General features: G+C 67.0%; 106 protein-coding genes and 1 tRNA gene (2 of these 107 running past the window's edge). 24 read left to right on the top strand and 83 right to left on the bottom strand.

Features of this window, described 5'->3' with window-relative positions; genetic code table 11:
- Positions 1–202, bottom strand: the beginning of a protein-coding gene (locus ACFQGD_RS03805) for a nucleotidyltransferase family protein (RefSeq protein WP_345407517.1). 860 nt of this gene lie to the left of the window's left edge; 202 of the gene's 1,062 nt are visible here — the first part of the coding sequence; the start codon lies at positions 200–202; the stop codon falls past the left edge of the window.
- 219 nt (positions 203–421) lie between these two features.
- On the opposite strand from ACFQGD_RS03805, the gene ACFQGD_RS03800 reads away from it, so the two are divergent.
- From ACFQGD_RS03800 to ACFQGD_RS03790, 3 genes are all read left to right on the top strand, one after another.
- Positions 422–1,813, top strand: coding sequence for a helix-turn-helix domain-containing protein (locus ACFQGD_RS03800; RefSeq protein WP_345407514.1), 1,392 nt, complete (start codon positions 422–424; stop codon positions 1,811–1,813).
- 190 nt (positions 1,814–2,003) lie between these two features.
- Complete coding sequence (locus ACFQGD_RS03795; RefSeq protein ID WP_345407511.1) at positions 2,004–2,489, top strand: hypothetical protein; 486 nt, start codon at positions 2,004–2,006, stop codon at positions 2,487–2,489.
- 20 nt (positions 2,490–2,509) lie between these two features.
- On the top strand, positions 2,510–4,066 hold the full coding sequence (locus ACFQGD_RS03790) for a S8 family serine peptidase (protein ID WP_345407508.1): 1,557 nt from the start codon (positions 2,510–2,512) through the stop codon (positions 4,064–4,066).
- 35 nt (positions 4,067–4,101) lie between these two features.
- Here the strand turns inward: ACFQGD_RS03790 and ACFQGD_RS03785 are convergent, their stop codons facing one another.
- Together ACFQGD_RS03785 and ACFQGD_RS03780 are read right to left on the bottom strand one after the other, a co-directional pair.
- On the bottom strand, positions 4,102–4,779 hold the full coding sequence (locus ACFQGD_RS03785) for a hypothetical protein (RefSeq protein ID WP_345407505.1): 678 nt from the start codon (positions 4,777–4,779) through the stop codon (positions 4,102–4,104).
- Positions 4,780–4,798: 19 nt separating this feature from the next.
- Positions 4,799–6,166: a S8 family peptidase gene (locus tag ACFQGD_RS03780; protein ID WP_345407502.1), complete on the bottom strand. Its 1,368-nt coding sequence runs from the start codon at positions 6,164–6,166 to the stop codon at positions 4,799–4,801.
- 94 nt (positions 6,167–6,260) lie between these two features.
- On the opposite strand from ACFQGD_RS03780, the gene ACFQGD_RS03775 reads away from it, so the two are divergent.
- Positions 6,261–7,496: a M15 family metallopeptidase gene (locus ACFQGD_RS03775; RefSeq protein WP_345407499.1), complete on the top strand. Its 1,236-nt coding sequence runs from the start codon at positions 6,261–6,263 to the stop codon at positions 7,494–7,496.
- Positions 7,497–7,503: 7 nt separating this feature from the next.
- On the opposite strand, the gene ACFQGD_RS03770 is transcribed toward ACFQGD_RS03775, so the two are convergent.
- The gene (locus ACFQGD_RS03770; protein WP_345407496.1) at positions 7,504–7,764 is read right to left on the bottom strand and encodes a DUF1918 domain-containing protein; all 261 of its coding nucleotides are present in this window, start codon (positions 7,762–7,764) and stop codon (positions 7,504–7,506) included.
- A gap of 104 nt (positions 7,765–7,868) precedes the next feature.
- Here ACFQGD_RS03770 and ACFQGD_RS03765 point away from each other — a divergent pair, with 104 nt between their 5' ends.
- The gene (locus tag ACFQGD_RS03765; protein ID WP_345407493.1) at positions 7,869–8,648 is read left to right on the top strand and encodes a hypothetical protein; all 780 of its coding nucleotides are present in this window, start codon (positions 7,869–7,871) and stop codon (positions 8,646–8,648) included.
- A 46-nt stretch (positions 8,649–8,694) separates the two neighbouring features.
- Here ACFQGD_RS03765 and ACFQGD_RS03760 read toward each other — a convergent pair whose 3' ends face one another.
- The 3 genes from ACFQGD_RS03760 to ACFQGD_RS03750 all read right to left on the bottom strand — a co-directional run bounded on the left by ACFQGD_RS03760 (position 8,695) and on the right by ACFQGD_RS03750 (position 10,651).
- Positions 8,695–9,120: a hypothetical protein gene (locus tag ACFQGD_RS03760; protein WP_345407490.1), complete on the bottom strand. Its 426-nt coding sequence runs from the start codon at positions 9,118–9,120 to the stop codon at positions 8,695–8,697.
- Between the two features lie 176 nt (positions 9,121–9,296).
- Positions 9,297–10,160, bottom strand: a complete 864-nt coding sequence (locus tag ACFQGD_RS03755; RefSeq protein ID WP_345407487.1) for a fumarylacetoacetate hydrolase family protein — start codon at positions 10,158–10,160, stop codon at positions 9,297–9,299.
- A 146-nt stretch (positions 10,161–10,306) separates the two neighbouring features.
- A complete protein-coding gene (locus tag ACFQGD_RS03750; protein ID WP_345407484.1) occupies positions 10,307–10,651 on the bottom strand; it encodes a histone-like nucleoid-structuring protein Lsr2 in 345 nt (114 codons plus the stop codon).
- 380 nt (positions 10,652–11,031) lie between these two features.
- Between ACFQGD_RS03750 and pknB the strand changes: the two genes are divergently transcribed.
- Both pknB and ACFQGD_RS03740 read left to right on the top strand, forming a co-directional pair.
- Positions 11,032–13,110 carry a Stk1 family PASTA domain-containing Ser/Thr kinase gene (gene pknB, locus ACFQGD_RS03745; protein WP_390221007.1) on the top strand — a complete coding sequence of 693 codons (2,079 nt, stop codon included), beginning with the start codon at positions 11,032–11,034 and terminating at the stop codon, positions 13,108–13,110.
- Between the two features lie 228 nt (positions 13,111–13,338).
- Positions 13,339–14,010, top strand: a complete 672-nt coding sequence (locus ACFQGD_RS03740; protein ID WP_345407478.1) for a CBS domain-containing protein — start codon at positions 13,339–13,341, stop codon at positions 14,008–14,010.
- A gap of 13 nt (positions 14,011–14,023) precedes the next feature.
- Here ACFQGD_RS03740 and ACFQGD_RS03735 read toward each other — a convergent pair whose 3' ends face one another.
- Both ACFQGD_RS03735 and ACFQGD_RS03730 read right to left on the bottom strand, forming a co-directional pair.
- Entirely contained in the window at positions 14,024–16,498 is a 2,475-nt protein-coding gene (locus tag ACFQGD_RS03735) for a helix-turn-helix transcriptional regulator (RefSeq protein ID WP_345407475.1), read from the bottom strand.
- Positions 16,495–17,763 (bottom strand): Hsp70 family protein, encoded by a 1,269-nt coding sequence (locus ACFQGD_RS03730; protein ID WP_345407472.1) that lies wholly within the window; start codon positions 17,761–17,763, stop codon positions 16,495–16,497. The genes ACFQGD_RS03735 and ACFQGD_RS03730 overlap by 4 nt, the downstream gene beginning before the upstream one ends.
- A 213-nt stretch (positions 17,764–17,976) precedes the next feature.
- Here ACFQGD_RS03730 and ACFQGD_RS03725 point away from each other — a divergent pair, with 213 nt between their 5' ends.
- The 3 genes from ACFQGD_RS03725 to ACFQGD_RS03715 all read left to right on the top strand — a co-directional run bounded on the left by ACFQGD_RS03725 (position 17,977) and on the right by ACFQGD_RS03715 (position 22,557).
- Positions 17,977–19,356, top strand: coding sequence for an IniB N-terminal domain-containing protein (locus tag ACFQGD_RS03725; protein WP_345407573.1), 1,380 nt, complete (start codon positions 17,977–17,979; stop codon positions 19,354–19,356).
- A gap of 94 nt (positions 19,357–19,450) precedes the next feature.
- Positions 19,451–21,292 carry a dynamin family protein gene (locus ACFQGD_RS03720; RefSeq protein WP_345407469.1) on the top strand — a complete coding sequence of 614 codons (1,842 nt, stop codon included), beginning with the start codon at positions 19,451–19,453 and terminating at the stop codon, positions 21,290–21,292.
- Entirely contained in the window at positions 21,289–22,557 is a 1,269-nt protein-coding gene (locus tag ACFQGD_RS03715) for a hypothetical protein (protein ID WP_345407466.1), read from the top strand. Before ACFQGD_RS03720 ends, ACFQGD_RS03715 begins: the two co-directional genes overlap by 4 nt.
- Before the next feature lie 39 nt (positions 22,558–22,596).
- On the opposite strand, the gene ACFQGD_RS03710 is transcribed toward ACFQGD_RS03715, so the two are convergent.
- From ACFQGD_RS03710 to ACFQGD_RS03645, 14 genes are all read right to left on the bottom strand, one after another.
- A complete protein-coding gene (locus tag ACFQGD_RS03710) occupies positions 22,597–23,373 on the bottom strand; it encodes an SDR family NAD(P)-dependent oxidoreductase (protein WP_345407463.1) in 777 nt (258 codons plus the stop codon).
- Positions 23,370–24,560, bottom strand: coding sequence for an aromatic ring-hydroxylating oxygenase subunit alpha (locus ACFQGD_RS03705; RefSeq protein WP_345407460.1), 1,191 nt, complete (start codon positions 24,558–24,560; stop codon positions 23,370–23,372). The genes ACFQGD_RS03710 and ACFQGD_RS03705 overlap by 4 nt, the downstream gene beginning before the upstream one ends.
- Positions 24,561–24,653: 93 nt before the next feature.
- Entirely contained in the window at positions 24,654–25,961 is a 1,308-nt protein-coding gene (locus ACFQGD_RS03700; RefSeq protein ID WP_345407457.1) for an MlaD family protein, read from the bottom strand.
- Complete coding sequence (locus ACFQGD_RS03695) at positions 25,961–27,226, bottom strand: MlaD family protein (protein WP_345407454.1); 1,266 nt, start codon at positions 27,224–27,226, stop codon at positions 25,961–25,963. Before ACFQGD_RS03695 ends, ACFQGD_RS03700 begins: the two co-directional genes overlap by 1 nt.
- Entirely contained in the window at positions 27,223–28,572 is a 1,350-nt protein-coding gene (locus ACFQGD_RS03690) for an MlaD family protein (protein ID WP_345407451.1), read from the bottom strand. The genes ACFQGD_RS03695 and ACFQGD_RS03690 overlap by 4 nt, the downstream gene beginning before the upstream one ends.
- On the bottom strand, positions 28,569–29,834 hold the full coding sequence (locus ACFQGD_RS03685) for an MlaD family protein (RefSeq protein WP_345407448.1): 1,266 nt from the start codon (positions 29,832–29,834) through the stop codon (positions 28,569–28,571). The genes ACFQGD_RS03690 and ACFQGD_RS03685 overlap by 4 nt, the downstream gene beginning before the upstream one ends.
- A complete protein-coding gene (locus ACFQGD_RS03680; RefSeq protein ID WP_345407445.1) occupies positions 29,834–31,177 on the bottom strand; it encodes an MlaD family protein in 1,344 nt (447 codons plus the stop codon). The genes ACFQGD_RS03685 and ACFQGD_RS03680 overlap by 1 nt, the downstream gene beginning before the upstream one ends.
- Entirely contained in the window at positions 31,174–32,397 is a 1,224-nt protein-coding gene (locus tag ACFQGD_RS03675; protein ID WP_345407442.1) for an MlaD family protein, read from the bottom strand. The genes ACFQGD_RS03680 and ACFQGD_RS03675 overlap by 4 nt, the downstream gene beginning before the upstream one ends.
- Before the next feature lies 1 nt (position 32,398).
- Positions 32,399–33,235 carry an ABC transporter ATP-binding protein gene (locus ACFQGD_RS03670; RefSeq protein ID WP_345407439.1) on the bottom strand — a complete coding sequence of 279 codons (837 nt, stop codon included), beginning with the start codon at positions 33,233–33,235 and terminating at the stop codon, positions 32,399–32,401.
- Positions 33,236–33,263: 28 nt separating this feature from the next.
- Entirely contained in the window at positions 33,264–34,124 is an 861-nt protein-coding gene (locus ACFQGD_RS03665; protein ID WP_345407436.1) for an MlaE family ABC transporter permease, read from the bottom strand.
- Entirely contained in the window at positions 34,121–34,957 is an 837-nt protein-coding gene (locus ACFQGD_RS03660; RefSeq protein ID WP_345407433.1) for an MlaE family ABC transporter permease, read from the bottom strand. Before ACFQGD_RS03660 ends, ACFQGD_RS03665 begins: the two co-directional genes overlap by 4 nt.
- The gene (locus tag ACFQGD_RS03655; RefSeq protein ID WP_345407430.1) at positions 34,954–36,216 is read right to left on the bottom strand and encodes a cytochrome P450; all 1,263 of its coding nucleotides are present in this window, start codon (positions 36,214–36,216) and stop codon (positions 34,954–34,956) included. The genes ACFQGD_RS03660 and ACFQGD_RS03655 overlap by 4 nt, the downstream gene beginning before the upstream one ends.
- Positions 36,217–36,336: 120 nt before the next feature.
- Positions 36,337–36,873, bottom strand: coding sequence for a nuclear transport factor 2 family protein (locus ACFQGD_RS03650; RefSeq protein WP_345407427.1), 537 nt, complete (start codon positions 36,871–36,873; stop codon positions 36,337–36,339).
- Between the two features lie 26 nt (positions 36,874–36,899).
- Positions 36,900–38,054, bottom strand: a complete 1,155-nt coding sequence (locus ACFQGD_RS03645) for an acyl-CoA dehydrogenase family protein (RefSeq protein WP_345407424.1) — start codon at positions 38,052–38,054, stop codon at positions 36,900–36,902.
- 196 nt (positions 38,055–38,250) lie between these two features.
- On the opposite strand from ACFQGD_RS03645, the gene ACFQGD_RS03640 reads away from it, so the two are divergent.
- The 5 genes from ACFQGD_RS03640 to ACFQGD_RS03620 all read left to right on the top strand — a co-directional run bounded on the left by ACFQGD_RS03640 (position 38,251) and on the right by ACFQGD_RS03620 (position 44,423).
- Positions 38,251–39,441 carry a TetR/AcrR family transcriptional regulator gene (locus ACFQGD_RS03640; protein WP_345407421.1) on the top strand — a complete coding sequence of 397 codons (1,191 nt, stop codon included), beginning with the start codon at positions 38,251–38,253 and terminating at the stop codon, positions 39,439–39,441.
- 100 nt (positions 39,442–39,541) lie between these two features.
- Positions 39,542–40,336, top strand: coding sequence for an enoyl-CoA hydratase/isomerase family protein (locus tag ACFQGD_RS03635; protein WP_345407418.1), 795 nt, complete (start codon positions 39,542–39,544; stop codon positions 40,334–40,336).
- A 73-nt stretch (positions 40,337–40,409) separates the two neighbouring features.
- Entirely contained in the window at positions 40,410–41,171 is a 762-nt protein-coding gene (locus ACFQGD_RS03630) for an enoyl-CoA hydratase/isomerase family protein (RefSeq protein ID WP_345407415.1), read from the top strand.
- Between the two features lie 39 nt (positions 41,172–41,210).
- Positions 41,211–41,999, top strand: a complete 789-nt coding sequence (locus ACFQGD_RS03625) for a TetR/AcrR family transcriptional regulator (protein ID WP_345407412.1) — start codon at positions 41,211–41,213, stop codon at positions 41,997–41,999.
- 60 nt (positions 42,000–42,059) lie between these two features.
- Positions 42,060–44,423: a LuxR C-terminal-related transcriptional regulator gene (locus ACFQGD_RS03620; RefSeq protein WP_345407409.1), complete on the top strand. Its 2,364-nt coding sequence runs from the start codon at positions 42,060–42,062 to the stop codon at positions 44,421–44,423.
- Between the two features lie 10 nt (positions 44,424–44,433).
- Here ACFQGD_RS03620 and ACFQGD_RS03615 read toward each other — a convergent pair whose 3' ends face one another.
- The 27 genes from ACFQGD_RS03615 to ACFQGD_RS03485 all read right to left on the bottom strand — a co-directional run bounded on the left by ACFQGD_RS03615 (position 44,434) and on the right by ACFQGD_RS03485 (position 70,756).
- Positions 44,434–45,981 carry an AMP-binding protein gene (locus tag ACFQGD_RS03615; RefSeq protein ID WP_345407406.1) on the bottom strand — a complete coding sequence of 516 codons (1,548 nt, stop codon included), beginning with the start codon at positions 45,979–45,981 and terminating at the stop codon, positions 44,434–44,436.
- 62 nt (positions 45,982–46,043) lie between these two features.
- Positions 46,044–46,661 (bottom strand): sigma-70 family RNA polymerase sigma factor, encoded by a 618-nt coding sequence (locus tag ACFQGD_RS03610; RefSeq protein ID WP_345407403.1) that lies wholly within the window; start codon positions 46,659–46,661, stop codon positions 46,044–46,046.
- A gap of 21 nt (positions 46,662–46,682) precedes the next feature.
- Positions 46,683–46,880 carry a ferredoxin gene (locus ACFQGD_RS03605; protein ID WP_345407400.1) on the bottom strand — a complete coding sequence of 66 codons (198 nt, stop codon included), beginning with the start codon at positions 46,878–46,880 and terminating at the stop codon, positions 46,683–46,685.
- A 43-nt stretch (positions 46,881–46,923) separates the two neighbouring features.
- Positions 46,924–47,454: a sterol carrier protein gene (locus ACFQGD_RS03600; protein ID WP_345407397.1), complete on the bottom strand. Its 531-nt coding sequence runs from the start codon at positions 47,452–47,454 to the stop codon at positions 46,924–46,926.
- A 54-nt stretch (positions 47,455–47,508) separates the two neighbouring features.
- Positions 47,509–48,699 (bottom strand): aminoglycoside phosphotransferase family protein, encoded by a 1,191-nt coding sequence (locus ACFQGD_RS03595; protein WP_345407394.1) that lies wholly within the window; start codon positions 48,697–48,699, stop codon positions 47,509–47,511.
- A 42-nt stretch (positions 48,700–48,741) separates the two neighbouring features.
- Positions 48,742–50,058, bottom strand: a complete 1,317-nt coding sequence (locus ACFQGD_RS03590; RefSeq protein ID WP_345407392.1) for a phytoene desaturase family protein — start codon at positions 50,056–50,058, stop codon at positions 48,742–48,744.
- 30 nt (positions 50,059–50,088) lie between these two features.
- Complete coding sequence (locus ACFQGD_RS03585; RefSeq protein WP_345407389.1) at positions 50,089–51,249, bottom strand: acyl-CoA dehydrogenase family protein; 1,161 nt, start codon at positions 51,247–51,249, stop codon at positions 50,089–50,091.
- A gap of 3 nt (positions 51,250–51,252) precedes the next feature.
- Positions 51,253–52,455 carry an enoyl-CoA hydratase-related protein gene (locus ACFQGD_RS03580; protein WP_345407386.1) on the bottom strand — a complete coding sequence of 401 codons (1,203 nt, stop codon included), beginning with the start codon at positions 52,453–52,455 and terminating at the stop codon, positions 51,253–51,255.
- A gap of 3 nt (positions 52,456–52,458) precedes the next feature.
- Positions 52,459–53,679 carry an NAD(P)/FAD-dependent oxidoreductase gene (locus tag ACFQGD_RS03575; protein WP_345407383.1) on the bottom strand — a complete coding sequence of 407 codons (1,221 nt, stop codon included), beginning with the start codon at positions 53,677–53,679 and terminating at the stop codon, positions 52,459–52,461.
- A 26-nt stretch (positions 53,680–53,705) separates the two neighbouring features.
- Positions 53,706–53,897, bottom strand: a complete 192-nt coding sequence (locus tag ACFQGD_RS03570) for a ferredoxin (protein ID WP_345407380.1) — start codon at positions 53,895–53,897, stop codon at positions 53,706–53,708.
- Between the two features lie 21 nt (positions 53,898–53,918).
- Positions 53,919–54,782, bottom strand: a complete 864-nt coding sequence (locus ACFQGD_RS03565; RefSeq protein ID WP_345407377.1) for an SDR family NAD(P)-dependent oxidoreductase — start codon at positions 54,780–54,782, stop codon at positions 53,919–53,921.
- 91 nt (positions 54,783–54,873) lie between these two features.
- Positions 54,874–56,067, bottom strand: coding sequence for an acetyl-CoA acetyltransferase (locus tag ACFQGD_RS03560; RefSeq protein ID WP_345407374.1), 1,194 nt, complete (start codon positions 56,065–56,067; stop codon positions 54,874–54,876).
- A complete protein-coding gene (locus tag ACFQGD_RS03555; RefSeq protein WP_345407371.1) occupies positions 56,064–57,500 on the bottom strand; it encodes an OB-fold domain-containing protein in 1,437 nt (478 codons plus the stop codon). The genes ACFQGD_RS03560 and ACFQGD_RS03555 overlap by 4 nt, the downstream gene beginning before the upstream one ends.
- Positions 57,501–57,507: 7 nt before the next feature.
- Positions 57,508–58,713: an acetyl-CoA C-acetyltransferase gene (locus ACFQGD_RS03550; RefSeq protein ID WP_345407368.1), complete on the bottom strand. Its 1,206-nt coding sequence runs from the start codon at positions 58,711–58,713 to the stop codon at positions 57,508–57,510.
- A complete protein-coding gene (locus tag ACFQGD_RS03545) occupies positions 58,710–60,011 on the bottom strand; it encodes an acetyl-CoA hydrolase/transferase family protein (RefSeq protein ID WP_345407365.1) in 1,302 nt (433 codons plus the stop codon). The genes ACFQGD_RS03550 and ACFQGD_RS03545 overlap by 4 nt, the downstream gene beginning before the upstream one ends.
- Entirely contained in the window at positions 60,011–60,259 is a 249-nt protein-coding gene (locus ACFQGD_RS03540) for a hypothetical protein (protein WP_345407362.1), read from the bottom strand. The genes ACFQGD_RS03545 and ACFQGD_RS03540 overlap by 1 nt, the downstream gene beginning before the upstream one ends.
- A gap of 13 nt (positions 60,260–60,272) precedes the next feature.
- Complete coding sequence (locus tag ACFQGD_RS03535; RefSeq protein ID WP_345407359.1) at positions 60,273–60,788, bottom strand: aromatic-ring-hydroxylating dioxygenase subunit beta; 516 nt, start codon at positions 60,786–60,788, stop codon at positions 60,273–60,275.
- Entirely contained in the window at positions 60,785–62,062 is a 1,278-nt protein-coding gene (locus tag ACFQGD_RS03530; RefSeq protein WP_345407356.1) for an aromatic ring-hydroxylating oxygenase subunit alpha, read from the bottom strand. The genes ACFQGD_RS03535 and ACFQGD_RS03530 overlap by 4 nt, the downstream gene beginning before the upstream one ends.
- The gene (locus ACFQGD_RS03525) at positions 62,059–63,759 is read right to left on the bottom strand and encodes a class I adenylate-forming enzyme family protein (protein ID WP_345407353.1); all 1,701 of its coding nucleotides are present in this window, start codon (positions 63,757–63,759) and stop codon (positions 62,059–62,061) included. The genes ACFQGD_RS03530 and ACFQGD_RS03525 overlap by 4 nt, the downstream gene beginning before the upstream one ends.
- Before the next feature lie 87 nt (positions 63,760–63,846).
- Positions 63,847–65,490 (bottom strand): class I adenylate-forming enzyme family protein, encoded by a 1,644-nt coding sequence (locus ACFQGD_RS03520; RefSeq protein WP_345407350.1) that lies wholly within the window; start codon positions 65,488–65,490, stop codon positions 63,847–63,849.
- Positions 65,491–65,543: 53 nt separating this feature from the next.
- Positions 65,544–66,326, bottom strand: a complete 783-nt coding sequence (locus ACFQGD_RS03515) for a maleylpyruvate isomerase family mycothiol-dependent enzyme (RefSeq protein ID WP_345407347.1) — start codon at positions 66,324–66,326, stop codon at positions 65,544–65,546.
- 29 nt (positions 66,327–66,355) lie between these two features.
- Complete coding sequence (locus tag ACFQGD_RS03510; protein ID WP_345407342.1) at positions 66,356–67,147, bottom strand: enoyl-CoA hydratase/isomerase family protein; 792 nt, start codon at positions 67,145–67,147, stop codon at positions 66,356–66,358.
- Complete coding sequence (locus ACFQGD_RS03505; protein ID WP_345407339.1) at positions 67,144–67,953, bottom strand: enoyl-CoA hydratase/isomerase family protein; 810 nt, start codon at positions 67,951–67,953, stop codon at positions 67,144–67,146. Before ACFQGD_RS03505 ends, ACFQGD_RS03510 begins: the two co-directional genes overlap by 4 nt.
- Positions 67,950–68,741, bottom strand: a complete 792-nt coding sequence (locus ACFQGD_RS03500; protein WP_345407336.1) for an enoyl-CoA hydratase/isomerase family protein — start codon at positions 68,739–68,741, stop codon at positions 67,950–67,952. The genes ACFQGD_RS03505 and ACFQGD_RS03500 overlap by 4 nt, the downstream gene beginning before the upstream one ends.
- A 7-nt stretch (positions 68,742–68,748) precedes the next feature.
- Complete coding sequence (locus ACFQGD_RS03495) at positions 68,749–69,570, bottom strand: enoyl-CoA hydratase/isomerase family protein (RefSeq protein WP_345407333.1); 822 nt, start codon at positions 69,568–69,570, stop codon at positions 68,749–68,751.
- Entirely contained in the window at positions 69,567–70,307 is a 741-nt protein-coding gene (gene fabG, locus ACFQGD_RS03490) for a 3-oxoacyl-ACP reductase FabG (protein ID WP_345407330.1), read from the bottom strand. Before fabG ends, ACFQGD_RS03495 begins: the two co-directional genes overlap by 4 nt.
- Positions 70,304–70,756: a MaoC family dehydratase gene (locus ACFQGD_RS03485; protein WP_345407327.1), complete on the bottom strand. Its 453-nt coding sequence runs from the start codon at positions 70,754–70,756 to the stop codon at positions 70,304–70,306. The genes fabG and ACFQGD_RS03485 overlap by 4 nt, the downstream gene beginning before the upstream one ends.
- A 117-nt stretch (positions 70,757–70,873) precedes the next feature.
- Between ACFQGD_RS03485 and ACFQGD_RS03480 the strand changes: the two genes are divergently transcribed.
- A complete protein-coding gene (locus tag ACFQGD_RS03480) occupies positions 70,874–71,671 on the top strand; it encodes an SDR family NAD(P)-dependent oxidoreductase (RefSeq protein ID WP_345407324.1) in 798 nt (265 codons plus the stop codon).
- Between the two features lie 89 nt (positions 71,672–71,760).
- On the opposite strand, the gene ACFQGD_RS03475 is transcribed toward ACFQGD_RS03480, so the two are convergent.
- The 3 genes from ACFQGD_RS03475 to ACFQGD_RS03465 all read right to left on the bottom strand — a co-directional run bounded on the left by ACFQGD_RS03475 (position 71,761) and on the right by ACFQGD_RS03465 (position 75,283).
- Positions 71,761–73,308, bottom strand: a complete 1,548-nt coding sequence (locus ACFQGD_RS03475) for an acyl-CoA synthetase (protein WP_345407321.1) — start codon at positions 73,306–73,308, stop codon at positions 71,761–71,763.
- Between the two features lie 86 nt (positions 73,309–73,394).
- Positions 73,395–74,405: a MaoC family dehydratase gene (locus tag ACFQGD_RS03470; RefSeq protein ID WP_345407318.1), complete on the bottom strand. Its 1,011-nt coding sequence runs from the start codon at positions 74,403–74,405 to the stop codon at positions 73,395–73,397.
- On the bottom strand, positions 74,402–75,283 hold the full coding sequence (locus ACFQGD_RS03465) for an HpcH/HpaI aldolase/citrate lyase family protein (RefSeq protein ID WP_345407315.1): 882 nt from the start codon (positions 75,281–75,283) through the stop codon (positions 74,402–74,404). Before ACFQGD_RS03465 ends, ACFQGD_RS03470 begins: the two co-directional genes overlap by 4 nt.
- An 80-nt stretch (positions 75,284–75,363) precedes the next feature.
- On the opposite strand from ACFQGD_RS03465, the gene ACFQGD_RS03460 reads away from it, so the two are divergent.
- Complete coding sequence (locus tag ACFQGD_RS03460; protein ID WP_345407312.1) at positions 75,364–76,560, top strand: acyl-CoA dehydrogenase family protein; 1,197 nt, start codon at positions 75,364–75,366, stop codon at positions 76,558–76,560.
- Positions 76,561–76,602: 42 nt separating this feature from the next.
- On the opposite strand, the gene ACFQGD_RS03455 is transcribed toward ACFQGD_RS03460, so the two are convergent.
- From ACFQGD_RS03455 to ACFQGD_RS03440, 4 genes are read right to left on the bottom strand one after another with little or no spacing between them, the layout of a single operon-like run.
- Positions 76,603–76,995: a hypothetical protein gene (locus ACFQGD_RS03455; protein ID WP_345407309.1), complete on the bottom strand. Its 393-nt coding sequence runs from the start codon at positions 76,993–76,995 to the stop codon at positions 76,603–76,605.
- A gap of 59 nt (positions 76,996–77,054) precedes the next feature.
- On the bottom strand, positions 77,055–78,464 hold the full coding sequence (locus ACFQGD_RS03450; RefSeq protein WP_345407306.1) for an aldehyde dehydrogenase family protein: 1,410 nt from the start codon (positions 78,462–78,464) through the stop codon (positions 77,055–77,057).
- A 14-nt stretch (positions 78,465–78,478) separates the two neighbouring features.
- Positions 78,479–79,735 carry a cytochrome P450 gene (locus tag ACFQGD_RS03445; protein ID WP_345407303.1) on the bottom strand — a complete coding sequence of 419 codons (1,257 nt, stop codon included), beginning with the start codon at positions 79,733–79,735 and terminating at the stop codon, positions 78,479–78,481.
- 41 nt (positions 79,736–79,776) lie between these two features.
- The gene (locus tag ACFQGD_RS03440) at positions 79,777–80,181 is read right to left on the bottom strand and encodes an SCP2 sterol-binding domain-containing protein (RefSeq protein WP_345407300.1); all 405 of its coding nucleotides are present in this window, start codon (positions 80,179–80,181) and stop codon (positions 79,777–79,779) included.
- A gap of 293 nt (positions 80,182–80,474) precedes the next feature.
- Here ACFQGD_RS03440 and ACFQGD_RS03435 point away from each other — a divergent pair, with 293 nt between their 5' ends.
- Both ACFQGD_RS03435 and ACFQGD_RS03430 read left to right on the top strand, forming a co-directional pair.
- A complete protein-coding gene (locus ACFQGD_RS03435; protein ID WP_345407297.1) occupies positions 80,475–81,629 on the top strand; it encodes an acetyl-CoA C-acetyltransferase in 1,155 nt (384 codons plus the stop codon).
- A 3-nt stretch (positions 81,630–81,632) separates the two neighbouring features.
- The gene (locus tag ACFQGD_RS03430; RefSeq protein WP_345407294.1) at positions 81,633–82,781 is read left to right on the top strand and encodes an acyl-CoA dehydrogenase family protein; all 1,149 of its coding nucleotides are present in this window, start codon (positions 81,633–81,635) and stop codon (positions 82,779–82,781) included.
- A gap of 113 nt (positions 82,782–82,894) precedes the next feature.
- Here ACFQGD_RS03430 and ACFQGD_RS03425 read toward each other — a convergent pair whose 3' ends face one another.
- Positions 82,895–83,740, bottom strand: coding sequence for an SDR family oxidoreductase (locus tag ACFQGD_RS03425; protein WP_345407291.1), 846 nt, complete (start codon positions 83,738–83,740; stop codon positions 82,895–82,897).
- 129 nt (positions 83,741–83,869) lie between these two features.
- Here ACFQGD_RS03425 and ACFQGD_RS03420 point away from each other — a divergent pair, with 129 nt between their 5' ends.
- Complete coding sequence (locus tag ACFQGD_RS03420) at positions 83,870–84,889, top strand: phosphotransferase family protein (protein ID WP_345407288.1); 1,020 nt, start codon at positions 83,870–83,872, stop codon at positions 84,887–84,889.
- Positions 84,890–84,959: 70 nt separating this feature from the next.
- Positions 84,960–85,931: a DUF7065 domain-containing protein gene (locus ACFQGD_RS03415; RefSeq protein ID WP_345407285.1), complete on the top strand. Its 972-nt coding sequence runs from the start codon at positions 84,960–84,962 to the stop codon at positions 85,929–85,931.
- A 76-nt stretch (positions 85,932–86,007) separates the two neighbouring features.
- Here the strand turns inward: ACFQGD_RS03415 and ACFQGD_RS03410 are convergent, their stop codons facing one another.
- From ACFQGD_RS03410 to ACFQGD_RS03315, 20 genes are all read right to left on the bottom strand, one after another.
- Positions 86,008–86,274, bottom strand: coding sequence for a cytochrome C oxidase subunit IV family protein (locus ACFQGD_RS03410; protein ID WP_345407282.1), 267 nt, complete (start codon positions 86,272–86,274; stop codon positions 86,008–86,010).
- Positions 86,271–86,873: a cytochrome c oxidase subunit 3 gene (locus ACFQGD_RS03405; protein WP_345407279.1), complete on the bottom strand. Its 603-nt coding sequence runs from the start codon at positions 86,871–86,873 to the stop codon at positions 86,271–86,273. The genes ACFQGD_RS03410 and ACFQGD_RS03405 overlap by 4 nt, the downstream gene beginning before the upstream one ends.
- A complete protein-coding gene (locus ACFQGD_RS03400) occupies positions 86,873–87,598 on the bottom strand; it encodes a hypothetical protein (RefSeq protein ID WP_345407276.1) in 726 nt (241 codons plus the stop codon). The genes ACFQGD_RS03405 and ACFQGD_RS03400 overlap by 1 nt, the downstream gene beginning before the upstream one ends.
- A complete protein-coding gene (locus ACFQGD_RS03395) occupies positions 87,595–88,938 on the bottom strand; it encodes a protoporphyrinogen/coproporphyrinogen oxidase (RefSeq protein WP_345407273.1) in 1,344 nt (447 codons plus the stop codon). The genes ACFQGD_RS03400 and ACFQGD_RS03395 overlap by 4 nt, the downstream gene beginning before the upstream one ends.
- A gap of 67 nt (positions 88,939–89,005) precedes the next feature.
- Complete coding sequence (locus ACFQGD_RS03390; protein WP_345407270.1) at positions 89,006–89,215, bottom strand: hypothetical protein; 210 nt, start codon at positions 89,213–89,215, stop codon at positions 89,006–89,008.
- 24 nt (positions 89,216–89,239) lie between these two features.
- Positions 89,240–90,376, bottom strand: a complete 1,137-nt coding sequence (locus ACFQGD_RS03385; RefSeq protein ID WP_345407267.1) for a peptidyl-prolyl cis-trans isomerase — start codon at positions 90,374–90,376, stop codon at positions 89,240–89,242.
- The gene (locus ACFQGD_RS03380) at positions 90,373–92,703 is read right to left on the bottom strand and encodes an RND transporter family protein (protein WP_345407264.1); all 2,331 of its coding nucleotides are present in this window, start codon (positions 92,701–92,703) and stop codon (positions 90,373–90,375) included. The genes ACFQGD_RS03385 and ACFQGD_RS03380 overlap by 4 nt, the downstream gene beginning before the upstream one ends.
- Entirely contained in the window at positions 92,704–93,996 is a 1,293-nt protein-coding gene (locus ACFQGD_RS03375; protein ID WP_345407261.1) for an MlaD family protein, read from the bottom strand.
- 9 nt (positions 93,997–94,005) lie between these two features.
- Positions 94,006–95,262 carry an MlaD family protein gene (locus tag ACFQGD_RS03370; protein WP_345407258.1) on the bottom strand — a complete coding sequence of 419 codons (1,257 nt, stop codon included), beginning with the start codon at positions 95,260–95,262 and terminating at the stop codon, positions 94,006–94,008.
- Complete coding sequence (locus ACFQGD_RS03365; RefSeq protein ID WP_345407255.1) at positions 95,259–96,554, bottom strand: MlaD family protein; 1,296 nt, start codon at positions 96,552–96,554, stop codon at positions 95,259–95,261. The genes ACFQGD_RS03370 and ACFQGD_RS03365 overlap by 4 nt, the downstream gene beginning before the upstream one ends.
- Positions 96,555–96,571: 17 nt before the next feature.
- A complete protein-coding gene (locus ACFQGD_RS03360; protein ID WP_345407251.1) occupies positions 96,572–97,870 on the bottom strand; it encodes an MlaD family protein in 1,299 nt (432 codons plus the stop codon).
- The gene (locus ACFQGD_RS03355) at positions 97,870–99,294 is read right to left on the bottom strand and encodes an MlaD family protein (protein WP_345407248.1); all 1,425 of its coding nucleotides are present in this window, start codon (positions 99,292–99,294) and stop codon (positions 97,870–97,872) included. Before ACFQGD_RS03355 ends, ACFQGD_RS03360 begins: the two co-directional genes overlap by 1 nt.
- A complete protein-coding gene (locus tag ACFQGD_RS03350) occupies positions 99,291–100,523 on the bottom strand; it encodes an MlaD family protein (protein ID WP_345407245.1) in 1,233 nt (410 codons plus the stop codon). The genes ACFQGD_RS03355 and ACFQGD_RS03350 overlap by 4 nt, the downstream gene beginning before the upstream one ends.
- A 2-nt stretch (positions 100,524–100,525) precedes the next feature.
- On the bottom strand, positions 100,526–101,380 hold the full coding sequence (locus ACFQGD_RS03345; RefSeq protein ID WP_390183461.1) for an ABC transporter ATP-binding protein: 855 nt from the start codon (positions 101,378–101,380) through the stop codon (positions 100,526–100,528).
- 31 nt (positions 101,381–101,411) lie between these two features.
- Entirely contained in the window at positions 101,412–102,293 is an 882-nt protein-coding gene (locus ACFQGD_RS03340) for an ABC transporter permease (RefSeq protein ID WP_345407239.1), read from the bottom strand.
- Between the two features lie 13 nt (positions 102,294–102,306).
- Positions 102,307–103,050 (bottom strand): MlaE family ABC transporter permease, encoded by a 744-nt coding sequence (locus ACFQGD_RS03335; RefSeq protein ID WP_345407236.1) that lies wholly within the window; start codon positions 103,048–103,050, stop codon positions 102,307–102,309.
- Positions 103,051–103,522: 472 nt separating this feature from the next.
- Positions 103,523–104,041, bottom strand: a complete 519-nt coding sequence (locus ACFQGD_RS03330) for a hypothetical protein (RefSeq protein WP_390221005.1) — start codon at positions 104,039–104,041, stop codon at positions 103,523–103,525.
- Between the two features lie 16 nt (positions 104,042–104,057).
- Complete coding sequence (locus tag ACFQGD_RS03325; RefSeq protein WP_345407230.1) at positions 104,058–105,134, bottom strand: peptidyl-prolyl cis-trans isomerase; 1,077 nt, start codon at positions 105,132–105,134, stop codon at positions 104,058–104,060.
- Complete coding sequence (locus tag ACFQGD_RS03320; protein WP_345407227.1) at positions 105,131–107,467, bottom strand: MMPL family transporter; 2,337 nt, start codon at positions 107,465–107,467, stop codon at positions 105,131–105,133. The genes ACFQGD_RS03325 and ACFQGD_RS03320 overlap by 4 nt, the downstream gene beginning before the upstream one ends.
- A gap of 210 nt (positions 107,468–107,677) precedes the next feature.
- Positions 107,678–108,403, bottom strand: coding sequence for a DUF4352 domain-containing protein (locus ACFQGD_RS03315; protein ID WP_345407224.1), 726 nt, complete (start codon positions 108,401–108,403; stop codon positions 107,678–107,680).
- Between the two features lie 8 nt (positions 108,404–108,411).
- Between ACFQGD_RS03315 and ACFQGD_RS03310 the strand changes: the two genes are divergently transcribed.
- Together ACFQGD_RS03310 and ACFQGD_RS03305 are read left to right on the top strand one after the other, a co-directional pair.
- Positions 108,412–108,573, top strand: a complete 162-nt coding sequence (locus ACFQGD_RS03310) for a hypothetical protein (protein ID WP_345407221.1) — start codon at positions 108,412–108,414, stop codon at positions 108,571–108,573.
- Between the two features lie 273 nt (positions 108,574–108,846).
- Positions 108,847–109,128 (top strand): hypothetical protein, encoded by a 282-nt coding sequence (locus ACFQGD_RS03305; RefSeq protein ID WP_345407218.1) that lies wholly within the window; start codon positions 108,847–108,849, stop codon positions 109,126–109,128.
- Between the two features lie 111 nt (positions 109,129–109,239).
- Here the strand turns inward: ACFQGD_RS03305 and ACFQGD_RS03300 are convergent.
- Positions 109,240–109,316, bottom strand: a tRNA-Thr gene (locus tag ACFQGD_RS03300).
- A 107-nt stretch (positions 109,317–109,423) separates the two neighbouring features.
- Here ACFQGD_RS03300 and ACFQGD_RS03295 point away from each other — a divergent pair.
- A complete protein-coding gene (locus ACFQGD_RS03295) occupies positions 109,424–111,079 on the top strand; it encodes a hypothetical protein (protein WP_345407215.1) in 1,656 nt (551 codons plus the stop codon).
- A 72-nt stretch (positions 111,080–111,151) separates the two neighbouring features.
- On the opposite strand, the gene ACFQGD_RS03290 is transcribed toward ACFQGD_RS03295, so the two are convergent.
- From ACFQGD_RS03290 to topA, 4 genes are all read right to left on the bottom strand, one after another.
- A complete protein-coding gene (locus tag ACFQGD_RS03290; protein ID WP_345407212.1) occupies positions 111,152–112,297 on the bottom strand; it encodes a DNA polymerase III subunit delta' in 1,146 nt (381 codons plus the stop codon).
- The gene (locus tag ACFQGD_RS03285) at positions 112,294–114,486 is read right to left on the bottom strand and encodes a bifunctional MFS transporter/dTMP kinase (protein WP_345407570.1); all 2,193 of its coding nucleotides are present in this window, start codon (positions 114,484–114,486) and stop codon (positions 112,294–112,296) included. Before ACFQGD_RS03285 ends, ACFQGD_RS03290 begins: the two co-directional genes overlap by 4 nt.
- Positions 114,487–114,654: 168 nt before the next feature.
- Positions 114,655–115,182, bottom strand: coding sequence for a hypothetical protein (locus ACFQGD_RS03280; protein WP_345407209.1), 528 nt, complete (start codon positions 115,180–115,182; stop codon positions 114,655–114,657).
- A 155-nt stretch (positions 115,183–115,337) separates the two neighbouring features.
- On the bottom strand, positions 115,338–115,343 hold the 3' portion of the coding sequence (gene topA / locus ACFQGD_RS03275) for a type I DNA topoisomerase (RefSeq protein ID WP_345407206.1). It continues 2,766 nt past the right edge of the window; the window shows 6 of its 2,772 coding nt (coding positions 2,767–2,772); the start codon falls outside the window, past its right edge — the gene reads right to left on this strand; its stop codon occupies positions 115,338–115,340.

Below are 115,343 nucleotides of genomic sequence, written 5' to 3'. Positions count from 1 at the left end.
CACCGGCACAGGAATCGATGTCACTACCGTTCACGAGTGCGGCACGAACGTCCTCCGCCGTGACGGCACCGATGAGTCGTGATTCGGAATCGACGAGAAAAGCGGTGTCGAAACCCGTCAAATGCATGGCGGCTAGACAATTTCGCAGCGAGGATTTTGAGGGCAGAAGTGCGTCGGAAAGAGAGACCTGGCGCGTATCCATAAGAACTCCTGCACAGCTTTTGGCCACAGGTATCGAATTAACCGTCATAGACCGAGGAAGGAGCAACCAGGGGACCAGTTAAACCCTGGTGAAAAATCACTCCGGAGCCCGCGACGTGAAGCGGATAGAAGTGCTCGCCGATAGGACAGCAGGGAGCATCGCCACGTTCGTAGCGTCGAACACCTGGAGCATTCGACTCTCAGGAAAGGGGCACGGCACATGCAGACGAACGCCGACCCGCCGATCGGACAACTCATTCGGTCAGCACGACAGCGGCTCAAGATCAGCCAGTACGAACTCGCCGATCGTCTCGCGGCGATCTCAGGCAAGGCCACCATGGGCAGAGATCGGGTCGCCCGCTGGGAGCGAGGACGCCAGGTACCGCGCGACGAGTGGCGCCAGTGGCTGTCGGTCGCGCTCCAAATCCCGAAGTCCACGCTGGACGCGGGAGCCGCCGCCGCGCGGCGACGCAGCCAGCTCGGGCACGCGGCTGTGACCGCCAATCCGCCGGTCAACTCGAACACGTCTCGCCGCAACCAAGGCTCACCCGCGCTGTTGCCGGTGTTCCGCTCGCGAGTGCAGGCGGGCATCCTCGCCGCGACACTGATGAACCCGAACCGGGCGTTCAGTCTCACCGAGCTCGCCGACCACGCGGGTGGCTCGCTCGCGTCGGTGTCGAAGGAGAGCGACTTGCTCGAGGCCGCGGGCATCCTCGCGCGGCGCAACGAGGGCACGGTCCGGCTGGTCCGAGCCGTGACCGACCGGCCGATCGTCGGCCCGCTCACCGACCTGATCCGGGTCACCTACGGCGTGCCGCAAGTGCTCGGCGAAGAACTCGGCCGCGTGCCGGGGATCAGCAGGATCACGGTATGCAGCACCTGGGCGGAGCGGTTCGCGGGCCTCCCGGGAATCGATCCAACGATGATCCAGATCAGGCTCACGGTGCCCGACGAGTCGGCGCTGGACGAACCGGAGCTGGAAGCCGCGATCGACAGGGCGAGCAAGCGCGTTCACCGTGAGATCAAGTACACCATCGTCGGCACCGACGACGCCAAGGCCGAGGTGAACGGCGTGCCGATTCCGCGACAGCGCGACCGCCGCCCGGTCGTCGACGTCGCGATCCTGCGCAGACCGGCGGGTCACCCATCGATCGTGGCGTCATGGGAGCAGGGGCAGGAGGTCATCAGCGAGCTGCTCGATGAGGGCCAGCTCGAGCTGATCAGCGGCACGGACGCCGACGCGACACCGTTCTTCGAGCTCGCGGAATCCCACCTGGACGCGTCGGACCAGCTCGCGACGAGCGCCCCGGCGTCGGCTTTCCTGCTCGTCTGCGAGGCCGCCCAGCTGATCGGGTCGGGCATGCTCGCGAGGCAAGGACTACGACCAGCGGCGAACGCGGCGTTGAACGTCGTCAGTCGCGCGGTTACCGCGCAATTCGGCCTGCGGTTCTCGCAGATAGAACTGCTGCGGCAGCGAGCGCTCGAACTCGCGACACCGACCAGCCGCGACAACCGTGCCACCTCGGCCGACGTCGCCGATTACGCACCCACCGTCCGTTCCCTGCTCGACGCGGCGCGCACGCTGACGCCCCGGCTGGGGGTGTATGCCTGAGTCGACTGGACATCCGCTGGTGACCGCGTCCCGCCATGTCGGTGGCAAGCTTGACCACTCGCCACAGCACATCGTAAAGTCAATCATTAGTTGAGATATTCGTTTCATTTATTATCACTCGGCGTTACATCGCGGCCACGCGCCCGCGGTACCCGGGTGACATCTCCGGGACGACAGCCAGGAGTCCGCGATGAGCATCGAGTCCGCCCCGACGTCACTGCGGCATCACCCCACCCACATCTCGAAGCGGACACCCAGGACGCTGCCAACCGCCGAGAAGCACTACACCGCGCGGCTGTATCGGGAGGTCTACGGCTGGGCGGTCGATGAGACGGGCTCACTGCAGATGGGCGGTGGGATGGTCGGCGCACTGGTGCAGGCGCTCTTCGCGGGCGCGACTGCGGAGTACCTGCAGCGCCAGGAGTCCTGCGGACCAGTGCTCGACCTCGGCATGGGCGTCGACGGCTGGGTGTTCCTCGCCGACCCCAACGAGTTGGTGCTCTCCCAGCCGGAAATGCCGCCGGGCGTCACCGTGCTCGGCTGCCCGTACAAGGTCCCACTTCCCACGGCCACCAATCGTGGCGTGCGGTGGATCAACCCGCCGCGCAGCAGGGCTCGCTGGCTTCCCACGCTCGCAACCGTGCTCGCCGCGGCCATCGCGGCGAGCCCGAGCTGATCTAAGGAAGAGGAGCCCCCATGTCCCAACGCGGCCGGTTGGCGCGTATCGCGAGTATCGCTTTCGTCGTGCTGATGTTCTTCGGTCCCGCGAGCGCGGCGGCGAATCCACTGGGCGGCCTGGCCGATACCGCCCCGATCGACCCGTGGCTCGCCAGCAAGCTGGACGCCGTCTCGGCGACCGAGGATCTGACGGTGCTCATCCACGGCACGAGCCTGGCGGCCGCCCGTTCCGGCGCCGAGAGGGCGGGACTGGAACGGCTCGGTGACCTGGAAAGGATCGGCGTCACGATCGCACGCGGTACTCCGCCGCAGGTGACACTCGCGGCACGGCAAGCCGGCGTTAGCTACGTGGAGGGCAACCAGCCGATCGAGCTGTTCACCACGAGCTCGCACGACGCGACACGTGGCAGCGAGGTGCTCACGGACTCATTCGCCAGGTCGGGGACGCGACTCGACGGCAGTGGGGTCTCGGTCGCGGTCATCGACACCGGCGTCGACCCCACCCATCCGTTCTTCCAGACCGAGAACGGCGACAGCATCGTCGTGGCGAACCTCAAGTACCTCTGCGGCGTCGTGCGCACCAACCTCGACGCGTGTTTCACCGACGTCGGTCCACTTGTCGACACCGACACCCTCTCGGCGGGCGGCCACGGCACCCACGTCAACGGCATCGTGGCCGGGCAGCCGACCGAGCTCGCGGGCGGCGCGACGGCGAGCGGCGCGGCACCCGGAGCGCGGCTGGTGTCACTGTCGATGGGTGCGGGCTTGGCGATCATCAACGCCAACATGGCGCTGGAATGGGTGCTGAACAACCACGAAGCGCCATGCGGTGATGGCGTTTCCGCCGCGGAATGTCCGCCGATCAAGGTCACCAACAACTCCTATGGACCGGCGTCCGGCGGCTCATTCAACCCCGAGTCGGCGACCGCCAAGCTGCAGCGAGAACTGGCCGCGCAGGGTGTCGTCACGGTGTGGGCCAACGGCAATGGCGGCGGTGACGGCAGCGTCAACCGAGCCAACCCACCCGGTCAGGACCCCACGCCGGGGATCATCTCGGCGGCGTCCTACTTCGACAAGGACACGGGCACCCGCGACGGCGTGCTATCCGGCTACTCCTCGCGGGGCGACCGAACCGAGCCGTCGACCTGGCCGGACATCTCCGCACCAGGCGAGAACATCACGTCGGCCTGCCGCCCGCAATTGGCGATCTGCTCCAGCGGCGGTGCGCCCCAGTCCGGGAAGAACGTCAAGGACGTCGCCGCGTTCAACACGATCAGTGGGACGTCGATGGCGGCTCCGCACATCGCGGGCATCGTGGCGCAACTGTTCCAGCTCGATCCGTCGGCGACGCCAGGAGATGTCGAGCACGCGTTGAAGTCGACCGCATACCGCTACGAGGACGGCGCACCGTACCGCGACGTCGGCGACTACCGGAGCTCCTACGACAAGGGCACCGGGCTCGCCGACGTCGTCGGTGCGGTCGAGGCACTCGGCGGGCACCAGGCGATGGCGGAAGCCGGTTCCGACTCGTCGTCCGACACCGATTCGGAACCGGCGGCGACCTGCGGCGGGTAACTCCCAGCCACGATCGGGCTGGGAGTGGCGGCGGATCAGAACCGCCACTCCCAGCCCGCCGCGTTGGCCATGACACCGTTGAGGATCAACGTGCCCTCGCTGACCGGCAGCCGGAGTTCCACCGTCCTCGAGTACTCACGGTTGGGCTCGAACTCGTCCGGCCACGCGGTGCCAGCGGCTTCGCTGCACTCGCCTGGCCATGCCCCGTGTCTGCGGCCGTCTGGGCCGATGGCTTCGAAGAAGCCGGGCGTGAGGATGCGTCCCAGCATGCTCGCGCGCTCCGTGTCCGACCCCGTATGGACCGTGATGTGCAGACGCACGATGTGCTCGGACGCACGGGTGCGATAACCGACGTCGCACGGCGGGTCCACGACGATGTCCTCGATCGCGAAGGTGTTCTGATCTGGCTGCTGTTCCGAGCCGAAACCCGCGAGCTCACCCAGTTCCTTCGGAATGGTGCCGCGTTCGGTGAGCGTGAGCGGCGGCTCGGTTCGCGTCGCGCTCGGTGGTGCCGTCGCGGCACGGTTGTCGGCACGGTCAGACCGCTCGGGCGCCCCCGAGTTCGCGGCCAACACCACACCCGCACCCGCGGCGACAACCGCCGCCGTCACGGCCAGCCCGATGATCTTTCCACGTACGGGGTGCTGAGCGGCCGCGTCACGCTGGCGCTTGCGCGCGAGATCGCCGACCTCGGTGCCCCTGGCCTTACTCATTGCCTCGTCGCCTTGCTCATCACGGTTCGTACCGAGATCGCCGGAACCGTTGCGTCGCGCCGACAACAGCGAGCACCGCTGTCATCACTCCCACCGCCGCCAGCCCACTCCAGATCGCCTTGAGGGGTAGCCCTGAGTTCGTGCTCCCACCCGGGGGGCCTGACGCCGGCGGCCCCACCGGCGCGGCCTCGTCGGTCGTCTTCGGTGACGCGGCGCGGTCGCCACCGTCAGGTGCGGGATCGCGAGAAAAGGTCACCGAGCGGGAATCTCCAGGGCGGGGATCGGACCCAGCGTCGGCGCCGGGTGGGGGCGACTGTCGCGGCGGCCTCGGCTGTTCGGTTCGCTGTCTGAGCGCCCCGTTCGGCTCGGTCCCGCTCGCGCTGGTCGTCGTCGGTGCTGCGTCCCGCTTCCGCAACGCCAGCGCGGCGGTCGCGTCGATAAGGCCGTGGCGGGTTCCCGCGAGCGGGCGCGCGGTGGACTGCAACGACCGCAGCACGTCCTCCCTGCCCCGGTCGGGGTGTTGCGACAGCAACAAGGCCGCTGCCCCCGACACATGCGGCGCCGCCATCGACGTGCCCTCGAGGAGCGCGTACGAACCTCCTGGAACGGTCGACTTGACGCAGGTCCGCGGGCTACACGCGGTCAGCCCCGCGGCACCGTCGTCGCCGCCGGGCGCGGCGAGCGATACGGATCCGCCCCGTGTCGAGTAGGACGCGATCTCACCGTCGGGGCCCGTCGCGGCGACGATCACCGCGTCGGAGCCGTAGTCCTCGCTGATGGGGACGGTGCTGTTGCCCGCGGCGAAGACGACGACAACACCGGCGCGTGCGGCGTGTTCGACAGCGGCCGCCACCGCCTCGCTCGAGAACACCCCGGGAACGAGCGTGCCGAGCGACAGATTGATCACGTCGACGCCTTTGGCGACGGCGAACCCGATCCCTCGTGCGACGTCGTCGGACGCTCCGGTACACGAATTTCGCGCCGAGTCGTACGCGAGCACCTGGACGGCATACACCCGCGCTTGGGGAGCGACACCGTAACGACCCGAAACGACGGTCCCCGCGACGTGAGTGCCGTGTTCACATCTGTCCGCGCGGTGCTCCTTGTCCTCGCACCCGGACTCACTGTCGATGCAGAGCGCGCGACCGGCGATGCGCCCCTTGAGGTCGGGATGCGTGTAGTCCACCCAGGTATCGATGACGGCGACGGTCACGCCTTCGCCCCAGTCACCCTGAGGTTGCGCGCCGGGGATCGTGGCCTGCTCGAAATTCCAGGTCCGCTCTTGCCGATTTTCCTGGGCAACATAGCGAACAGTGCTCGCGTCCGCCGCCGACGCCGCGAAAACACCGAAGAGAAGGACCGCGACAATCGGGACCAGCGCTCGCATACCGCCTCCCGTTACGCCACTTAGCAAGTAAAATAACAGTTGCAGCTAGTGGACTTCAAGTGCTACATAGAGATAACGACACCGGAGGTGGTGAGTGACGCGATTGCCTTTCCGGAAGTCGACTCGCGGCCACGGACGCCATCTGTTCGCGTCCACCGCCGTAGTCGCCACCACCCTGCTCACCGGCTGCGGTCCACACGCGGACTCGGCGGACGACGGCCCGGCGCCCGGCACGCGTGATCAGTTTGTCCCGGCCGCGGTCGAGTTCACCAATCCCATCGACACCGAATGGTCAGTACCGCCCCCACCTCGATTGACCGGCGAGCTGGAACGCGCGGACATGCTCGTGATCGGCGCATCGCCGCTGCCCGCGAGGCTCAGGAACCGCATCGACTCGATGCCCCAGGTGCGTGCGACGATTCCGCTCGCGATGGCTTCGGTTCGAGTGGCGGACAGGTCGATCACCGTGGCGGCCGTCGACTCCGCCAGCTATCGCAGATTCACCCCAGAAGCGACCGCCACAACGGACGGCGTGTGGGACGCGGTCGCCGCGGGGGAGGTAGTACTCAGCCACCAGATCGCTGACGACCTCAGCCAACCACTGGGCGGGACGCTCACCGTGCGGCAACGCGGCGACGGACTGCCATTGCGGGTTGGGGCCTATGCCACGACGCTCCCGCGAGTCCACGCCATCGTGAACGAGCGGCGTGGTGACCAGCTGGGCATCTCCCAGCACAACGCGCTCGTCGTCGCGTTGCGCCACGACGACATCGCCGAGGGAACGCGGGATGTGCGGAAAGTCGTGCGCGATCGCGCCCGTGTCGACCCGTTGCACCCAACGACAGCGACTAGGGGCTCGCACACCGCACTACTCACCGGAGGTGCGGTCGCGGACGCGGTCGGCAGCTTCAGTTACCGCTACTTCCCCGACGGCACGGTGGCGCCCCAGCGGGAGTGGGTCAACGCGAACATCCGAACCGAGTCGGTGCCGATCCTGGGCACGGTCACCTGTCACCGAGTGATGTTGCCACAGTTGCGCGCCGCGCTTTCCGAGGTGGAGCGACGCGGACTCACCGCGGCTATCGATCCAGACGATTACGGCGGCTGCTACTTCCCCCGATTCATCGGATACGACCCCGACAGAGGCCTTTCCTTGCACACCTGGGGTATCGCCATCGATCTCAACGTGGCGGGCAACCACAGGGGCACCAAGGGCGAGATCGACCGAGACGTCGTCGCGATCTTCAAGAAGTGGGGCTTCGCCTGGGGCGGCGACTGGGACTGGACCGATCCCATGCACTTCGAGCTCGCCGCACTCGTCCGCCACTGATCCAGCGTTAGCCGCGCACGGTCAGCCGTCGCCACCACCGCGGTACGCGCCGCTGCGTCCGGCGACGCTGCCTGCTGGCCGCGGCCCGTTTCACGATCCGCGCGTCGGGCCCGGGAACGACAAGCGACGTGTAGCCGTTGCCGCCCCAACGCACGAGAAACGGCGGCAGGCCGTCCGGCGTACCGACGTCGAGAATCACACCCTTCCTGGGAGCTTGGTCAACGCTGGCTCGTTCAATGATCAACCAGTCGCCACGTTCGGCACGCACCGCGACACCTCCTCGGGATAGCACACCCTCATTACGGATTGCTACGTTTCATCATCAAAATAGACTATTTCAAATATGTCCACCTGCTTCTAGGATGTACCACCATGGGCAGACAGACGCCGACGACGTTCGACCACTGCCCCCTCGCCCCCCTGCTACGTCGTCGTGGTCCGGCTTCGCTCGCCCTTGTGGCCGCGCTCTGCGGTATCGCGTTGGTACTGATCACGGCTGGGTGCGGACCGAGAGTGGAGTACCGCCAGATCACCGCGGCGGGTGGACCCGGCGCGGGTGGGGCGACCCCAGAGCCGACGACAGCCGCGCCGCTTCCGACGCGGCACGCGGCCCCGACAACGACACCCGAGGCAGCACCGAACCGCGACAAGCCGAAGGGCAAGCGCGCGAAGCCCCGAACAACAAGAACACCACGAACCGGCGGACCGCCGCTGGCGAGCGCGACCATTCGCCCCGACCCCGTCGCGGTCACACCACAGACGAAAGCGAACGGTCGTTGCGACTGGATGGCCAACTTCGAGCACGGGAAGGAAGGCCGCCCCGCGAACTGGATCATCCTGGACACCGGCGCGTGGGGCAGGGCGGAGGTACCAGGTAACCGCATCTGGATCGCGCCGCGAACACCGTGCGACAAGGTGTACTCCGTCGCGGTGCACGAGTGGACGCATCACATGCAGGGACACGTGTATCGCGATTGGGCGGAAGTCGAACGCGAACTGGCGCCCTACGGTGGACCTGAGATGGTCGCCGACTGCGGCGCGCTGCTGCTCGGCGCGACGTGGATCAAGTATGGCTGTCCCGGGCAGTTCTCCACCGACGCCGCCGCGGCCATCCTCCGAGGCGAACGACCTCGGTTACGGTCCCGACGCTGACCGAGCACCGCGCCACGGCCGCGCCGATTCACGAGCGTCGGCGGGATTAGCGCCCGGGCGTCCGGTCGGCAGCGTCGAGCGCGACGACGCGCAGGAACCACAGCGCCATGATCCCGTCGAACAGCTGTTGCGGCAGGTTGGCGCTCACGTCATCGACGACACCGACCGGAAGATGCGGACCAAGGATGTGGCGAATCCGGCGCGCGAGCCGCTTCACGACATCCTGCGGAACCCACGGACCATCGGACAACGCGTTGACAGCGACGAGCACGCCATCCCACGGACCGTGAAACACCAAGTCGTCTAGCACCCGCTCGGCGGAAGAACCGAACCGCGCCACCGTCTCGTTGGTGCGATCGGGAGTGGACGACAGCCCGAGCGTCATCACCTCGACGTTGAAAAGGGTGAGGTCGTCCCGCACTGGTTCGAGTGAGTCGGCGCCCTGGTACGGAGCGATCATGGCGAAACGCATCGAACTCACCTTTCGCTCGACTTCCCATGACACCGGTTTTATTCTCTAGAATCTGAGCTTCATTAAATGGTATGAAGGTCGGCGGTAAGTGTCAAAGACACCGCGAGACAGCCAGTACCTAGCGATGCCGCCCAGACCCAGCTCACCGGCATGATGACGGCCAACCCACGCGCGGATCAGGCCGAGGCGCAGGTGGTCCGCTGCTTGCCGAGCCCCTCGACCTCAACCTCGACCACATCACCCGCACGCAGGTAATCGAACCGACCCGACAGCGCGACGCCCTGCGGCGTGCCGGTGTTAATCAGATCGCCGGGTTCGAGCACCATGAACCGCGACAGGTGCCACACGATCTCGGCAGCGGAAAAGATCATGTCGGACGTCTTGGAGTCCTGCCGAGGTTCACCGTTCACCCACGACCGCAGCGTCAGCGCTTGCGGATCGGCGACGTCCTCGGCTGGCACGAACCACGGACCGACTGGGTTGAAGGTCTCGCAGGATTTGCCCTTCGACCACTGCCCACCGGGACGGCCGAGCTGGAAGTCACGCTCGGAGACGTCATTCGAGGTCACAAAACCCGCGATGCAGGCACGGGCCGCATCCGGCGAGTCGAGATAGCGGGCCCGCCGCGCGATGACGACGCCGAGTTCCACTTCCCAATCGGTCTTCGTCGAACCGCGGGGAATCAGCACGTCGTCGTAAGGACCGACGACGGTGTTCGGTGCCTTGTAGAACAGAATGGGTTCGCTGGGCGGATCGTCACCGGACTCGGCGGCGTGCGCCGCGTAATTCTGCCCTATACACAGCACCGAACCAGGCCGCGCGATCGGTGCCGCGATCCTGATGTCGTCCCGATGAACGGGCGACAGTTCTCCAGCTTCGTACGCGGACCGGACACGGCGCACACCGCCAGACGCGAAGAACGTGCCATCGATATCGAGAGTCAGATCGCGCAGATCGTAATAGCGATCGTCGTCGCCGAGTAGCACTGGCCGTTCCAAGCCAGTTACGCCGATCCGCATGAGCCTTAGCCGCCCGGCCATACCCGCTCCCACCCATCAATTAATGAAATCGAGAGTTCATTCTTCGCGAGAATAGGGAGGGGCGCGGCTACCGTCAAGGAACCCGCTTACGCTCACCGGGTGAGGCTCGATCCACTAACCGGACGAGCCTCACCCCGGCGCGTTCACTACTTCTTTTTCCGCTGGTGGTAAGCCTCGACCACGTCAGCGGGAATCCGGCCTCGATCCGAGATCTCGTAGCCCTGTTTGCGCGCCCACGCCCGAATGGCCTTGTTCTGGTCTCGATCCCCGGTCTGCGCGGCCGATCCCTTCGACGCGCGACCGGCACGCTTACGGCCACCGATTCGACGAGCGTGTTCGACATAGTGCGCGATCGAGTCACGCAGTTCGCCAGCGTTGGTGTCTGACAAGTCGATTTCGTACGTGATGCCGTCAAGGCCGAACTGCACGGTCTCAGCGGCTTCGGAACCGTCGAGGTCATCAACGATCTCGACAAGCACTTTCTGTGCCATGGATCCTCCTGTGGCTAGGCTCAACGAGCGACAATCTCTTTAGGCGATGAAGCTCGGAAACACGGTCAATGTTCATGTTAACCGTTAGGCCTCACGCCGAAGCATGGCGGTTAGCGTATCAGCGGGATTAGTCACGCCCACGAATACCGGCTCACCGCTTTTCATCCACCCAAGTGTGGGAAATCCTGACCACGTCACCCCTGAGAGCGCGCGCTCCCAATGCGAGAACACATTGCCGATGCCATCCTGAACTCCACACATCCGACAAGCAGGCGGCGGAACGGACAACCATCAGCGATGGGTAGCGGAACGGTTTCGGAACGTGCTCGATAACGCCACGAGATTTGACGACACGTCCATTATATGTTTCATTAAACAAAATGAGTACTTCGTACGAGCGAGGTGACGTGTCGGAGGGGCCGGCATCGTCGGCGACGCCGGCCGGACCTCGCCTGCTCGCCGAGCGGTACGAAGTGAGCACCCTCATTGGCCGTGGCGGCATGTCCGATGTCTGGCGGGGGCGAGACGTTCGCCTCGGCCGCGAAGTCGCGATCAAGATCCTGCGCGCTGATCTAGTCAGAGACGAGTCGTTCCAGGAACGCTTCCGCGCGGAGGCATGTCACTCGGCCGCGCTGAACCACCCGGCGATCGTCTCGCTTTACGACACGGGCGAAACGGAAGGTCCCTCGGGGACAACCCCGTTCATCGTCATGGAATACGTCGACGGCAGGACGCTACGCGACATTCTCAGTACGAACGGGGCGCTCGACACCAAGCACGCGTTACGCGTCATGGCTGACGTCTGCGCCGCGCTCGACTTCTCGCACCGCCACGGCGTCATCCACCGTGATGTCAAGCCGGGCAACATCATGCTCACCAACTCCGGTGCGGTGCGGGTCATGGATTTCGGTATCGCCCGCGCCGCCCATGACGCCAGGGCGGGGATGACGCTACCGAGCGCCGTCATCGGAACAGCGCATTACCTGTCGCCGGAACAAGTGCGCGGCCAGCGGGTCGATGCCCGCAGCGACGTCTACGCCGCGGGCTGCACGTTGTACGAGTTGCTCACCGGGCGGCCGCCATTCACCGGCGACTCCCCCGTGGCGGTCACCTACCAGCATCTGCAGGAAACCCCGGCAGCGCCGTCATCGGTGCGGCCATCGATCGGCGAAGACCTCGACGCCGTCGTACTGAAAGCGTTGACGAAAGGCGCGGCGAACCGGTACCAGAGCACCATCGAGATGCGTTCCGACCTGGTCAGAATACTCGCCGGCAAGCGCCCACGGGCGCCAAGGATCCTGGCCCCTGACCGGGTGGTGCCCGCCGCACCCACACAGCGGATTACGGCCGATGACACGAAGCGGCGTGAGGACACTGGCGCGCGGCGGGGAATGCCATACCTCGCCGCGTTTGGCGCGGCCGCGATGCTGATCTTCTTGCTCTGGCAGTTCAATCCCTGGGCCAACGAGCCGGTCGCGGCGATCCCGCGAATATCGGGACAGCAGTTCATGGCAGCGGAAAGCGAACTGCGCGAACTCGGCTTCACCCAGATCGAACGCAATGTCATACCATGCTGGGCGCAGGCCTTCGGCAAGAAACCGGTCTGCGGTAGCGATGAGTACGGCAGGGTACTCGGGACCACGCCAAGCGAAGGTACCAAGGTCGCCACCAGCACCGGGATCGTGGTGGATATCGGCCAAGCGCCACGACAATTCCAGATGCCGAGCCTCATCGGGAAGAAAAAGGGCAAGGTACGCGACCTGCTCGAGGAAAAGGGGTTGCTGCTCAACCCCAACATCAAGGAACTGGAGAACCGGAACCCCGCCCTTTCGAACCAGATCGTGCGGCAATACCCAGAGCCGGGCTATACCGTGGCACAGGGCGAAACGGTCAAATTGACCGTATACGAGCGGCCTACCATGGTGCGCGTCGTCGACTACACCGGAAAGAACGAGGAGGCCGCGCGCGCGGGGCTCAGCAGCGTCGGTTTCGAGGTTGTCACGGAATGGACGGCCTCGGCGGAACCGAAAGGTACCGTCGTCGCGCAGGAACCGAGTTCCGACAAAGCGGTCAAGGGCTCGTCGGTGGTCATCACGGTGTCCGATGGCTCGGAGCACCCCATGGCGATGCCCGACTTATTCGGGATGTCGGAAGGCGAAGCCCGCGAAGAGCTCACCGAATCAGGCCATACCGGCATCGTTCAAGTCGCCGACTACGACCTGGCAGAGAAATACCAGGACTATGACGGTCTCGTGGTCGCTACTCGTCCCGAGGAAGAGACGACGATCAAGCAGGCGGACCGGGTTGTCCTCTACATCGGGCAGTACCACAACGAGTCCGGGAAGTACGGTTCACCATCAGAACCGACGGAGCCTCCCGGCGAGTCCGAGGAACCACCCCCATCAGGCCCGCCACGGCCAGGGTTGCCACAGCACGCACCGCGAAGTGGGCGGCGATGAGCGACGACAACGACAAAAAGGAACCGCCGGGGCTGTCGACCAGCGAGATGTTGTGGATCTTGCTTGCCATCGCCGCTGTCCTGCTCATCTCGCGGCTGGCGCAAAACGTGTTCTAAGGCGATCGAGGACCTTCGACCCTGCCACGTACGACTCTTGGCGCTGCCACCCCGTTCTCACGGTGGCGCACGCTGGCGACAGCAGGCAGGCATAACCACGCGGAGGTGTGCGATGGTCGGGTTGACGGTCGCGGATGTGATGACAAGGGACGTCGTCACGGTGACGCCGACTATGCCGTTCAAACAGGTCGCCCAGGTACTCGCCCAGCACGGCATCAGCGCGGTGCCCGTCGTCGAGCCCGGCGGTCGCCCGATGGGGGTGATCTCCGAAGCGGATCTGCTCATGAAGGTCAGAGCCCAGACCGACCGGCGCGAACCCGGCACATTCGCCTTGGCCAGGACCCGCCGGCGCTTCCGTAAACAGGAAGCGACCACCGCGGCTGACGTCATGACCCCCGAGGTGGTCACGGTTGGCCCTGAGGTATCACTTCCGCACGCCTCGAAGCGGCTGCTCACCGGCAAGCTCCGCAGGCTGTTCGTCGTCGACGACGACGGTGCGCTGGTAGGCGTACTGGCGCGCCGCGACGTGATGCGGGTGTTCACCCGAAGCGACGACGACCTCGCCGCGGCTGTACGCCACGACGTGCTGCGGTACTCGCTGTGGGCCGCGCCGGAGGACGCCACGGTCACCGTCAGCGGTGGCGAGGTCACGCTCGAGGGAGAACTCGACCGGCGCAGCGAGGTGGAGTGGGCTGGCAGGCTCGCCGCACTCGTGCCCGGCGTCGTCACGGTGCACAACCACCTGACGTGTCGGTACGACGACATCGCCGCAGCACGGCTGTAGGGGCACGCGGCGTTCACTCCGCGGACTGAGCGCTGAGCAGTGCCCGGAGCTGGGTGAGCAACTCGGCGCGGCTGTCCGCGCCAAGCCGCTGGCGGATCCGGGCGATGTGGTGCTCGACCGTCTTCGCCGAGATGAACAGCCGCGCCCCGACCTCCTTGTACGTCAGGCCGTCCACCACCAACCGCGCGACTTGCACCTCACGTTCGCTGAGCTGCGCCACCGCTGAGCCGTCCTCGCTCGCCCCGTCACCACGCGCCGGGCCGCCTTGCAACGAGCGGGCGCAGTCCAGCAGGCGCAGCATCGCGGAGCGGTCCGTGGTATGGATCGCGGCCTGTCGTGCCAGCCAGGCACCATCCCACCCGCAACCGGCGTCCCGCAGACCCCGTGCGACCACCTCGACCTCGTCCGGGTCCACCGCTCCATCCAGTGCCCGCAACCAGCAGTCGGCGGCGGCCGACATGGTGGCCAAGTGCGCACCATGTTCGGCGTTCGCACGCAGCGCGGCGGCATGCCGCTCGGCCTCATCACGCCGCTCACTGGTAAGTGCGGCGTGCAGCTCGTTCCAGTGCAGCACGGTCGACCACAGCGGGGGATCACCGAGCTGGCCGAGTAGCTCGTGCGCCCGCGCGAGATGTGGCGCCAGCCGGTCCTGATCGCCGAGCCTTGCCGCGGCGACCGCGAACTCAGCGAGCGGCAGAAACGTGAACAGATCGACCGGTTGCCGGATCACGGCGGCACATGCCTTGCCCCAAATCTTGCGCAGCGCGGCGAGGTCACTCTGCCGCCGAGCGAGCCCCACCTCGATGGCGACGGCGAACAGCCAGTCGCGGGGATGTGCGGGCTGCCCCACCGCCGCGAGCGGTTTCGCCGCGGTGGACGTGTCACCCCGTGTCATCGCGATCCAGGCCAGCAACAATTGGTGCCTGACCAACATCGGCTTCCCGCCGGTGCCGTCGCGCACCGCGCGTTTCAGCAGTGGTTCGGCGATCGCCGGTTCGCCGCACTGCAACGCGAGCACGGCGGCGAGCGCCGCGGGGCTATCCGGCAGCAACACCGCCCTCCCAACCGGCTCGAGCATCTCGGCTGAACTGACCAAAGTAGACAGTGCGGTTGTCGGCGTCCCCGTGACCGAGTCCAATACGCCACGCGCCATCGACGACAGGGCGCCGGACAACAGCGTCGGCGGCCCGTCGACGCCACGCTGCTCCGAGTCATCGAGCAACCGCTTGGCCTCCGCATGTCGCCCGGTGGCGACCAACCCGACAGCGGCGAACGCGCGCGATCGCACGGAGCCCGACCATCGCAACAGCTCAGTGGCGTGACCCCAGCTGCCCCGATGCGCCAGCGCGGTTCCCGCGATCCGTGCCGCATCGGCTCGATCGGTGGCATCTGGGCTGGCGATCACGTCATCGGCGAGCCGAAGCGCGGTGTCCAGATCCCCGGTCAACGCGATCGCCTCGGCACGCCGTGCCCCTAGCGCGGCCGCGGGGGCGCCAGCGGTCACCGCGGCATCGAACAACCGGACGGCAAGTAGCGGGTCCGTGTCCAGTGCTTCCTCCGCCGCCGCGCGGAACGCGCCGGCGATACCGGAACCGGTGACCCCAGTACCCAGCCACGGCCGCACCAACTCAAGCACGGGCGCACCACGATCCAGCTGGATCGTCGCGAGCCGCTGGCACACCGCGGCCCGCCGCTCGGCGGGAATCAGCGAGCGCAGTGCCTGCCCGACCACCGGCAACGGCGTGCCGTCCGCACTGACGAGCCCGGTGGTGCGCACGTCGTCCAGCAGCCCGAAGACGACGTCGGACGTCATGCCGAGCGCCCCACACAGCAGGTCGAAGTCCCCGCCGGCGCCCGCGTCGGTCGCGATCAACAGCCGGAGCGTGTCGGGATTGAGCTGGTCGAGTTCGTGGCGAAGATCGGCCAGTGCGGGCTCGGGTATCGCGGGCGCTCCGGCGAGCCGCCGCAAATCGAGACGGCTCACGACACGGTGCACCAAGCCGGGCACGCCACCGGTGCGGGCGTGGATGAACCTGGCCCATTCCGTGCGGTTCGTGCCGATGTTGTCCTCGATCTGCCCTCGATCGAGCGGGCGCAACACGATCTGCCCGCGCAACAGGGCAAGCACGTCGTTCAGCGCGACTGGCCGGGGCATGGGCCGCGCGGCGACGATCAGTCCTAACCGATCATCCTCGGCACACCGTCGCAGCTTGTCGAGCGCGCCGTCGTCGAGTGCGTGCGCGTCGTCGACAAGCATCAGCGCCGGTTCGATATCTTCGACACCGCTAATCTGTTCAAATCGGACGGTCGGCACGCCGCCCTTGGCGCACGCCGATTCCAGGTGATCCAGCAGCGCCGTCTTGCCGTACTCGCCAGGGGCCACCACGGCCAGCCGGACGCCGGAGCGTTCACCGTCGGCGATCGCCGCGCACAACCGCGCGGTCGGCTGGTCCAGGATCGGTTCGATCGCCACCACGGCCCGCGTCACCGGTCATCTCCGTCTCGATTGGCGCCACGGGCGCCACGGCGCAGCAGCACCGAGGACCGTCGCGGGGGTGGTTCCAGCGGAGTGATCTCGACAGGTGGCCTCGGCGGCGGTGACCCGAGCTCGATCTCGTCCGGTTCGTGCTCCCCGCCGGATACCGGCTGACGTGGTATGGCCGGATGACTCGCCGCGACGGACGCCGGTTCGGGATCGGGCGCCAACCGCCGTCGTGCGATCAACGCGGCCCCCTGACATACGGCGTGAGCCGGATCCTCGCCAACCCGTACTGGGCAGTCATGCCCGTTTCGGCGCAGCGCGGCCTCGGTGAGCGTCGCGGCTTGCCGCATGCGTGCGGTGCCACCGGCCAGCACCACGGCGGACAGATCGTCCGCGGGCACGCACGCGGCGAGCCGCGCGAGCTGGTCGGCGGCTCCTCGCAGCACCGGCGCGGCGATGTGGTCCAACTCCCGGCGGCTGATCGGGATGTCGCCAGCGGCGGGCACCGGAATCACCGCTTCCCGCTGCTCAGCGAGCAGCTCTTTCGCGCGCAGACACCCGTGACGCAGCCTGGCACGAAGCCGAGGATCGCTCGGCGGGTCATCCAGTCCGTCGAGCACGTGTTCCACCAGCAAGTCGTCGATCACGGTACCCGCGTTCGGGTCTGGGCTCGTCGCGCGCGCCAGCAGGTCGAAACCCGCGTTCCCGCGCCGCAACACCGAGGACTCGACACGCTCACCCCCCAACCGACACACGGCGAGCACACTATCGACGTCGACCTGTTCGGCGGCCGCATGCCACTCTGCCACGGCGACCGGTGCGGGCAACACCAGTGCCCCTGGCAGTCTCGCGGCCTCCAACGCGTCGTGCAACACACGGCGCCGATGCGGTCCCCACCCGGCGGGATGGGTGAGCACGATCTGACGGGCGGGCTCCCCGAACGAGGTCGCCAGCTGGTCGGACACCCACCCGGCGAGTGCTGCCGCGAGGGTCTCACCTGGATACGCTTGGCTGCCGACGACCACGGGCACCGGATCCCCGACGCGATGCGGCAACCCGCGCACGGTGCGCTCCGGCGGCCCCTGCTGCCGCGCGACGGCGTGCCCGGCGAGTACCGCCCCGTCCGATGCGATGTGCACCGCTGAGTCAACCCACCGCCGACCGCCGTCGAGCGGCGCGACCTCGGGAGCCGTCCACGTTCCATCGCCGTACCGGCACACCGCGGCGCGGGTACGGGTGTGGCCGAGGTCAATCCCCAGTACGTACGGCATAGCCGGTCGCTGCCCTCCGGGTCAGTCGTGTTGGGTGATCTTCCTACCAAACCCCGTCCCCCATTCGGGTTCCCCTAATCCCCTAACACTACTAACCGTGGTCCTAGTCGACCGCGGGCAACCGACAAGGGCGTCATCCCCGATGTCACTAGCACGGGTGAGCCCTACGCTTCCTTGCCGGACAAGACCTACCCGCGAGGAGACATTCCCTTGATGCAATCCCAAAACACCTTGTACGACTTCGTGTCGAACTTGCTGAGCGATGCCACCGCTCGGGCCGACTTCGCGGACGACCCGACCGGCACGCTCGCCAACGCCGGCCTGCAGGACATCACCCCGCAGGATGTGCAGGAAGTCGTCCCGCTGGTGCTCGCGTACGCGCCGGGTGCCGATCTGGCCTCGCTGGAAGCCCGGCTGTCCGAACTGTCGTCCGACCCACAAGCCGCGGTCGACCACCTGCGGGTCGTCGCGCAGTCCGCCGCCGAGGACAACGTCACGGCCCCCACGTCGCTCGGCATGGGCGCCGAGGGCGGCTACGACGGCGACCCCTTCAGCAGCACGCTCAGTGGCAACGGCGACCTGGACGGCTTCGCCGGCGAGGTGTCGTCGGAGTCCGGGCTTGGCACGCTGACCGGCGACGCGTGGGGCTCGCAGGAGTCCGTCGGCCTCGCTGGCGCGCTCGGTAACGACCAGGGCTCCGGTGCCGCTGGCCTCAAGGGTGACCTTGACGGCGTGGAGACCGCCATGGTTGGTGACTCGCCGCTTGGCTCCTTCACCGGAGCCTCCCAGCTGTCCGCCGACGAGGCGGCAGGCGAGTTCGAGGCGGCTGGCGCCGAAATGGGCTTCGAGTCCGAGGGGCACCTCGGGGCGTCGACGTCCACAGTGCACGGCGGCGGCAGCGCCGACTCTGACCTGGGCAACGTGTACGTGCACGGCATCGGCGGCTCCGACGGCTTCGAGTTCAACGGCAGCGGCGACCCGAACCTGACCCTCGACGGTGACACGCTGAGCAAGGGCGGCGAGGTCGCCGCTGGCACGGTGGCCGGCTACGTTTCCTCCGGCGGCGACGCGTTCGCGCAGCAGATCACCGCGGGCGGCGACACCCTCGGCGCGTACCTGACGGGTGCGGCCGAGACCGCGTCCGACCACATCAGCAACGGCGCCGACTACACGGCCGGTCACGTGTCGAGCGGGTCCAACGAGCTGGCGGGGCGGATCGAGCAGGCCCCGTCGCAGGTGCCGTCGCCGGGCGACGTCAGCGCATCGCAGGCGCCTGACCTTCGCTCCGACCTGCCTACCGGAGCCGACCTGCCGACGGGGGCGGACCTGCCTACCGGAGCCGGCCTGCCGTCCGCCGGTGATCTGCCTGGCGCGGGCGTGCCGTCCGAGCTGCCGAACCTGCCGGTCGAGAACCCGCTGCCGGAGACCGGTTTGCCCGCGGCGCCGCAGCCAGAGCTCCCCGACGCTCCCCAGCCGTCGCTGAACACCGTCGAGGAGGGCGTCAGCAACAGCCCGCTCGGCAGCGCGGTCCCGCAGGATGCGCCGACTCCGGACGCTGGCGACGCCGTCGGCGATCTGGGCATTGGCGGCTGAACCGACACATATAAGACCGTGAAGGTGGCTCGGTCCGTGATTTCGGCCCGAGCCACCTTCACGTTTGGCGGGCAAGACGGCACACTGCTCGGCGATGGCACCGCCCTGGCTCGGCATCCTGGACGACACGATCCAGGCATGCGTCACGCACAATCGACAGGATCTGGCACAGCCGCTGTGGGAAAGACGAGCGCGGCTACTCGAGCCGACCCTGCGGATTCTCGTGCTTGGTGAGTCAGGGCAGGGGAAGAGCCAGCTGATCAACGCGCTGGTGAACGCCCCGGTGTGCGCGGTGGGCGACGACGAGACGACACGGGTGCCCGCGATCGTCGAATACGCGGACACACCGAACGCAGCGATGATCGCCGACAATCCAGACGCGCGTGGCGCGATCGAGGGCGGCGCGGAATCGGGGCGGCGGCTGCCGGTGCCGATCGAATCGGTGACGAACCGGGCGAATCACGACGCGGCCACCCCAGGAAGTGACGTCGTACACGCCAGGATCGGCCTGCCGCGAGGACTGCTGCGGGCTGGACTCGTGCTAGTCGACACGCCACCGGCGAGTACCCAGCGGCTTTCGAGTGTGCTGTCTGAGGTGTTGTGCGCGGACGCTGTGCTCATGGCTACCGACGCCACCAGCGATCTGTCCGCGAACGAGCGCGAGCTGCTTGAGCGCGTGACCCGTATCTGTCCGACCGTGCTGGTGGCCCTCACCAAAATCGACATCGTTCCCGGGTGGCAAGACGTCGCCGAACGCACCAGGGCGCGACTCGCGGAGGATGGACTGCCCGCGACCGTGGTTCCCGTCTCGGCGACGCTGCGAATGGCCGCGGCCCGCGGTGGTGATCGTGTGCTGAACGCGGAATCCGGGTTCGAGGAACTCGTGCGTCGGCTGCGACACGATTGGCTCGAACGTTCCGACGAGCTGAACCAGCGGTCCGTCGCCGCGCTGAGCGAGGTGACCGTCACCCGGTTGATCAACGGGCTCCGCGAGGAACACGCGAGAACGCAGCGCGGGGGTACCGGGGACGCGGTCACCCGCTGGCATGCGGCGGGACGCGAGATCGAGCAGCTGCAGCGGGTTTCAGCTCGCGGGCAGACCCTACTCGCCGACGCTGTCGCCGACCTGACCTCGGATCTGGAGTTCGACCTCCGTGACAGAACACGCAGGATCTTGCGGGAGGTGGATGAGTATTTCGAGGAAGCGGACCCCTCTCGCACCTGGCCGGAGTTCGAGGAATGGCTGGAGGATCAGCTCACTGAGGTGGCTGAGACGAACTTCGGGTGGTTGTTCGAACGTTTTGACTGGATCGCACACCAGCTTGCCCGCCAGATCGCACCGCACCGCCCCGATCTCGTCCCCGACGTGGCCGCCGGGGACCCGCCGCTCGAGCACGCCAACGGGCTTCGTAGGCCCAACGTAGAGAAGTTCTCAGTAGGGCAGAAGCTGTTCGTCGGCATGCGCGGCTCCTACAGCGGGCTGCTCATGTTCGGACTCGCCACGACGGTCGCCGGAATGCCCCTCATCAATCCGATCTCGCTCGGCGCGGGCGTCGCGTTTGGACTCAAGAGCGTGTTCGAGGAGCGCGGCAGCCGGTTGAAGCGCAGGCAGACCGTCGCCAAGACCGCGGCGCACCGACACGTCGACGACTTCTATCTCGCCTGCAACAAGGAAAGCAGGGACACCGCCCGCCGACTGCAACGCATGCTGCGCGACCGCTACACCGAGTACGCGGAGCAACGCCGCGCCGAGATCACGGCGTCCGCAAAAGAGCTCAAGAAAGCGGTCGACATCGAGACGGCGGAGAAAAACCGGCGTACAAAGGAAATCTCCACCGCATTGGAGTCGTTGGGCACGCTACGCCAGCGCGTGCGAAACCTGAACGACCAGGTGTGGGCGTCGATCGTGCCAGCGCCACGCGAGCTGACGGCGTGAACACCTCGGTCACCGCGACACTCACCCGAGTCCTGCTGGACCGGGCGATCGAGCTGTATCGGGACAACCCTCGCGCCATGGCTATGTTGCGTCGCCAGCGAGCGCGCTTCGATGAACCGCTTCGGCTGGCCGTCATCGGCCCCTCCCGCTCCGGAAAGTCCACAGTGGTCAGAGCGCTCAGCGCGTCCGGCCGTTCGCTGCGGGACATCACGCCGGTGGATACCACCGCCGTCGAGCCGGACGCCGCGCCACGGGAGATTCGCGCGCGATGTGCCGACGCGGACGCCGTGCTCTGCCTGCTCCGCCGGCCACGGGACACGGAGCTGGACCTTGCACGCGCGGTGCACGAGCATCCGGTCGCGCAGGCCACGCCGATCAATACGGTGGCGGTGCTGTCCAGAGCGGACGAGCTTGGCGGCGGCAGGGCCGACGCGGTGATCTCGGCGCGGCAGATCGCGCGCCGCGCCCGACGCGAGCCAGAATTGCGCGCCCTGTGTCAGGACGTTGTCGCGGTCGCCGGTCAGGCGGCCAATGCCGGGCGCACGCTGAATGCCACCGAGTTCGGCGCACTTCGGACGCTCGCCAGCGAGCCCACGGACCGACTGGAGGCGCACCTACTGTCCGTGCAGCGGTTTACGAGCACCCAGGTGTCGTTGCCCGTCGACGCGGGCACCCGCGAGCGCTTGCTCGACCGGCTCGGGCTGTTCGGCGTCCGGCTGGCCGTGACACTGGTGCGGCAAGGCAACGACACGCAGCCCACGCTGGCCGCGCAACTCGCGCAACGCAGCGGTCTCGCCGAACTCCGCGAGACGATCGACGTGCTTTTCGTGACGCGCGCCGAAATACTCAAGGCGCGAGCCGCGATGCTCGCGCTCGACGTCTTGCTCCGGATGGAGCCACGTACCGGCAGCGATGCCCTGCTCATTGAGCTGGACCGTGCCGTGGCTGGCGCGCACGAGTTCCAGGAACTGCGGCTGGCGGCATCGCTGCTCGCCGACCCCGGGCTGCTACCCGATGGCCTACGGGAGGAAGCCATACGGTTGATCGGTGAGCACGGGACCGAACCCGAGAAACGCCTCGGGCTGCACGCGCCATCCGGCACCCAGGTCCAGCAGGCGCTGCGGGACGCCCTCCGCCGCTGGCGACTCGTCGCTCACTCGCCGGAACTCGGATCGGCCGCCCACAGCGCCGCGCTCGTCGTCCTCCGCAGCATCGAGACGATCGCGACGGGCGGCGCACCTGCGATGCCCGCGTACGTGCGATAGGCGCCGACGTCACCGTTGTCTCGCACGCTCCGCGTCCGGTCAGGCAGCCGAGATGCCGCCGTTGACGCTGATCGCCTGACCGGTGAGGCGCTGGGCGTCCGGCCCGGCGAGGAACACGACGAGAGCCGCGAGGTCGCTTGGCTGTGGCACACCGAGATGCGCCTGCTTGGCGGCATGCGCGAACAGCTTCGCGCTGAACCCGTCCCGGGTGATGAGCTCGGTGGTTGGGGTGCCTTCGATGAGCGATGGCGTCAGCGCGTTAACCCTGACGCCGAATCGTTTGGCCTCGAGCGCGGCGGCGCGGGTGAAGGTGACGATCCCCGCCATCGCGCCGCCGAGCACGGTTTCCCCAGGCGTGGCGACCTTGGCCGCATCGGAGGCGATGTTGACGATCGAGCCGCCTTCCTGCTCGTACATCCACGGCAACACGATCCGGGTCATAAGCAACGGCGCGAGCAACTGTCCGCGCAGTGTCGGCTCGATGTCGGCCGGGTCGATCTCGTGGAGCAGGGCGGGCGGGGCACCGCCCGCGACGGAGTTCACCAGCAGGTCAATCGACCCCAGCCTCGTGTGGGCTTCCGCCGCGGCCCGGGCCGCGGCGGCGGCATCGGTCGCGTCGGCACTGAGCGGTACGACCTCGGCGCCGGAGATCCGCGATACCGACTCCGAAGCCGCCCGCAGCCGTTCCGCGTCGCGCCCTAGCAGAGCGATTCGCGGCACTCCTGCCTGCGTCAGCTGCCGGGCGGTTTCCAGCCCGACACCGGAGGAACCCCCGACGATGAGCGCGGCGGTATCGGTGAGCTTCTTCGCGATCATGTCAGGTACGCCGCCTTCCCGTCATCGACCACAGTGGACACGCCGAGCGCGCGGTCGAGGCTTTCGTGGTAATGGATCAGGGCGGGCTCGTTGCGGCCGAAGATGCGCTCCGGGTAGAGACCCGACTCGACGTTGTGCTGAATCGCCTCCTGCTGCGCGAAGTCCTCCGACTCGACGACGGACATCGTGAAGTCGATCATTCGTTCCCAGAAGGAGCGCTCTTTGTCCGTACTCGGCTCCTGCGGGAGGTAGAACCGCGTCGTGACCCGGCACTGACCGGGACTCTCGCCGGGGTAGCACTGCCAAAGCTCGGCATGACCGGTCATCGGCATGCTCAGGATGACGTTCGGGAAGAGCCAGTAGACTAGGTTGGCGTGTCCCTTGAAAGTCCACTCTCCCGGATCCTTCTCCTGCAGCTTGGGAGCCTCCCGCCCGGTCAGGAGCCCGTGCCCACCAGGACCGAAGAACTCACTCAGCATCGGCGTCGAGAGCACTTCCTTGGCCAAGGTGTCCCGATGCAGGGCGAAGATGTGGTATGCCTCGGTGAACGTCTCGTAGGGCAGCTTCCAGTTCGCTTGCCAGGTACCCTCACGCTCGCCAATCAGGGTCCACGAGTCGAACTCGTGACTCGCCATCTCCTCGCCCATCCCGGCGAGGATGTCGGGGACGTCGATGGGCCCCGCCTCGGGCGTCGGACCGACGAGGATCAACCCGCAGCCTTCTGCCGCGGGCAGCTCGATCAGTCCGGTGCTGTCCCGGTCGACACCGTCGAACGCGCCTCTGGCCACCGGCTGGCCCAACAGCCGCCCGTCGATGTCGTAGACCCACGCGTGATACGGGCACCGGAAGACCCGGTTGGCAGGGCCCCTGCCCTCGGCGAGCCGTGAACCGCGATGGCGGCAGGCATTCAGGAACGCACGGACCTGCCCGTTCTCGGACCGTACGACGATGACCGGGATCGAGCCGAGCTCGACGGCCAAGTAGTCCCCGGTGCGCGGCAGGTCGCAGCTGAGCCCGGCGATCAGCGGCCGTTCGCGGAAAAGCGTGCGGACCTCGTTGTCGAAGTGCTCGGAATCGACGTAGATCGAGGTCGACTGCCACCGGGTGGCGGGCGCGAACGTCGTCGTCTTGGCATCGCGCAGCTCGAACAATCGGGAAAGCAGCTTCACCTGATCGGCATGGTCCACGAGACCGCCTCCGTTCTCAATTCACACATTCGCGTACTCCGTGACACCGTGCTGCGGCTACTGCTCCGCTGACGCAGCACGGCGATCGAGGCGTCACTTCGGGGCACGCTCCACCTTCGGGTACTCACCGCGGAACGGACGCGGGTTCCCAGCCTCGCCCGGCGCCGGATACGGATTCGTCCAGTTCAATGGGTCTTGCTTAATGGAGAGCGGATTACCTCGGACGCTCGCCGAGTCGAAGATCGCCGCCAGCCGGACCGGACGTATGCCATTGGGGAGTGTCAGATCCATCGCCGCGCCGAAGTTGGCGAACATCGCACCGAGGTCCCGGCCGTACGGCTCGAGGTACGACAGCATCGGGTTGATGTCTCGCAGCGCCAGCTCAGCGTCAGGGATCAGCGCGCGCACGTCGGTTCCGAACGTGGGAACGCGTCGCAGCGTGGCGGGAGCGGTATCCAGCGTGCCGTTCAGTGCGGGCAACAGGCCGCGTAGCTCACTGGTCACCGCGGGCAGTCGCAGCAGCGCCTTGTTCAGATCGGGCGCTGCCGCCTTCAGGTCCGCGGCGACGGGAGCCAACGGCCCGGACAACTCGCGGAGCTTGCCGGTGCCCGCGTTGGCGGAGCGAAGCAACGCTGGCATCGCCCGCGTCGTGTCTTCGATGGCCTTCCGCTGCCCGGCAGTGGCTTCCGTCAACGTCCGCGCGTCACGCACCACGTCGGCGATCTGTCCTCGCCCGGTGTCGAGGGCATTGAGCAGGCGCGTCGCATCGCGGGTCAGCGTCTGCAAGTCCTCGGTCTGGTCCGCGATCGCGTCCAGCGCGGTGTGACCTTCCCTACCGAGCATCCCGAGCCCGGCCAGCAACCTGCCGACGTCGTCAGACGTTCCGTCGGTTGCCGTGCCCAGTGAGCGCAGGGTGCCGCGCAACGCCTTGCGGGTCTCACCGTCGAGGGTGGAGATCAGCTGGTCGATGTCCACGGTCGGCTGCACTGCCCGCTTCCGTAGCGTCACGCCGTCCGGCAGGGACGCACCGTCGCCGTCGACGATCTCGACATACGACTGCGAGACGATCGACTTGAGACCGATGCGAACCGTTGCTCCTTCGTGCAACGGCGCCGCCTCCGGGGACAGGTTCAGCGTCACCCTGGTCCGGTCGCCCTCGAGCGCCAGCGTACTGACGTGACCGACAACGACCCCGGCGATCTCCACATCGCTACGTTCCTTCAGATGCTGGACGTCCGCGCTCGTGAAAGACACGCGATAGCCGTCGTCGCCGACAGCGCCGGGCACGGGTCCGCCCACCTGCGTCCAGAAGTACAGCAAGCCACCGGCGAATACGGCGACCGCGCCGAACACCGTCATGAGCCGCCGCGCGACTGGACGGGAAATGCGTACCGCGCTCATCAGTTCCCAGTCCTTTCTCCGGCATCGGCAGCGCCAGGCACGGTGCCAGGCACGGCGGCGTCCACCTGGTCGATGACGTCGAAGACTGTGTTCTCGCGAATCATCCCGCCGTTCACATCGGCAAGGCTGGCCGCCGATGACGTGTGGTAGACGAACGCTGCCAGGTCGTTCATCCACGGCACGATGCGCTTCGTGGCCGACGGCAGGTATCCGGTCACCGGAGAGAGATCGCCCAGCGCGGCGTTGACGTCGCCCGCCAGCGGCCGCAGGTCGGCGACGACCGGCTTCGCCTTGGCCACGACCGGGGTGGCCGCAGCCACGAGTTTCCCTGCCTCCGCAGCCGTGTCGGTGAGCCGCGACAAGGCTTGCGGAAGCTCGTCCGAGGCCTTACGGAGCGCGTCGAGCGTGGGGTTGAGTTGGGTGCTCAGCCCACTCGTGCTTGTCATCGCACGCGTGAGATCCGTTGTCAGGCCGGGCAGCTGCCCCAGCGTCGCACCAAGTTCGTCGTCTCGTTTCGCGAGCACGTCAAGCGACCGTTGCAGCGCCGACGTCAACCGGGCGAGCCGCTGGTCGTCCTCTCCCACGGCGGTGGAGATGCGCGCCAACGAGGTGACAAGCTGGGCGATCTTCCCTCGCCGAGCCCGCAACTGCTTCGCGACAGGGCGGAAGGTGGCCATCGTGACGTCGGTGGCCCGCAGCCCGTCCGGCAGCCGCTGCGGTGCTGTGACCAGCGCGGCGTCAGCCTGGTTGATCAGCGAGGTGAGCGCGCTCCGCGTTCGTTCGTCGAGCTTGTTGAGCACCTCCCAGGGCTCGATCAACCGATCGGTCTGCGACACCGGGATGGTGCCGCCATCAGGTAACGGCTCGTCAGGAGGTCCGCCTGGGTCGAGCGCGACGTACATGATGTTGACCGGCGACTTGGAGCGCAGCACCGCCCGCGCGTTGGCGTAGATGGTGTGTCCTGGATCGAGCGACATGACCACGCGGGCGTTGCCGTTCGGCTGCGGCTCGGCGGACACGACCCTGCCGACCGTCACCCCGGCGATGCGGACTTCCTGACGGCTTTCCGGGCGCACCGCTGGCGCCTTCTCGAACTCGGCGGCGACCAGGTAGCGCTCCTCCCACGGCGGATGCCACCCGTACTTGGTGAAGAAGTAGCCCGTCGCGGTGAGGCCAACCGCGACAAGCACGACGAACGCGATCAGGTAGCGCCCGAGGCCAGGAACGTTGCGGACCTGCTCCCATGTCCGCAGGAGACTTCTCATCGGCTACCTCCCGCGTACGTCTTAATTTCCTCGATCAGGTTCGGCAGCGTGAGCGGGACACCGTGCAGCGACTGGTCGTTCGCCCCTGCCTGGAAGTTGACCATCGACCCTTGTACGTCCTGGGCCATGGACGCCCGGTCCGCGTTGGCCATCAGGTAGCCAAGTTCCTCGTAGAACTTGTGGTCCGCCTGCATCCCCCGCCCGCTGTTCCGGTACGGCCCCGTGCCGTGCCAGGTGTTCATCACGGTGTCCGCGATCGGACCGTTGACCCGCCGCAGCACCGGTCCGCGCACGTCGTTGAGCATCTTCGTGCCGCGCTTGGCAACCGGCACCAACTGCTCGACAAGCGGGCGGGCGTCGCGAATCAGAGGCCGCAGATCCCGCAGTAGCGGCCGCATCTCGCGCAACACCGGGTCGAGTCGCCGAAGTAGCGGATCCAGCTCTCGGGCCGCTGGGCGGAACGAATCGGCGGTCGCGGTCAGCTTCGTCAAGCTGCCGCGGAGATCGACCGCCCCGGTGCGGGTGGCACGCAGCGTGCTGGGCAGCGACGCGATCCCGTCGGCAAGTGGCCCGCTGCGCGCTGCCAGCACGCCCGTGGTGTCGCGCAATGACGTCACGATGTCACCGAGTTGCCCGGTGTACCGGCTGAGAACGTCGGCGGTGGCATGGAAGTTGGAGACGATTCGCGGCAGGTCAACGCCAGGACGGGTGCCCCGGGCGGCATCGAGTACCGCACCGGCGGGCTTGAGCGTTCCCGGCGCGTCGGCGACAAGGTCACGCAGGGCCTGCCTTCCGCCATTGGCGAGCGCGTCGTTGAGCTGCTTGGTGACGTCCTGCGCGCTCTGCCGTGCTGGCCGCGGCAGAGACTCGAGGACGCGGTCGAGTTCCACCGGGGTTCGAGTACGCGCCAGTGGGATGAGGTCGCCGTCGAACGCGCCCGCTCCGCCACCTCGCTGCAGCTCGACTCCGTACTTGCCGCCGAGGAGGGTGTTCGGCGCGATGACAGCGCTCGGTTTCGGGCCGAGGGTGGTGAGCGCGGACTCGTCGACCTTCATCGTCACCATGGCCGTACCCTGCTCGGTCGTCTCGACATCGGTCACGACGCCCACCTCGAGGCCAGCGATCGTCACCTTCGTCTCCGCCGCGTGCAGCTGATAGTTCCGCTCGAACTCCGCGCTGAGCGTCTCGCCTGATCGCAGGAATGCCGTTATCGGAGCCTTGAACGCGGCGACAAGCACCACAGCCATGGCGACCGCGAGAAAGAGCACGCCAATGCCGAACGGCGTTCGTGGCCGCCAGCCGAGCTTGCGCGGTTTCCTCGTCGACAAGGCCTTGATCGGATTCACCGGCCACCTCCCGCGGACTGATGGTCCCGCCATGCGCCACCGCCTGGCGCTGGGTAGGGCACGGGGTCGGCCATCGGATCCGGCCCGCTCGCGCTGTAAATTCCGGGTGCCGCGAGCATGAAGCTGAAGTAGTGCTTGCCGGGCGCGATCCGGCCGCTGAGTAGGTCGTGTTCGCTGAAGAATCGACCGATATCGGTCGCATACGGTGCGAGCCCGTGTAGCAGGACGCGGCCATGCGCAACGGTGCGCGACACGCGAGGAACCAGCGGCCTCGCGTCGACGACCGTGTGCGTCAGCTCATCCACCGCGGGCTTGGCCTGCCCGCTCACGCCGGGGAGCTTGGCGAGCGGAGCAACGCCCTCGCGCAGCACGCCGCGCAGGTCGTCGCTCGCCGCTCCGAGTTCTCGCCCGCCCGGGGCGATCGTGGTCATCGCCGATGCCAGATCGGACAGTGGCGCGTTCACCGACCGCAGACCCTGGCGGCTCTGCCGCAAGGTGGCAGGCAGTGCTCGGACCGTGTCGTTGAGCGGCCGCGCACCGTCGACGTTGACCGCGCGGAACGTCGCGTTCATCTGCTCGAGAAGGCTGCTCAGTTCTTCTTGGCGCCCCGCGAACCGACCAGCCAGCCGGTTCGCCGCAAGCAACACCGACGGCAGATCGGCCTGCTCACTGGCCAACGTCGCGCTGATCGCACCGACGTCGGTGAGGATGTCCTCCCCCGCGCGCAATGCGTCCCGCAGATCGTCACCGTGTCCGGCAAGGCCGCCACCCAGCTCCACGAGGCTGGCGCCCAGCGCGTCCCGTGTCCGCTTGTCGAATGCCGACAGCGCCTGGTCGAGCTCGGTCGCGACACTGGTCTGCGACACCGGGATGGTGCGATCGCCCAACGCACCCGCCGAGCGGGTGCCAGGATCGAGCTCCAACTGCTTGCGTCCGAGCACCGACTGGTAGCCGATGTGTGCGTGCGCGTCGCGGTAGAGCTGTCGCTTCCCGTTCAGCCGCATCGTCACGACCGCCCGTCCGTCCTGGTACGTGATGCCTGATATCTGTCCGATGCGGACACCGTTCTGCAGTACGTTCTGGCGGGGTTTGAGCATTCCCACGTTGTTGAAGGCGGCCTTGGCGTAGGTGTAGGGCTTGAGCGGCACCTCACCACCGCCTTGAACGGTGGCGCCGACGTAACCGACGACTCCGATCACGGCGAGCGTGACGACACCGATCAGGAACTTGCGCGCATGGTCGCGATGTACCGGCTGCGGCATCAGGCGCCTCCCAAGAGCTGATCGAGGAGCGACCGCTCCTGTTTCCGGTTCAGGCCGGTTGCGTTGCCGGGGTCGGCCTTGCGCAAGGCATCCGGGACGATCTCGGTGAGCACCTCCGCCGGGTCAGGCGCGGGCTTGGCAGACGTTGCTCCCTGCGATGTGCCCTGCGCGGGCAGGAACGCCGCCGCGAGGTTCTGTAGCGTCTCCGGAGTCACCCACGCCACGGCGCGGAAGTAGTGGCCGAGGGCGTCGCGACTGTTGGTCGACAGCGCCCATTTCTTCACGAACGCCATCAGGTCGCCGAGATTGTCATTGAGTAGCTCGTCACCGAGCGGACGCAGGTTCTTCGCGGTCGCGCGCAGGTCAGGCCCTGCCTTGCGGAGCCGCGCGACCGCGGGGGCGGCTTGTTTCAACAACTCGTCCGCCCGCTCGAGCACCGGCGGCAGCGATGCCAGCGCCGGCTCCGCGGTGTCGGCGAACCGCCGCAGGTCAGTGGTGATGCCGGCCAGGTCGTCAGTGACGGGCCGGATCGACTTCAGCGTCGGCGTGGCAGCCTCGGACAATTGGGCCAGCTCACGCAGGGTGCGCCTCGCCTCAGTCACCGTCGCGGGCAGTTCGGCCAGCGCCGCGTCGAGCGCATGCTGGTTGGCCGCCAGCGTGGACAGGGTGCGCTCGGTGCTCGCGACCAGCTGGTCCAGGGTCTTGCCGTCATTGGTTTCGAGTGCGCGCGCGACCGGCTGCGTCCGGTCGATTATCTGGCTGAGGATCGTGTTGTGCTTCCGCAGCATCCTTCCCAGCTCGGCGCTCCGACGCATCGCCGGGGCGAGCGCCTTGATCGCGGCGGCGGTCTCCGCCCCGGAGTCCTTCATTCCCTGACCCAGCGAGGTGACCATCGCGGCGAGCGCAGTCGACGTCGGATTGTCGAACGTGTTCAGCACGTCCTGCAGGTCCACCGACGAGTCGGTGTGCTCGACCGGCACGACGGCCTCGCGCGCATACGGTTCGGACGGTGAACCGGTGTCGATCTCGACGTAGCGCTCACCGAGCAGGTTGACGGGCCGGATCGTCAGCTTCGCGTCACGGTGCAGCGGGAGCACGGCCGGATTCACGTTCATCGTGACCCGCGCCTTGTCGCGCTCGAGGGAGATGTCGCGCACGGTACCGACCCTGACTCCGGCCGCCCGCACCATCGACCCTCGGTTGAGCGGGCTCGCGTCGGCGAAGTAACCGACGACGGTGGACTCGGTAGGCGGTCGCGACGCCGTCACGGTGAACCCGGCCCCCGCGAGGACAAGCACCGCGGCGAACGCGGCGCCAGCGCGCAGCATCAGCGTTTTCTTCATCGGATTCCGTCCCCGTTCGCATCGGCCCACGGTTGCCCCGCGATCGATCCCGGCGCGGGCTCTGGGTCCTGCGTCATCCCTGGCGGCAGCACGCCTTTGTTCAGGCTCGTCCCGGCGCCCGTGATCAGGATGCGAGCGATGTTTCCGCTGCTGTTCTGACTTCCGAACACCGACGTCCAGTTGGTCAGCCACCCGGTGAACTCCGGGGTGTACGGCCGCAGGAACGCCACCGCTGGCTGCAGGGTGGTCACCGCCTTGTCAACACCGGGCAGCGTCGCGTGCGTGGCATCCAAGAGCTCGGGTGTTTGCCGCAACAGCGAACGCGCCGAGCCGAGTGTCGGGCCGAGGTCGGCAAGGGTCGGCCGCAGCTCAGCGAGCACCGGCCTGAGGTCGCTGGCCACTCTGGGCAGCTGTTCGGTGGCGGGCCGCAGGTCGCGCAGCAACGGAATCGTGGCATCAACCGCACCGGGAACCTGGTTGAGGGTCTCGGTGACCTCCCGGACCGTGCCAGGTAGCTCGCTCAAGGCGGCTTTCAGCCGCTCCTGCTTGGCGGCGGTGGTCGACGTCAGCTGCCCGAGGTCGCGAACGGTGTCCGCGACCGCGGTGTCGTGCTTGGCCAGCTCGCCCACCATGGCCGAGAGGCGCTTCATCAGCCCGCGGATCGCCGGACCGTCCTCACCGACCGCGCGCATCACCTCACCGAGCGCCCGGACCGCGGGACCCGCGCTCTTCACGGTCGCGCGGACATCCTTCTCGCTATCCCGCAACGTCAGGTTGAGCTGTTTGACAAGAGCCTGCGCCCGTTTCCGGGTTGGGCCGTCGAGCATGGTGAGGACGTCGTCGAGCTCGACTCTCTCCTGTGTGGACTCGATCATCTTCCCCGATGGCAACGCGGGATTCTCACCAGGACCGGGCAGCAGCTCGAGCACCCGGTGTCCGAGCAGGGACTCCCAGCTGATGCGAGCCGACGTTCCCGCGTGCAGGGGCGCGTACTCCTCGTCGATGTCCACCGTGACCAGTGCCTTGTCGTCTTGGATACCGACCTCGGTGATCCGGCCGGCCTGCTGGCCATGCACCAGCACCTGGCCGCCCGCGTACGCGCCGTCCGCCGTCGGCATCAACACGTTCAGTTGGTAGCTCTGGCCGCCGAACGCCACAACGCCGCCCGCGGCGACGAGGACCATCACGACCGCCACGCTGGCCCAGCGCAATCGAGCCATATCAATCCATCCCCAACGGCCCGGCGGCGTCGCCGGAAAGGAACTGCCGCACGAACGGGTCATCGGATGCGAACGCCCCTTCGGCCGCGCCGTAGTGGACCAGCTTTCCCTGCCAGAGCAGTCCGATGTAGTCGCTCAACGTGTGAGCGCTGGCGATGTCATGCGTGATGACGATGTAGGTTCCGCCGTGCTCACGGTGGACCTCGGCGATCAACTGACACAGCAACTTCGTTCTGACCGGGTCCAGACCCGAATCCGGCTCGTCGAACAGCACCACGTCCGGTCGCATCACCAGCGCGCGAGCGAATCCCGCACGCTTACGCATCCCTCCGGAGATTTCGCTCGGCGCCTTGTCTGTCGCCTGCTCCAACCCCACCTCTTTCAAGTGGGCCATCACGATCTCGCGGATCTCGGACTCCGACTTCCTGGTATGTTTCCGTAGCGGAAACGCCACGTTGTCGTACAGGTTCATCGATCCGAACAACGCACCGTCCTGGAACAGCACGCCGAACCGCTTCCGAAGGTCGTAACGCTCTTCCTTGCTCACCTGCCAGATGTCCTGCCCGAACACCCGCACCTGCCCCGCGTCGGGTTCCAGCAGGCCGACGATGTGTTTCAGCAGCACGCTCTTGCCGGTCCCGGACGGTCCGAGCACCGTGGTGATGGCATTGTCCGTGAAGCCCGCTGTCACGCCGTTGAGAACCGGCGCGCCGCCACCGAAGCTCTTGTGCACATCGAGCAATTCGATGGTGTGCCCGTTGTCGTTCCCGTACACAGGCGGCGCGAAGCTACCCGACACCCGACCGTCGGGAGAATCAGCCGAAACCGTTCTAGACATCGAAACTCCGTAGCGATAAGGACCGTGGTCAATTTCCGATCGGCGTATTCGGGTTGTTCCCGTACAGCAGCTGGATCAGCACCATCATCGTCAAGCTGATCATCACGAGATTGACCAGCATTGCTTTCGCGGTGTTCCGTCCCACGTTCACCGGACCGCCGCGCACGTAATAGCCGTAATAGCAGGAAACAAGCGTGATGATGAGCGCGAACAACGTCGCCCAACTCACCGAGTACACAAAATCCGTCATGTTCTGCAACAGAAACAGGACGTCAAAATAGCCACCGGCGGACACCGAGCGCAGCAGCACGACGTTGAACAGGTATCCGGCGGCGAACTCGACCGCCAGTGCCACCGACCACAGGAACGGCAACACGAACAGCACCGCCAAGACGCGCGTACCGGCGAGGTAGGGGACGCTGCGGATGCCCATCACTTCCATGGCGTCAATCTCGTCGCTGATCCGCATGGCACCCACTTCGGCGACAATCCCGCAACCCACCTTGGCAGCGAAGATCCAGCCGAAGACCGCCGCGAGAACACCGCGCAAATCACCGATCGTATGTGGGGATGCGACGAACGATCCGATCCCGACGTTCGTCATGATGGAGTGCAGGGCGATGCTCAGCAACGCGCCGTACATGAACACCATGGACAGGACGACGGCCGCGTTCTGGACTATCAGCAAACCAGCGTGCCTGAATACCTCGGAGGGATACAGCCGCAAGGCAATTGGCAGTTCGCGGAGAACGCCGAAGGAGAACGCGACGATGCGTCCGGCACCGTCGACTCCGCGACGGGCACCCGGAGCGAACGACGTCGCGCGGGTATCGGGTCCGGCTTGGTTTACCGTCGCGGAGGTGGCGATCGGTGTTCCTGTTCTCGTCATCGCAATGTTCCCATCGCGTCCGGAAAGATGCCGAGAACGATCGCCTGGTATGCGAGCTGCAAGACGAACACGCCCAAAAAGCAGATGACAACGGCGTGGTTCACGGCTTTCCCGAGTCCAATGGCACCGCCCGCGGCAACGAATCCCTTGTAACAGCACACGGTGCCGATCAGCAGGCCAACCAGCGCGCTGTTGAGCAGAAAGCTAACGATGTTCATCGGCAACGTTCCCGCGAACAACGTCTGATAGAAGTCGGGTGCGGGCATGTGCACGACATAGTCGGCGGCGACCTGCATCCCTACCGCGGTCGCGGCCAGCGCCGGAATCGACAGAAGAACGGTCGTGAGGGTGATCGATACGACTCGCGGCACGGCGAGTTCCCGTATCGGGTCAATGCCCATGACCTCCATGGCGTCGAGTTCCTCGCGTACCTTCCTGGCACCGACCTCCGCGGTGAGTGCCGTGCCGACGACACCCGCGACAACCATGGAGTTGACCCAGATCGTAAACGTCGTCGTACTGAACGCGAACAAATACGGACCGAACAAGGCGCCCGCGCCTACCATGTCGACAATTTGGACCGCCATCATCGACACGGCGGCCTGGAAGCCGAAGACCGCGAGGGCGATGGCGAGCCACGATGTCTTGATGACCTCGTGCATGTCCTCTAGCACCCGTCCCCAGTAACCGGTGGGACGCCTGAGGGCACTCCATGTGATGGTGGCCAGCAACTTGGCCATGCCGCCCGCCTCGGCGACGAAGGTGCGGGCGAACTTCGGGGCGTACCCCACCGCCCTCGAACTGACACCCGCGTACGCGGCACCTTGTGTCATTGGTGAGCTCCAATTGTGCAGGGCATGCTCTTCACCGCACGCACGAAGTTGCCTACCAAGTACGTCGGCTCACCGACCTCGAGGTTGGGAACGCGATGCGTCAGCTGGTTGAAGATCGCCCGTAGCTGGGTCTTCGCCAGCTGGTTTCCCAGGCAGAAGTGGGGCCCTCCGCCACCGAAGGCGACGTGCGGGTTGGGGTCACGGGTGATGTCGAAAACGTTCGGATCCTCGAAGACCCGCTCATCGCGGTTGCCCGACGAGAAGAACGTCACCACCCAGTCACCTTCATGGATCTGCCTGCCGCCGAGCTCGACGTCCCTCGCCGCGGTCCGGCGGAAGGTCATCACCGGCGTCACCCAGCGCACGAACTCCTCGACCGCCGTCGCGATCCGGCCGTTGAAATCCGACCGGAGGAGCTGCCGCTGGTCGGGAAAGTCGCACAACGCCTTCATCGTCAGGCTGATGGTGTTGCGGGTGGTGTCGTTGCCCGCGACGGACAGCAGCACGAAGAACGCCCCGATCTCCTCATCGGTGAGTCGCTGTCCGTCGACCTCCGCCCGCACCAGGTTGGTCATCAAGTCATCAGCCGGACTGGCACGGCGCTGCGCGGCAAGATCCAGCCCGAGCGAGAGCAGCGTCATCATCGCATCGGCGACCACCTGGCCTGGTTCCCTGCCTGCCGCGACTTCCTCGTCGGCCCAGGACACCATGCCGTCCGCGCCGTGCGCGGCTTCCTCGCGATGCTCGTCAGGCAGGCCCATCATCTCGAAGATCGTCCACATCGGAAGGCGCTTCGAAACCTGTTGGACGAAGTCGCAATCGCCCGTGTCAATCAGATCGTCGACGATGTGCTTGGCCTGCTGGCGGATCTGATGCTCGATCTTGGCGACTCGCTTCGGTGTGAATGCGGCGCTGATCAGCCTGCGCAGCCGGGTGTGCCGGGGCGGATCCATGCCAAGGAAGGACTGCCCCGCTTCGAGGATCTCCGGCGGCATCTCCTCCATCAGAACGCCGGACGCCGACGAGAACGTCTGCCAGTCCTTGCTCACGCGGACGATGTCCTCGTGCCGGACCACCGCCCAGAACCCGTCCTTCTCCGGTGGCATCAGGCCCCCTTCGATGGGCGGATGCCAGCTGATCGGCCGCTCGTCACGGAGCGTCTTGAAGGTCTTCTCGCGTTCCTCCGCCGTGCCTGCCCAGAACGACAGCGGCGACACCGACACGGGGTCATACTGCCGCTGGGACGTCGTCGATGTCATCGATGCTCCTGTTCCTTGGCCGCGATGCCCGCTGGAACAGCGGATGCCGCCATGCCGCGGCATCGCGAGGTGGCTTACCATAGGCGGTTTTTAATTTGATTTCAAGTTAAATTTGTCCGGTCATGCTTCTGGCTGACGCTGGCTCGCCGAGTGCGCGGGGGCGGCCGCCGACGGTTTCCCGCCGAGCAGGGAGAGCAGGTAGGCCCCGCCGATCTTCCCGTTACGCGGCGGCAATGCGCCGAGCTGACGCATCATCTCGTTGATCTCGTACTGCGCGAGGTAGCGAGACAACAGTCCGTCGGTGAACTCGAGAAAGATGTCGCATCCGTAGGTGTCGAACCGGCGTGCCGGATCAAGCTGCGGCGGCCCGCTTCCCTGCTGCCGGAACAGCACGACCGCCCGGCCGTCCTCCGGCGCGGTGAACAGCTGCACCTCATCGAAGCCGACGTCGGGCATCGCTTTCCAGATGCGCTCGACGTAGTTTCTGACCGACTCTCGGCCGTGGATGACATCGGTCCAGAAGACGGTGTCCTCCCAGACGATGTCCGGATGCAGCAGGGCAAGAACCTGCTCGGTGTCGTGCGAGTTCCATGCGGCGAGCCACTCGGTGGCGAACCGGCGCAGGAAGTCACCGTCCGTTGGGTCGCTGGGCTTCACTGTTCCTCATCTCCTCGATTGCCGTTTCACAGCCCGAGATCACGGCCGATGATCTCTTTCATGATCTCGGTGCTGCCGCCATAGATCGTCTGGATTCGAGCGTCGATGAACGCGCGACTGACCGCGTACTCCCGCATGTAGCCGTACCCGCCGTGCAGTTGCAGGCACCGATCGGCGATGCGGACCTGCAGCTCGGTGCACCACCATTTGGCCTTCGCCGCCTGAGCGGCAGTCAGCTCCCCTGCCACGTGGCGCGATACGCAGTGATCGATGAACACCCTGGCGATCTCGAGCTCGGTGTGCAGCTCGGCAAGCAGGAACCGGTTGTGCTGAAACGACCCGATCGGCCGCCCGAAGGCACGGCGCTCGATCACGTAGTCCATCGTGCGACCGAGCACGCCCTCCGCCGCGGCGACCGCGGTGACGGCCAGCGAGAGCCGTTCCTGCGGCAAGTTGCGCATCAGCTGGAAGAAACCCTGACCCTCCTCGCCGAGCCGGTTCGCCACCGGCACGCGCACGTCGGTCAGGTGCAGCTCGCTGGTGTCCTGGCCGTGCAGACCCAGCTTCGCTAGGTTCCGCCCTCGTTCGAAGCCGGCCATACCCCGCTCTACGACGAACAACGTCAGGCCTCGATGCCTGTCATCGGACGTGCGGGCGGCCAGCACGACAAGATCGGCGTTCTGACCATTCGAGATGAACGTCTTCGACCCGCTGAGGACGTAGTCGTCACCGTCACGAACCGCGCGGGTCCTGATGCCGGAGAGGTCGCTGCCCGCGTCCGGCTCCGTCATGGCGATCGCGCCGATCAACTCGCCCGACGTCACGCCAGGCAGCCAGCGAGCCTTCTGGTCGTCATCGGTCATGTCGAGCAGATAGGAGGAGACCACGTCGTTCTGCAGGCCGATTCCCAAACCCGCCGACGCATAGCCTGCCCGGGCGAACTCCTCGTTGACGATCGCGCTGAACCGCCAGTCGTCGATTCCCGCGCCGCCGTAAGCCTCCGGTGTGGCGAAGAACAGCAACCCGGCGTCCCCTGCCGCGCGGTACAACGACCGATCGACCCGACCGCGCTGCTCCCACTCCTCGTCGTGGGGAGCGACCTCGGTCTTGATGAAGGACCGCACGGTGTGCCGAAACAACTCGTGGTCCTCGTCGTACAGCGTGCGAGTGGCGTCAAACATGCCCACTCCCCGCCAGGAACGTCAGGTGAACCTGATTCGTCATCGGTGACTTCCCAAGAAGATTGACTACACAGCCGCGCTTGTGGGCGATACGCTAGCCTAGTTAATATTCACTATGCAAGACGGACACTCGCGGTATCGTCGGCATCGGCCGACGTCGGAGCACGCGACACCGGTCATACGAAGGGATCGCGATATGGCAAAGACGAGGGCGCAGCAACGTGATCGGCGTTCACCTCGTCTCACCGCCGCGGAGCGCAAGCAGCAGCTCGCGGCGACGGCGGCGCAGTGGTTCTACCGGCACGGATTCCACGGCGTCGCGCTCGCCGACGTCGCCAACGACGTGGGTGTCACCGCACCCGCCGTCTACCGTCACTTCCACAACAAGACCGGGCTGCTCGCGGGCGCCATCGAGAGCGGTCTCGACGTCGCGGAAGCCGCGTTCAACGCCACGCCGGACGAGCCGCTGGACGACACGCTGTTCAGCCTGGCCGGTGCCGCCATCGACCGGCGGGACGTGTGGGTGTTGCTGCAGCGAGAGGCGCGGCATCTCGACGCCGAGCGGCGCGCGGCCGTCCAGGGCCGTTTCGACGAGTTCGTCGCCAAGTTCATCACCCGGATCCGGCACGCCCGGCCCGACTGCGACCGAGGGCAGCTGAGCGTTCTCGCCACCGCGGTGCTGGCGATCATGTCCAGCGCCTCGCTCAGCCGGTCGCCCCTGCCCCGCGAGGAGTACCAGTACGTCCTCGCGGCGGCCGCCGCAGCGGCCGCCCGAGCGGAACTGCCCCCACCCAGTGATGACGAGCCCGTACGGCGGCTACCTGATCAAGCCGATCCACCCTCCCGCCGCGAGCAGTTACTGGAAAGCGCGATCGCGCTGTTTCATGAGCACGGCTACGCCGGGGTCAGCCTGGATGACATCGGTGACGCAGTGGGAATGGCCGGGCCGAGCATCTACCACCACTTCGCGACGAAATCCGACCTTCTCGTGGCTGCCTTTACGCGCGCGGCGCGCAGCCTCGCGACCCAGGGGGCTGCCGGTGACCAGCAGGCCCTCGACGAACTGGTACGTCGTTACATTCAGGTGGGCGTCGGGCAGCGTCATCTGTTCGGTGTCTACGTAACCGAGGCCATCAACCTGCCGGTCGAGTGCCGTCGCGCGGTCATCGCAGAACTGACCGCGAACGTCGAGGAATGGTCCGCGGCGCTGCGGGTCAGGCGGCCGAACGTGCCTGCGAACACACGACTGGCACTCGTGTACGCGGCGCGAGGCATCGTGAACGACATCGTCCGGCTGGGCAGGCTGCACACGCGGCCGCAGATCGAGACCGAGCTCGACATCCTCGTACACGCCGTTCTCGACGTGAATCTCCCAGAACAACCATGAATTGATCCCGATCGTGCCGGAGATCCGCTGTCGCGGTGGCTCACCGGCCGACGGACGCACGGACCCGGGAGCGCCCCCTCGGGTGGAAAGGATCAGAACCGTGACGAGTTATCACTATCTGCTCACGTCCATTACGGACGGCGTGGGCGTGATCCAGCTCAACCATCCAGAGAAGCGCAATGCCCTCGGCTGGGAGCTGCATCGCGAGATCATCGCCGCGCTGGCGGAGTGGGAGGAGGACGACCGGGTCGCCGCCGTCCTGCTTGTCGGCAACGAGGAGTACTTCTGCGCGGGGTGGTCACTCGACATCCTCGAAGAGGTCACGGGCGATGACCTCTCCCGCTTCGTCGACCTTGCCCTGAAGCTCATGACGACCGTTTACGACTACCGCAAGCCGACGGTCGCCGCCGTCGCGGGCGTTGCGCCTGGTTACGGCATGGATCTCGCCAACATGTGCGATATCACGGTCGCCTCGGAGAACGCCGCGTTCGGCTCAACGCAGGTCAAGTACGCGATGAACGGCTTCTACCACGGGATGCTGCGCAAAGCGGGGTCCCAGCGAGCGCGACGGATGCTGTTCACCGGCGACCCGATCGACGCGAAAGAAGCCCATCGGGTCGGCCTCGTCGACGAGGTGGTCCCGGTCGGCACCGTGCGAGAGAGCGGCCTTCGGCTCGCGAGGCACATCGCCGAGTCCGGTGCCGAACTGACGACCGTTCTCAAGCAGGTCGCCTTGCGGGCGAGCAACATGGACCACGTCGGCGCCACTGCCTACGAGCTGAGGGTGACCGCCGATCTCGTCCAGCGCGGCCTGTTCACCCGACGCCTCACCGAGGGGCTGAGCGCGCTCCGATCGGGACAGAGCAAAGCGACAGAACGCCTCGCGACCGACTGAGTCGCCACCGCACCGCGCCAGCACGGTCCCAACCCAGCGGGTAACGCCACCGCAGCAGAGAGGAAACCACATCATGCCCGGCTTCGAGAACATCACGTCCGTCGTCAGCGACGGCGTCGGCACGATCACCTTCGACCGGCCCGACCGCCGCAACGCACTCAGCGTGGAGCTGATGACGGAGATGAGCGACCAGCTCGACTCCTGGGCGAACGACGACGACGTCGCCGCGGTCGTGCTGACCGGCGGCGAGGACATCTTCTGCGCCGGTTTGGACCTGGATGTCCAGTCGACGTTCACCGAGCGAACCCGCGCCGTGTACGCAGCCGCGTGCGAACGTGCCTACGGGACACTGCTCGACTACCGGAAACCCACCATCGCCGCTGTCGGCGGCCCCGCGCTGGGCGGCGGATGCGACATCGCGGTGTTCGCCGACATCCGGATCGGTAGCGCGAACGCCCTCTTCGGCTATCCCCAGATCAAGTTCGGGCTCACCCCTTACTTTTCCCCGCTGTGGCGCATCGTCGGCCTGAGCCAGGCGAAGCTGCTGACGTTCACCGGCGAGCGGATCGACGCCGAGGAAGCTCAGCGGATCGGACTCATCGACCGGCTGGTACCCACGAACGAGGTGATCAGCACGGCAACCGCACTCGCTGGCTCCATCGCCGAGACCACGGTGAAGTCCGCGGTGAACAACAAGGAGATCGCGCGAACGTCGCCTGCCCTTGACCCCGCGAGCGCGCTCACCTACGAAACCCTCGCCTACCGCGAGGTGACCTGGCAACCGGACATCGTTGACCGCATCAAGAACGCCTACAGCGCGATCAAGCAGAAGTAGCGTGGGCGAACACACCGTCGGACGTCTTAGAATCTATTCGTGAGCAAAAAATCCGCAGCGACAACGGCGGTGACGCCAGCACGGAAGTCGCGAAGCAGCAGCAAGGACGCGCGGTCGAAGGCCACCGCCAAGGCCAAAGCAGGCGACGCGGCGAGCCCCAAGGGCGAGCCCAAGTCCGCGAAGACTCGCGCACGGATCCTCGACGCCGCGGCAAACGTACTGAGCCGGCGCGGCTACGCCGGAACGCGCTTGACCGACGTCGCCCAACAGGCGGAGATCCAGGCCCCCGCGATCTACTACTACTTTCCTTCGCGGGAGGACCTCATCGAGGAGGTGATGTGGACCGGTATCGCCCACATGCGAGAGCACCTACAGGGCGTGCTCGACCAGCTACCGTCGGATTTGCCCCCGCTCGCGCGCATCGAAGCAGCGGTCGAGGCCCATCTACGGTACGAACTCGAAATATCCGACTACACCACGGCCGCCATCCGCAACGCGGGCCAGATTCCAGATGAGCTCCGGATCCGATACGACAACGAGTCGAAGCTGTACGGCGACCTGTGGCGCAAGCTCTTCTCGGACGCTGGCTCGGCGGGCGAGTTGCGCAGCGACCTCGACCCGACGTCGGCCAGGATGCTGGTGATGGGCGCGTTGAGCTGGGCGGCCGAATGGTGGAACCCGCGCCGCGACTCGCTGGACTCGGTGATCCGTACAGCCCAATCGCTGGTACGCCACGGTCTCGCCGCCAGCCCGGCACCGGCGACTGATGGCCCAGGAACGAAGGCCAGAAGCGCCCGGAGGCGATCAAACCGGTCACCCGAGGCCTAAGTACACCCACACGGCGTATCCTGGTGACCCATCGAAACCCTTGACGATCAAGGCAGGAGCATGGTCGAACCTGCGTCGATGCGGGACGCCGCCACCAACTTGCCCGCGGAACTGACCAACTTCGTGGGCAGGCGGGCCGAGCGCAATGACGTCAAACGCAGCCTGTCTGAGTCGCGCCTGGTGACACTGACAGGCTTCGGCGGGGTGGGTAAGACCCGCCTCGCGCTCCGGGTGGCCGCCGAACTGCGCCGGGCCTTCACGGACGGTGTCCGGTTCGTCTCACTTGGTGAGCTCAATGATCCCGCGTGGCTCCCTGACACCATCGCGACCGCGCTCGGTATGCAGGGCCGCTCGACCCGGACCGCGCCAGCCTCACTAGTCGAGTACCTCAGGCGACGAGAGCTGTTACTCGTGCTCGACAATTCCGAGCACCTCGTCGAGGCGGTCGCCGTGCTCGTCGACACCCTGTTGCGCACCTGTCCTGGCCTTCGGGTGCTGACCACAAGCAGGGAGCCGCTGCGTCTCAGGGGCGAATCCGTGCACACCGTCGCCCCGCTCACCGTCCCGTCACACGGTGAGGAACGCACCACGCCGCTGCGCCAGTACGAAGCGATCTCGCTGTTCGTCGACCGCGCCGCGGCGGTGGTCCCCGACTTCACCCTCACCGAGGACAACCGCGCCGCGGTCGCCGCCATCTGCCGCAAGCTCGAGGGCATTCCGCTCGCGCTCGAACTCGCCGCGGTGCGGTTACGCGCGATGTCACCGCACGAGCTCGCCGAACACCTCACCGACCGGTGGGAACTGCTGACGCGGGGCAGCAGGGACGCCCCCGACCGGCAACGCACCATGGCCGCGTGCATCGAGTGGAGCTTCGAGCTCTGTTCCGAGGCCGAGCGTGACGTGTGGGCCTACGTCTCGGTGTTCACCGGCGATTTCGAGCTCGACGCGGCGCAGGGTGTCTGTCCGAGCGGCGACGACAGCGGCGACGACGACGCGTGCGCACAGCTTCCCGACGTGCTGCTCGCGCTAGTGGACAAGTCGATCCTCGCCGCGGAGGTCCAGGGCGGCCGGACCCGGTTCCACATGCTCCCCGCGATCAGGCAACGCGGCATCAGCCGACTGCGCGAACGCGGGATGCTCACCCAGCTCCGGCGTCGTCACCGCGACTTTTACGTCGAGCTCTCGCGCCGAACACAGCGCGAGTGGGTGAGCCCGCGGCAGATCGACCTGATCGTTCGACTGCGGCGCGAACAGGGCAACATGCGTACCGCACTCGAGTTCTGCCATCAGGAGCCAGGCGAAGCCGAGCCAGGACTTCGGATGGGAGCGAACCTGCTCGAGTTCGGACTCGCGGAAGGTTTGTTCCGCCCCGGCAGAGTGTGGTTCGGCAGGCTGCTCGCCCAAGCGCCGGAACCGACAGCGACCAGGGCGCTGGCGCTGCGAACAGCCTGCTGGTGGGCGACGATGCAGGGTGACATGGAGCCGGCCCGCGAGTTGCTCGCCGAAGGCACCGCACTCGCGACCGAGCTCGGGGAACCGGTCACGACGTTGTTCGAGCAGACCGCCGGTTTCGTCGCCATGTTCTCTGACGACCCCGCACGTGCTGTCGAACTGTTCGAATCGGCACTCACCGGCTTCCGGTCGTCCGGGGACATCTCCCAGACGACGCACACGCTCGTTCTGCTCGCGCTCGTTCACACCTTCACCGGTGACCTCGACCGCGCGCTCGCGTGCCACAAGGAGTGTCTCGGCATCAGCGAGCCCGCGGGCGAGTCGTGGTACCGCTCGTACTCGCTGTGGATCGCGGGGCTCGCCACGTGGGCGGCGGGAGACGAAACCAGCGCGATCGAACTGGCGCGGGAGAGCCTTCGGTTGAAGCGTGCGATGGCGGAGAAACTCGGCATCGGTCTCGGCCTCGAAACCCTGGCATGGATCGCCGCACCGCACGATCCGCGGCGCGCCACTATTCTGCTCGGCGCGGCACAGAACCAGTGGGAGGCGATCGAAACGTCGACGGCGGCGCTCCCCGGCCTGTTCTCCTATCACCAGCGCTGCATTGATGTGCTTCGCGCCGACCTGGACGCGGCACGCTTCGACGAGCTGTGGCGGGAGGGTGCCGCACTCGACCAGGCCGCCGCGATCGACTACGCCCTCGACGAACGACCGCCATCGCGGCGCCGCGACATCGGCCGCAAGACCGAGTCCGCAACAGGTGACAACCTCACAAGACGAGAAACGCAAATCGCCGAACTGGTGGCGAAGGGCCTCACCAACAAGGACATCGCGAGCACACTCGTGATCTCCAAGCGCACCGCCGAGACGCACGTCGAGCACATCCTCACCAAACTGGGTTTCACGTCGCGTATCGAGATCGTCCGGTGGATGTCCGACCGCCCGGAATCCGCCGATACCGAGTCCGGCTGAGCGGGGCCGGTCAGGGAGCGACGCTGTCGACGAGCGCGTACTTGCGCATCAGCGAACGCTTGGTGAGCTTCCCACCCGCCGTGCGCGGAACCGTGTCGATGAAGTCCACGCTGCGTGGCACGGTGTGCCGCCCGCCGTGCGCACGCGCCAGCTCGATCAACTCCCTGGCCAGCTCTGGCCCCGGCTCGGCATCGCGTTCCGGCTGAACCACCGCTTTGACCTGCTGTCCGTCACGCTCGTCAGGAATTCCGATGACGGCGGCGTCGGCCACGCGGGGATGCATCACGAGCAGGTCCTCCACCTCCCGTGGATACACCGCGCCGCCATCCACGGTGATGACGAACGACTCACGGTCGGCCAGATAGAGAAACCCGTCGTCGTCGACGTAACCGAGGTCCCCCACGGTCGTCCAGTTCGGACGGACGGGATGCTGCGCCGCCATCGTCACGTCCGGAGCGTTGTGGTACCAGAACGCGGGCGCTCGCCGTTCGACGTACACCGTGCCCACCTCACGGCGCGGCACCTCGTCACCGTTTTGATCACACACGTGTACCGAGCCGAGAACGCTCCTTCCGACCGAACCGCGTCTCGCCCGCCACTCAGTGGCATCGATGAAGCTCATGACGTTGCGTTCGGCTCCGCTGTAGAACTCGTGAACGATCGGCCCAAGCCAGTCGATCGCCCGTTGCTTGGCCTCGGCCGGGCACGGCGCACCCGAGTGAATCACCGCCCGCACACTGGCGAGGTCGTAGCCGTCACGAACCCGCTGCGGCAGCTTGACCAGCCGCACCAGCATCGCGGGGGCAACGTGCAGCACCGAGACCCGGTAATGCTCGATCGCGGCGAGCAGCGCTTCAGGAGAGTGTCGTGCCGCCGTCACAACGGTGCCGCCGGCATCGTGCACACTCACGGCGACCTGGCTGCCGAGGGCATCGGAGAACGGCAGAGCGGAGAGGAGCACCGTGTCACGATCGACCGCGCACGACCGCGTCAGCAGCGTCCTGAGGCAGCGAGTGTGCTCGTCAGGCTCGCCGTCGGCCGCGACGACTCTCGTCGCTCGCGGTCGACCCGTCACGCCCGCCGTGTAGAACATCTCGCGTCCCCGGGACTCGCCGACCGTGGCGGTGTGCGAACCCAACACCACCGATTCGTAGGTCTCGTGCTCGTCGACGACGCCACCAAAGGCGAGGCGCACATCGACGCCTGGTGTCAGTGGCCGTAGCTCCGTCGCGAGGTCGTCGAGTTCAGCCGACACCACGAGTGCGCGCGCGCCGCTGTCGTTGATGACATACGCGGTCTCCTCGAGCGACAGCGAGCAGTCGATCGGTGTAAAGGTGAGACCAGAACTCAGCGCGGCCCAGTAGGTCTCGAAACCACATGGCGACAGGTCGGCGAGAATCGCGACGACGTCACCTCTTTCCAAGCCACGAGCGTGTAGAGCCCCTGCGAGCCGCGCCGAGTTCTCGGTCAACTCGCCGTAGCTCAGACTCACGGCGGATTCGGCGGCGATCACGGCGGGCTTGACAGGGTCCGGGGCGGCGCGGATCCCCTGGTGCATGAGCATCGTCCTCTCGGTGTGGTCGCCATTGCTTGGCGCCACGGCGACGGTACGAACGCGGTCTAACTGGCCGGCGGCGGCCAGTGCGCTGACGTGCGCCACCGGAGCGTGCGCAAAGCCCGCACCTGAATGGCCGACACGGCGTTGGGTCTCCGTTTCATGCGCCTTGCCACGTCGGTGAGCGAGAGACCGTGGAAGAACCGAAGTTCGAGACACGTCCGCTGATCGGCGGACAGGTGGAGCAGATTCCGCCGCAGCTCTCCCGCGACGATCGACCGGTAGGCCGCCGACGCCGGATCGGCGTCGGCGGCGACCACCTCGTATCCTTCTGGGAATTCGGCTTCGAGCCGGTTACGAGCACAACGGGACTCGTCGAAGACGATGTTGCGAGCGATGGTGATCAGCCATGCGCGGAAGCTCGACCTCCGGTGGGTGAGTGACGTCATCTTGCTGAGCGCTCGCACGAAGGTCTCGCTCGTGATGTCCTCGGCCCGATGGTGATTGCCGGTGCGTGCCAGCACGTATCGGAAGACGTCGCTGACGTGGATCTCGTACAGCGTCGCGAACGCGCGCCTATCGCCTGCGGCCGCCCTGTCGACAAGCGACCAGATGCGCGCCGAGTCACCGTCGTGCGCCGTCGTCTCATCCGGTATCCCTCGCTCCACCAGCGCAGTGCTCATCCGTCCGTTTCCTCACACCGCTCACTCGTCGTACTCGATACTGAGGGCTTCGGTGGGGCAACCGTCGACGGCCGCTTCGACGTCGCTGAGTTGCCCGTCGGGGACGGTGTCCGTCTTCAGTTCGAGCTCACCATCGTCGTTGACCTCGAACACGTCCGGCGCGAGCGACTCGCAGATGCCAAGGCCGGTGCACTTGTTGTAGTCGACGTGAACCTTCATGGTCCTCCTTCCTGCGCGCACCGCCGTACGAATGCCGCCGTTCCTAAGCCACGATCAGGTCCGCACGGCCTTCCCGGCGCAGAGTCTCGACATACATGCGCGCGAATTCGGAGTTCCGCGACACCAGCTCCAGCCAACCGTTGATGTCGCCTCTCGCGGCGACCTCTCCCCGCGCCATGGCGGACGGAAAGTCGAGCCTGCCCTGGCAGCACCGATTGGCGGTCTCGGCATCCATGGCGACGATGAGCGAGGGGTCGACGTCAGCGCCCGTGCCGTTACGCACTTCCGAACGATCTGAGTCGATATGGATCACGCAGTCCGGGTCCACGAGGCCGAAACGCATCCGCAGGTGCGCCCGCCTCAGCTTCGGCCCAAGCTCCGGATCATCGAACGCGGATTCGAAGGTCCCACCAATGTAGCGGTAGACCTCTTCAGGGCAACTGAGTGACATAGTGACCTCCACCGTGATGTGGTGTGCCTGCACGTGGCACACCACCAGCGTGTCGGACGTCACGTCGTCAGTTACCCGTACGGATACGTAGATCCGTACGTAGAGATCACGCGGAAGCGGCATACGGTGAGGTCCTCGTGACGGATTGATTACGATGCGCATGGCAGAGCGGCGGCACTACTCGATCGCGTCGAGTGTGTCGAGGTCGGTGACGTGGCGAGCGATGCGTTCGATCGCGAACAGTGTGTAGTCGCGCGGTTGCAGTTCCGGCTCGACCTTGCTGCCGCCGAGCGTGAACAGACCGAATACCAGCGCATGCAGCGGCTGCTGCCGGTACGCCAGCCACGCCTCGTCGAAGGAAGGCGGCTCCCGTACGCCCGCGGCACGCAACCGGTCCAGGTAATACTCGAGCAGGTCCTTCTCCCACCGCCTGCGATCCTCGGTGGCGAGTCCGCAGGCAAGGGCATAGGAGTAGTCCATCGCCCAGTGCCCGGTCGCGACGCATTGCCAGTCGTAGAGCCCCATGCGTCCGTCCGGGTCTCGCAACCAGTTACCGAGATGAACGTCCTGGTGTAGCAGTGTCCTCGGCGACCGCTCGTGCATCGCCAATGACCGCATGAACTTCGGGTAGATCTCCCGGCCGCGGGCGAGCAGCTCCTCTGAAACGACCGAGGCCGCCCGGCGAAGGCCGACCATGGTTCGCCGATCGAACCCGATCTTGCGATTGAGGTTCCGTTGCCACTCATAGGTGCCCTTGAGCTGTCGCAGATCGGCCGCGAACCGCTCACTCTCCCAGAACGCCCCGTGGTAGGCGGCCAGCTCCGAGACCATGTCCTCTGCGTCGGACCGGCTCACCCGGTTCGTCAGCGGGTTGGGAAAACTCCATCCTTGGACACGGAGATCTTCGAGCAGGACGAGCGAGCGATAGCTGCGCGGGTCGTACCCGGCATAGAACGCGCGCGGGCTTCGCAGCCGTAAAGTCGGGCGAGCGGAATTGTAGAACCGCGTCTCGCCGTCGACGATCTCGGTGAGCCCTAGCAAGAGTCGCGAGGACAGCGTCGCCGTTGACTTGGCGAACAACGACTCCGGCAGGCCAGCCGCGTGCCCGGTCTCGTTGTAGGTCACCGACAATGCCCTGCGGGAGCTCGTGCCGTCGTCCCCTCCTGTCACGGCGACGTCGAGGACCTTCGCGCCGGACACGTCGGAGCACAGCACCTCGGTCAGCCATTCCGGCGTCACCGCCTCGGCGGACGGTGGCACCTGCGCGGGGTCTGGTGCCACCGCTCGCGTGCTGACCCTCTCCCGCGCGACGTGCCATGCCACCCTGCCCGCGAGTCCCGCGGCCTTGACCCGATCGACGACACTCATCGCCGCTCCCTTCGGACTGACGCTCGGTCGCAACGCCCTGAACTACGACGCCGACCCACTCGGGTAGCGCTCCGTGATCTGGTCGACGACGAGTTTGGCGGTCTCGGCACACGCTGTCGTGCCGCCGTTGCCGTACTCCTTCACGGCGTCGCCGACGTTCCACAGGTTCGGGATGGGCGTAGCACTCGGCAGGTCGAAACCGGCGACCGCGCGCTGGGGCGGCCAGTCGTCGCGGGTTACCTCGATGGACAGGATCCGCGCCTGGTCGAACCCGGCGATCTCGTCGCGGAGGTCGGCAAGCAGCAGCTTGGTCTCCTCGGCCTCGTCGAAGTCACCGACCGACGGCTTCGGCACGGCGGTGCCGCAGTAGAGGTGCCAGCCTTCCGGTGCCATCTCGGGGCAGGTCGCGGTGAAGTTGGCGACGTAGCACAGCCGCCGAGTCTTGGCGAAACTCAGCATGCCTGGCGCGTCGATGAGCGGCTCCTGGCTCGCGAAGTTCACCGTGATCATCCCGCACGGGCGGTCACCCGTCCGCACCTGTTCCAGGTAGTCCGCTGGGAAGTGCTCTGTGCCCGTGAGCCGCACCGTCGCCGCCGGTCCGGTGTCGCTGACCGCGAACCGCGTCGACACCTCGACCGGCTCGCCGTCGCGCTCGATCACCGCACCGGTGACTTGCCCGTCCGTCACGGTCAGCGACGTGACCTCGCTGGACAACCACACCTCGCCGCCGTTCTCGGTGATCGTGTCCGCGAGCGACTGCCAGACCCCGATCGTCCCTTGTGGACAGAAGCCGAACTTCTTGAACGCGCTCTTGCGGGTGAAGTAGGTGAGGAACACCTTCGCGGGAAGCTCCTCGGACCCGACAGCGAACACCGAGCCACACATGTTCCGGAAGATGCCGTGCACCGACTCGTTCTTGGTGTACTTCGCGACCCAGTCCGCCGTGGACAGCTGGTCCTCAGGTAAGCCATCGTCCTCGCGCGCCGCGCCGAGGCCCTGCAGCAGCTTGGCGCCCTGCCGCGTCAGCCTGGAAAGCAGGAAGCCCCAGCCACCACCGGTGACGTCGACGTCCTTGTCGCCGATCCGGTACAGAATCGGCGGGTCCGGCCTCCGCACGTCGAACTTCGCGCCGACCTCGTCGAACGTCTGCTCCGTGATGCCGTCGACCTCGATGACGATGGCGCCGTTGTTCACCTTGAACCCATCGATGTCCCTGGTCGAGGCACGCCCACCGACATGCTCGAGCCGCTCGACGACGAGCGTCCGGTAGCCGAGATGCGTCAACCTCGCGGCGGCGCAGAGCCCACCAGCACCCGCACCGATGACGATGGCGTCGAACTCGTGCTTCGTTTCGGTCATGATCTGCCTTTCCGGTGTCGGTACGGCTTGTCAGTACGACTGGGGCAGCCCGAGGCTGGTGTGGGCGACGAAGTTCAGCACCATCTCCCTGCTCACGGGCGCGGTGCGCAGCATCCGCGTAACGAACCACAGGTCGGCGAGCCCGTACTCACGGGAGAGGCCGTTGCCACCGTGGGTCTGGATGGCCTGGTCAAGCGCCTGCAGCGCGGCGTCCGCGGCGGCGAACTTGGCGACGTTGGCCGCCTCGGCGGCAGCGCCGCCGCCGTCGAAGAGCTCGGCGGCCCGTGCGGTGGCCAGCCGCGCGAGCTCGACAGCGATGTGGGCCTCCGCGAGCGGGTGGGCGATACCCTGGTGCGCGCCGATCGGCGTGGACCACACCTGCCGCTCGGTCGCGTAGGTGCGTGCCTTGTCGACCGCGTAGCGGCCCACTCCGTTGCAGATCGCGGCCGCCATGATGCGTTCCGGGTTGAGGCCCGCGAAGACCTGGCGTAGCCCCTTGCCCGCCTCGCCGATCAGGGCGTCTTCCCCGACGTGGACGTCGTCGAAGAACACCGTGAACTGCTTGTCCGGCGACACCAGCGCGGTCTCGAGTGGCTGCAGCGTGACACCGGGGGAGTCGGTCGGCACCACGAACAACGACAGCCGGTTGCGGCCATCGGCGGCTGGCTCGCCGTCCCGCGCCACGACCAGCATCGCCTCGCATTCGTCGGCTGCCGAGATGTAGTACTTGCTGCCGGAGATGGTCCAGCCGTCACCGTCCCTGCGAGCATGGGTGGAGACGTTGTGGCTGTTCGACCCGGCGTCCGGTTCGGTCAGCGCGAACGCCATCTTGCGGGTGCCATCGGCGATCCCCGGCAGCCAGTCGCGTTTCAGCTCGTCCGAACCGTGCGCGGCAAGGATGGAACCGCAGATCGCGGGGGAGATGACCGTGATGAGCAACGGGATTCCGTTCGCGGCCAGCTCTTCGATCACGATGTTGAGCTCAGCCAGTCCCGCTCCCCCACCGCCGTGTTCCTCTGGCAGGTGCACACCGAGCAGTCCTGCCTGCCCCAAGTCGGCCCACAGCTCCCCGATGTGCTCGCCACCGCGCGAACGCTCCGTGTAGTACCCGGGACCGTACTTCGCCGCGATCTTGCCGACGCTCTCCCGGAGCAAGCGCCGCTCGTCACTGTCGCTGACCAATCCCGTCATCTCTTACCGTCCCTCGAACGTCGGCTCGGACTTGTCCATGAAGGCGCGCACCGCGGTGGCGGGGTCCGCGCCTGCCGCGACCCGGCCCAGCGCCTCGGTCTCCTTGGCCAGCTGCTCGGGCAGCGTCGTGGTGAACGAGTCGCGGAGCAGCTTCCTGATCTCGCCGTAGGCTCGCGTTGGTCCCGAGGCGAGCGACAGCGCGACCTCCCGCGCCCGGTCTCGAAGCTGCCCGGACGGCACGACCTCGGTCACGAGGCCCCACTCCAGCGCCTCGGCGGCGTCGAGCACTCGACGTCCGAAGTAGAACTGCTGCGCGCGGCGCAGCCCGACCAGCCGCGGCAGGAACCACGAGTTGCCGCCGTCGCCGGACAGTCCCAGCGTGGTGAATCCCGCCGCGAACTTCGTGCCTTCCGCGGCGAGGGCGACGTCGGCGCAGTGCAACAGCCCGAGCCCGCCGCCAGCGACCGATCCGTGGACAGCGGCCACCACCGGTACGGACAGTTCGGTGAGCACGCGGATCGCCTCGTGGTAGGGCGTCGTCATGCGCCGCAGTGTCGCGGACAGCGCGGCGGGATCGGTGTCCGCGAACACCGCGATGTCGCCGCCGACCGTGAACGCCGGGCCGTTCCCCGTGATGAGCACGGCCCGCAGTTCGGTGTCCGTGGCGCACCGCTGCGCCACCTCGTACAGGTCGTCGCCTACCGCCTGGTTGATGGCGTTGCGCGCATCAGGACGGTTCAGCCGGATCGACGCGACGTTGTCCTCGACCGCGTACTCGATGGCGCTCAGCTCACGCCCAGCGCCGTCGAGTGCCTGTCGCCAGCGGGCACTGTCCGTCAGCTGCACGAGACCGGAGATTCGCCCGTCGGTGAATGACAGGACGTGGACGAACTCCGCATCGAGCGCGCCGCCGCGTCGCGCCGTGCCGGTGTAGCGTCCGGATACCAGCAGCCTGCCGTCGTCGAGCATCGCGAACTCGGCGGGCTCGGCCCGCGCGACGAAGTTCTTCCCGACCTGGCGCCAGAACTCATGCCACATCCGGTCCGGGCCGCCGTATGTGCCGCCGAGGTCGAACGGCAGTCCCTCGGTGGTCCTGCCCTGGAACTCCGGATGCAACAGGGCACCGATTCGTTCCCGGTCACCCCTGGCGAGCGCGGCGTACAACTCCGTCGCGAGCTTTTCCGCGTCGTGCCGATCGATTGCCATGGCTCAGGCAGCCTTTCGCTTCTCGGCGAAGGCGAGCGCGTCGTCCCAGCTCGCCCGCTTGGCGATCAAGCCGCGATACTTCATGATCACGGCCTGGCCGTTGATGGTCAGCGCACCGACAAGGCGGCGGCCGGAGCGGTAGAGCGCCACCACGCGGCCATCGGTATCGAGATCGCCGTCCACGATCACGACCTCGTCGGCGTCGGCGATGCCGACGAACTGGATCCGGCTGCCGTACCAGTCGGACCAGAAGTACGGCACGGTCGAGTACGGCTTGGCCGCGTCCGGGGCGAGCGCGTTCTTGGCGGCCACAGCACCTTGGTCCGCCGCGCTCGTCCAGTGCTCCAGCCGCATGAGCTTGTCGAACATCGGGTTGTGCCAGCGCGCGACGTCGCCTGCCGCGTAAACGCCGTCAGCGCCGGTGAAGAGGGTCTCATCGCAGACGACGCCGTCGTCGATCCGCAGGCCTGAGCCGTCGAGCCAGCCGGTGGCCGGGGAGGCTCCGACGCCGACGACGACGAGATCGGCAGGCAGGGTACTGCCGTCGGCAAGCACCACCCGCTCGACACGACCGTCGCCCTCGATGGCGTCGACGCCAACCCCGCACCGCAGGGTGGTGCCGTTGCGGTGGTGCAGCGACGCGCACGTTGCGCCCATCAACTCCCCGACCGCCCGCGAGAGCGGAGTGGGCAGCGCCTCGACCACGGTTACATCGAGGCCGCGCTTGCTTGCGCTCGACGCCACTTCAGAGCCGATGAAACCGCCACCGATCACCACCGCACGAGTGCCACCGTCCAGCGCCGCGCGCACCGCGACGGCGTCGTCGAGCGTGCGGAGGGTGTACACGCCGTCAAGCTGGCCAGCGCCCGGCAACGTCTTCGCGTCGGCACCGGTGGCGATCACCATCGCGTCGTAGGCGACCGGACGGTCACCGACGTGCACCACCTTGGCATCGGTGTCGAGCGCCGTCGCCGGTTCACCGAGCATCAGCTCGGCGCCGAGCTCGCCGGTGAGCAGTTGCTCGTTCCGGAACGTCGGTGTCTCGGCGGACGGTTCGTTCTCGGCTTCGAGGTAGGCCTTCGACAGCGGCGGACGATCGTAGGGCAGGTGCCGCTCGGCACCGATGAGTGTGATGGTGCCGTCGAAACCGGTCTTGCGCGCGCCTTCCACCGCGCGCAAGCCCGCAAGCGATGCGCCGACGACGACCAGGTGATCGGCAGCCATGGTTGCCCCTTCGTGTGACGTCCGGTTCAGCCCTCGAGGCGCAACGCCTCGGTTGGGCAGCCATCGACGGCGGCCTCGACGTCGGCGAGGTGACAACCAGGCACGTCGGACTGCTTGAGTACGAGCGCACCATCGTCGCCGACCTCGAAGAACTCGGGCGCGAGGGACTCGCAGATGCCGAGCCCGGTGCACTTGTCGTTGTCCAGCACGATCTTCATGAATTCCTTACCTCTCGGCAGTCATCCGACCGGGTTGACGCCGGGCACGGCGTCGGTCAGGTCCGTGAGCCGCGGCCATGCCTCGGCGACCTCGTCGATCGACGGGGTGCTCGGGAAGGTCACACCCTCGCCCTGGAACAGCTGCACGCGGTAGGCCTTGCCGCCGCCAGCCACTACGACCGTGCCGCTGTCGGTGCACTCGTCGGTGAGCAGGTAGCCGACGATCGGGGCGACCTGCTCGGCAGGCAGCTTCTCGAGCAACTCGGCGGGTGCCACGTCTTGTGTCATGCGAGTGGCTGCCATCGGCGCGACGGCGTTGGCTAGGACGTTGTACTTGCGCCCCTCGATCGCCAGGGTGTGCATCAACCCGACGAGCCCCGCCTTGGCCGTGCCGTAGTTCGACTGACCGAAGTTCCCGTACAGCCCGCTGGTGGAGGTCGCCATGACCACCCGGCCGTGGCCTTGCTCGCGGAAGTGCGGCCAGACGGCGCGGGTGACGTGGTAACCGCCGAAGAGGTGCACGCGCAGGACCGCTTCCCAGTCCTCGTCGGACATCTTGTGGAATGCCGCGTCGCGCAGAATCCCCGCGTTGTTGACCACGCCGTGGACGGCGCCGAACGCGTCGAGCGCGGTACCGACGATCGCCGTAGCACCCTCGGCGGTGGCCACGCTGTCGTAGTTGGCAACGGCCTGACCGCCTTCGGCCTCGATCTCGGCGACCACCTGGTCCGCCATGGCGGTGTCCGCGCCCGACCCGTCGCGTGCGCCTCCGAGGTCGTTCACCACGACACGGGCGCCAGCACGGGCGAGCAACAGCGCGTACTCCCGCCCAAGGCCGCCGCCGGCCCCGGTGACGACGACGACACGGTCCTTCACTCCAGGCATCGATCCTCCATCGTGCTTATTTTAATATAAAGTAAATAGTCGGGACGCCAGTGTCAACAACGGTGTGCGCCAGGCGGGTGTGACGCGTCGCTCAGTCGCGCTCGGCGCCAACCACCGAGACGAAGGAGACGCAGCTACCAGGACGGCCGCCCAGGTTGTGTGTCAGCGCGAGGCGCGGGGCGTCGACCTGCCGCTCTCCCGCGTCGCCGCGGAACTGCAGCCAGCACTCGTACAACATCCGCAGGCCGCTCGCGCCGACCGGATGGCCGAACGACTTCAGTCCGCCATCGGGATTGACCGGCAACCTGCCGGTGAGCTCGAAGGCACCGTCGAGGATGTCCTGCCACGCCTTCCCGCGCTCGGCGAAGCCAAGGTCCTCCATCAGCACCAGCTCGGTCGGGGTGAAACAGTCATGCACCTCGGCGAGCGAGATCTCGCCGCGTGGATCCGTGACGCCTGCCTGCGCATAGGCGTCGGCGGCGCTGTGCACGACTTCGGGGAAGGTGGTGTAGTCGTAGTCCTGGTCCGCCGCCCCGAGCGCGGGCCCCGCCGCGAGCGCGAGGCCCTTCACGTACATCGGGTGCTCGGTGTAGTGGTGCGCGTCCTCGGCCCGCACGATGAGCGCCGCGGCCGCACCGTCGGACACGCCGGAGCAGTCGAAGACGCCCAGCCTGCCCGCCACCGTCGGAGCGGACTCGATCTTCTCCTTGGACACGACGGATCGGAACTGCGCCTTGGCGTTGCGCGCGCCGTTGTGGTGGTTCTTCCACGCCACGTGCGTCATCGCCGCCCGCATGTCTGCAGGGTCTACGCCGTAGCGGGCGCAGTACGCCGGGTCGAGCAGCGAGAACGCGGCGGGAGCGGTGAGGCTCAACTCGGCCGCGGTGCCGTCGCTCGGCGGGTCGGCCCGCAACAGCCCGGAGAACCCGGAGTCCTTCAGCTTCTCGACGCCGACCGCCATCACGCGATCGTAGGCACCGGACGCGACGGCATAGCAGGCGTTGCGGAACGCCTCCGATCCGGTGGCGCAGTAGTTCTCCACGCGCGTGACCGGCTTGTAGTCCAGCGAGAGCGCCTTGCTCAGCGTCAGGCCGGACTGGCCTGAGCCGAGCGTACCGAGCCAGTACGCGTCCACGTCGTCGCCGCCAGTGTCGGAAGCCGAGCGCAACGCGTCCCGCACCGCGTCGACGAGCATGTCCTCCGCCGAGCGATCCCAGTGCTCCCCGAACGAGGTGCACCCCATGCCGACGACGGCGACTCGGTCGGCGATACCCGTGCTGCTCATGCCTTCTCTCCCGTGGCCACCAACTCGGCTTCCCTGTCCACTGTGGCCTGCTCAAGCACGCGGGCCTTCCAGAAGTAGTTGTGCACACCGCCCGAGGTGAAAAGCCTGCGAAAGGTCAGCGCGACCCTGGTGCCCACCGCGAGTGCGTCGGGTTCGGTGTCGGCGACCTCGAGCGTGTACCGGCCGCCGCCGTCGAAGTCGACGACCGCGTCGATCAGCGGCGGGGACGGCGAGTAAGCGAGCCGGTCGACGGTGTAGGTCGCCACGGTGCCCGTCGCGGTCGCCAGCGACCGCGAATCCATGTCGTCGGCGCTCCGGCACTTCTTGCACACCCTGGACGGCGGCAAGTGCACGAATCCACACGAACGGCAGCGCGACCCGGTGAAGGAGAACTTCCAGTCGGCGGCGCGGGCGGACGGCGGGGCAGCTGGCCGGTCCGGTTCCGGCCTGCGCGGCGGCTCCCGATCAAGCCAGCCACGCCAGCTCAAATACGTCGGGTACGAGACCGCCACCCCCGTCGCGAGTTGCTCCGCGACCGGGTGCGATTGCCGCATCCGCGGCAGTCGATCGGTGGCACGCAACAGCACCGCGTCACAGCCGTCGGCAACGGAGAGCACGAGAATCGTCTCGCCCGCACTGGCACGATCGAGCGCATCCGCGAGGCCAAGCCCCGCGTCGGCGGCACCGGCGTGACCGATCGGGGGCCCGGTCGTGGTCCGCCTGCCGACGATGGCTTTCATGGCCTGCTTGATCACACCGGCGTTCGGCGAGACCACTACCACGTGGTCGGCTCTGCCGACCCCGGCTTCGCGCAGCACCGAGGCCGCCGTCCGTGTGAGTACCGGCAGGTACGCGTGCTGCCCGAACCGCTCCTCCCACTGGCCGCCCGCGCTCGCCCCTGGGGCGCGCCAGCGGTCAAGCACCTCGACGGTCTCAGACGCCTCGGCGAGGACATCAGCGATCGCGAGATCGGGGTCGCCGAACAGGAATGCGGCCGCACCGTCGCCGCCGCCGGTCTCGTCGCCAGAGCCAGGACGTCCGGTTCGAACGTCCGCCGCGACCGCGAAGCCACCGCTCGCGGCCGCCGCGCGCCATGCGGCGATGCCGGAGCGCGCCGACCCGGCGAGATCCGCCGCGAAGGTCGCGGCGGGCAGTCCGAGCGCGGCATGGACGGCCGCGGCGTTGGTCTTGTCGAAGTACGCGGGCGACGTCGTGGCGAAGTAGATCGCGCCAGCGGTAGCCGTCCGTTCTGGATGAGCGGCGAGCACCGCGCCCGCCGCCTCGACCGCCATGGTGGTGCTGTCCTCATCGAAGGCCGCGACGACGCGCTCGCCGCGTCCCGCACTCGTCCGCAACGCCGCGCCGACCTCGTCCCGCCGCAGGCGGTGACGCGGCAGGTAGGCGGCGTAGCCGATCAGCGCATGCGCGTTCATGAAACTCCTAGGGCGCGTCGATGAGGGCGGCCATGCCCTGGCCGCCGCCGATGCACATGGTCTCGAGGGCGTGTCTGCCGCCGCGCCGTCGTAGCTCGTGCAGCAGGGTGGTCAGGATCCGCAGGCCGGTGGCGCCGATGGGGTGGCCGAGCGAGATCCCGGAGCCGTTGACATTGAGCCGGTCGGCGACCTCGTCCTCCTTGACACCCCACCCGGCGAGCACGGCGAGCACCTGACAGGCGAACGCCTCATTCAGCTCGATGAGATCGAGGTCGTCGAAGGACGCCCCGGTGCGGGCGAAGAGCTTCTCGACCGCGGCTACCGGGCCGAGTCCCATGGTCGCCGGCTCGCAACCCACGGCCGCCCAGCCGCGCAGGAAGCCAAGCGGCTCGAGGCCGAGCTCGTCGAGCTTGTCCTCGGCCACAACGAGGCAGGCCGCCGCGGCGTCGTTCTGCTGGCTCGCGTTGCCCGCGGTGACGGTGCCGCCGGGCATGATGGTGCGCAACGTCGCCAGCGTGTCGGGCGTCGAGTCCGCGCGGATGCCCTCATCCTTCGCGAAAACCACAGGGTCACCCTTGCGCTGCGGCACCTCGACCGGCACGACCTCATCGGCGAACGCGCCGGATTCCCACGCGCGTGCCGCCCGCTGGTGGCTGCGGACGGCGAAGGCGTCGGCGGCCTCACGCGAGATCGAGTACCGTTCCGCCAGGTTTTCCGCGGTCTCGACCATGCCGCTGATCTGACCGAACCGCCATTCCGGCTGCGACCGCTCCCTGCCCCTGTCGAGCCGGTCGTAGAGCGCCACGTTCCCGGCGCGACGGCCCCATCGCATATCGGTGGTGTAGTGCTCAATGCTGCTCATGCTCTCCACACCGCCCGCGACAACTGCGTCGGCGGCACCCGTCTGCACCATCATCGCGGCGGTCACCACGGCCTGCAGGCCACCGCCGCACCGGCGGTCGAGCTGGAAGCCTGGCACCTCGATCGGCAGTCCCGCGTGCAGGGCGGCCCACCTGCCGATACACGGCGCTTCCGAGTTGGCGTAGGACTGGGCGAACGCGACGTCGTCGATGCGGTCCGGATCGATGCCGGAGCGCTCGACGAGCGCCCTGAGCACGGCGGCGGCCAGCTCCTCGGCTGGCAGCGGCCGGAGGGTGCCCCCGAAGGCGCCGACCGGGGTGCGCACGGGGGCGACGAGCGCGGCACGTCTCATGATGGGGCTCCTTGTCGATCTCGGATCCGGCGACCGTCGGGTGAGCCGGTGCCCGCGAGTGCGTCCGCAAGGGCGGGCCGATGGTCGGGGTGCGCGATCGCGACCAGCCGCTCCCCGCGGACACGCAGTGGCTGCCCGCGCAGGTCCGCCACTCCGTACTCCGTGACGATGACGCCAGCGTCGGCGCGCGCGGTGCTCACCGGACCCGACAGCGCGGGCACGATCCGGCTGCGTCCGCCAGCGGTGGCGGGTAGCGCGACGATCGGCACCCCACCACGGGATCGGGCGGCGCCGCGAAGGAAGTCCGCCGCGCCACCCACCGCGCCCACGTACCTGCGGTTCGCTGTCTCCGCGTTCACTTGGCCGGTGAGGTCCACCTCGATCGCGGTGTTGATCGCGACCAACCGCTCCTGGGCGGCAAGCACGGCCGGATCATGCGTGTAGGCGGTACCACGTAGCTCAATCGTGGGGTTCCGGTCGGCGAAGTCGAACAGCGCACGGGTGCCGAGCAGGAAACCGGCGATCGCGCGTCCCGGATCGACGGTCTTGCGGGCGTTGGTGATCACCCCGGCGCGCATCAGCTCGGCGGCGGTGTCGTTGAGCACTCCGGAGTGGACGCCGAGATCGGTGTGTTCCGTGAGCGCGCCAAGGATCGCCTCAGGCAGGGCGCCGATGCCGAACTGCAGCGTCGCGCCGTCGTCGACGAGGCCTGCCACGTTCGCCGCGATCCGTCTGGTCACCTCGTCCGGCTGCCGGGCAGGCATCTCGGCGGGCGGCCGCGAGGCAGGAACGATCACGTCGATGTCGGACGCCGTCAGGCTCCGGCCCGCCGTGCGCGGCACCTGCTCGTTCACCTCGGCGATCACCACGCGAGCGGTGTCGATCGCGGCGGCGAAGTAGTCCTCGGCAAGCCCGAGGCTGTATCGGCCGTGCTCGTCGGGCGGCGCGACCTGTACGAGGACCACGTCCGCGCCCAACGTGCCGCCCGCGAGCAGCGAGGGGAACGACGAGTAGTGGCACGGCAGGACGTCGAGTACACCCGCATCGGCGAGCGCGCGGTTTCCGCCGCTGCCGCAGTACGACACGAACGACACGACGTCGCCGTGCTCGGGGCGCACGGTGTCCGAAGCGGGAATGCCGAGGAAACAGCGGAATCGGCCGATCGCCGCCCGCTGGGCCATCAGGTGTTCGGTGAGGGTGAGCGGCTCCGCACACGCCTGGCCCCACACCACAAGGTCACTGTCCCGGACGTAGCGGGGGAGATCCAGCTCGTCCGGTCCGTCGAGGACCTCGGTCATCACCGCTCCTCGCGCCAGCGGTCGGCCGAGGGGTCGAGCAACTGCCGTAGGTGGCCTTCTGGCAACCAGACGATCGCCTCGAGCTCCAAGGCGTCGAGGAACCGGACACGGCCGGTTCGTAGGTCTTCCATGCGCAATCGGGGCCCGTTGCCTGCCTCGTCGATGGTCACGGACACCTCGGCGAACTCGCTGCCGACGACGCCGTTCGCCGAGCCGAGCACCTGACCGTTCTCTTCCGCTTCTGACACTCGACATACCCCGTTAAATCAGGAACGCCATGGTTGGGATCGGCCGGTCGCTGTTGACGAGTTGCACTTTCTTGTAGGCGAGTTTGATTTCGCCGTCGACGACCCTGAGCTTGTAGATGTAGCGGCCCGCCCAGGTCTCCATGCCCCGTTCGCGGGACTCGACAAGCACGAAGTTCGCGCCGACCGTGACCTCGCCGGTGTCCGGGTCCTCATTGAGCACCTCGACGTTCGAGACAATGCGGCGCAGGTTTGACGGCGGCGACTGCGAATAACGCTTGCCGGTGCGCAGCTGCTTCAGGCGGGTCGAGATGCGGTTGCGGTTGTCGTAGATGACCGACACCTGGTGGGCTGGGTCAGCGTCGGGGTTTCCCGCGGGCACCCAGTAGATCGCGTCATCGGTCCACAGTGCTTCCCACGCGTCGTAGTCGTGTTCGTCGGCATAGCGCGCCTCGCGGTAGAGGAACTGTTCGATCTCGCGCAGCTCGAGCGCGGTGGTCGCGACGCTGGCGGAGGTGCTTGCTGTTGTCACGTGTCGTCCTCCATCAGGCTGCGATAGTGCGACCAAAAGCCGCGCATCCCGGTCTCGTCGGTGGCACCACCGATCGTCAGGCCGCGCTCGTCCACGCTCTCGCGCATCATGCCGCGACGAATGTCGAGCCATTCCGGACGCAGCATCTCGACGCCGCGCTGATTGCGCTCGTACATCTCGGTGTCGTCCGCGAGCAGCATCCCCGCTGGTCCGACGGAACCGATCGTCTGCGACACCATGCGGCGGTTCAGCTCGGGGGCGCCCTTGAACTGGATCGCGGTCGAGTGCTGCACGCATTCGTTCACCGCGATCGGCTGGATGACGAAGATCTGGATCTCGGCGATGAACAGATTCGGGAAAATCATCACGTGTGGCGAGCCCTCGACGAGGATGTCCTCCGCGGCATCACCATGCAGCTCGCGCATCGTTTTGACATACTCCGGCACCCGGTCCTCCGTTGTGCCGAACCAGCGCATCGGCTCGCCGAACTTGCGGAACTCCGGCCGCAGGTCGTTCTCGCTGTGTCCGTTGCCGAGGTCACGGGTGACGGCGGTGGAGTTGTCGCTGTAAAGCGGTCCGATCGTGCTTCCGGTGACCGAGAAGATCGAGCCGTGCACGAACTGCGGGTGGTAGCCGTCGGTTTCGTTCTCGGCGAGCAACTTCCAGTTGGCGCGCGTGCGGTGCCGCAGCCAACCGGCGCTCAGCTCGATCTCGCCCTCCGGCGAGAGCCGGCACAGCCGGTCGATCTCGCCCGCCGCGGCGCCGAGATGCTCGGTCAGCGTGGGGCCGTCCTCGGCGAAACTGCCGAAGACGAAACCCCGGTACGAGTCGACACGAGGGACCTTGCCCAAGGCGAGGTCGAGCTTGTTCTTGCCGCCGTAGCCCTTGTTGTAGGGATAACCGAGCAACTCGCCAGTGTTGCGGTAGGTCCAGCCGTGGTAGGGGCAGCGGAACGAACCCGAGTTGCCGCGCGCGTCCTCGCACACCAGGTTGCCCCGGTGCGCGCACCGGTTCAGCAGCAGATGCACCTGCCCGTCCTTGCCTCGGGTCATGATGATGTCCTGCCGCGCGATGGTCTTGCGCACGTAGTCCCCCGGCTCGGGCACCTCGCTCTCGTGGCCGACGAACGCCCAGGTGCGGTACCAGATGCGCTCGAGCTCCTCGGCGAAGATCGCAGGGTCGGTGTAGAGCGAGCCGTGGACCCGATCCGGCTGGATGAGGCTCGCGTAGTCCGGTCTCGCCGCGCTGGCGGCGCCCGAGATCGTCGAGGTCACTGAGTTTCCTCCAATCGCTGCTGCGCCAACTCCACCAGCCGGAACTTCCGCACCTTGCCGGTCGGCGTCGTCGGAAGCTCGTCGGCGTCGAGGAAGACCACGTGCTTGGGGACCTTGAAGCGCGCTAGCTTGTCTTTGCACACGGTGAGGAGCTCCTCGGCGGTGACATCGTGTTCCGGGGCGCTGACGACGCACACGCAACCCGCCTCGCCCCACCACTCGTCGGGCACACCTATCGCGAAGGCCTGGCTGACGCCGGGATGCGCGCTAAGCAGATCCTCGATCTCCTTTGGCATGACAAGCTCGCCACCGCTCTTGTAGAGCTCCTTGCTCCGCCCGGTCAGCTCGAGGTAGCCGTCCTCACGCACCCGACCGAGGTCGCCCGAGCGCACCCAGCCGTCGACGAGCGCCGTGGCGGTTTCCGCTGGCTTGCGCCAGAAGCCGAGCATGTTGGTCGGCCCACGGGAGGCAAGCTCGCCCTCGGCGTGCGGCGACAGGTCCGCACCGGTCTCTGGGTCGACGGTCTGGTATTCGGTGAGCGCGTCGGCGCCCGGCACCCCCGCCGCACCGGCCAGCTTGGGCCTGCCCACGGTATTCGAGGTGAGCGCGAGCTCGTCTTCCGGCAGGGTCAGTGTCATCGCACCGCCGCACTCGGTCATGCCGTAGCCGGTGACGATCTCGGCCACGCCAAGCTCGTCACGGACGCGCTCCCACAGCCACACCGGTGCGGGCGCCGCTCCGGAGAGGATCGCGTGCAGCGAGGAGAGATCGTAGTTCGCGCGGTCAGGGTGTTCGAGCAGGGCGACGCTCATGGTCGGCACGCACAGGATGTCGGTGGCGCGGTGGCGCTGGATGCCGTCGAAGTAGCGCACCGGGTCGAACTCGGTCTGCGGAACGATCGCGCCGCCGACGACCATCGCGGCGAGCAGGCCTTCGACGTAGCCGAACATGTGGTAACAGGGCAACGAGAACAGGATTCGGCGTCCGTCTTCGAACGCTCTTGTCAGGGCCGACGCATACGCTGTCCGCTGGACGGCGTCGTGGGTGACAAGCACTCCCTTGGGCGAGCCGGTTGTGCCCGAGGTGTAGAGCATGTCCCCGATGTCGTCGGGCCGCACGGTCACGTCCGTGGTCGCGCCCTTGTGCTCGTCGCCGAGCTCGGCGAGCTCGTCAACCGTCCGCACCCCGTCACGCTCGCGCCCATCCGTTGACAGCTGGACGACATGCCGCAGCATGGGCAGCGACTCGGTCGCACCCACTTCCCATCCCGGCGCGATGCTGTCGAGCATGTCCAGGTAGTCAAGGCCACCGAAGCCGGTCATGGTGAGCAGTACCGAGCATTCGGACTGCGCGAGGACGTAGGCGAGCTCGTCGCGGCGATAGAGGTAGTTGAACGGGATCGCGACCGCGCCCGCCCGCGCCGCGGCGAACTTCGCCGGGATGAACTCGGGGTAGTTGGCCATGAGGATGCCAACGTGGTCGCCCTGCCGAACGCCCAACGACGCTAGCCCGTCGGCGATGCGAGTGGCCCAGCGGTCGACCTCGACGTAGGACCACGTCCGCTCATCCGTGATGACGAGCGGCGCGTCGCCATAGGACCGCGCACAGTGGGCAAGCCACGCGCCAAGGGTGCGTGGCGTCCACTCCGCGTATCGCTGCCGAAGCCGGTCGCGGCGCTGCTCGATATCGGCGCGCACGATAACCTCCCGATCTTTTAATCGTATTTAGATTAATACCGTGCCGTGGTCAGGGACAACCCTGGCGGGGATTTCGTGACCTGTCCCTCACGGCAGCGGCGGAAGCGCGCCATCGGCCGCGGCCTCGGTGAGCTTGAACTTCTGGACCTTGCCACTTGGCGTCACGGGCAGTTCTTCGGCGAGATACCAGTGCTGGGGCACCTTGTACGGCGCGAGCCAGCGCCCGCAGTGGCGCTCAAGCTCCGCACGCAGGCCGCACGTCACCTCACCTCGCACGCGGACAGCGGCCCCGACCGTCTCACCCCACTTCTCGTCCGGGATACCGACAACCGCGGCCTCGAGCACACTGTCGTGCTCGGCAAGGCAGGACTCGATCTCGGCGGGAGCGATGTTCTCGCCACCTCGGATGATGATGTCCTTGAGCCTGCCGGTCAGCGTGATCATGCCGCGCTCGTCCATGGCACCGAGGTCGCCGGTGTGCACCCACCCGTCGGCGTCGACTGTCTTCGCCGTCTCCTCCGGCTGGTGCAGGTACTCAATCAGCTGCTGGTAGCCCCGCGCGCAGATCTCTCCCGGCACGCCGAGCGGTTGCACCTCACCCGTCGCCGGATCGACGATCATGCACTCGACCTGCGGCAACGGCCGCCCGACGGTGGTGACGATATCATCGCGGGTGTCGCTACGCCTGGTCATGGCCAACACGGGTGCCAGCTCGGTCTGGCCGAACAGGTTGTGCACGGCGGCGCCGAAGACCCGCTCGGCCCCCTCGATCATCACGCGCGGCGCGTTCGCGGCGCCCACCAGCACCGTCCGCAACGCGTGCGCCGCAGCCGCGCCCGACCGCACCGCCTCGAGCAGCGCGCCGAGCACCGTTGGCACGGAGAAGAGCACGGACGCGTCCTCCCGCGCCAACTGCTCGAGCACGGGACCTGGGGCGAACCGCTCGACGAGCACCTCACAGCCGCCGAGCCACAGCGGACCGAGCGTGCCGATGACGCAGGCGGCGGTGTGGAACATCGGCAGGGGGTTCACGCAGACGGCGCCACGGGTGATCTCCGCGGTCTCCATCGTGAGCTTCGCGACGTTCACGAGCGAGCGGTGCCGCAGCAGCACACCTTTCGGCAATCCGGTAGTGCCCGAGGTGTACTGCAGCATCACGGGATCATCCGGCGCTGGCGACGGCAGGGATGCCGAGGCATCACCTGAGACGAGGAACTCGTCCCACTCGGCGAGGCTGATGACCTCGCGCAGCTGTTTCCGCTCGCCACGCACCTCGGCTACAACGGCGGACATGTCGTAGTCGCGACTCCACTCGGCGTGCAGCAGCAGCGCGGCGCGGGAATTGTCGAGCGCGTAGGCGAGGTCATGCTGCCGCAGCACGGGGTTGAGCGCGACGAGCGTGACCCCGGCCAGCGCGGCACCGTACTGGACGATCGGCCACTCAACGACATTCGGCGCCCACAGCGCGACGAAGTCACCCGGCCGCACCCGCCGCAGCAGCGCACGGGCGACCTGGCACGCCTCGGCGTGCAGTTCGGCATAGGTCAGGCGCCGCTCGTCGTCGGTGCCGTGTGCCGTCCCGACCAGGGCGAGCGCGCCCGGCTGCTCGGTGGCCCGCTCAGTCAGCAGCGACCCGACCGTGTGGTCAACCAGCGCGACGGAGTCGTCCTTGGGCCAGCGGGACTCCCGCAAGCGCCATGACGTCGTGCCAGAGGGGTGCGGAGTTGTCATGGAATCGACCTCCGTTCGGCCACGGGCGGCGCGGTTGACGGCACCGGCATCGGTCACACCACGCGAACGCTGTCGAGAAAGCGGGCGGCGTACTCGGCATCGCCCGAGATGCGGACGTCCCGGTCACGCCACGCGGCGCGGCAGGTAGCCCATTCCGGGAAGTCCGTCGCCGGACAGGTGATCGTGGCCGCCGCCCCGCCGGTGACTCCCGCGGCAACCACGGGGCCAGGGCCAACGCGCCAGCCACCACCGCCAGGACCATCGAGTACGACGTCGAGCGGCCGCGTCAACCACGAGGGGTCGGCGGATCGCAGCTGGTTGCGCAGGACGGCGAACATCCACTCCAGCACCGTGCCCATCCGAGCCGCGTCGGTGCCGGGCACCGGCCTGCCAAGTGCCGGTGCCATGTCGTGGCGGAGATGGGTGTGGTGATCGAAGGTCATCGCCCCGGCGAGCAGCAGCCCGGCGGGGAATCGACCGAGTTCGGCGAGCGGCAGTGGTATCCGGCTCACCGGCCCATGCCCCACAACGCCTGCCGCAGTGGCGAGCCTGGCGCTCCAGCGCTCGTACTCGGCGAGCGTCCGCCGTGGCGGCCAGTCGCGACACCGATCGACGAACTCGTCGTTAGTTCGCTCGATGTCCCTGCTGCGCATGATCGACAGCACCGCTGGGGTGAAGACGGCACGGCATCCGGCGGCCAGGTGCGTCACCACATCCTGCACCCGCCAGCCGGGCGCGCAGCTCGCGGCCCGCCACTCCGTGTCGTCCAGCTCTCGGGAGAACCGCAACATCTCCGCACGCTCCGCGCGAAGCGCACCCACTCGATCGGGCCGCATGGCTGATCCCTTCGTCCGGCGTCGCCTGCTCAGCATCCACGAAAGACCGGGGTGCGGCGCTCGCGGAACGCCGCGACTCCCTCGGCGAAATCCTCGCTGTCGAACAAGCGCGTCTGCAGCTCCACCTCCTGGTCGAGAACGCCACGTGGATCGGCTGGCCAGCGAGTGAGCATCCGCTTGATCTCGCGCAGCGCGAGCGGCGGGCCGGCGGCGATTGTCGCGGCATCGACGAGCGACTGGGCGAGCGCCTCGCCAGGCGAGGTCACGGCGTCGACCATGCCGAGCCGCTCCGCCTCGTCCCCGGTGAGCCGCTTCGGCAGCAACATCAGTTGCCGCGCCGTGGCGGGGCCAACCCGCGCTGGCAGCGAGGCGAAGATACCCATGTCGCCCGCGAGGCCGACGCCGGTGAAGGTCGTGCTGAACGTGGCGTCACGGGCGGCGACAACCCGGTCGCAAGCCAGCGCCAGCGCGGTGCCCGCGCCCATGGCGTAGCCCTCGACGGCCGCCACCACCGGCTTCGGTCCGTCCCAGATCGCGGTGATCACCCGCTTGGCCGCCTCGGCGCGGGGCTTGCTCTCCGCGGGCCCCATGCGCCGCATGGTCGAGATATCGCCGCCAGAGCAGAACGACGACCCGGCGCCAGTGAGCACGATGACCCGCACGTCGTCGTCCGCCATGCCCTTCTCGAGCAGTTCCGCGAGCACCACGCGCAGGTCGAGGTCGATCGCGTTGCGCAGGTCCGGCCGGTTGAGCGTCACGACCCGGACGGCACCCTCATCGTGTGCGACAACGCAGTCCGATGTGTCCATCTCCGCGCTCATGTCCCCGTGAATTCCGGTGACCTGCGCTCGATCACGGCGGCAAGACCTTCCTTGGCGTCCGCGGTCGCGGCCAGCTCAGCCACCGTGCGAGCCTCCTCAGGAAGGCGCGTCTCCACCGCCGCGCCGACCCCGCTCCACAACAACCGCTTGGTCTCGCCGACGGCCTTCGGCGCGCTCACCGCCAGGGTGCGTCCCAGGTCGGTCACCTCGGCGTGCAAGGCGTCGTCGGGCACTACCTTGGTCAGCAGCCCGATGTCCAGTGCCTCCGCCGCGGTGAGCGTCGGGTTGGTTAGCAGGATCTCCATCGCCTTGCGGAGCCCCACTAACTGGGTCAGCGTGACCGACACGCCCGCGTCGGGCGCCATCCCGACGCGGACCGCACCGGACATGAACTTCGCGGACTCGGCTGCAACCACGAAATCCGATGCGCACACCAGGCCGAGGCCGCCACCACCGGCGGCGAATCCGTGCACCGCCGCGACGACCGGCGCGCGCAGCTGAATCAGGGCCGACGCGGCGAGCTGTAGCCACGCGGTTGCCTCCCGGAGGTAGTCCGGGAGCGCGTCGCCCTTGCTCGCGAACGTTCGGACGTCACCACCCGCGCAGAAATTCGGGCCCTCGCCGGACAGGATCACGGCGCGCACCCTCGGCTCACCGTGACAACGCAACACCGCGTCGTGCAGCGCTGTGAGGAACTCGACGTTCATCCCGTTGGACGCGTCGGGTCGGTTCAGCCGGATCCTGGCCACCCCGTCCTCGTCGAGATCGAGCAGCACGGGACCACTATCGATGAGCTTGTCGGTCATGTACGCACTCCCTTGCTACCGGTGAACCCGGCGATGTCGTCTCCAGCGGGGTCTCCGGAGACATGTTCGATCACTGTGGACAGTTCGGTGGCGAGTCCGTCTTCGAGGCTCGTCCGCAAGCCGTCGTACACCAGTCGCTTGATCGTGCCGAGCGCGTCGCGGCTCTTGCTCGCTAGCTGCTCGGCGAGCTCCGAGACGCCCTGCTCGAAGTCGTCCGGCTCGAAGCAGCGGTACGCCAACCCCCACGCCGCGGCCTGCTCGCCGGACAGGCGATCACCGGAGAGAATGTGGCCAAGCGCGCGTTGCCTGCCGACGAGCCGAGGCAGCCGCTGGGAACCGCCGCCACCAGGAACCTGACCGAAGTTGGCGTGGTTGTCCGCGATCGTGGCGTCGGATCGCACCACGGCGATGTCGCAGGCCTGCATCAGCTCGAAGCCGCCCGCCATCGCGTAGCCCTCAACCGCGGCCACCACAGGTACCGGCAGATCCGCGATCGCACCGCACGCCATGCCGAAGTTCACGAACAGCGGCGCCAGCGCATCAGGTCCGCTCGCGCGCAGCCGCTCCACCTCGTTGAAGTCGCCGCCGACGGAGAAGTTCCCGCCCGCACCTCTGATGACGATCACGCGAACGGCCTCGTCACCAGCCAGTTCCCGCAGCCCGCGCTCGAGCTGATCGCCGAGCTCTACCGTGATCGCGTTCATCGCATCGGGCCGGTCAAGCAGGAGGTGGCCGACACCGCCGTCCGTTCTGGTCCGCACGGCGGGTCGCGCACTGTTCGCGTCCATCACACCCTCATCTGTTTCGGAACTCCGGTCGCCGACCTTCGGCGTTGGCGCGGAGGGCCTCAGCCATGTCTTCGGTACGGGAGGCAAGGATTTGGTTGCGGTTCTCGATCTCGACCGCCGCGGCGAACGATGGCGCGTCCACGCCACTGTGCAGCACCTTCTTGGTCAGCGCGACACCGAACGGGCTGTTGGCCGCGACAGCCTGCGCGAGCTCGACCGCGGTCGCCAGCGGGTCGTCCTCGGTGCAGACGCGGTTGGCAAGGCCGATCCGGTAAGCCTCGGTGCCGTCCACCGGCCGCCCTGTCAACATCATCTCCGCGGCAAGCCCCATGCCCACCGTCCTTGGCAGCGTCCAGGAGAGCCCGAGGTCGGCACCGGACAGTCCGATCCGGACGAAGGCGGCACCGAATGTCGTGTCCTCGGTGACGACGCGCATGTCCGCGGCAAGGGCCAGCGACATCCCCGCTCCGACCGCCGCACCGTTGACCGCGGCGATGACGGGTAACGGCAACTCGATCAGCCGTTGGATAGCGCCTGCCCACTCCTCCTGCTTACGGAGCAGCTCGGGCAGCCCCAGCTGGTGCGTGTCGCGGATCTCCCGCAGGTCGAAGCCGGAGCAGAAGCCAGCACCATTCCCTGTGACGACAAGAGCCCGAACCGCCGGGTCGTCGGCCACGCTGTCGATGACGGCCGTCAACCGATCCATCAGCCCAGGCGTGAGGGCGTTACGCCGGTGCGGCCGGTTCAGGCTGACCCGCAGCACATGTGGCGCGGCCTCGGCCACGACCAGGTCGGTGTCTTCGCGCTGGTTGTCCGCGGTCGCGGTCACATCAGCCGCCCTCCGCCGACCTCGAGCACGGATCCGGTCATGTAGCTGGCGAGATCGGAGGCGAGGAACAGCGCGGCGCCCGCGACCTCGCTCGCCTCGCCAGCGCGTTTCATCGGGATGGCCGCCTCGTTCTGGGCGAAGACGTCCTGCGGCATCGCCTCGGTCATCGCGGTGCGAATCAGGCCCGGCTGGATGGCATTGACCCGTACGTTCTTGTGCGCGAGTTCCTTCGCCGCTGCCTTGGTGAGCCCCACGACGCCTGCTTTGGCAGCGCTGTAGTTGGTCTGGCCCGGGTTGCCAGCCTTGCCGGACAGCGAGGACATGTTGACGATCGAGCCCCGGCCAGCCTCCCGCATCACGGCGGACGCCGCGCGGACGCCGAGCCAGGTGCCGCGCAGGTGCACGGTCATCACCGCGTCGAAGTCGTCCACCCCCATCTTGCGCAGCGAGGCGTCCCGGGTGATGCCCGCGTTGTTGACATGGATATCGAGGCCGCCGAACTCCTCGGCGGCCGTGTGCACCGCGCGTTCCATGCTGGCCTCGTCCGTGACGTCGCAGCCGAGCGCCAGCACGCGTTCGCTGCCGAGTTCCTTGGCGGCCTGCTCGGCGCGGTCGCTGTCGCGGTCGGCGATGACGACCGACGCGCCGTGCTCATGCAACGTCGTGGCGATGGCCAGCCCGATGCCCTGTGCCGCTCCGGTGACCACAGCGGCGCGGCCTTCCACCAGACCGCTCATGCCACGTACCGCACGATCGACTCGGCCACGCAGGCTGGTTTGTCGCCGCCCTCAACCTCGATGGTAGTGCTCAGCTTTACCTGAACGGCACCGTCGAGGTCGGTTACCTCCAGGACTTTCGACGTCGCCCGCAGCTTCGAACCCGCTGGTACCGGCGCGGGCAGCCGCACTTTGTCGAGCCCGTAGTTCACGGCCATCCTGATGCCGTCGACCCGGTAGATCTGCTGCAGGAACGTCGGCAGCAGCGACAGCGTCAGCAGTCCGTGCGCGATGGTGCCGCCGAACGGGCCGTCCACCGCCTTCTCGGTGTCCACATGGATCCATTGGTGGTCGCCTGTCGCGTCGGCGAACAGGTCGATTCGCGGCTGGTCGACGACGAGCCAGTCACTCGTGCCAAGTTCCTCGCCCTCGGCGGCCCGCAGTTCTCCGATGCCGTTGAAGATCCTCACAGCTGTCCCACGTCCTTCCTATTTTCGAATTGAACATAAAATATGTACCATCGTGCCGTCAACTACGCCCCTGGCTCGGCGTAGGGCCCCCGAACACGACAACCGAGAGAAGGCGGAATGGACCTCGGACTCAGGGACGCTCGGGTACTGGTCACCGGCGGCGCGTCGAACATCGGCCGCGGCATCGTGCACGGCTTCGCGGACGAAGGCGCACGCATCGTGATCTGCGACCGCGACGGCGAGCAGGCGGCCAAGGTCGCGAAGGAGGCGCTCGGCCGCGGTGCCGCCGCGGCCGAGGTGGTGCGAATGGATCTCGCCGAGGCCGGCGCCGGCCGTCGTGCGGTCGCCTCCGTCGTTGACGCATGGGGCGGCATCGACGCGCTGGTGAACAACGCGGGCGTGAGCATTCCCGGGTTCATCGCCGAGGACACCAGCCGTGACGACTGGCAGACCATGATCGACGTCAACCTCTTCGCTGCCATTGACTGCAGCCAGGCCGCGATCGCGGCGATGCGCGACGCCGGTGCGGGTTCACTGGTGTTCATTTCGAGTGACGCCGCGTTCGGCGAGATCAGGCAAGGCGTCTACGGCACGACGAAGGCCGGGCTCATCGCGCTGGCCCGCACCGTGGCGAAGGAGCACGGCAGGCACGGCATCCGCTCCAACGTCGTCTGTCCCGGACTAGTGCTGCCGGAGGACGACGGCGCGGTAGGCAGCACCAGCCTGTGGGCGGCAGGACAGGACGCGATCTTCACCGACAAGCAGGTCGACGCGGTCACGAAGCAGATCCCGCTGCGGCGGCTGACCACCGCGGCGGACATCGCCAACGCCGTCGTGTGGGCGTCGTCCGAGCGGACCGCGCGCCAGGTAACGGGCCAGGTGATCGCCGTCAGCGGCGGGTACTCGATGCCCTGAACGGGCATATCCGTATCGCGGCACAACGACGGTGGCCCGCCGCGAGGAAAGCGGCGGGCCACCGTGGTTACCGAGTCTCCCTCGACGCCTCAGGAGGCCACGGGCTGCTCGTAACGCTCCCGCAGCTTGCGCTTGACCAGCTTGCCGGTCGGAGTGCGGGGCAGTTCGTCGAGGAAGTCGACGCTGCGCGGCGCCTTGTAGTGGGCGATGCGCTCGCGAACGTAGGAGATGAGCTCGCGCTCGAGCTCAGCATCGGCCGTCACGCCGGACGCGGGCTGCACGACCGCCTTCACCTGTTCACCCATCTCCGGGTCGGGCACACCGATGACACCGACGTCGTAGACCTTGGGGTGCAGCGTCAGGACGTCCTCGACCTCCTGCGGGTAGATGTTGACCCCGCCGGAGATGATCATGAACGACTTGCGGTCGGTCAAGAACAGGTAGCCGTCCTCGTCGACGTAGCCGACGTCGCCGACGGTGGTCCAGTTCGGATGCTCTGGGTGCTGCGCCTGCCTGGTCTTCTCCGGATCGTTGTGATACTCGAACGGAAGCTCGTCCCGCTCGAAGTACACCAAACCGATCTCACCCGGCGGCAGCTCCGTGCCATCGTCGTCGCAGATGTGCAGGGTGCCGAGCATGGCCCTGCCAACAGAGCCGGGCTTGGCGAGCCACTCCCGCGGGCTGATCGCCGTCAGGCCGTTGCCCTCGGTGGAGCCGTAGTACTCCCATACGACCGGGCCCCACCAGTCCATCATCTGCTGCTTGACCTCGACCGGACATGGCGCGGCGGCATGGATGGCCGCCCGCATGCTCGACACGTCGTACTTGTCCCGCACCTCGGGCGCGAGCTTGAGCATGCGCACGAACATCGTTGGCACCACCTGCGTCGCGGTGACCTTGTACTTGTCGATCAGCGCGAGCATCCGCTCAGGGTCGAACTTCTCCATTACCAGCACCGTGCCGCCCAGCGCGTGAATCGCGCCTGCCCAGCGCAGTGGTGCGGCGTGGTACAGCGGAGCGGGGATCAGGTAGGTGTCCTCCGGCCCAAGCTGGAACACCTTCGACACGAACGGCACCAGCACGTCCGCACCGGGCTCACCCACCTGCACCTGCGGTACGAACACCTTCACGCCCTTCGGGCGACCCGTCGTGCCAGACGAGTACAGCATCGGGGCACCAGCTGGCTGATCGGCGAGCGGCTCGGCGGACGACGCGGCAAGGGCGTCCTCATACGACTCATGACCGTCGACCGGTCCGTCGAAGGCATACCGGGCCGCCACATTCGGTGTCCGTGACACCACGGACTCGGCCAGCTCGCGCAACGCGGCCGATGCGAACAGCACCTTCGCGCCGCTGTCATCGATGATGTACGAGACTTCCTCGGCGGACAGGTGCTGGTTGATCGCGGTGATGTAGAGGCCGGACCGCAACGCGGCCCAGTAGATCTCGAAGCACCGGATGTTGTTCTCGGCCAGCAACGCGATTACGTCACCAGGGCGCAGGCCAGCGTCGCGCAGCAACCGCGCCACGCGCACGGAGTTGGCTTCCAAGTCCGCATAAGACATGGTCGTGCCGGACCCGCCCATGATGACCGCGGGCTTGTCTGGCGTTTGCTCAGCGATCTTTCCCGGGTACACGGATAGTCATCTCCCAAACTCGACGTCCCCCTCAGCTGTGTTTAGTAGAACATAGATTAAAAATTTTGAGAACCCTCTGCGCCGCGTCAGGCGATGACAGCGGCGAAGCGCCAGTCGAGCACGTCACGCGGCTCCTCCGCGTCGGCGCGAACCCGGGAACGCAGGTGCACCAGCCCGCCACCACCTACCAGCGGCTCAGTGCGCTCGACACGGAGCCTGCTGCGCAGCGTGTCGCCCTCGTGCACCGGGCCGGTGTGATCGCAGCTGTGCCAGCCCGCGACCGTGAGGATGCTCGGCACGGCCCTGCTGGCTTGCGAAAGGGCGATGCCGATGGTGTGGCCGCCGTAGACCAACCTGTTCCCGCCGCCCGCGGCCGTGTCGTGATGGACCTTCGCGATGTTGAGGCTGAGCCGGGCTAGCTCCGGCGCGCCGCTCACCACGTCGCCCCCGCCGACCTCGATCTCGTGCCCCTCGACGAGGTCCGCGAAGCGCGGGCCTTGGCCGCGCTCGGCGAAGCGCGCGAGGTTCCAGCCGTCGGTGACGGCGGCAAGGGCGGCGGGATCCGGCGGCGCACCGATGCTGTCGAGGTCGTCGACGTGCCCGGTGTCGCGGTCGGGATCGCGCAACGGCAGCATGGCGCAGCGCCAGAAGTCCAGTACCGGCCGCTCGTCCTGGTCGACGGTGGTGATGCGCAGAGCGGCGAGCCCCGTCGGCGTCCGCCCCGGACGCGGCGTGTTCTGCCGCATTCCCACCACTTCAGTCCTGGTGCGCAGCGTGTCACCGAGCACAGGCGTGCGCCGGAACACCAGGCCTCGGTAGAACAGGTTGGCCTTGACGTGATGCGTGGCCACGGTCGACTGCCCGATAGCGATGTCCCACACCAGCGCGGGCGGCGCGAGGAAGCCACGCCCTGTCACGTCGGCGCACAGCGCCGCGTCCAACGGGAGCGCGAGCCTGTCGCCGGTGATGGCCTGGTGCGCCGCGGCAAGGCCGGACGTGAGTGTCACGCCGGGCGCACCAGCGAACACCTGCCCGACGGACAGCTCATCAAAGTACGGCCCCTCGGCCGTCGTCAGCCGCTCATCGACTCCGGTCATGCCGTGCTTCTCCCCGCTTTGGCCAGCGTGCGGCGCGCCGTCACCGCCAGCGCCTCGTCGATCATCTGCCCGTCAAGCTCGACCGCGCCCGCACCGCGAGCGTGCCCTGACTCGAGCGCGGCCAGCACCCGATCGGCGTGCTCGACCTCAGCGCTCGTTGGCGTGAATGCCTCGACCACAGCGGCGACCTGGCGCGGATGAATGACCCACTTGCCGTCGAACCCGAACCGTGCGGCGTGCCGCACGGCGTCGGTGAAGGGCTCGTCGGCGTCGACGCCGAGGAACGGCCCGTCGATCGCGGCGACTCCCGCAGTGCGCGCCGCGACGAGCATCGCGTGCCGTGCGGGAGCCCAGGAATCCGCCCCGGCGTCCGGTGACCGGCCGAGTGCCGCGCCCAGGTCGGCGTAGCCGAGGATCACCGCACGGAGCCGCCGCGTCGCGGTCATGATCTCGCCCAGGTTGGCCAGGCCCTCCGGCGACTCGATGAGGGCCTGCACGCTCGTCTGCGGCACCCGCCCGGCCGCGGCCTCAACGCCGTCAAGCAACCGGTCGACGAACGCCAGATCGCCCGCGTTCTCCACCTTCGGCACCACGATCGAGCGGTCGGCGCCAGCGGAGCCGCCGACGGCGACGATATCGGCATGACACCACGGCGAGCGGGGCGCGTTGACCCGCACCGACACTCCCGCGGGCACCTCCTGCGTCGCGAGCCACGCGGCGACGCGCTCGCGGGCTTCGTCCTTGCCGCCGGGCGGCACCGAGTCCTCGAGATCGAGCACGATCTCGTCCGCGCCGGATGCCGCCGCCTTCGCGAACCGGCGTTCGTCGGTGGCTGGTACCGACAGGCAGCAGCGCGGCGTGACATAGGCGTCAGTCACAAGTCCACCCTCCCATCAGGCTTTTAATCTACGTTAAAGTACAGATTGTCCGCAACGACAGCAGCGAAGGAGCGCCTGGCGTGACCAGCCTTTCGACGGAAGAGCAGGCCGTCGTCGACACCGTACGGGACTTCGTCGACCGTGAGGTGCGACCGATCGCGCGCGAGCTCGAGCACGAGAACACCTACCCCGAGAAGCTCATCGAGCAGATGAAGGAGCTCGGCATCTACGGGCTCGCGATCCCCGAGCCATACGGCGAGGTTCACGTGTCGACCCGCTGCTATGTCGGCGTGACGACCGAACTCGCCCGTGGCTGGATGAGCCTGGCAGGCGCCATGGGCGGCCACACCGTCGTCGCCAAGCTGCTCGCGAGATTCGGCACCACCGAGCAGAAGCAGCGCTATCTGCCCAAGATGGCCACCGGCGAGATCCGCGCGACCATGGCGCTGACCGAGCCGGGCGGCGGCTCCGACCTGCAGGCGATGACAACCACCGCCCGTCGCGCCGGCAGTGGGGGTAGCACGGCGAGCGGGGCCGCGGCCGGGGCTGGTGAGTACGTGATCAACGGCGCGAAGACCTGGATCAGCAACGCGCGTCGGTCCCAGTTGATCGCGCTGCTGTGCAAGACCGACCCATCGGCCGAGCCGAAGCACAAGGGAATTTCCGTGCTGCTCGTCGAGCACGGCCCAGGGCTGACGGTCTCGCGGGATCTGTCCAAGCTCGGCTACAAAGGCATCGAGAGTTGCGAGCTCGCCTTCGACGACTACCGCTGCCCCGCTGACGCCGTCCTCGGTGGCGTCGAGGGCGAGGGGTTCGCGCAGATGATGAAGGGCCTCGAGATCGGCCGTATCCAAGTCGCCTCCCGCGCGCTGGGCGTCGGTCAGGCCGCGTTAGACGACGCGCTGCGCTACGCCCAGGAACGCGAGAGCTTCGGTAAGCCAATTTGGCAGCACCAGTCCATCGGCAACTACCTCGCCGACATGGCGACCACGCTGACCGCCGCCCGCCAACTCGTGCTGCACGCCGCCGACCGCTACGACGCGGATGAGCGGTGCGACATGGAGGCGGGCATGGCGAAGTTGTTCGCTTCGGAAACCGCGATGGAGATCGCGCTGAACGCCGTGCGCATCCACGGCGGCTACGGGTACTCCACCGAGTACGACGTGGAACGCTACTTCCGCGATGCCCCGCTGATGATCGTCGGCGAGGGCACGAACGAGATCCAGCGCAACGTCATCGCCGGCCAGCTGATCAAGCGCGGTGGGCTGACGAGCTGACGTGGTGATCGGCGACGCCCCGCGGGTGTGGGGCGTCGCCGATCACGGATTAGGAGTACGGGCAGCCATGCGGGCGCGGATCGCACCCGCGATGGCACCGATGAGCAACGCGGCGGCCGCCGTTACGGCCAGCTGGCTGCCATACGCCCCACCACCGAGGAACACGAGCGGCAGCACGAGCAGGTACGCGGCCAGGGCGGCGATGGCGCCGTGCAGCGGTGGCCGTGGCGCGGTGCCGATCTTGGCTCCCGCGACCGCGAATGCCACGACAGCCACCAGGGGAAGCCAGACCGCACCGGTGACCGGCATGAGCCGGGCACCGAGCGGCGCGGTCAGTCCGCCGATGACCAGCACCGTGAAGCCGGTTGACGCGCCGCGTACGAGCGCGGGCGCGTCGACAAGCCCGGTCCACGAGAACGGGTCGTACCGACTCATCTAACCTCCCGGGGAATGGCCAACCCACGCTCCGGCCGGCGGGAGCGCGGAGTTCGGTGTCAGAAGAATCGCCGCATCAGCGCGAGCTTCAGCGAGTTGTACGGCGGATAGATGAAGGTGGGATCCGGCCGTGACGGCTTGGCGAGCACTGCCTTGCGGTGGCTGAACGTCTCGAAGCCCCACCGGCCGTGATAGGCGCCGATGCCGCTGTTGCCTACGCCGCCGAAAGGCAGCTGCGGCTCGAGGCAGTGCACCGCGACGTGGTTGACGACGGCGCCACCGGAGCTGACCTCGGCGAGAACACGGTCACGCTCATCGGCGTCCGAGGTGAACAGGTAGCTGGCGAGTGGCTTCGGCCGGGCGTTGACGAACGCGATCGCGTCGTCAAGGGAGTCGACGGTCAGCACCGGCAGGATGGGCCCGAAGATCTCGTCGGCCATCACCGGCGAGTCGGGACTGGGGTCGACGAGCACGGTCGGCTCGATCCCGAGTGTGTCCGGATCGGACCCGCCCCCGCAGGCGACGGTTCCGTCGGACGTCTCGAGCAGCCCGGCCAGCCGCTGGAACTGCCGTGCGTTCACGATCGGCGTCGTCGGAGACTCCTGGTCGGCGCGGAACTTCCGTATCGTCGCGACCAGAGCGTCGACGAACTCCTCCCGCACCACGTCCTCGACAAGCACGTAGTCGGGCGCGATGCAGATCTGACCGGAGTTCATCAGCTTCACCCACGCGATTCGCCGCGCTGCCACCTCGATGTCGGCGTTGCGCGTGATGATGACCGGGCTCTTGCCTCCCAGCTCGAGCGTCACCGGAGTGAGGTGCGGAGCGGCACCCGCCATCACCCGTTTTCCAATCTCGGTACCGCCGGTGAACAGCGCGTGGTCAAAGCCCTGTGCTAGCAGCGCCTGAGTCACCTCGGCTTCGCCCTCAACCACCGTGACCGCGTCGGTGTCAAGGTATTCAGGGATCAGTCGCGCGAGCAGTCGCGACGATGCGGGCGCATGCTCCGACGGCTTGACGACCACGCAGTTGCCAGCGGCGATCGCGGCGACGAGCGGGGCGAGTGAAAGGTAGACCGGGTAGTTCCACGGGCCGATGACGAGCACCAGCCCAAGCGGTTCGTACTGGTACCAGCCCCGGCCTGGCAACGACCCCAGCGAGAGTGGCACACGTTTGCGCTTCATCCACTTGCGTACGCGCTTACGGGCGAACGTCGCTTCCGCCTTGGTTGAAGCCACGTCCCCCAGCCACGCCTCCGCGGGAGAGCGGCCGAGATCCTCCGCGAGTGCGCGTGCGATCTCGTCCTCGCGCTCGTCGAGGAGCCGCTCGATCCCGGTCAGCTGCCGAATTCGCCACTCCGCGTCACGCGTCCGCCCCGAGGCGAACGTCGCGCGGAGCGCGGCGACGGTGGTGGCGATGCCAGGGGTCTCGGCACCCGCTGGCGCCGCCTGGTCGAGGTCGGACGTCACGTGTTTCCTCCCAATCAGCCGAGCGTGCAGGGCATGCTCTTCACGGCGTGCACGAAGTTGCCAACGAGGTAGGTCGGCTCACCGACCTCCAGGTTCGGCACCCGAAACAGCAGCTCTTTGAAGATCGCCCGCAGCTGCGTCTTGGCGAGCTGGTTGCCGAGGCAGAAGTGCACGCCGCCCCCACCGAAGGCAACGTGGGGATTCGGGTCACGGGTGATGTCGAAGACGTGCGGGTCGGTGAACACCCGCTCGTCCCGGTTGCCCGACGAGTAGAACATCACCACCCACTCGCCCGCGGCGATGCGCTGACCGCGTAGTTCGGTGTCGTGCGTGACCGTGCGACGGAAGGTCATCACCGGAGTCGCCCAGCGGACGAACTCCTCGACGGCGGTCTTGATCCGGCCGTCGTAGTCCATCATGAGCAGCTCTTTCTGCTCCGGAAAGTCGGACAACGCTTTCGTGGTCAGCGTGATGGTGTTGCGCGTCGTGTCGTTGCCCGCCACCGAGAGCAACACGAAGAAGGCGCCGATCTCCTCGTCGGTGAGCCGTTGTCCGTCGACCTCGGCCTGGACCAGGTTCGTCATCAGATCGTCCGCCGGATTCGCCCGCCGCTGCTCCGCGAGTTCCATACCCAGCGTGAGCAGGGTCACCAGCGACTCGTTGAGCACCTCACCCGGCTCGCGGCCCGCGGCGACGTCCTCGTCGGCCCATGACACCATCCCGTCGGCGGCGTGGGCGCCGGCCTCGCGCTGTTCCGGCGGCAGGCCCATCATCTCGTAGATCGTCCACATCGGCAGGCGCTTGGAGACCTGCTCCACGAAGTCGCAGTCACCAGCCTCGATCAGGTCGTCGACGATCTGCTTGGCCTGGTTACGGATCTGGTCCTCGATGACAGCGACGCGCTTGGGTGTGAAGGCGGCGCTCACCAGCCTGCGCAGACGAGTGTGCCGCGGTGGGTCCATCCCGAGGAACGACTCGGCGGCCTCGAGAATCTCGGCGGGAACCTCCTCCTGCTGCACACCATGCGCTGAGGAGAACGTCTCCCAGTCCTTGGTGACCGTCACGATGTCCTCATGCCTGGTGATCGCCCAGATCCCGTCCTGCTCAGGCGGCATCAGGGCACCCTCGAGCGGCGGGTGCCAGCTGACGGGGCGCTCGTCGCGAAGAATCTTGAACTTCTCCTCGCGCTCAGCCGCGGTGGCTGCCCAGAACGACAGCGGCGAGACCGACACAGGGTCGTACTGGCGCTTCTGGGAAACGGTCGATGTCATCGCTATGTCTACTTTCTCGCGTGCCGTTGTGAGCCTCGGGATCAGGCCAGCAGGTCTTCCCGGCCATCGTTCTTGAGGGTCTCGATATAGGTCGGGTAGAGCTTCTTGCCGAGCGGCGCCAGCTTGAGCAACGACGCGACGTTGCCGTCGACGCCGATCTTGCCGCGCGCCATGGCGAACGGCAGGTTGACCTTGCCCTGCCAGTAGGCATTGCCCACATCGCAGGTCATCGACATGGTCGCGCTGCATTCCGTCCCTGGCACGTCGCCCTGGTACACCTGCTGGTTCGGCATGTCGACGATCAGCACGGCGTCCGGTTCGGTGAAGTCGAACTTGAGCACGATGCCGGTGTCCACCAGCTTGGGGCCGATCTCAGGGTCCTTGAATGCGGTTTCGAAGATTCCGCCGATGTACCGACGAACCTCATCCTCGTTGGCGAACGACATGCTTCCTCCACGACGGGGTGATCCTGCACCACAATGATTGAGCTGGAACCGGTACGCCGACATCATCGAACCCCGGCTTACTTGGACTCACATGGTAGCGGATTTTTAATTCTATTTCAAACCATTGCCCGATAGTGACAAGGCGCCGGCAGCGACACCACAGCCTGCCTGTCCCCATGCCAGCCTCGGCTCGCCCACGAGTGAGCGAGATGTCGCTTGTCACAACCGCCACCATGGTTTTGAATTTATGTTAATTTTGATAGGACTGAGACAGCTTCGACCGAGGAGACAGCATGCCCGAGGCCTATATCGTCGACGCCATCCGCACGCCGGTGGGCAGGCGTAAGGGCGGGTTCAGCGATACGCATCCCGCCGACCTTGGCGCGCATCCCATCCGCACCCTGGTCGACCGGGGAGACTTCGACCCCGCCGCGATCGACGATGTGGTGTACGGATGTCTGGACGCCATCGGTTCCCAGGCTGGCGATATCGCCAGGACGTGCGCGCTGGTCGCGGGACTCCCCGAGACTGTCCCTGGTGTCACCATCGATCGGCAGTGCGGCTCCTCGCAACAAGCCGTGCACTTCGCCGCGCAAGCTGTCATGAGCGGCACCGCCGACCTGGTCGTCGCGGGCGGGGTGCAGAAGATGACGCAGTTCCCGATCCTCAGTTCCTTCCTGGCGGGCGAGCCGTACGGCGCCACCGACCCATGGTCGGGCTCCAAGGGGTGGCAGGAGCGCTACGGCACGGCGGAGATCTCGCAGTTCCGCTCCGCGGAGATGATCGCCGACGAATTTGGATTCGAGCGCACCGACCTGGAGGAGTTCGCGTTTCGAAGCCACCAGCGCGCGGTGACGGCAAGGCAGCAGGGCCGATTCGACGCGGAGATCACGCCGCTTGATGGGGTCGAGCACGATGAGGGGCCCCGAGCCGACACGAACCTAGAGAGCATGGGCGCGCTGGACCCGCTGGCCCCTGGTGGCCGACTCACGGCCGCGACGTCCAGCCAGATCTCGGATGCCTCGGCCGCACTCATGATCGCGTCCGAGGACGCGGTTCGCACGCACGGCTTCCGGCCACGCGCCCGGATCCACCACATGTCCGTACTCGGCTCGGACCCGGTCAACCTGCTCATCGCCCCGCTACCCGCGACCCAGCACGCACTCGCCAAGACGGGGCTCACCGTGGACGACATCGACCTGTTCGAAGTCAACGAGGCCTTCGCCAGCGTCGTGCTCGCCTGGCTCAAGGAAATCGGAGCGGACCCGGGCAAGACCAACGTCAACGGCGGCGCCATCTCGCTTGGCCACCCGCTCGGGGCGTCCGGCGCTCGGATCATGATCACGCTGCTGCACGAGCTGGAGCGCACCGGCGGCCGTTACGGCCTGCAAACCATGTGCGAAGGCGGCGGCCAGGCGAACGTCACCGTCATCGAGCGATTGGCGTAGCGCATGGAACGTGACCTCTACACCGCCGACCACGAGGCCTACCGAGAGACGGTGCGGGAGTTCCTCGCCCGCGAGGTGATTCCCTATCACCAACGGTGGGAGACCGACGGCTGGATCGACCGAGGCGTGTTCGCCGAAGCGGCCAAGCACGGGATTTACGGCCTGCAGATTCCTGAGGAGTACGGCGGCGCGGGCGAGCCGGATTACCGCTTCCGCATGGTCGCCGCCGAGGAGATCGCCAAGGCGCACGTGATCTCCTTCGCGCTCACCATCGCGCTGCAGGACGATCTGGTGCTGCACTACCTGCTCGATTTGACCAGCGAGGAGCAAAAGCAGCGGTGGCTGCCTGGCTTCGCGTCTGGTGAGCTGATCGGCGCGCTCGCGATGACCGAACCCGGGGCCGGCAGCGACCTGCGCGGCATCCGCACCTCGGCACATCGCGACGGCGACGACTGGATCCTCAACGGACAGAAGACGTTCATCTCAAGCGGCATCATGGCCGATGTCGTGATCGTCGCCGCGAAGACCGATCCGGACGCGGGATCGAAGGGCTACACCCTGTTCGTCGTCGAGAACGGGATGCCGGGCTTCACAAGGGGTAGGAAGCTGGAGAAGATCGGGCTGCCAGCGCAGGACACCGCGGAACTGTTCTTCGACGACGTCCGCGTACCGGCTGCCAACGTCCTCGGCGAGGAGGGCCTCGGCCTGCGCTACCTGATGAGCCACCTGCCGCGCGAGCGCCTCGGCGTCTCGGTCAAGGCGATCGCGAACTGCAAGGCGATTTTCGACGAAACGCGCCGGTACTGCTTCGAGCGGCAGGCGTTCGGACAACCGATCGGCGAGTTCCAGCACGTCCGGTTCGAACTCGCCGAGCTGGCAACCGAAATCGACATCGCGCAGGCATATGTCGACAAGTCGGTGCTCGCGTTCAACAAGGGCACACTCAGCGCTGTCGACGCGGCGAAGGGCAAGTGGTACGTCAGCGAGCTGCAGAAACGGGTCATGGACGCCTGCCTCCAGCTGCACGGCGGCTACGGCTACATGCGGGAGTACCCGGTCGGCAGGGCGTTCGTAGACACTCGCATCCAGACCATTTATGCGGGCACGACCGCGATCATGAAAGAGATCATCGGACGCGACCTCGCCCCCTGAGTCGCGGCTCGTGAGTGCGGACGTGCCAATCGCCGGCCATGGACCGCCGCCCCCAGCGGTCCATGGCCGGCGACCTGTGTCCTGCTCCGCGCCAGCCCGTTTACGCTGCCCGCTTACTCGGGGCCCGAGCCTATGCGGGCGTCATAACCTTCCCGTGCGCGCTTGTCGACGTCGAGGAACGTGCGATCCGCCTTGATGGCATGGTTGGCCAAGTCTCGCAGCTTCCTGCCGATCAACGGCTGCGTCTTGAGAATGAACCCGATCACGCGCGGCACGTATACGTCAGGCTTACCCGACTCGACCGCCCGGACGATGGCCCGCGCCACCTCGTCTGGCTGGACGGTGCGGATGAACTTCGTCCCACTCGTTCCCGAGATCAGCTCGGTATTCGTGAACGACGGCATCACACAGGTGAAAGAAACGCCCGATCCGGCATGCTCCACCCGAATGCTTTCGGTGAGCGACACGATGGCGGCCTTCGTCGCGGCATAGGTCACGCCACCAGGCACCGGAGACTTGCCGGCTGCCGAGGCCACGTTCACGATATGCCCGCGACCGCGCTGCACCATTCCCGTGAGCGCGAGCTGCGTCCCGATCAGCGGGCCCATGACGTTGACGTCAACCGCACGCCGTGACCGGGACACCGATTCGTCGAGGAACGGCCCGATCGGCATGATGCCAGCGTTGTTGACGAGGACGTCCAGCGCACCGAAGCGACGCTCCACCTCACCAAGGAACCCGCCGAAGGACTTCTCGTCGGTCACGTCGAGCTCGAGCGCGAGCACGTCCTCGCCAAGCGACGCGCCTGCCTCCTTGGCCGCACCACCGTCGACGTCGCCGATCGCTACCCGCGCGCCCCTGGCATGCGCGGCTTTGGCGGTGGCGAGGCCGATTCCCCGCGCTCCGCCGGTGATCGCGATGACCCTGCCGGAGAGGTGTTGTGCCTGCCGGTTACTCATGTCGGCTCCTGATGATGGTCGTGATCCTGACTTCCGCGCGCCGTCGTTGGGCTTGCGAGCGTGAGATCAGTATTATATTTTAATTTAAATAATGCAGCAAGCAGGCCGACCGATACCTGGCGGAGTCTCATGACCGCGTCCACAGCGTGCGACGGCAAGCTGGCGAAGTGGCTCGGTGACCGGGTACCGGCGCTCGCCCCACCACTGCGGTCACGTCGTATCGGCGCGGGCCAATCCAATGTCACCGTCCTGCTCACCGACGCGGCGGGCACTGAGTGGATACTCCGCAGGCCGCCACTCGCTGATGGTGGCAGCGCCGCGCACGGTGTGCACCGGGAAGCGCGCATTCTGCACGCGCTCGCGGGGACGGCTGTCCCGGTGCCCGAGGTGGTGGCGACTGGCGTCGACGAGGCCGGAATCGACGGACCGTTCGCCGTCATGGCACGCGCACGCGGCATTCCACTGGCCGAGGAGCACGACGCCACCGCGCTGACAGCAAGCGAACGGATGTGGCTGGCAACCGACGTGGTCGCGGTGCTCGCCGAGTTGCACGCACTCAACCCGGACGAGATCGGGCTGGCTGATCTGGGTTCCCGGGACAACTACGTGGCACGCCAAATCCGGCGCATGGTGCGCAACTGGCGCACATGGGGAGAAGACTCGGCAGCCGACCCGGCGTGGCGGGCATGCCGAGCGCGGCTCGAGGCCAATGTCCCCGAACAGCACGACGTCGTACTGGCACATGGCGACTTCCGCTTGGCGAACCTTCTCGTGGCGGAAGGCCGGGTGACGGCGGTACTCGATTGGGAACTGTGCACGCTCGGCGATCCCCTTGCCGACCTAGCCTGGCTCGTCGACGACTGGCGAGCACCCGATGAACCGGCGATCGCCATGCCCAGCCCGACCAGGGCAGGCGGCTTCGCTGACCGAACCGAACTCATCGCCGACTACGTCACACGCACCGGCCGCGACGTCGGTTCCCTCGACTACTACCGCGCCTTCACCCACTGGAAAGCCGCCACTCTGTTGCAGGGCGTTTTGCTGCGGCGACGCGCTGGCGAACTCGGCGAGCACGGAGCACCCGACCTCACCGAACTCGAGCGCACGATCCGGTATCTGCTCGATGAGGCGCTGGAGCTCGCCGGGTGAGTTTGGCCAGCGTACCTCCCATCGCACCCGGACCCCATGCCCGCCAAGTACGAATAACAGGAGGTCGCCGATGCGCCCTGAAGACGACTACACCCATCCGATCGGGGAAGACCCCACGTTCAGCGAGTCCATGTACTTCCATTTTTACGACCCGCGCGCGGAGCTCGGCGGATTCCTGCGGGTCGGCAATCGGCCGAACGAGGGCAGCGGGGAGGTCACCGTCTGCCTGTACCTACCGGATGGCCGACTCGGTTTCGCCTACGATCGGCCCCGCGTGACCTCGAACGACCGGCTCGACGCCGCCGGAATGCGCGTCGACGTACGGGAACCGATGCGGCACATCGACGTCAGCTACGACGGTCGAATCTTCGTGGTCGACGACCCGGCGGCGATGACGGACCCCAGCAAGGCCTTAGGCGCGAGCCGCAAGAGTGACTGCGTCATAGACCTCGCGGTGCACGCGATCGCGCCCGCGTCCGAGCACAGCTTCGACACTGACGAAGGATCGTTCGTTCCCAACCACTACGAACAGTCCATTGTGGTCGAAGGATCCGTACGCATCGATGACCACACCACAACGGTGAGTGGGCATGGCCTCCGCGACCACACCTGGGGACCCCGCAGCTGGCAAGCGCCCTGGTTCTACCGATGGCTTCACGGCTGCACCGACGGCTTCAGCTTCATGGGAGCGTGGTTCGGGCAGCGGGACGGCTCCGCCGTCCGAGGTGGCTTCGTGTGGGACGGACGGACCCTGCACCAGCTGGATCACCTCGACATCACCACCATTCGCGACGACCGCGACGAGCAGATGGAGATCACCGTTGGGCTGCGGTCCGGCGATCAAGAGTGGACGTTGCACGGACAAGCGCAGGCCACCGTTCCCCTTCGGCATCGGCCTGCCGACGACACGGGAACGGTGAGCATGACCCGCATCGTGGAAAGCCTCATGGCGTGGCGGCTCGCTGATGGCACCACCCTGCACGGGATGAGCGAGTATCTCGACCAGATCGTCGCCGGACGTCCCGTTGGGCTCGCTGTCTGACACATCCGAGTAGCGCACGTCGCCCTGCCGGTTTGGCAGGGCGACGGCACTACACCGTGGCGTGCCAGAAGCGGCGCTACCGCAGGATCAGCGCGACGCAGCCAAGACACATGACGACGAGCCACGTGTCGAAGAACGTCCGCACTCGTGCCGCATGGCGCAGCTCCATGAAGTCGAGCACGACGAAGCGGGCCTTGCCGAAGGCGATGGTCACGGCGATCGCGGCGGCGACCTTGGCGGACAGGACGTCCTGCACCTCCTCTGTCACCAGCACCAGTGTGGCGACGGAGACGAGGAGCAAGCCAAAGTAGACATTCCGCGGTCTGGTGCTCGATGTCGTCATGCGGGACTTCCTATGTAGAGCAGCGAGAAGATAATTAACCAGAGCAGGTCGACCATGTGCCAGTACCCCGCGACACCCTCGACCCAGCGGGTTCGGAACGCGCAGTGCCCCGATCTCAAGGACCGGTGCCACGCGACAAGAACCGACGTGCCGATGCCGACATGCATCAGGTGAACGCCCGTGATGACGAAGTAGTACATGAAGAAGTCCGACGAGGTCAGCCCATGACCGTGAGCCAGCTCTAGTGCGTACTCGCCGAGCTTGATCACCGCGAAGCTACCCGCGCCAAGGATGGTCCCGGTGAGATACCTTCTCGCTCGCGCGAACGCACCGAGCCTATGAGACTCGACGGCCCTGACGACGAATAGTGACGACGTCAGCAGCACCAGCGTGTTCACGAAGCCGAGAGGTACGTACAGGGCGTTCGCGTCCGCCGTGAACGCGTCGCGCGCCGACCCGAACTCCCAGAGATAGGCCCCGAAGAACAACCCGAACACGGTCATGTCGGCCAGCAGGAACAGCCACAACCACGGTTCGGACGGGACATGCCCGTCCTGCCGCCGTGCGCCAACTCCGCGCAGCGCGAGTTGACTACCCATCACACCGCCTCCGCGGTAGGGACACCATCATCGTTCCAGCTCAACACGCTGCGGCGAACACAAAGGCCCATCGCGATCAGCCAAATCGCGTAGGCGGTCAACGCCAACCAGAAGATGAGCAGCCCATGCCAGGCGAACGGGCCTTCCTGGAAGGCGTAGGCGATCACATCGAACGTGAAGGTGAAGCCTGCCCAGAGGTTGAGGAAACCGAGCCATCGCGGCAGTACCGCGGCCTTGCTGGTGAGAATGACGACCGCGATAGCCACGTTCTGAATCACGAATGGCCCCACCGGAGTGATGAACAACAGCCATGCCGTGTCGTTGAGCAGCACCGTCAGCTCCGAAGGCCGATCAGGGCGAAAGCCGGCGCTCGCCATGATCAGCATCGGCACCAGCAGTAGCACCGCCGTCACCGAGCCGCTCACGAGCTGGACGAGCGCAAGAATCGGCTGTCCGGTCTCGGCGCGCCGCATGATGTAGGCGATGGCGGCGTTCAGCGGGATGACGAGTGAGACGCCAATCGACGCGAGCGCGATGCCCATGGGCACGTGTGCGCCCCCGGAGTAGAACTCGACGACCTCCGCGGTCGTGCTATCCGCGCCGAGCGGGAACGGCAGCACACCCGAGATCAGCCAGCCCGCGAACGAAACCACGACCGCCAGCGGCCCGCACCACGCGCAGGCCAGCAGCGCCCGCCGTGAGGTGCTCGTCAGCTCACGCGTCATGAGGCCGACCTTCCGCCTGCCGGCCTGTCGCGCGCGATCACCGATCGCGGCGAGACACTCGAGGCCAGCACATCACGCGCCGCTCGCTCACCGGAGTCGAGGGCGGCCTCGATACCCGAATGACTGAGATAGTCCCCCGCGAGACGGATCGTGTCCGGCATCGCATCGCGGGCCCGCCGCATTGACTCGTAATGCCAAGGCGTCGGTGCGATCAACGCGACGTCCATGCCGAATACGCGGTGGAAATCCGGTGTGGCGACGCCAAACGCACGGTCGACGGCGCCGCGTGCCCGTGCCACGACCTGTTCCTCGTCGCTCTCGGGAGCCTGGTCGCGGTCGAAATACACGCTCACCGTCTGTCCGCCCCGCGGCACGGCATACGGGGCGCGTCTGCTGTTGAGCAGCACACCGTAGTTGTGGTGTCGTCCCGGCCCGGCCTGCACCACAAGGTCATGACCGACGGCAGGCCACGGGTCGGTGTCGTAGCCGAGAAGGACGTGGTAGGCGGGAATGGGAGCGACCGCGTCGAGCGCGGCGCAGACGTCGTCGTCCACAACGCCATCGAGTAACGCTCGAGCCTGCCGTACATCGGTAGCCACGACGACACCGTCGACGTCGAACGACTCATCTGCCGTGCCGACCCGTACACCACTCGATCGATGTTCCAGCGATCGCACCGGCGTCGACACCCGCACGTCAATACCGTCGAGCAGCCAGGACGCGATCCGGCCGAGACCACCCCGCGGTACGGAGAGCCGCGTCCGGTGTACCTGACTCATCAGCGCGATTGTGAACGCCGCTGAGATCTTCTCGGGATCAGCGCCCGTCAGCGGGCCCATCAGTGGGCGGACGACGTATTCGTAGGCACGGTCGCCGACAGTGGCCCGTGCCCATTCCGCCAGGGTTCTACCGTCGTCCGCCGTGGCGAGGCCGTCGGTGTCGAAGGGAGCCGGTCCACTGCGTACGGACAGCGCGCCGATCGTCCGCGCCAGCCGCAAACGGTCCCGCCACCTGAGGTGCGGAAGCCGCAGGAAAGTCCACGGCCGGTCGAAACGGACGGGATAGGTTTTCCCGTCCTCGTCCATGACCGCCGCGCGAGCCTCCCATCGCCGCAGTTCGGTGTCGTGTCCTGACTCCCGAAGGAACCGGAACGTCGCGTCATAGGAGCCCATGAGGAAGATGGCTCCCGAGTCGATATCGCACTCGTCACCCGCGACGGTGCGGGTACGTCCACCCACGCTGTCCGACGCTTCAAAGACAAGTGGCTCGACACCATTGCGGCGGAGCGTCCGCGCCGCGGCCGCACCAGCGACACCTGCTCCGATGACTGCGACGGTCATCAGCGACCTCCTCAACGAAAATGCGGCGCACGGCTTCAAGCGACCGCCGCGCTCACGAACAACGGATCTAACCGAGCAACGCGTGGCCGCCAACCGCGAGAAACAGGCAGGCGACTACCCAGCAACAGACGCTGCCCCTTCGCAGGACGCGAGCGCGACGCTCCCGCTCGCCCGCGGGCAATGACGGCGACACGGCGCGCCGCGCGTTGCGCATCCCCCACCTGCCGAGCAGGATCAGGATCAGCGCGGCAATGCCGAACGGAATGAACGTCGTCATGTGGTCTCACTCGCCATGGCCCGGTCAGCGCGGCCCGGATAGCCTGCTCGGCGCCATCGTGGGCAACGCGTCAGGGTCCGCTGGCCGATAATTGTCCGCATAGACGATTCCCGCGTCCGCGATCCGCTCGCCAAGCCAGGAACGCCACCGCTCGAGCGCGGTCTCGGTGCGTAGCTGCTGCGCGAGCGATTTCTTGATCTCGCTGAATTCGGCGGGCTTCGGCGGCAGGATCTTGTTGACCCGGCCGACATTCCATCCGTGCTGGTTCTTGACCGGCCCGAACAGTTCACCCTTATCGGTGCTGAACGCGACTTCGGCGTAGGACTTCTCGAGCTGCCGCTTGCTCAAGGTGCCGAGGCGTCCGCCCTTGTCCCGGGTGCTGCCATCCAAGCTGACCGTGCGCGCGACCTTGGCGAACGAGGTACCGGAGCGTATCTCGCGCAGGACCCGTCGGGCCTCGTCTTTCGACTTCACCACGATGTTGCTGATCGCGCGACGCTCCGGCGTGCCAAGGCTGTCCTTTCGCCTCACGAACGCCTGCTTGACCTCCTTGTCGGTGACCTTTCCTACGTCACCGACGACGGCGTCGGACAGCTTCGCTATCGCCAGTCTGCGTTTCAGCTCGTTGAGCACGACCTTCTCCGAGGTGCCTTCATCGCTCAACGACTGGATGAACTGGTTGTACGCACCAGGGCCCTCGCCGATCCGTTCCGAGACGAACCGGGTCAACGCATCGCGCGCTTGCTTGTCGGCGATGCTGATGTCACGTTCGCCAGCGGCGCGCTGCAAGACAAGGCTGACAGCGTACGACTTGGCGACGTCTTTCCTGAACTGGGCTTTCCCGTCTTCCTTCTTCGGAGTCGTCACGCCGTACAGCACCCGCAGCATGTCGCTGTGCTGGTTGAGCTCATCTTCGGTGACGAGCTTGTCGCCATAGCGGAACGCCACGTCCGCTGGCAACCATGCGGGGACGAACGACAGCGCACCCTCGCCCGCGTACGTGCCGAACGCCGCGCGCCCTGAATGCAGCCAGAAGAACCCGCCAGTGAGTAGAAGGGCGATCACCGTGCAGGCGGAGACCGCGACACGTCCGGCCCGCGCACTCGGCCACCCGACTCGCTTGACCGCCCTCGCGATGACGTGCAACAACGTTTTCATCATGGCGCGACTCCCGCTTTCTCCAATGTCGTGGGATGTGCTTCCACAGGTCCTGCCGCCATCGCGGGTGTGTCGGCACGGGCGCGTGTCGCCCACACGACGCCCTGCGCGGAGACAAGTGACAGCAGTACGGATCCGGCGAGCAGCAGCCCGAACTCCCGGACGGCGGCCAGATCGGACACGCTGAGCACCGCGTACCCGACCGCGGAGGTCGCTGTGGCCAGCAGGATCGACCGCCGCAACGACGAACTGCCTCGCCGGGCGGCGTCCGAGAGCATCACGGTGAACTCGCACGCGACAGCGGCGGTCAACGAGCCAAAGGCGACGGTGAGCGGGCTCAGCGGAATGGCGAGCAGCCACAGCGCACCGAGACCGGCCCCGGTCGCGATACCGGCGGCGAGCACCGCACGGACCGCGTCAGCCCGGCGGCGCAACGCGATCAGCAGGACCGTTCCCGCCGCGACGATCCCGGCTACGTTGCTCAGCACCCGGTTCGCTGACAGCAGTTCGTTCGCCCGCACGGCTGCCGTTGGCAGTCCGGTGATCGCCATTTCGTACCCGTCCGGCGGCTCCGGCAGCGCTTCTCGCAGGTCGTCGCGCAGCGCGTGCACGGTCTCGAGGTCATCGAGCTTTACCCCGTAGCTGAGCAGCGCGACCTCACCGTCGCCGCGGAACACCGCGCTCGTCAGGTACGAGGGAAGCAGGCGCACGGCCGCCGCCACCTGGTCGGCCGTGGGATCGGGCCCGAGGAACCGCAATAGGCTCGACGGTGACATCACCGTGCGGAGCTCGTCCCCGTGCCGCGCGACGGCGATGGTGTGCGCCTGCTGGGCCCATGCGAACGCTTCCGGCGACAGCACGTCGTCTCCCTTGAGCATGATGTCGAACTCGCCGGACGAGCCAAGTACCGAAGTGACGTGGTCGGCATCGGCCATCTCAGGCAGCCCGGCGGTGAACTGCCGGAAGCTCCCCTCGAGCGGGAGGCTCGGTAGCGCGAGCCAACCCGAGGCCGCTACCAGCACGATCGCCAAGCCTGCCCCTGCACGACCAACCGGACGGGGTGCTCGGGCGCCCGGCCGTTCCGTCCCGGTCGCTGACGTGCCCTCGCTGGCCCCAATGGAGGCTACGGTGGGCGTCGCGGCGAGTTTCGCCGAGCCATTCCGATAAGTGCGCCGGGACAGCAGCGCTCCGATACCCGCCGCCATGAGAACGCCGATGGCCAGCGCGATGCCGAGATCACGCACGAACGGCAGTGGCGAGAGTGCCAGCGTGGCGAAGCTCGCCGCGGTCGCCAGCACGACCGCGACCACCACGCGCGTCGTCGCGCGCTTCGCGAGATACGTCGGGTAGTAGCTGCCGAGGCCGAGCAGCACCGAAAGGAACGCGACCACCCCGAGGGAGAGCGGTCGTCCCATCCAGCCGAAGACGGCCACCGTCGCGGCGACGGCAAGCAGCGCGCTCGCGAGCGGAAGCAGCCGGTAGCGCCACCGTGTCCACGGGATCAGGAGAAAGCACCCGCCGATGGCCACCACCGCGAGCCCGCCAAGCAGGGGAACCTCGTTCCGCACCGTGCCCGCCAGCCCCGCGGAGACGGCCGGCACGCCGGAAACGGTCACCCGACGAGCGTCCAGGTCGGCTTCGGCGACGGTGTCGCGAACGTCGCGGACCAAATCACTGGTCGCGTCCTCACTCAGTCCGTGGCTCGGTCGCACATGGACCGCGATCGCGTCCGGGCGCGGCACGACGAATCGCCATTGCGGGCGTGGTTTGCCGTCGGCGTCGAACACGACTTGCCGGACGAAGTCGCCGTTCCGCAACGTCGGTAGCCCCGCGGGAAGGCCCTGCACGAGGAGACTGCCGTAGCGCTGGTCGAACTGCCGCACCGCGCGCTCACCGGCTCGCTCGGCGGCCGCGGCAGAGGCACCGTCGCGCTTAGCCTCATTGATCGCCTTGGTGCGTATCCCGTCTCGGCGGCCAGTGAGCTCAGCGAGCAGATCCTGCGTCTGGCCAGCGATCTGGTTCAACACCGTGCCCGGCCCGTACACGGTCGCCACGTTGGAGAGGTTCGCGAGCTCGCCCTCAAGGCCGAGCAGCGGCAAGAGGTTATCGCGCTCGAACCGCTGACGTGGCCGGTCCGACTCGATCAGCACGACGACCGGTTCGGCGCCGAATGACTCGTTGACCGTCGCGAGATCCCGCATCACCGGATCATCGACGGGGAGGAACGACGCGAGCTTGGTCTCCATGGTGACGTGCGCGAGCCCGCCCGCCACGAAACCAACGAAGGCGAGCGCGATCCCGACGAGACCGACGCCTTTCCTCACGCTCACTCAGTTCCCTTCCTTCACACGCGGGTACTTCCCCGTAAACGGAGTCGGATGCTCAGCGGCGCCAGGACGGGGATATGGGTTAACCCGTGGGCTGAGGTCGTTGGTTCCGCCCGGCACGCCTGCCACGGTTTGCTCGTTTGGCACCACCGTGAACGGCACGTGATGACCGCCGAGACGTGTCGCGTCGGCCGCGTCCGCGGTCGTGGCGAACCACGCGGCCAGATCTTGTCCGTACGGCCGCAGATACCCGAGCATCGGGTTCAGATCGGCGAACGCTGTGCCCGCGTGTGGCAGCAGCCGACGAACGTCCTTGCCGACCGGTGGGATGCGATGCAGTGTCTTCGGCGCGCGTGCCAGCACACTGTCCAGATGCGGCAGCAGTCCGCGCAGGTCAGCCGACGTTGCGGGCAGCTGACGCAGCGCCGCCGAGAGCTCAGGAGAGGCCTCGTCGAGATTCTTCGCGACCGGAGTCAGGTCTCCCGAAAGGCGCTCCAGATCGTCGCTTGCTCCACGCGCCGTATCGAGCAGCCCAGGAAGCTTGCGCATCAGCGCCGCCACGTCGTCGTTACCGTTCGCGGTCACCTCGGTGAGCCGCTCGGCGTCCCCGACCAGCTGGGCGATCTGCCCCTGCCGGGTGTCGAGCGCGCTCAGCAACGTGGCGGCGTTGCCGCTCAGATCACGGAGTTGCGCTGACTGGTGCGCCAGCGCGTCCAATACTGTCTCCCCTTCGCGCCCCATGCGGCCAAGGCCGTTCAGCGTCGCCGAGATCTGCGAGGCCGTGTCGTCCGTTGCCATCCCCATGGAGCGCAGCACTCCGCCCAGCGCTTTCCGCGTTGGCTTGTCGAGGCTGACAAGGACGTCGTTCAGATCGACCGCGGATTCGGCGGAGCCGTCGGGCAACGTGCCGCCAGCGGGAAGAGCTGCCCCGTCACCGTCGTCGATCTGCAGGAACGTCTCCTGCAACAGTGTCTTGTACCTGACGGTGACGGTAGCGCCCTCGTGCAGCGGAGCGTGCCGCTCGTTCAGCTCCATGGTGACCCGCGCGTGATCCTGCTCGACGTCGATATCGACGACCGATCCGACCTCAACGCCCGCCGACATCACGTCCGACGCGGGAACGAGATTGTCCACTGTGGGCACCTCAACCGACACGCGGTAGCCTTCGTCGCTCACCAACGGGATCCGGCCACCCGCTCCTGTCCACAGAAAGACGAAGACGCCACCGCACACCGCCGCGAACGCCAACACGACGACGAGGCGGATGTGCGCGAGTAGCGAGGTTGGAATCCGCATGGTGGCTCCTCAGTTCCCCTGGGAAGACATGTTCTCGAGCAGCGGGATCGTGCTTGGCGCCGCGACAAGGTGGGCACGGATCACCGGGGCGTTCCCGTCACGCAGGCTCGTGATCGACGCCGTGTTGTACGCGAACGCCCGCAGGTCATTGAGGTACGGCAGCACCGCTGAGGTAACGGGATCGAGTCGCGCGCTCATCGCGGTGAGATCGGGTAGCGCCGCCCGGGTATCTCTCAGGACGGGGCGAAGGTCCGCCGCGACCGGCTTGAGCTGCGCGACAACGGGATTCGCCTTGTCGACGACCGGGCCAGCCTGCTCGACCGTCGACCGTAGATCGGCCAGCGCGTCGGGCAAGCTGTCCGACGCCTTCCGCACGCTGTCCAGTGTCGGGTCCAGCTGGCCCGACAATGCCCGCACCGCGTCGGTCGCCCGCTTGAGTTGGGAGGTGAACTCGGGGAGCTGCCGTATCGCCTTGTCGAGCGGATGGCTGCGATCGCTCAACACCTGGAGACTCTGTTGCAGGTCGTCGGCCAGCCGGGTGAGCCGTTGGTTGTCCTCACCGACGGCACGGGAGATCGCCGCCACCGCGCTCACCAGGTCGGCGAGGGTGTCCTGCCGCTTGTGCAGTTCGGTAACGACGGGACGCAGGTTTCGCAAGACCTTCTCGGTGCCGGAAACACCCGTCGCCAACTTCTCGGGAGCGTTCGTCAACGCGATGTCGGCTTCGTTGATCAGCGAAGCGAGGGCATCTCTTGTTCCGCCGTCGAGGTGCGCGGTGACTCTGTCGATCGTCACCGGCGTCTGGGTGTTGCCGATCGGCAGTCGCTCGCCTGCCTCGATGGGCTCGCCGGGAGGCCCGCCGGGATTGATCGTCACGTACATCTCGTTTAGGGGGCTCTTAGGCCGCAGCACGAGTCGCGCGTTGTCGTAGATCTGGTGGCCTGGCTCGACGCCAAGTCGGAGCACGGCATTGCCGTTCTCGCTCACTTTCGCCTGCTCGATCGAACCTACCGTGACCCCGGCGATGCGGACGCCTTGTCCCTGCCCGGCCGCGACGCCGTGTGCCTCCCGGAAGACCGCCTCGAACTGAAAACGTTCGGTCCATGGCCACGTCGTCAGCCCGGAGCCCTGGTTGTTGACGATCACGGCGCCTGAGGTCAGGCCGAGCACGACGAGGCAGAGCACAACGAGCACGTTCCTGCCGAACTTCGGCTCGGTCCGAATTCGCTGCCAGGTCTTGCGCAGTCGCCCTTTCCCCGCGCTCATCCCGTACCTTCCTTACTCATCTCGACAAGCCGGCTGAACAGCTGCTCCAGGTTGATCGGCATACCGTGGACCGAGTCCGGGCCAACGGTCGCGGCCATCCTGAACTGGTGACCGTCCTCATCGAGGGTGCTGATCGACCCGGCAAGGCCACTCAGCGCGTAGGCCAATGCCTTGTAGAACGGGAAATCGGCGCCGCCGCCCTCGTACTTGCCCGTGCCGTGCCACGACGACCGCACCGTCTCAAGCACCGGGCCACGCAACCGGTCGAGCACCGGGCCACGCACATCATCGAGCACCTTCGTCGCCCCCTTCACCGTGGGCGCCAGGTCCTCGACCATGGGCCGCACATCCCGCAACGCGTCACTGAGGTCCGAGACCAGTGGACGTGCCTTGACCAGCACCGGATCGAGTTCCGCGAGCGTGGCATCCAGTTCACGCGCGGTCGGCCGAGCGGGACCAGCGGTTGCCGCCAGCTTGCGTAGCGAGGTGTCGAGCCGGGTCAGCCCCAACCTCGCGGAGTCGAGCGTCGCCGGGAGCCGGTCCAAGGTACGACGCACGTCGTCCGAGCGCCTGCCGAGCACGGCGCTCGTCGTCGTGAGGCCATCGAGAATGGACTCCAACCGATGATCTGGTGTGTTCAGGGTGGACGCGACGTTCTCCAGCCCGCTCACGATGGCGGTCAGGTCGGTCTCTGGTCGCCGCCCCTGCGCGGCTGCCAGCACGTCGCCTGCCGGGTCGAGCGTTTCTGGTGCGCTGTCGAGCAGCGCCTGCAGCTGCTTCCTGCCATCTTTGTCCAGGGAGTCGTCCAGGTGTCGCGTAGTGCCTCGCAACGCACGCAACGTATCCGGCTGCAGCTCGCGGGTTATCTTGTCCAGTTCGACGGGGACCGTTGTCCTGCCCTTGGGGATCTCACCACCGAACCGTCCTGGCGGACCACCGGGAATCAGCTCGACGTAGTAGTACCCGCCAAGAACCGTGACCGGCCGCACTCGCGCTGATGGGCGGGAGCGAAGCTTGTCGTAGTCGTCGTCATCGATCTTCAGCGTGAGCACCGCCCCGCCGTGGTCATCTCGCCGCACCTCGGTCACGTCCCCGACGGTCAGGCCTGCCATCCGCACCTCGGTGCGGTGAGCGCGAACCCCGTACTTGTCCGCGAAGTGGACGGTCACCGTCTCGCCAGATCCGAGTGTGTTGCTGATCGGCGCCTTGAACATGACAACGGTCCCGACAATCGCCAAGACGAGCAGGAAGATCGCCCCGAGCAAGAACGGTGACGCGGTCGGCCGTTTCATCGCCGTGATTCGAGACATCACGATCCGTTCCCCCTCGGTGTCACGACGCTGTTCTTCCGGTCGCTGCTGGCCTCGCCGGGCCCCGGATACGGATTCCGTGCGACCGCGGGATCGGAGAGTGGCAGCATTCCTGTCCCCGCCGACTCGCTGCTCGGCACGTAGACCAAGCTGAGCCAGTGGCCCGACTCGTCCGAGTTGGCGAGTGTCCGTTTGAGGTGGGTGAAGAAGTTCGCGATCTCCGGCGAGTACGGCGCGAGCACCGCGAGTGGATCGGCGGCGTTGCCGAGAGCCCGCCTCACCTGGGGCGCCACCGGTCGAGCGTCGGCCATCACACCGGTCAACGCCTCGAGGGCGGGCACCGCGTCATCGGAGACCGCCCGTAGCCGGTCCAGCGGCCGCGGCGCCTCACGCAGCACACCTCGGAAGTCCGGCAACGCACGCCCGAGCGCCTTGCCGCCCGGGCGCAATGCGGCCATCGCGGATTCGGTGTGTGCGAGGGGCTCACGCAACGAGCGCAGCGCGCCGTGAACGTCGCGGAGGGTCCCGGGCGCCCGTTGGATCGTCTGCCGTAACGGGAGGCCGTTGTCGACCGCGACGGCGCGGAACGTCGTCTCCAGCTGCCCCGCCAGGTCGGCGAGCTGGCGCTCCTTGCCATGAAACCGGCCCGCCAGGGTGTCGAGATTGCGCAGGAGCCGGGTGACGTCAGCACCGTTGTCAACGGACAAGGCGCGGGAGATAGTGGCCAAGTCGGGCAACTCCCTCGGCAATGCCTCGACCGCGTCGCTGAGGTTGCGCTGATGCCCTGAAAAGCCCCTGCCCGTTTCGCGCAACGTTGAGCCGAGCGCTTGCCGGGTTGGCTTATCCAGGACGTCGAGGAGTTCCGTTATGTCCTTTGCGCCACCGGTTTCGGTCGCCGGTATCACCTGGTCGGCATCGACCTTCCCGGCATCCGGTGTGCCCGGGTTGAGCGCGACGTACTTGGCGCCAAGGGCGGAACGCGCCCCGACCGACGCCGTGCGGGCCTTGGCGTTGCGATACACCGCATCGATCTCGGTGAGCTCGAGCTCGGCGATCGCCTGACCATCGCGGTAGAAGACATCGCTCACCCTGCCGACCCGCACACCGCCGACGCGGACATCATTGTCCTCACGCAGTGTCCCGACGTCACTGAACGCGGCTCGCACCGTGACCTTGGTGGTGCCGGGCAGACCATCGGTCGCGTTCACGCTGAACACGACAGCCGCGGCGAACAGCATGATGACGGCCGCGCCGACCGCGAGATTGCGCCGCCACCGTTGTTTCGCACGCCGCGTCATCACTGGCCACCTCCGATCAGGAACTCAAGCACTCCGGATTCCTGCTTTCGGTTCAGCCCTGTCGCGCTTCCTCCCTCGTCATCCTGGGGAGCAAGTAAACCGACGGACGGGGACGAATCGTTGGCATCGAGCTTCCCGGAAAGCAGGTCCGCCACCTTCTGCCGCTGACCCGGCTTCTTCTTTCCTGCCTGGCCGGTGACTTGTGGCAGTAGCATCTCGGCCATCTGGGGGCTGATCACCAGCTGGCCGCGAAAGTAGTGCGAGATCCCGTCGTAGCCGTTCGTCGCTAGCGCCCAGTACCGGACGAAGTCGAGGACATCGCCAATGTTCTTGGCGAGTGATGCCACTATGGGGCGCGCATCCGATGCCACGGATCGCAGGTCGGGCGATGCGTGACGGAGTTGCGCCGCCACGGGACGTGCCGCCGAAAGCAGCTTGTTCGCGCGGTCCAGGACCGGCTGCGTCTTGGCCAACGCGGGTGTCGCCGATTTCGCGAACGTCTTCAGCTCGGCGCTGAGGGTACTGAGCTGGTCGGTCGTCGGACGAAGCGCTTTCAGCGTCGGCGTGGCCTGCTCGGCGGTACCGGCCAGTTGGCCGAGGACCTTCCTCGCTTCGGTGAGCGTCGCTGGCAGTTGCGTCAGCGTATCCCTGAGGTGGCGCTGCTCAGCCGCGGTCGCCGCCGTCAGTTCCGACGTGGCTTGCACCAGGGAATCCAGCGTCTTACCCCGGTTGTGGGCAAGCGCGCTCGCGACCGGCTCGACGCGATCGACGACATTGCCAAGAAGGGTGTTCTGCTCCTTGAGGATCTTCACCAGCTGTCCGGTGTCCTTCATCGCCGGTGCCAGCGCCTTCAGCGTCGCGTCGACGTTCTTGCCTTGACCGTCGAGGCCATGCCCCAATGCGGTGATCAACGAAGCCAGCGCTTCGCCGGTCGGCTGGTCAACCGTGTTGAGTACCTGATCCAGCTGCGTCGTCTGCGAGTTCTGGCCGGCCGGCAGGATCTGTCCGTCCCGCATCACCGGAGCGGACGGGGAGCCCCGGTCCAGATCGACGTAGTACTCACCGAGCAAGCTGGACGCCCGTACGGTCGCCGACGCGTCCTGGTACACCGGCAACGCGTCATTGGTCAGGTGGAGCATGACCCGGGCCTGCTTCCGGGCCTGCTTCCGCGACTCGCGCCGCTCGACGACCCGCATGTCGACGATCTCCCCGACCGGGACTCCATCGACCTTGACGTCAAGGCCGGTGAACAGCGGGCTGGCATCGCGGAACTCGGCACCGATCAACATGCCGTCGCGATGCTCGGTCTGGGTTGTCGACCACCCGGCACTGGCGAGCGCCACGACCAGCGCGACCGCGACGATCCGGGTCACCGTGACGCCGCCGCGTCCTCCTCCCGCGCCCGTACGGACCAGACGTATCACCGGACACCACTCCCTTGCGCATCGCGCCACGGCTGCCCGACCAAACTTCCGGGGGCTGGTTGTCGATTCGACTCGAATCCCGGCGGCACGGCACCGGGATTCACACCAGGTGCTACGGCGCTACCCAGTACGTTGAACCGGGCATAGTGGCCGGTACCGGTGTAGTTGCCCGCGGCCGAGTTCCAGGTGCTGAACGCGCCGGCGGCCTCAGGGGTGTACGGGCGCAGGAAGTCGAGCGGCTTGAGCAAACCTGAGACAACGGTGTCCACTCCGGGAACCACAGCGTGCGCCGAGTCGAGCAATGCGGGCGTACCTCCGAGTACGCGATCAGCGGCACGCAGCGTCGGCCGTAGCCGTGCCATCGCCGGTCGCAACTCCCGCAACACGGGCTTCAGATTGCGCGCGACCGATGGCAGCCGCTTCGTCGCTGGCTTGAGATCTCGCAGCAAGGGCGACACGCGATCGACGACACCCGGCACCCGGGACAAGGTGTTGTCCGCGCGCTCGACCGTCTCGGGAAGCTTCTCAAGCGAGCGCGCCAGCTCTCCTCGCTCACTCGCGACATCGGCTGACAGCTGTGACAGGCTTTGCACGATCGCCCGCACCTTGCTGTCGTCGGCGACCAAGGTGCCCGTCATCGTGTTCAACTGGGACACCAACTGCGAGATCGCCGCACTATCGGCACCCAAGCTCTTCAGCACGTCGCCGAGCGCGTGCAATGCGGGGCCCGCGGATCGCAACGTCTTCCGGAAATCTTGTTCGTGACCGCTCACCGTGGTGTTCAGGCGATCGATCAACGAAGTCAGACGTTTCCGAGTGGGTTTGTCGAGGGCAGCGAGAACCTGGTCAACCTCCATCGGCTTGGGCATCTTTCCCGTGACCATGCCGCCCGCCGGTATGGCCGGATTTCGCCGCGGGCCGTCGTGCACCTCGACGAAGCGCTCGCCGACGAGCGACTTCCACTTCACCGTGACCGTCGCCCCGTCGTGCAATGGACCGTGCTCATCGTCAATGTCGAGGGTGAGCCGTGCGTGTCCTTCCTCAGCACGGATCTCCGTCAACGAACCCGAGCGGAATCCGTCGATCAGTACCGGACTACCACTGTTCAGGTTCGTCGCCGACGGCACGACGACATCGACGGTGTAGTTGGTGCCGTTCACCGCCGTCCACCCGCTGACAGCCGCCGCTGCCAGCACGCCAACGCAGAGGAATATCGCGAGCCGTTTCATTGTCAGTCCATCCCCAGCGGCCCGGCCGACGCTCCGGAAAGGAATTGCCGAACAAAAGGATCGGTGCTCTCGAAGGCGCTACTCGCCTCGCCGTAATGCACCACTTGTCCTTTCCACAGCACCCCGACGTAGTCGCTGACCTTCCTGGCGCTCTGAATGTCGTGCGTGACGACGAGATAAGTACCGCCGTGCTCGCGGTGAATATCCAGGATGAGGTCACACAGCAGGCTCGTACGCACCGGATCGAGACCGGAGTCCGGCTCGTCGAACAGGACGACTTGCGGCTTCATGACAAGTGCCCGCGCGAAGCCGGCACGCTTGCGCATACCGCCGGAAAGCTCAGCGGGATACTTCGTCACCGCTCCTTCGAGACCGACTTCCTTGATATGGGACATGACGATGTCTTCGATCTCGTCTTCGCTCTTGTCCGTGTGCTTCCGCAGCGGAAACGCCACGTTGTCGTAAATGTTCATCGACCCGAAGAGCGCGCCGTCCTGGAACAGGACGCCAAACTTCTTCCTGAGTTCGTAGCGTTCGTTCTCGTTGATACCCCAGATGTCCTGGCCGAACACGATCACCTCGCCGTCGTCCGGCTCGAGGAGTCCGACGAGGTGCTTGATCAGCACGCTCTTACCCGTACCCGACGGGCCGAGAATCGTCGTGATCGCCTCGTCCACGAAATCAAGGCTCAGCCCCTTCATCACGGCCGAATTTCCGAACGCCTTGTGCAGATTGCGAACTCGCATGCTATGAGCCCCGGCAGCCGGGTCCGAACCGTCGCCCTCCCGAGGCCAACCATTTTCCCACGTCGCCCGCTTGGCGACGTCCGGATGGTCACGGTTGAAAATCTTGTCCAACATGAAATGGCTCCTCAGGCTTGGCGAGCGGTTAGTTTGCGATCGGAGCATTCGGATCGACGCCCCATAGGAACTGAGTCAGGAGCAGTCCGACAACGTGAATCAGCAGCAAGTTCACGATCATTGATTTCGCCGTGTTCTGCCCGACTCCAACCGGCCCGCCAGTCGCGGTATATCCGTAGTAGCACGAGATGAAGATGATCACGGTGGCCATGGCCATGACCTTCATCAGTGAAAACGTCAGATCCACGGGGTTCTGGAATAGCCAGAAGACAAATTCGTACGTACCTTCCGAAACCCCACTGAGCATATATACGTTGACAATATACGCACCTACATAGGCGACACCGAGGCCAACGAAATATAGGAACGGCACGGCGATCCAGGCGGCGAGTATGCGAGTCCCGACGAGATAGCTTCTGGACTTGATTCCCATCACTTCCATGGCGTCGATCTCTTCGGCGATCCGCATGGAACCAATTTCCGCGACGAACCCGCAGCCGACCTTGGCGGCGAAGATGTAGCCGAACATGTAAGGCACCATTTCGCGCAACAGACACCACGAACTGAAGGCTCCTGAATAGAGCGGAGCACCAAGTTGATCGAAGAAGTACTTTCCTTCAAGACCACACTGGTATCCCATGACGAACTGCATCATCCAGATGATGAGACCACTGGATAAAATCAGTACAGCCGCCTGGCTGAGTATCTCCGCGCTGTGATGTCGCAGATCGGGCAGGGAACGAAGCACCTGCCCCGAGAACCGAATGATGTCGCCGCCGGTCGTCACAGCCGATTGGGCTTTACGCCCGACGCCGGACAATGAGACGTCGACGTATGCCGCCCGACGGTGGGAACTACCGCGTTTGGGTTCTCCGGTCTCACCGTCCGCGTGGCGCAGGCCCCGAGTCATAGTAGTTTAATCCTCATTTGAATACCATCATGTCGGGATTCAAACCGAGAAGTATCGTCGTGAATACGGCATTGAATACCCAAATAGCAGCGAAAGAAATGACAACCGCCTGGTTGACCGCCCTGCCTACGCCGATGGGTCCGCCCCCCGCGGCGTAGCCCTTGTACGAACACACCAACCCCACGATGAGTCCGAACAGTGCGGTCTTTAAGACGCTTGCCCACACATCCGTCGTCGTCGCGTTGGCGAAGAACTGCGAATAGAATCCGGCGGCGCTAGCACCCCGGATCGGTACGGCTCCGATGAAGATGCCGACAACCCCGAACACGAGGGCTACCAGGTTGAAAAGACCAGTAACTATCGTCATGGCGACGACACGGGGCACGATCAGCGTCCGAATGGGATCGACACCGAGTACCTGCATGGCATCGATCTCGTCCCTGACGCGCCGCGCACCGATGTCCGCGGTGATGGCCGTTCCCATCACGCCCGCGATCACCATGGCATTGATCCACGGCGCGAACTCGCGGATGCTCCCCAAGACGGCCAGACCACCGAGACGCTCTGGCACACCGAGAAGCGTCGTCAAGTGACCCGCCTGGATGCCGGCCGCGCCAAGGCCGAACACCGTCGTCGAGACGATCAAAGGAAACCAACACAACCTGAGCGTGAGGAAGATCTGGTCGCGCACCTCACCCCAGTAGCCGAAAGGATGACGAACGGCCGACCAGACAGTCTTGGCACTGAAGGTAGCCATCGCGCCCGCCTCGACGACCGGAACCGCGGCCGAGCGGAGCCATCGGCTCCGCCGCTGCCCACCAGCGGCAGGGGACCGCTCGACGTCGGGTCGTTCCCCGACTTCAGCGGGCGAAGTCATCCCGGCACTCCCACCTGATCCGCACCGTCCGCAACTCCATTTCCCTGGTCATCTCCGTTCGGCCTACCGCAGCGCCGACGAGGAACGCCGCACCCGGCGATCGCACGTTCGTGGTGGGCCGTACTTGAGGTCATTTAATTTAACCTATGATAAGTGACTGTGCAACATCGTCAAGACATGGCACGTCACGCGCCGCTCGTTCGCCGTCAGTGGGCTGCCACCCTAAGAGAAGCGAGACCCCGTGGCCGAGCCCGCGAGCCGCCGTGGCGCCGCGACACCTTCAGGTGGTCTGACGACAGAACTCGCACAGCTCAGGACCAGCAGCTCACCCGGGGTTGTTTTTAATATATATTTAACAACTGCCGTTCGCCACGGGCTTGGCGCAGAGCGAGCACGGCGTGAAGCCCTCTTCTTCCGCTTCCTCTCTCGTCAGCTCCTCACTCTGTCGATCGGCAAGCGATGAGCAACCCGGCTTATGGAACCGTTTCCGACCAGCGATGACACGAACGATCTCGACATCAGGCTCGGTTGTGCGGACAGTCGCAACGCCCTGCTCGGCACCCGCCGCTTCCCGTTCACCATCCGGTGAATCGATGCCATCCGCGACGTCGCTCCGGTCGACGGCCGCGCTACTTTCGTCTCCGGTCGGCTGTCGAGCGGGCACGTCGTCCTCCTCGTCAGCGGTTTGCGCTGAGGACGTTTCCGACTGATGCTCACGTCGATCTGCCAAGACTCGACCGGCCACCAGCGACCCGGCAGCGAGTGCGATAACCCCAGCGCCGATGCTGAGTTCGGTCATTTCAGTGAGAAACCCTGCGAGCACGAGGCTCGCAGCGGTGATGACCAGCAGAAATACGACCACGCTTTCCACCCGCTTTCTTGAGAGATCACCGCGGTGGTGTGTCCGTCGGTGGGGCGTCTGGGTTGTCAGGCCGATACTCGTCGGCGTACTCCACGTCGGCGGCGGTGATCTGGTTGCCGAGCCATGCCCGCCAGGTTTCCAGCGTGCGCTTCTGGTTCAGCTGAGCCTTGAGTTGTTTCTTGACGTCATCGAAAGACAACTGCTTGGCGGGTGTGACCGCGACTACCTGGCCGACGTTCCAGCCATGTTGGGTTTTGACAGGCCCGAAGAACGAATTCTTATCAGCGTTGAAGGCGGCTTTGGCGTACTGCTTGTCGAGCTGGTCGGCGGTCAAAGTGCCGAGGTCGCCGCCCTTGTTCTTCGTGCTCTGGTCGAGCGAGCGCTTCTTCGCGAGAGTAGCGAAGTCAGTTCCAGCCTTCGCCTGATCCAACAGGCGTTTCGCTTGACTCTTAGACTTCACCACGATGTTGCGCAAGTGCCGCTTCTCCGGTGACACCATCTCTTTCTTGCGCTCATCGTAGGCTTGGCGCACTTCCTTGTCGGTGACCTGTGCGACATCAGCTGTGACTTGTTCGAAGAGCCTGCTGGTCGCGAGCTGTCGTTTAACCTCGTCGAGGACGTCGTGTTCGGCGACGCCTTGACTGCTGAGGAACTTCACGAAGTCGTCACGCCCGCCGGGCAGTTGCTCTTCGATGATCTTGTCCAGGGCGTCGCGCGCCTTCTTGCCCGCGACGACGACACCGCGTTCGTGAGCGGCCTGATCCAGGATGAGGCTCACCGCGATCGACTTCGCCGCATCCCGGTTGAACTGCTCGAGTTGCTGTCCCTCCTGGGGCACCTTGACGCCGTAGAGCGCTTCCAACGCACCTATCCGCTGTTGGAATTGGTCCTCGGTGATGACGGTCTCGCCGACACGCAGCACCGCGTTGTCGGGCAACGCGGTCACCCACGTGACGGCAACGTGAGTGGTGGCACCGGCAAGCACCACACCACTCAGCGCGAGGCTCACCACTCGGGCACGTCCCCGCGGCACCAGCAGTGGCCAGCGCCGCACGGCGGTCAATCCTCGACCGAGTACCGACCGTAGGCCGGAGAGATTCACCGTGCCACCTCCATCGTCTTAACGCCGTTTCGCCCCTGGTCGCTGTGATCGGTCGCCGATGCCTCGCGAGGTGGCAATGCCCACAACACGGCCACGGCAGCGAGGTAGGAGCAGACCACGCTGGCAGCCAGCAACAGGCCAAATTCCCGCAGGACGGCCACCCCGGACAGGCCGAGGATGAGATAACCGACCGAACCGGCCACCGCGGCGGTCGCCACGCCGCGCCACAGCCAATGGCGACGCCGCCGCCCGGCACCGGCCAGCATCACCGCGAACTCGCATCCGGTCGCGGTTGTCAACGAGCCGATAGCCACCGTAAGTGGGTTCAGCGAGCCGCTAACCCCCCACGCCAGCGCCAGCACCCATCCGGTGGCGAGCAGGATCGTCAAAACCGCGCGCCCGGCATCGGCGCGTCGCCGCAACCCGATCACGAGAACTAGTCCCGCCGCGGCGATACCGACCATGTTGATCAGGCTTCGACCACCGGAGACGGCATCCAGGCCCTGGACGGCAGCCACTGGAAGCCCCACCAGCTCAACCTCGTATCCCTTGGGCGGCGGCGGCAGCGTCGTGCGCACCTCGGCCAGCAGGGCGCGTTGCTGGTCAAGTTCGCGCAACTCGACACCGAAGCTCATCAACGCCACGTTGTTGTCAGGCCGGATCACCGCCGAGGTCAGATACGAGGGCATCAGCTCGACCCCAGCTTGAATCTGCTCCACCGTCGGTTTGTCGCCAAGGAACTGCAGCAAACCGGACGTGGTGACGATCGGGTGTAGCTGGTCACCGTGCTGCCGGACCAGCCGCTCTTCGGCCTGCCGCGTCCACCGCAACGCCTCAGGCTGGAGTACATCCTTACCCCGCAGCAGGATGCTGACCTCCCCGGACGACCCGAGCACGTCTTCGGCATAGCGCGCCGCCTCCAGCTCAGGCAACCCACGAGCAAGTTCATCCGGGCGCGACTCGATGTCCAGCTGGGGGAGCGCGGCCCAACCAGCCCCGGCCAGCCCCAGGGCTACCGCGAGCACGACAACCCGCTGCCAGACACGCGCTCGCAGTAGGTCACCCCGGCCGTCGACGTACGGCGTCCGCGCGGGCGCGACCGCCCCGAACAGCCGCCGCATGCCCAGCGCGATGCCGACCGTGGCCACAATCCCCGCGGCCAACGCCAGCCCAAGCTCACGTACGAACGGCAGCGGCGACAACGCCAACGACCCAAACCCGGCCGCCGCGGCCAGCGCTGCCACCAACGCGCGCCGCCGGTGACCTGGTTGCGAGAGGTAGAACGGAAAGTCGCTGCCGATGCCGAGCAAGATGGGCAAGAACGCCACCACACCCAGCGACAACGGGTGCTGTAACCACCCGAACGCGGCCAGGGTCAACGCTGTTCCGATCAGGGCGACCAGTACTGGACGCAACCGCGCGCGCCGCCGCCTGCTCCACGGCGCTACAAAAAAGACCAATCCCACCGCGAACGCGGCGATCGCGCCAAGCACCGGCAACTCCCGCTGCGCGCGCTCGGTCAGCGCCGAAGTCACCACCGGAACGCCAGTGACCGTGACCTTCGCCGGATCCAATGCGGATTTGTCGACCGTGGCGCGCACCGCGTCGGAGAGCCTGCCCGCCGCCGCCTGGTCCAAACCCTGCCTCGGCCGAACCAGCACCGCGACAGTGCGATCGGTAGGCAGCACGAAGCGCCACTGCGGCTTCGGCTGGCCGTCCTCCGTATACAGCACCGTCTCGACGAAACCGGGATTGCGCAAGGTCGGCAGCCCCGCCGGTAGGCCACGGGCCAACAACGCACCATAGCGTCGGTCGAACCGCGCGACCGCAGCATCACCCGCCGCCGCGGCCTCCGCATCGCCCGCACCGTTCTGCTTGGCACGGTGTTCGGCGGCGTTACGCAGGGCGTCCCGCCGACCGCTGATCCGGGCCAGGAGATTCTGCGACGCGCCCGCCGTCTGATTGAGCACCGTGGCCGGCCCATACACCGCCGCCACATCCGGCAGCTGCGACAGCTCGCCCTCCAACCTCAGCAGCCGCATCAGCTTCGTCTTCTCCAACAACAGCTCGCGGGGCTGCGCCGACTCCAGCAGCACAACCACCGGATCGCCCCCGAACGATGCCGCCTTCTCCTCCAACGCCTCATAGGCCGAATCCCCGGAAGGCAGAAACGAGCTGATGCCGGTATCGATGCGAACCTGCGCCAGACCGCCGGCCACCAGCCCGGCCAGCACGACGACCAACACCACAGCCCCGGCGCGCCGCCCAGGTGGGCGCGGCCTTCGCCAGGACCAACGGCGTTTCGTAAGCCGCCGCAGTGCTCGCAAGATCACTCCAGAATCCGCTCCGTGATGTTCACCGCCGCACGTCCGTCCCGGATGCCCGCTGAGCCTAGATGTGTTCACGTGTGCTCCAGCGGCTGCGAGCTCAGCATTGGAGTTAATCGATGTTAAATTCTATTCTGCATGTGCGCAACATCCGTGCTGACTTATCCGGGGAATGCGCCACGACGCCATGAGCGACCGCATCGCGGCACAGCTCGATCAGGGCGCCGTGACCAGATGTTCCGTTCCGTCCGAGCTGACCACGCCGATCGTGGTCAGCCTTGCCGCGTCAGGCACGGAGAACGCGACCTTACCGCGCGTGGTGACACCCGGCTCAAGCATCAGCAGCATCGTGGCGGAATCGGACACTTCGAGCGTCCCCTGCGCACTCGCGGGATACGCCTGGCCGTCGGCATAAACGATCTGCGCACTCTTGTCGAAGACCTTGTCACTGCCGGTGATGTTGGTGAGCTGATAGACCACCGTCACGCGCGTACCAGAGCTCGCGGGACTGTCGCTCGGAGCAGAACGGACATCAGTGACCGCGACCTCGACGCCCCCCATACGAATCGCTTCTCCGGGCAGCGCCGCCGCGGCACGGGGTTCGCTGCCGGGGTCGATCTTCCCGGAACCACCTGTGCCCGTCAGGACACCGCCCAGCAACGCCAGCACGCCGAGCGAGGAACCGATGGCGGCCATGTCGCGGCGGCCTGGCGGGCGCCGCTGGCGCGCACGGTTCCAGCCGAGCACGCCACAGCCAAGTGCTGCCAGCCCCAGCGGAGCGGTGACGAGCAGCGTCGCCCCCGCGAGGGCCCACACAAAACCGAGTACACCGACAGCCACGCTGGCGAGCCCCAAGACCGGTCCACCACGCTCACCGCCCCGTTTCCCGGCGGCACCGTCCTGGAGCCGTTCCTTGCCGCTGGTGGCGGACGGTTCCCGCATAGACCTACGTGACCTTCACCGACGCGGTGTTCGAGACGGCCGAACCGGCCTCTGGCACCGGCGAGGCTGGCGCCGTGTCCGCGGCCGCACCCGGCGTCACCAGCGATGCCGAACCCGCGACAGGCTCTACCACTGTCGCCGTCAGCGGCCACATGTGCCTCATGGGATAGCACCCCTCTGCTCATCGATCTACCAAAACAACGGCGCCACCCCCTGATACGTGACGGCATATCGCACCACGACGATGCTGTACACGCTTGACCCGGTGGCGCGATTCGAAGCAAAGTGGGGTTTGCGTTACCTGAGGCAGTGACTGCGGCCAAGCTCGGCTTGGCAGTTCAACCGGAATTGAACAAGTCGTCGATGTGCCCTGACCAGATCGTCTGTCGATGGGCTAGGCACGACTGCGTGTTCCACATCGGTAGGTCAGATTGGGTGAGGTTATGGACGACTTGACCAACTTGCCCGCCGATGCATACATCGAGGCCAAATTCGCTGAGTTGCGTGCTGCAATAACCAGCCTGAATGATGATGCCATCATACGAGTGATCGATCACGTTCGTGACGAAGCTGGTCACACCGCGGCCCATCACCTCGTGTCGGAGTTGCTACGCGCCGCCCACAACCGCATCACTGACCCGGTCAGCGCGGAGTGCATCACAACAGCGTTGGCACGTTATGGTCCTGACGACACGAACCGCTGCTGCCAATCGGACGTCGGTTAGCGCCGGTTTCTATCTAAGAACAAGTAACCGTTGCCTGCCTGCGATCGCAGCCCAACCGAACACACCAAAGACAACAGACCCCTTCCGTAGTCGGAAAGGGCCTGGTCAGTGTGGAGCCGCCTAGGGGAATCGAACCCCTGACCTACGCATTACGAGTGCGTCGCTCTGGCCGACTGAGCTAAGGCGGCGTGTCGCTCGGACCGGTCTAGTGTAGCGGTTGCCCGCCGCGTCACTCGCAGCCCCCACCAACATCGACTAGACAGGACGCAGGCACCCGTTCGACCGGAGGACACCTATGCGGCATCGCGGCATCCGTACGCTGGCCCTTGGCTCGGTGTGCGGGTTGCTCGCCGTCATGACCAGCGCGGCAAGCCAACCGAGCGAGGCCAGCGCCGCCATCAGTACAGGTGCGGCGATCCTCGCTGCCGCGCAGCAGGAGCCCGCCGATGCTGGTCACGCCGTCGGCCACGCTGGCTCGGCCGCCATAATGCTGCGGTTGCTCCCCGGGTCGATTCCTGAGACGTCGATCTTGCCCGACCTGACCAGACTCCCGTCGGAGGACCGCCCGTTCGACGCGGGCTACGGACTCGCTACCGCTCAGCTCAACACCAATGCGGCGCTGCCGTTCGAGCGCACCATCGCGCAGGCGACGCCGGAGGGCTCGCTGTTCGGTGACATCGAAACACCCACTGGTGGCTTCCTGGTGCAGACGGCCGCGCCGGATAACGCCGAGCCAGCGACAGAACAGCTCAGCGCACCGGACTCGCCCGGTGACGCACTCGTCAGCATCGGCGACACCACCGCGACAGTGCACGCACGCTGGGGGAAGGAGGACGGTCCGTGCGTCGACACCGCGTCTCGTGCGAGCACTGAGACCGGCCGTCTCGCCGCGGGCAACGCCATCCCCACCCTGCCGAACATCGACGTCAACGACCTGCCATTGCCGAACGACGCCGTCTCCGGCCGTTTCCGGCCCGACGGCGGTCTCGGCACGCTCAGCGGGCTCCTCTCCGGCGCCGAGCAAAGCGACGACGGCGACGGCACGCTGGTGCGCGTACCCAACGGGGTCGACACCACGTCCGAGATCTCGATCGTCGATGCTCCAGGGTCGGATGGCAAGGCCGTGCGGTCGACGTCGACCGTGCGCACCAAGAAGATCGAACTGCTACCCGGCAGTCCGCTCGGCATGACAGCGACGGTGCGGCGCCCTGCCTCGCTCACTGTCACCGCCACTGGCGACGAGAAGACGTCCGAGGTCGACTTCGACATTCCCACGATTTCGGTCAAGCGCGGCGGCAGAGAACTGTTCACCCTGGACGCGGACAACCGCTCGAAGGATCTCCCTATCGGCGTTCCAAAACCCGCGTTGCACCAGCGTACGAAGGCCAAGCTGGCGTCGGTGCCGATCGTGGCCGGCGCGGCGCGGACGGCGAAAGGGACCCGGGTTGAGCTACGCGACCCGGCGCGGCGTGCGGTCAGCGACCTTTTCGTGCTGCGGCTCAGCGTCGGCGGGCTCAACCAAACCAGCGCCGAGACGGATACCCCGATCAGTGGCACCGAGTACGCCGCGTCCGCGCGGCTACTCGACGTCCAACTACTGCCGACCCGCGCACTCGCCAACGCACTCGCGTCCAAGAAGGGCGACGTCGCTGGTCTGCCCTACGAGGTGCCGTCGACGCTGGCGCAGTACTCACTCGGCGAGCAGACCGCCGGTGCGTTGGTCGCGCCGGGTGGGGTTGAGTGCGGCACCATCGTTGCCGACGCACCCGCCGGTGACGCGGTTCCGCCAGGTTTGAACATCCCGAGCACGGCGGCGACCAGCGTCCCGTTGCTATGGGCGGGAGCGGCCGCCGTGCTGCTCGGTGTCGTGCTGCTCACGCTCCCGTTCCGCACGCCAAGGCGGACAACGCCGTCCCCTGTGCCGAGGGCATACCAAGAAGACCGAAAGTAAGTCGATTGGCGAACTAGCTTGACCTGCCAACTCGGCTTACTTTGGCCGGATTGGTATCTACCGGCGGAGTGACTACTCCGCCAGCGTGGCGACCATGGCCTCCACCGCGATCCGTGGCTTGACGTTCCACAGGATCGACTCACGGCAGGCGAGCACGGCCTCTAGCCTGCGCAGCGCCTGGTCCGGTGACCAGCGGCGGGCGGCCTCCGTGCTGTATTCCGCGACGTCCGGGTGGTTCAACCGCGCCCCGCTCGGCACGACAAGCACGTCCCGATAGAAACCAGCCAGATCGACCAACGCCAGGTCGAGCGTGTCGCGCTGCGTGCGGGTGGCCCGCGACTTCTGCTTCTTCTCCAGCGCCTTCACCGCGGCCTCCGCCGACCGCTTCGCCGCCGCCACGCCCTTGCCGGTGCCATCGCCGCCCATCGCGGTCCGCAGTTCGTTCCGCTCGGCCTCGTCGCGTTCCTTGCTTTCCTCCGCGGCGTCCGCCTCGGCCGCCTTGATCAGCACGTCCGCCGCCGCGAAGACGTCCGCCGGCCTGCGCAGGTTCGTCGGAATCCGCAGCACCTCGGCGCGCCGCTGTCGCGCGGCCTCGTCGGTGGCGAGCCTGCGCGCCCTGCCGACGTGTCCCCCACACACGGACGCCGCCCACCGCGCGAGCTCGGACTCGATGCCATCGCGCTCGACCAGCACCCGCGCGATCGCCTCCGGTGGCGGCGTGCGGAGGTTGACCAGGCGGCATCGGGAGCGGATCGTCACGCTGACGTCTTCAGGGTGGTCCGACGGCGCGCAGAGCAGGAACACCGTGCGCGACGGCGGCTCCTCAACGGCCTTGAGCAGCGCGTTCGACGCGCCCTCCGTCAGCCGGTCGGCGTCAGCGATGATCACGATCTGCCAGCGTCCCGTGGCGGGCCGCCGCGCGGCCGTCTGCACCAGTGCGCGCATTTCCGCCACAGAGATCGACAACCCCTCCGGTACGACGAGCCGCACGTCCGCGTGGGTGCCAGCCAGCGCGGTGCGGCATCCGGTGCACTCACCGCAGCCGGTGCCCGGCTCACACTGCAGAGCGGCGGCGAACGTCTTCGCGGCGACCGACCGCCCGGAGCCAGGTGGCCCGGTGAACAGCCACGCGTGCGTCATCGACGCCGGGTCGGTCACCGCGGCGGATAACGTCTCGACGGCGGGCTCCTGCCCGACAAGCTGCGACCACACGCTCATGCCCCACCGCCTTTCGTCGCTGTCTCCTGTGACGCGGGCACATCGGAGGATACGTCGGCCACCGGCTCGGCCAACGCAGCGACCGGGATGTCGTCCGCGGCGAACGCTTCCTCCGCCTCGCGCGCGTCCCGCGCCGCGGCCGCCGCGTTGGGCGAGCGCCGGATGCCCTTGGTGAGCAACACGGCCTCCACAGCCGTCCGCACCCGCTCGGCCACCTCGTCCGGCGGGCCGTCGGCGTCGATGACGACGTAGCGGTCCGGGTCGGCGGCGGCCATCTCGGACAGCAGGCCCCGCATCCGCCATTGCTGGTGCGAGACGCCGCCATCGCCGTCCGGGGTCGGTTCGGTGTCGAGCAGCAACGTGATGTCGGGCCGCAACCGGTCGGTGGCCCAGTCAGCCAACCCTTCCAACTCGTCGGCGTCGAGCCCCGCGACCGTTGACAGGTGCGCTAGCGAAGAGTCCGCGAAGCGTTCCATCACCACGATGCCACCGTTGTCCAACGCGGGCCGGACGTCGCGTTCCACGATGTCGGCCCGCACGGCCGCGGCCGCGAGCGCGCGAGCGCGCGCCCCGGTGAGCGAGGCGTTGGTGAGGATCGACGTGAGCCGCTTGTCGTCCAGCGCGGGGTCCGTGGCGAGCGCGATCGGCTGAGTGACGTTGCGGCGCAGCCACAGTGCGAGCTTGGCCGCCTGGTCCGCGGTGTCGGTCGCCGTGGTGCCCTCGATGGCGATGAGTAGACCGTTCGCGCGGCGCGGGCGACGGCGCAACACGTTGCGCAGGTCCGCCATGATGGGCTCGGTGCGCCGTGAGTCCATCAGCCGGTACGCGGCGACGCCGACGAGCGCGGCCAGCACACCGCCGCCGAGCAGCACAGGCCGGGTGCCGTCGATGACGATGCGGTTGTCGAACACGCTGATGACGCGAGGCCGCACCAAGCCGATCAGCAGCGGGACGACCGCGACGGAGCCGCCGAGAATGATCTTCATCAGCGATTGGTAAATCGCGTTGATCCGCCCGCGAATGGCGTCCTCGACCTGCGTACCGATGATGGTGACGCCGGTAAGGAAGGCTGCCCCCGCGCATGCGCCGACCAGCGTCACGGCGGCCAGCGCGACGATGAGGTGTGGTGCCGCCGCCACCGCCATGAGCGCGAACCCGGCGAACACGATCGCGATGCCGAACAGCCGGTCGTGCGGTAGTCGATGAGCGAGTTTCGGTGCGCCCGCCATACCTCCGGCGAGACCGAGGAACACGCAGACGAACATCATGCCGAACGCGGACTCCCCGGCAAGCAAGCTGGCCGCGTATGGCTTGGACGACCCCACGACGGCGCCACCGGCCGCGAACGCGCCGACCATGCCGATGAGCAGGCCCCGCACCAGCTTGGTGCTGCGCACGTAGCGGGCGCCGTCCTTGATCATCTGAAGGAAGCCGACAGGTGCGGCGTCCTCGGTGGAGGCCCCCTTCGCATCCTGGTCGTCCTCATGCACGTTGCGCAGTGACAGTTCAGGGATGCGGGTGGCGATGATGATCGCGCTGAGCAGGTAGAGCAGTCCGGTGCAGATCACGACGAACTTCGCGATACCGAACTCACCGGTCGTGCCTTCCGGCAGGCCGATCACCTGCGGCAACACCGTGATCAGCGCATACGACCCAGCGCCCGCGACGACGGCGAAGCCATAGGTCATCACCATGCCGAGTTGGTTCGCCGTCTCCACCTGGTCGCGGCGCCGCAGCAGATTCGGGACGGCGGCTTCCTTCGACGGGATCCACATCGTGGAAGCGAAACCGACCATGAAGTTGGCCGCGAACAACCACAACGGCGAACCGACAAGGGCGATCGACAGCAGCAGCACGCACCGCACGACGTCGGCGGCGACCATCACCTTGCGGCGGTCGAAGCGGTCGGCGAGCAGTCCACCGAGCGGCGCGAAAATCAAGCCCGGCAACAGGAGGGTGAGCACGACGCCACTGAACGCGAAGTTCTGCGCCATATAGGTCTCGGTCAGCTTGGTCACCAGGCCGGTGAGCCCCAGCAGCGTCAGCCAGTCGGCGGTGCTGCAGAGGAACATGACCGTCCACAATCTGCGGAACGGTTTGATCGCTAGTACGCGGCGCGCGCGGTACACCGTGGACGCGTTGGTGGCCGTTTGGGTGGCCGCGCCGCTCTCGCCTACCTGACCAAGCACCCCAGCGATGAACCACACCCCACTTCGTCTCGACGGTCGCACGGTTGTCCATGGTGACCCGCCGCTACCGTGGCACTGCTCGGGCAAGCGTAACCTTCGCCGACCGGCCGACCCGCACCGGCGGCGACCGTGAGAGGTAGCACCGCGGGAAGCGGCGCCGAGGGCGGGTCAGTCCAGGCTACCGCCGATAGCCCCGACGATGCCGCCGATAACTTGCAGCGCGATCAGGCCGAAAACCACGATGAGAACGACGGCGACAATCACGGCGCCGGTATTGCTCGTTCTTGGGGTGAGCTTCGGCTTGGGCAGCGAAATGCCGTCCCCGCTACTTCCCTGACTCTGATAGGAGCGCCACGCCTCCCGCATCCGCGCGCTCGCGGGTTGCGGTGCGGCCATCATGCCAGGCGGGGCGCCCGTGCGATGCCCGCCCTGCTGTCCCGACGTCGAACCGCCTGGCCTGCTGTCCGACTCATCGATGTCGGCGAGGACGGCCTCCGTCATCGCCTTAATGGCCTCCTGATCCGCCTCGACCGGCTGCGCGATCGGGACTTCGACATCGTCGTACCGGACCGCGAACGCGCTCGCGCTGATATCGGCGTCCGACGTGACGAGGCCCGCTGTCGGGTCTGGATACAGCGCGGCTGGCGCTAACGGCTGCGTGCCGTCAACGCCGTCCAATCCAGCGTGCGATGCCATCGCCTACCCCCGAGACCACTTTCGAGCGAACGCACTCTCGAGCGTAGCGCCCAACACCGGCACAGGCGATCGCCCGCACGGATGCGTTTCCCTACCCATACCCGGGGTTCCGCGCGCACTCACCGAAGCCACGGCGGCATACCCCCGCGTGCGGACTACTT

This window comes from Haloechinothrix salitolerans (assembly GCF_042662605.1).
In the GTDB taxonomy this organism is placed as follows: Bacteria; Actinomycetota; Actinomycetes; order Mycobacteriales; family Pseudonocardiaceae; genus Haloechinothrix_A; species Haloechinothrix_A salitolerans.
The sequence above is the reverse complement of the archived record's forward strand: the minus strand, read 5'-3'. Positions and strand labels throughout refer to the sequence as shown.

Coding starts and splice junctions, on each gene's coding strand:
- ACFQGD_RS03800 (WP_345407514.1), top strand. CDS start 422: ATGCAGACGAACGCCGACCCGCCGATCGGACAACTCATTCGGTCAGCA.
- ACFQGD_RS03795 (WP_345407511.1), top strand. CDS start 2,004: ATGAGCATCGAGTCCGCCCCGACGTCACTGCGGCATCACCCCACCCAC.
- ACFQGD_RS03790 (WP_345407508.1), top strand. CDS start 2,510: ATGTCCCAACGCGGCCGGTTGGCGCGTATCGCGAGTATCGCTTTCGTC.
- ACFQGD_RS03785 (WP_345407505.1), bottom strand. CDS start 4,779: ATGAGTAAGGCCAGGGGCACCGAGGTCGGCGATCTCGCGCGCAAGCGC.
- ACFQGD_RS03780 (WP_345407502.1), bottom strand. CDS start 6,166: ATGCGAGCGCTGGTCCCGATTGTCGCGGTCCTTCTCTTCGGTGTTTTC.
- ACFQGD_RS03765 (WP_345407493.1), top strand. CDS start 7,869: ATGGGCAGACAGACGCCGACGACGTTCGACCACTGCCCCCTCGCCCCC.
- ACFQGD_RS03760 (WP_345407490.1), bottom strand. CDS start 9,120: ATGCGTTTCGCCATGATCGCTCCGTACCAGGGCGCCGACTCACTCGAA.
- ACFQGD_RS03755 (WP_345407487.1), bottom strand. CDS start 10,160: ATGGCCGGGCGGCTAAGGCTCATGCGGATCGGCGTAACTGGCTTGGAA.
- ACFQGD_RS03750 (WP_345407484.1), bottom strand. CDS start 10,651: ATGGCACAGAAAGTGCTTGTCGAGATCGTTGATGACCTCGACGGTTCC.
- pknB (WP_390221007.1), top strand. CDS start 11,032: ATGAGTACTTCGTACGAGCGAGGTGACGTGTCGGAGGGGCCGGCATCG.
- ACFQGD_RS03740 (WP_345407478.1), top strand. CDS start 13,339: ATGGTCGGGTTGACGGTCGCGGATGTGATGACAAGGGACGTCGTCACG.
- ACFQGD_RS03730 (WP_345407472.1), bottom strand. CDS start 17,763: ATGCCGTACGTACTGGGGATTGACCTCGGCCACACCCGTACCCGCGCC.
- ACFQGD_RS03725 (WP_345407573.1), top strand. CDS start 17,977: ATGCAATCCCAAAACACCTTGTACGACTTCGTGTCGAACTTGCTGAGC.
- ACFQGD_RS03720 (WP_345407469.1), top strand. CDS start 19,451: ATGGCACCGCCCTGGCTCGGCATCCTGGACGACACGATCCAGGCATGC.
- ACFQGD_RS03710 (WP_345407463.1), bottom strand. CDS start 23,373: ATGATCGCGAAGAAGCTCACCGATACCGCCGCGCTCATCGTCGGGGGT.
- ACFQGD_RS03700 (WP_345407457.1), bottom strand. CDS start 25,961: ATGAGCGCGGTACGCATTTCCCGTCCAGTCGCGCGGCGGCTCATGACG.
- ACFQGD_RS03695 (WP_345407454.1), bottom strand. CDS start 27,226: ATGAGAAGTCTCCTGCGGACATGGGAGCAGGTCCGCAACGTTCCTGGC.
- ACFQGD_RS03685 (WP_345407448.1), bottom strand. CDS start 29,834: ATGCCGCAGCCGGTACATCGCGACCATGCGCGCAAGTTCCTGATCGGT.
- ACFQGD_RS03680 (WP_345407445.1), bottom strand. CDS start 31,177: ATGAAGAAAACGCTGATGCTGCGCGCTGGCGCCGCGTTCGCCGCGGTG.
- ACFQGD_RS03675 (WP_345407442.1), bottom strand. CDS start 32,397: ATGGCTCGATTGCGCTGGGCCAGCGTGGCGGTCGTGATGGTCCTCGTC.
- ACFQGD_RS03670 (WP_345407439.1), bottom strand. CDS start 33,235: ATGTCTAGAACGGTTTCGGCTGATTCTCCCGACGGTCGGGTGTCGGGT.
- ACFQGD_RS03665 (WP_345407436.1), bottom strand. CDS start 34,124: ATGACGAGAACAGGAACACCGATCGCCACCTCCGCGACGGTAAACCAA.
- ACFQGD_RS03660 (WP_345407433.1), bottom strand. CDS start 34,957: ATGACACAAGGTGCCGCGTACGCGGGTGTCAGTTCGAGGGCGGTGGGG.
- ACFQGD_RS03655 (WP_345407430.1), bottom strand. CDS start 36,216: ATGACATCGACGACGTCCCAGCGGCAGTATGACCCCGTGTCGGTGTCG.
- ACFQGD_RS03645 (WP_345407424.1), bottom strand. CDS start 38,054: ATGTTTGACGCCACTCGCACGCTGTACGACGAGGACCACGAGTTGTTT.
- ACFQGD_RS03640 (WP_345407421.1), top strand. CDS start 38,251: ATGGCAAAGACGAGGGCGCAGCAACGTGATCGGCGTTCACCTCGTCTC.
- ACFQGD_RS03630 (WP_345407415.1), top strand. CDS start 40,410: ATGCCCGGCTTCGAGAACATCACGTCCGTCGTCAGCGACGGCGTCGGC.
- ACFQGD_RS03620 (WP_345407409.1), top strand. CDS start 42,060: ATGGTCGAACCTGCGTCGATGCGGGACGCCGCCACCAACTTGCCCGCG.
- ACFQGD_RS03615 (WP_345407406.1), bottom strand. CDS start 45,981: ATGCACCAGGGGATCCGCGCCGCCCCGGACCCTGTCAAGCCCGCCGTG.
- ACFQGD_RS03610 (WP_345407403.1), bottom strand. CDS start 46,661: ATGAGCACTGCGCTGGTGGAGCGAGGGATACCGGATGAGACGACGGCG.
- ACFQGD_RS03605 (WP_345407400.1), bottom strand. CDS start 46,880: ATGAAGGTTCACGTCGACTACAACAAGTGCACCGGCCTTGGCATCTGC.
- ACFQGD_RS03600 (WP_345407397.1), bottom strand. CDS start 47,454: ATGCCGCTTCCGCGTGATCTCTACGTACGGATCTACGTATCCGTACGG.
- ACFQGD_RS03595 (WP_345407394.1), bottom strand. CDS start 48,699: ATGAGTGTCGTCGATCGGGTCAAGGCCGCGGGACTCGCGGGCAGGGTG.
- ACFQGD_RS03590 (WP_345407392.1), bottom strand. CDS start 50,058: ATGACCGAAACGAAGCACGAGTTCGACGCCATCGTCATCGGTGCGGGT.
- ACFQGD_RS03585 (WP_345407389.1), bottom strand. CDS start 51,249: ATGACGGGATTGGTCAGCGACAGTGACGAGCGGCGCTTGCTCCGGGAG.
- ACFQGD_RS03580 (WP_345407386.1), bottom strand. CDS start 52,455: ATGGCAATCGATCGGCACGACGCGGAAAAGCTCGCGACGGAGTTGTAC.
- ACFQGD_RS03575 (WP_345407383.1), bottom strand. CDS start 53,679: ATGGCTGCCGATCACCTGGTCGTCGTCGGCGCATCGCTTGCGGGCTTG.
- ACFQGD_RS03570 (WP_345407380.1), bottom strand. CDS start 53,897: ATGAAGATCGTGCTGGACAACGACAAGTGCACCGGGCTCGGCATCTGC.
- ACFQGD_RS03565 (WP_345407377.1), bottom strand. CDS start 54,782: ATGCCTGGAGTGAAGGACCGTGTCGTCGTCGTCACCGGGGCCGGCGGC.
- ACFQGD_RS03560 (WP_345407374.1), bottom strand. CDS start 56,067: ATGAGCAGCACGGGTATCGCCGACCGAGTCGCCGTCGTCGGCATGGGG.
- ACFQGD_RS03555 (WP_345407371.1), bottom strand. CDS start 57,500: ATGAACGCGCATGCGCTGATCGGCTACGCCGCCTACCTGCCGCGTCAC.
- ACFQGD_RS03550 (WP_345407368.1), bottom strand. CDS start 58,713: ATGAGACGTGCCGCGCTCGTCGCCCCCGTGCGCACCCCGGTCGGCGCC.
- ACFQGD_RS03545 (WP_345407365.1), bottom strand. CDS start 60,011: ATGACCGAGGTCCTCGACGGACCGGACGAGCTGGATCTCCCCCGCTAC.
- ACFQGD_RS03520 (WP_345407350.1), bottom strand. CDS start 65,490: ATGACAACTCCGCACCCCTCTGGCACGACGTCATGGCGCTTGCGGGAG.
- ACFQGD_RS03515 (WP_345407347.1), bottom strand. CDS start 66,326: ATGCGGCCCGATCGAGTGGGTGCGCTTCGCGCGGAGCGTGCGGAGATG.
- ACFQGD_RS03510 (WP_345407342.1), bottom strand. CDS start 67,147: ATGAGCGCGGAGATGGACACATCGGACTGCGTTGTCGCACACGATGAG.
- ACFQGD_RS03505 (WP_345407339.1), bottom strand. CDS start 67,953: ATGACCGACAAGCTCATCGATAGTGGTCCCGTGCTGCTCGATCTCGAC.
- ACFQGD_RS03500 (WP_345407336.1), bottom strand. CDS start 68,741: ATGGACGCGAACAGTGCGCGACCCGCCGTGCGGACCAGAACGGACGGC.
- fabG (WP_345407330.1), bottom strand. CDS start 70,307: ATGAGCGGTCTGGTGGAAGGCCGCGCCGCTGTGGTCACCGGAGCGGCA.
- ACFQGD_RS03480 (WP_345407324.1), top strand. CDS start 70,874: ATGGACCTCGGACTCAGGGACGCTCGGGTACTGGTCACCGGCGGCGCG.
- ACFQGD_RS03470 (WP_345407318.1), bottom strand. CDS start 74,405: ATGACCGGAGTCGATGAGCGGCTGACGACGGCCGAGGGGCCGTACTTT.
- ACFQGD_RS03455 (WP_345407309.1), bottom strand. CDS start 76,995: ATGAGTCGGTACGACCCGTTCTCGTGGACCGGGCTTGTCGACGCGCCC.
- ACFQGD_RS03445 (WP_345407303.1), bottom strand. CDS start 79,735: ATGACATCGACCGTTTCCCAGAAGCGCCAGTACGACCCTGTGTCGGTC.
- ACFQGD_RS03440 (WP_345407300.1), bottom strand. CDS start 80,181: ATGTCGTTCGCCAACGAGGATGAGGTTCGTCGGTACATCGGCGGAATC.
- ACFQGD_RS03435 (WP_345407297.1), top strand. CDS start 80,475: ATGCCCGAGGCCTATATCGTCGACGCCATCCGCACGCCGGTGGGCAGG.
- ACFQGD_RS03430 (WP_345407294.1), top strand. CDS start 81,633: ATGGAACGTGACCTCTACACCGCCGACCACGAGGCCTACCGAGAGACG.
- ACFQGD_RS03425 (WP_345407291.1), bottom strand. CDS start 83,740: ATGAGTAACCGGCAGGCACAACACCTCTCCGGCAGGGTCATCGCGATC.
- ACFQGD_RS03420 (WP_345407288.1), top strand. CDS start 83,870: ATGACCGCGTCCACAGCGTGCGACGGCAAGCTGGCGAAGTGGCTCGGT.
- ACFQGD_RS03415 (WP_345407285.1), top strand. CDS start 84,960: ATGCGCCCTGAAGACGACTACACCCATCCGATCGGGGAAGACCCCACG.
- ACFQGD_RS03410 (WP_345407282.1), bottom strand. CDS start 86,274: ATGACGACATCGAGCACCAGACCGCGGAATGTCTACTTTGGCTTGCTC.
- ACFQGD_RS03405 (WP_345407279.1), bottom strand. CDS start 86,873: ATGGGTAGTCAACTCGCGCTGCGCGGAGTTGGCGCACGGCGGCAGGAC.
- ACFQGD_RS03400 (WP_345407276.1), bottom strand. CDS start 87,598: ATGACGCGTGAGCTGACGAGCACCTCACGGCGGGCGCTGCTGGCCTGC.
- ACFQGD_RS03395 (WP_345407273.1), bottom strand. CDS start 88,938: ATGACCGTCGCAGTCATCGGAGCAGGTGTCGCTGGTGCGGCCGCGGCG.
- ACFQGD_RS03390 (WP_345407270.1), bottom strand. CDS start 89,215: ATGACGACGTTCATTCCGTTCGGCATTGCCGCGCTGATCCTGATCCTG.
- ACFQGD_RS03385 (WP_345407267.1), bottom strand. CDS start 90,376: ATGATGAAAACGTTGTTGCACGTCATCGCGAGGGCGGTCAAGCGAGTC.
- ACFQGD_RS03375 (WP_345407261.1), bottom strand. CDS start 93,996: ATGCGGATTCCAACCTCGCTACTCGCGCACATCCGCCTCGTCGTCGTG.
- ACFQGD_RS03370 (WP_345407258.1), bottom strand. CDS start 95,262: ATGAGCGCGGGGAAAGGGCGACTGCGCAAGACCTGGCAGCGAATTCGG.
- ACFQGD_RS03365 (WP_345407255.1), bottom strand. CDS start 96,554: ATGAAACGGCCGACCGCGTCACCGTTCTTGCTCGGGGCGATCTTCCTG.
- ACFQGD_RS03360 (WP_345407251.1), bottom strand. CDS start 97,870: ATGACGCGGCGTGCGAAACAACGGTGGCGGCGCAATCTCGCGGTCGGC.
- ACFQGD_RS03350 (WP_345407245.1), bottom strand. CDS start 100,523: ATGAAACGGCTCGCGATATTCCTCTGCGTTGGCGTGCTGGCAGCGGCG.
- ACFQGD_RS03340 (WP_345407239.1), bottom strand. CDS start 102,293: ATGACTCGGGGCCTGCGCCACGCGGACGGTGAGACCGGAGAACCCAAA.
- ACFQGD_RS03335 (WP_345407236.1), bottom strand. CDS start 103,050: ATGGCTACCTTCAGTGCCAAGACTGTCTGGTCGGCCGTTCGTCATCCT.
- ACFQGD_RS03315 (WP_345407224.1), bottom strand. CDS start 108,403: ATGCGGGAACCGTCCGCCACCAGCGGCAAGGAACGGCTCCAGGACGGT.
- ACFQGD_RS03305 (WP_345407218.1), top strand. CDS start 108,847: ATGGACGACTTGACCAACTTGCCCGCCGATGCATACATCGAGGCCAAA.
- ACFQGD_RS03295 (WP_345407215.1), top strand. CDS start 109,424: ATGCGGCATCGCGGCATCCGTACGCTGGCCCTTGGCTCGGTGTGCGGG.
- ACFQGD_RS03290 (WP_345407212.1), bottom strand. CDS start 112,297: ATGAGCGTGTGGTCGCAGCTTGTCGGGCAGGAGCCCGCCGTCGAGACG.
- ACFQGD_RS03280 (WP_345407209.1), bottom strand. CDS start 115,182: ATGGCATCGCACGCTGGATTGGACGGCGTTGACGGCACGCAGCCGTTA.